The sequence below is a fragment of the Pseudomonas bubulae genome (genome assembly GCF_900618535.1).
Taxonomy (GTDB): domain Bacteria; phylum Pseudomonadota; class Gammaproteobacteria; order Pseudomonadales; family Pseudomonadaceae; genus Aquipseudomonas; species Aquipseudomonas bubulae.
This window is the reverse complement of sequence record NZ_UYJA01000001.1, coordinates 460,018-575,360: the sequence shown is the minus strand read 5'-3', so window position 1 is coordinate 575,360 and position 115,343 is coordinate 460,018. Positions and strand designations below refer to the sequence as shown.

Here is a 115,343-nt window from a genome sequence, read left to right as displayed (position 1 = left end):
CGAAGCCTTCGCCTAGCGAACCCTTCAGGCGCTGGTAAGGCACGAACAGGCTGGCCAGGTCCTGCGGATCGACGCCGGGGCCTTGGTCGCTCAGGCACAGGTGCCAGGCATCACCTTCACGCCAGCCGCTCAAAGTCACTTTGCCGGCGGGCGGTGAATAACGTATTGCATTGCGCAGCAGGTTTTCCAGGGCCTGGGCCAGGCTGTCGAGATGCACTTGCACGTAACAGTCTTCGCCCAGCAGACAGGGCAGTCGCTCGACCAGCCAACCGCTTTCAAAGCAGGCGTCTTCACACAGGGCTTCCCATACGGACAGTACCAGCACCGGCTCGCTTGCCAGTTGCGGGCGCTCGGTGTCCATCCAGGCGAGGTTGAGGGTGTCTTCCAGCAGGCGCTGCATATCGTCGATCTCGCGATCGAGTCGCTGGCGCATGTGCTCAGCCGGTAAATGGCTGTCGTGGGCGATGCGCAATCGTGCCAAGGGGGTACGCAGTTCATGGGACAGGGTGCGCAATAACAGGCGTTGCTGGTTGAGGCTCTGGCGCAGGCGGCTGGCCATGTGTTCGAAGGCCTGGGCCAGTTCCCCCAGTTCATCCCTGCGTTTGATCAGCGGTAGCGGTGCTTCACTGTCCAGGTCATCGGCACGCAAGGCGTCGGCGCGGTCACGCAAACGGTTGAGTGGCAGCACCAGGTGGCGGTAGATCAGCAGCCCGAGGAGCGCGGCCAGCAGCGTTGGCATCACGCCGTGACTGAGCACATGGGTCCAGGGTGTCAGGCCTCCGGGCAGCAACCGCTCGGGAAGCTGGATCACCAGCTGGCCTTGTTGCGGCTGCCCGGGAAAGGGGATGCTGACATAGGGCAGCTCGTCCTGCAGACGTCGGCTCATGGGCCAGTTCAGTTGGCGCATAAAGGTCAACTGGCGATAGTTGTGGGCGGTGAGAGGGGTATTGCTCAGGCTTTGCAGGTTTGGCCCCAGTACCGTTACCCAAGTGTCCTCCCTCGCCATCAGCTCTTCGCTAAAACGTGCCAGCCCGGCCGGGCCCTGGTTGTGCCAGATGCCTTCAGCCTGCTGTGCGTAGTCGGCCAGGTACTGCTGGTCGGCGGCCGAAAGAAAATAGGTGCGACGTTCGGCCGATACTCCCCAGATCCAGATGATCCAGGTCAGCAGCAGGCAGAAAGCGATTTGCAGCAGGGCCAGTTTCCATAGCAAGGGATGGCGGCGCATCAGGGGTTATCCATGCTGACCAGGATATAACCCTGGCCACGCACGGCCTGGATCTGCACATGCCGGACGCCAATGGCCGCCAGCTTGCGTCGCACATTGCACACATGTACATCCAGGCCGCGGTCCAGCCGGGTGTAGATGCGGTGAAGCACCTGCTGGTAGAGAAACGCCTTGCTCAAGGCCTCGCCGTCATGTTCGTGCAGGATGCTCAGCAGGCGGAATTCGGAGTGGGTCAGGCCTGCACTCTGGCCGTTGTGCACCACGTCCAGAGCCTCTTCATCAAAGCTCAGCCGCGGGTGGTGCGGCAGCCCCGGCGGGCGCTGGAACATGGCCATGCGCCGCAGCAGGGCATCGGTGCGGGCGTCCAGCTCGGCGAGGCTGAAGGGTTTGGGCAGATAGTCGTCGGCACCTCGGGTAAACCCGGTGATTCGGTCTTGCTCGTTGCCCAAGGCCGACATCAGCATCACCGGGACATTTTGTTGCAGGCGCAGGGCTTCAAGCAGCGCCAGACCGTCCATACCGGGCAGCATGATATCGAGCAGCACCAGGTCGAAACACTGCGACTGCAAAGCGCTCAGGCCCTGAATGCCGTCGATGCAGGATGTTACGGCAAAGCCGCGTTGCAGCAGATGTCGCTCCAGATCGTGGCGCAGCCTGAAGTCGTCTTCTACCAGAAGTAACCGGGGGGATGTGTGCATAGGGGTTCTAATGAGAATATTTCACATTTGCGAATATCCCATCATTGGCCATGCTGCGCAAATGCTATCAAGGAAAGAGGGCAAGATTGCACAGCGGATCTGATCAACTACAGGTCGGATTCGCACAAAAAATCCGTGCTTGTATCTGTTCGAATGTTCCTCAACGACCCGCCTGCCGGCGGCTCCTGACGCTCGATCAATGACAGGGACATATGCCATGCAAATGCCGAAAACCATCCAGATAAAGAACGGCGAAAAGGTCACTCCGACGTTCTCGGCCCAGGAGTACGCGAACCGCCAGGGAAAACTGCGGGCCTATATGGCGCAGAACAATATCGATGCTGCTGTGTTCACCTCGTACCACAACCTCAACTACTACAGCGATTTCCTGTATTGCTCATTTGGCCGCAACTACGCGCTGGTGGTGACCCAGGACAGCGCGGTGACCATCAGCGCCAATATTGACGGCGGGCAGCCGTGGCGCCGGACCATGGGCACCGACAACATCGTGTATACCGACTGGCAGCGCGACAACTACTTTGTGGCGATCCAGCAGGCGCTGCCCAAGGCGGGGCGCATCGGTATCGAGTTCGATCACATGAACCTGCTCAATCGCGACAAGCTCGCCAGCCGCTATCCCCAGGCCGAGCTGGTGGACATCGCCGCGCCGTGCATGCGTATGCGCATGATCAAGTCGGCGGAAGAACACGCCATCATTCGCCACGGCGCACGGATTGCCGATATTGGTGGCGCGGCCATCGTCGAGGCCTTGCGCGATCAGGTGCCGGAATATGAAGTGGCGCTGCATGCCACCCAGGCGATGGTGCGTGAAATTGCCCGTACCTTTCCCGATTCGGAGTTGATGGATACCTGGACCTGGTTCCAGTCGGGGATCAACACCGACGGCGCCCATAACCCGGTCACCAGCCGCAAGGTGAACAAGGGCGATATCCTCAGCCTCAACTGCTTCCCGATGATTGCCGGTTACTACACGGCGCTGGAACGCACCCTGTTTCTGGACCATTGCTCCGACGAGCACCTGCGCCTGTGGGAGGTCAACGTCAAGGTACACGAGGCCGGCCTGAAGCTGATCAGGCCCGGCATGAAGTGTTCGGACATTGCTCTGCAGCTCAATGAAATTTTCATGGAACACGACCTGCTGCAATACCGCACCTTCGGGTATGGTCACTCCTTTGGCACCCTCAGTCATTACTATGGCCGCGAGGCCGGGCTGGAGTTGCGTGAAGATATCGACACGGTGCTGGAGCCGGGCATGGTGGTGTCGATCGAGCCGATGATCATGATCCCTGAAGGTCGTCCGGGAGCAGGCGGGTATCGCGAGCACGATATCCTGATCGTCAACGAACAGGGCGGCGAGAACATCACCCACTTCCCGTATGGCCCGCAGCACAACATCATCAAAAAATAGTCATTGCGCGGCATTGTGGGAGCGGGCCTGCCCGCGAAGGTATCACCGCGGCGCCTCGTCAATCCGGGGTGATACCTTCGCGAGCAGGCTCGCTCCCACTCCGAGCTCGATACCAACGTATGCGTACACAGATTGCGCAGCGTTTTCTGACCTGTTTACCCCTGCCAAAAAGAACACAATGAGGGTATCTGTCATGTCCCATGTCGCGACGTTGCTTGCCATTTTTCCATCACGCATCTCTTTCTCAGGAGGTGCTCAATGAGTATCCCCAGCGCAACTATCGCATTGCCCCTGACCCCCGAACAGCAGGTCGAGCGCCTCAGTGAGCGCAAGGCATTGCGCCGTGCCGCCACGGCCAGCTTTATGGGCAACTTTGTCGAGTGGTTTGACTACGCTGCCTATGGTTACCTGGCGACGGTCATCGCCCTGACGTTCTTCCCGCAAACCGATACCACCACCGGGCTGCTGGCCACTTTCGCGGTGTTCGCCCTGTCGTTTATCGTGCGCCCGTTCGGTGGTCTGGTCTGGGGGCATTTTGGCGACAAGTACGGGCGGCGCAGCGCCTTGTCCTGGTCGATCCTGATCATGACCGTGGCGACTTTTTGCATCGGCATGCTGCCCACCTATAACCAGATCGGCCTCTGGGCACCGGTGTTGCTGTTGTTGATTCGTCTGGTGCAGGGCTTTTCGGCCTCAGGGGAATACGCGGGCGCTTCGGCGTTTCTGGCCGAGTATGCACCTGAGGGCAAGCGCGGTTTTTATACCAGCATCGTACCGGCGAGCACGGCGGCCGGCCTGTTGTTTGGCGCGGTATTTGTCGCGGGCATGCATGCCTTGATGACGGTTGAAAACCTGCACGACTGGGGCTGGCGCCTGCCGTTCCTGCTGGCGGCACCCTTTGGCCTGGTGGGGCGCTATATCCGTGTGCATTTGCAGGACTCACCCAAGTTCCTGGAGATGGAAAAGCGTCTGGAAGCCAAGGAGTGTGCGACCCATGCCCCGGTTCGTGAGTTGCTCACGGTGCATCGTCGGCCGGTATTGATCGGGATTGGCGTGACCTGTCTGAATGCGGTGGCCTTCTACCTGTTGCTCAGTTACATGCCGACCTACCTGTCGACGGAAATGGGCATGAGCGAGAGTGATTCCTTTATCGCTTCCACGGTGTCGCTGGCGACCTATATCGGTCTGATTTTTTTGATGGGCAAGCTGTCGGACCGCTATGGCCGCAAGACCATGCTGGTCAGTGCCTCGGTGATGTTCCTGCTGCTGACCTTTCCGCTGTTCGGGATGCTGGGCAACCCGTCACTGCTGGTGATCCTGATGATCCAGATTGCCTTCGGTGCCATCCTGGCAATGAACGACGGCACCTTGCCGTGCTTTCTGGCCGAGATCTTCCCGACCCGGGTGCGCTTCAGCGGTTTTGCCTTCAGCTTTAACGTGGCCAACGCCGTGTTCGGCGGGACTGCGCCGTTTATTGCCACCTGGCTGATTCAGATGACCGGCAACAAAATGGCCCCGGCCTGGTACCTGCTGGCCGCCGCGGCAGTGGCACTGGTGGCGATGCTGGCCAGCCGCGAGACGGCGTACAAGGCGTTGCAGGATTAACCTGCCGCCTCCTACCTCCGTAGCAGCCGGACGCAGCCTCGCTCCGCTCCTCAGCTGCTACGGGTGATGTTTTAGTGCAACGCCACCTGCTTGCGCTCACCAATGGGCGATACACCAAACAAGCGGCTATAGCACTTGGAAAAATGCGCCGCCGAGACAAAGCCACAGGCCAGGGCGATATCCCGCACTTGTGATTCGCTGCGCAGCAACAGGCTCCGGGCCCTGGCCAGGCGTAACTCCAGGTAGTACTGGCTGGGTGTGCGTTGCAGGTGTTTGTGGAACAGGCGTTCTAGCTGACGTACCGACACTTCGTTCAACCGCGCCAGGTCTTCCAGGCTGACCGGCTCTTCCAGATTGGCCTCCATGATTGCCACCACCTGACTCAGTTTGGGCTGCGATGTACCCAGCTTCTGGCGCAGCGGTACCCGCTGTTGCTCTTGCGGCCCGCGGGCTCGGTCACACAGCAGCAACTCGGCAGCGTGGGCCGCAATCTCGCGGCCACCCGGTTCGCGGGCAATCAATTGCAAGGTCATGTCCATCGATGCCACGCCACCCGAGCAGGTATAGCGATCGCGATCCAGTTCGAATAACTGATTGGAAATAATGATCCCCGGGAAATGGTCCTTGAGGGTTTCGATATCTTCCCAGTGGATGGTGCAGCGATAACCCTTGAGCAGCCCGGCGCGGGCCAGCCAGTAGCTGCCGGTGCAGATCCCGCCCAGCGCCACTTGTTCGTGGGCCAGTTTGCGCAGCCAGTTGAGCACCGGGCGGCTGCTGAGGTGGGAGACGATCGGGTTTGAACCCACCACCAGCAAAATGTCCAGTTTTGGTGCATCGCCGATCACATAGTCGGGCAGGATACGCATGCCGTTGCTGGCCATGACCGGATCGAGGGTGGGGGCAATGATAACGCTGCGAAACATTTCACAGCGCGCTGCCATATTGGCCATGCGCAAGGTTTCGATGGCCGAGGCAAAACCGATGGTGGTGAAGTTTGGTATCACCAGAAAGCCCACGGTCTTCACGGCAGGCATATTTATCGGTGACGCTGTAACAGGCGTTGCCATCCTTACGCTCCTTATTATGATCCGGGACGCGTCTGGCGTCGGGGTTCACCCAGGTTGTTGCAGCGCCAGAGCGGAGCCGGCGGTGCAAGGCACTGTGTTGTAGGGCGTAACGAAGCATTTGTTGTGCCAGTGGCTAACAGCTTGTTATTGCGGCAAAAATTTATCGCTGACAAAGGCTGAATAGTCGGGCAGAACGGTTTCGATCTTGCCCTGCTCCTTGAGGAACAGGGCCGTCCCGGCGATATCTTTGGCCGTGCCACCCCCCAGCAACTGCGCCGAATTTTGCTCGGCTGCCGAAGGGAAGTGCGCGCCGTGCAGCAACTCGGGGATGTCTTCGGGGCTGGCGCCGGTCAGCCGGGCGATTGTCTGCACCTGCGGCGAATCGGTAGTCCAGGCGGTCTGGTGGGCGTTGTAGTCGGCGATGGCATCGAGGCTGACTTTGGCGAATTTAGCGACGATTTCCGGATGTTTGTCCGCGAAATCCTTGCGGGCGACCCAGACTTCAAAAGTCGGTGCGCCCCATTCGCTGACCTGGCCGGCGTCGGTGAGGATTTTCCCGGTCTTGCGAATTTCCCCCAGGGCAGGTGACCAGGTGAACGCGCCGTCGATATCGCCACGCTTCCAGGCTGCGGTGATTTGCGCAGGGCTCAGGTTGACCACCTTGACCTGCTGCGGGGTCAGGTTCCAGTGTTTCAGCGCGCCCAGCAGGCTGTAGTGCGACGTCGAGACAAAGGGCGTGGCGATGGTCTTGCCGATCAGGTCCTGCGGGCCGTTGATACCGCTGCCGTCACGCACCACCAGAGCTTCGGAACCCTTGATCTGCGCGGTGACGATAAAAGTCACCAGCGGCACATTGCGCGAGGCCGCGGCAGCCAGCGGGCTTGAACCCAGGTTGCCGATCTGCAGGTCTCCGGAGGCCAGGGCCGACACCACCGCCGGACCCGAATCAAAGCGGCGCCAGTCAATCTTTTCACCGATGGCTTTCTCGTAGCTGCCCTCGGCCTGGGCCAGTTTGGTGGGGTCGATGCCGGTGATATAGCCGATGGTCAAATCAGCTGCCTGCGCGCCGAAGCTGAGGCCTGCGAGGGAAAGAGCAATCAGGAGTGTGCGCACGGACATGGCTTGGACCTTGTTGTAAGAAGATAAGAAGGGGCTGTCCGGCGGTCCGGTTCAGCGAATCTAAGTGCTTTAAATCAAAGGGGAAAATACCGTTTTGGAACTAGCTTAGAGCGCCCGGCCACACACCCTGGTTGCGGCGTGCATGATCCGGGTCAAACGTCGTGGCGGTAAAAGCCGGTACAAGCGTCCTGTGAGGAGTCCATAACAAAACCAGCACGGCCCGTTTCGAGGGGACCACCCCAGATCGACGCCTTAAAGGAATAACGCGATGCTTTCTACCTTTCCACGTCTGGCATTAGCCGGCCTGACGTTGCTGTGTACCCTTGAGGTGCAGGCCAGCGAGCCGACCCCGGCAGCCAACCCCGAGAAAAACCTGATTGAACGCGGCCACTATGTGGCCCGGCTCGGTGACTGCATTGCCTGCCATACCGCCATGGGCGGGGCCGAGATGGCGGGCGGGCTCGAGCTGAAAACGCCAATGGGCACGATTTACTCGAGCAATATCACCCCGGATCCCGAGACAGGTATCGGCCAGTACAGCTTTGAACAGTTCGACAAGGCCATGCGCCAGGGTGTGACACCTGCGGGGAAAAACCTCTATCCGGCGATGCCGTATCCGTCTTACGCGAAGATGAGCGAAGACGATATGCGCGCCCTGTATGCCTACCTGATGCACGATGTGGCCCCGGTAAAAATGGCCAATCTTGAGGCCGATATGGGCTTCCCGTTCAACCAGCGTTGGGGGCTGGCGCTGTGGAACTGGGCGTTTGTCGATAATCAGCCGTTTGTCCCCGACCCGGACAAAAGCGTCGAACTGAACCGTGGCGCCTATCTGGTGCAGGGCCTGGGGCATTGCGGCTCGTGCCATACGCCGCGTGGTATCGCCTTTCAGGAAAAGGCCATGAGCGATGACGGCAGTGCCGGCAAGCACTATCTGGCGGGGGAAACCGTCGAGCACTGGCGCGCCTTGAGTCTGCGCAACCTGTGGACGGTGGGGGACACCGTGCAGTTGCTCAAGACCGGACAAAACCGTTTTGCTACGGTGTCGGGCAATATGGCTGATGTGATCCACCACAGTACCCAGCACTTTACCGATGCAGACTTGACTGCCATCGCCAGCTATTTGAAATCGCTACCTGCAGGCAAAGATGATTTACCGATGTCAGCTGTGGCGATCACACCCGCCAAGGCACCGGATACGCTGTACAGCAGCCGTGGCGGGTTGGGTTACACGCAGTTCTGCGCTGATTGCCATCGCCCGGATGGCGGCGGGGTCAAAGGCATATTCCCGCCGTTGAACGGCAACCCGGGGATCGTCGCGGCCAACCCGACGACACTCTTGCATATCACCCTGACCGGCTGGAAAACCCCGCAAACAGCAACGCACCCACGGGTGTACACCATGCCTGGCTTCGCCCGGCTGGGCGATGATGAAATTGCCGAGATCCTCAGCTTTGTGCGCAGCAGCTGGGGCAACGCGGCTCCAGCGATCAAGCCAGGGCAAGTCGCGCAGATGCGCAAGCAGTTGAACCCCGAGACTGTCGACGAGACCGCCTTTGTCACCCCGCGCCTGGCCAATCTGCTCAGTGCCGCCAATGCCGATCAGGTGGTGCGCGGCATGCGCCTGCATCTGCAAACCAAGGCGCTGTTACCGGATAACGTCGGCAATGCCCTGAACTGTACCAGTTGCCACTTGAACGCAGGCACCGTGGCCGATGGCTCGCCTTTTGTCGGGGTCTCGGCGTTCTTCCCCGGCTATGCGCCACGGGCGGGCAAGGAAGTGACACTGGAGGAGCGGATCAATGGTTGTTTCCGTCGCTCGATGAATGGCCAACCCTTGCCCGTAGCCTCGCCGGATATGCAGGCGATGGTGGCGTATTTTGACTGGATGAAAATGAACACGGTAGCGGGGGACAAGGTTGCGGGCCGTGGCGTGGGCAAGGTCGATCCGAAAATCGTCCCCGATCCGGAAAACGGCAAACTGATCTATGCGCAGCAATGTGCGGTGTGCCACGGTGACGACGGCCAGGGCCTGAAACAGGCCGATGGCAGCTTTGTGTACCCGCCGTTGTGGGGCAACGAGTCGTTCAATATCGGCGCGGGCATGGCGCGCACTTACACGGCGGCGGCGTTTGTGAAACGCAATATGCCGATCGGCTTCCACGAGAAATTCCCGTTAGGGCAGGGTGGATTATCGGATCAGGAGGCAGTGGATGTGGCTGAGTACTTCTCCCATCAACCACGACCTGATTTTGTCGACAAGGCCAAGGACTGGCCCAAGGGTGGCAAACCGCTGGATGCGCGGTATTAAGGGCAAGCACTCCTTACCTCAAAACAGCGTTCGTGTTTGTGTGTTTGCCGGGCTTCAGCGAAGCAAAAAAAAGCCCCGCGACCGAATGTACGCGGGGCCAAAAAATGGTTGGTTGCGGCCAACCAAAGGAGCTCGTTGAATCAGTGCGCGCTGGCGACAGTCTCGGCTTGCCAGCCGCCGCCCAATGCTTTGTAAATAGCCACTACGCCGCGATACAACTCAACCTCGGCCTGGGCCTGGCTGTCTTCTGCCGCAAGACGCTCGCGCTGGGCATCGAGCAGCACCAGAAAGTCCACCGTGCCTTCGCGATAGCGAATGGCTGCGAGGTCAGCTGCTGTACGACTTGACTCACTTTGACGTATTAACGACAGCAAGCGCTGTTGGCGTTTGCCGTAGTCACTGAAGGCGTTTTCCGACTCTTCCAGCGCCAGCAGTACTTGCTGCTCGTAACTGGCCAGGGCGCCATCGGCCTCTGCATCGGCACCGCGCAGTCGTGCCCGCACGCTGCCCAGGTCAAATGCAGGCCAGGTAATGCGTGGGCCCAGTGCCCAGGCATTGGCTGCTGCTGAACCGATTTGCGAGCCACGCCCGGCAGTAAAACCGAGGAAACCGCTAAGGCTGACCCGCGGGAACAGGTCGGCCTTGGCCACGCCGATACGGGCCGTCGCCGCTGCCAGCTTGCGCTCGGCACTCATGATGTCCGGGCGTCGTTGCAGCAGGTCGCCGGGATTGCCGATATTCAGCGCCTTGGCAATGGCCGGTAGCTGTTTGGGGCTCAGATCCACGCTCAATTGCTCAGGTCGCTGGCCCAGCAAGGTGGCGATACGATTGCGCTCGCGCACCTGCTCGGCCTGCAATTGCGGCACGCTGGCTTCAACCGAGGCAAGGCGGGCGTCAGCGCGCACCACGTCCAGCTGATCGCCAACTCCGGCGTCACGCAGGCTTTCAGTGATGGCCTTGGAGTCCTGCTGGTTTTTCAGGTTGTCCAGGGCGATGCGCTCGCGCAGCTGTGCACCCCGTAGTTCACCATAGGCATCCACCAGTTCGGCAATCATGGTCACTTGCAGTTGATACAGATCGGCCGCAGCCGCCTGCTCGTCGGCATCGCTGGCCTCCAGCTCGCGCTGGATACGGCCAAACAAGTCGATTTCCCAGGCCATGTCCAGGCCCAGGTCGTAGCGCTCACTGTTGACGCGCTTCTCGGTGGTGCCCGGAATCTGGCCCTTGCCCACATCGCTGCTGGCGCGGCTGGTGATGGTCGGCATGATGTCGTTGCTGACATCATCGCGAATCGCCCGGGCCGCCCGTAGGCGGGCAAATGCCACGCGCAGCTCGCGGTTGCCGGCCAGAGACTGGGTCACCAGCTGGTTGAGGGTCGGATCGTCAAACTGTTGCCACCAGATCCCTTCAAAATGTGCCCGATCAAAGCCCTTGAGGTTGTCGGCACTGATCTGTGCCGGGGCCGTGGCCGGGGTCGTGTAGTCCGGGCCCACGGCGCAAGCGCTCAGGGCCAGCACCAACAGGCTCGGCAGAAAAACTTTCACGCTCATTGTTGCGACTCCAACGTGAGGTGCTTGGCCGCTTTGCGCGCTTCACTGCGCTCTACATAACGGCGAATCAATACATAGAACACCGGCGTCAGCAGCAGGCCGAAGAAGGTCACCCCGAGCATCCCGGAGAACACCGCAACACCCATCGCATGGCGCATCTCTGCACCGGCACCGCTGGACAGCACCAGAGGCACCACACCCATGATGAAGGCGAAGGAGGTCATCAGAATCGGCCGCAGACGCAGACGGCAGGCTTCCAGCACCGCTGCCAGCGGGTCGAGGCCTTCTTCCTGTTTGTCCTTGGCAAACTCGACGATCAGAATCGCGTTCTTGCACGCCAGCCCCACCAGTACGATCAGGCCGATCTGGGTGAAGATGTTGTTGTCACCCCCCGAGATAATCACCCCGGTAATGGCTGAAAGCAGGGTCATGGGCACGATCAGGATCACCGCCAATGGCAGGCTCCAGCTTTCGTACTGGGCAGCCAGTACCAGGAATGCCAGCAGTACACAGAGCGGGAACACGAACAACGCGGTATTGCCTGAGAGGATTTGCTGATAGGTCAGCTCAGTCCATTCGTAGGTCATGCCGTTGGGCAGTTCTTCCTTGAGCAGTTTTTCCATCGCCGCCTCGGCCTGGCCCGAGCTGTAACCCGGTGCTGCGCCGCCGTTGATTTCAGCGGTGACAAAGCCGTTGTAGTGCATCACGCGGTCAGGACCTGCGGTGTCGCTGACCTTGATAAAGGTCGCCAGCGGGATCATTTCGCCCTTGTTGTTACGCACCTTCAGCTGGCCGATCTGCTCGGGTTCGAGACGGAACTGCTGCTCGGCCTGCACATTCACCTGATAAGTCCGACCGAAGCGGTTGAAATCGTTGGCATACAGCGAACCCAGGTAGATCTGCAGGGTATCGAAGATGTCGCTGATGGCAACGCCGTGGGTCTTGGCCTTTTCGCGGTCGATAGCGGCATCGACTTGCGGCACGTTGACCTGATAGCTGGTGAACAACCCGGCCAGTTCCGGCACGTTATGGCTCTTGGCAATCACGTTCTGCACTTCTTTGTACAGCTCGTCATAGCCCAGACCACTGCGGTCTTCGACTTGCAGGCGGAAACCGCCAATGGTGCCCAACCCCTGTACCGGCGGCGGCGGGAAGATGGCGATATAGGCGTCCTGAATGTCGGCAAACTGTGCGTTCAACGCGGCGGCAATCGCCGCTGCCGACTGACTTGGGTCCTTGCGTTCATCAAACGGCTTGAGCGGGGTGAACACGATGCCGCTGTTCGGGCTGTTGGTAAAGCCGTTGATCGACAGGCCGGGGAAAGCCACCGAGTTGGCAACGCCAGGTTGCTTGAGAGCAATTTCGGACATGCGTTTTATTACCGCTTCTGTGCGGTCCAGGCTCGCGGCGTCCGGCAGTTGGGCGAAGGCCACCAGGTATTGCTTGTCTTGCGGTGGTACAAAACCGGTGGGCGTGTGGGCAAAGCCAGCCCAGGTCAGCACCATCAAACCTGCGTAAACCAGCATGGCGATGCCGCTGCCACGGATGATCCGCCGCACGGTACCGACATAACCGTTACTGGCCTTGACGAAGAAGCGGTTGAACGGGCCGAACAACCAGCCACCGAACATACGGTCCAGCAGACGAGTGAAGCGGTCTTTCGGCGCATGATGGCCTTTAAGCAATACTGCTGCCAGTGCAGGGGACAGAGTCAGCGAGTTGAAAGCCGAGATCACCGTCGAAATGGCAATGGTCAGGGCAAATTGCTTGTAAAACTGGCCGGTCAGGCCCGAAATAAATGCGGCCGGGATAAACACCGCACACAGTACCAGCGCGGTGGCAATGATCGGTCCGGTTACTTCGCGCATGGCCCGCTTGGTTGCATCGACGGGGTTAAGCCCCAGCTCGATATTTCGCTCGACGTTCTCCACCACCACAATCGCATCGTCCACCACGATACCGATGGCCAGCACCAGTCCGAACAGGGACAAAGCGTTGAGCGAGAAGCCAAACATATGCATCACTGCAAACGTACCGATCAGCGATACGGGCACAGCGACCAGCGGGATAATCGAAGCGCGCCAGGTTTGCAGGAACAGAATTACAACCAGTACTACCAGGATCAGGGCTTCAAACAGGGTGTGGACTACCGCTTCAATCGAACCACGAACAAAGATGGTCGGGTCGTAAACGATGTCGAAATCCATGCCCTCCGGGAAGTTCTTTTTCAGCTCGGCCATCTTGGCGCGAACGTCATTGGAGATCTGGATGGCGTTGGAACCCGGACGCTGGAAGATCGGGATCGCTACCGCCGGCTGGTTGTTCAGCAAGGAACGCAAGGCGTACTGGCTGGAGCCCAGCTCAACCCGGGCAATGTCCTTGAGGCGGGTGATCTGGCCATCATCACCGGAGCGGATGATGATGTTCTCGAACTCCTCCTCAGTGACCAGGCGGCCCTGGGTGTTGACCGACAGCTGGAAGCTGGTGGCATTGGGGGCGGGCGGGGCACCGAGGGCACCGGCAGCCACCTGGCGGTTTTGCTCGCGAATGGCGGTCACTACATCAGTGGCTGTCAGGTTGCGCGAGGCAGTTTTGTTTGGATCGAGCCATACCCGCAGCGAGTAATCGCCCATGCCGAACATCTGCACATCGCCAATACCGTTGAGGCGCGCCAGCTCATCCTTGATATTGAGGATGGCGTAGTTGGACAGGTAGAGCATGTCGTAGCGCTTGTCCGGCGAGGTCAAGTGCACAACCATGGTCAGGTCTGGCGAGGCTTTGTCCACCGTGATGCCGATGCGCGTCACTTCTTCCGGCAGTTTGGGCTGGGTGCGGGTCACCCGGTTTTGCACCTGCACCTGGGCGTTGTCCAGGTCTGTACCCAGGGCAAAGGTGATGGTCAGGGTGATCTTGCCGTCAGCGGTGGACTGCGAAGACATATACAGCATGTTCTCGACACCGGTGATGGCCTGCTCCAGTGGTGCGGCCACGGTGTCACCGATCACCTTGGGGTTGGCACCGGGGAAGTTGGCGCGCACCACAACGGTAGGCGGAACCACTTCAGGGTATTCGCTGATCGGTAACTGGAACAGCGAAATGCCGCCCGCAATCAGGATAAGCAAGGAAAGCACAGCGGCGAAAATCGGCCGCTGAATAAAGAACTGGGAAAAATTCATCGGAGTTATCGTCCCTTAACCGCGAGGAGTCGCGATGCTGGCCAACTTCGGCGCGCCAGTGGCGGGCTTGATTTGTGGCAGGTTGCTGGCTTCCAGGGCTTGTCGTTGTTGTGCCAGGGCGGCGAGGGTCTGTTCGTTGGCCATCGGGATCACTTCAGGCGTTACCGGCGAGCCGGGGCGCACTTTCTGCAGGCCCTTGACGATAATGGTGTCGCCCTTGTTCAAACCGCTGCGAACAATGCGCAGGCCTTCGATTTTCGGGCCCAGGTCCACGGCGCGGTAGGTCGACTTGTTGTCGGCGTCCATCACCAGCACGAATTTCTTGCCCAGGTCGGTGCCCACGGCTTCTTCATTGATCAACACGGCGGAGTAGGTGGCGCTACCGACCAGTTTCAGGCGTGCATACAGGCCGGGGGTAAAGCTGCCGTCGGCGTTGTCGAACACGGCGCGGCCACGGATGGTGCCGGTTTGCGGGTTGACCCGGTTGTCGACGAAGTTCATCTGGCCCAGATGCGGGTTGCCGTCTTCGTTGGACAGGCCCAGGTACACCGGTGTGGTCTGGCCGCGTTGACCCTGACGGGCAAGCTGGTTGTACTTGAGGAACACACGCTCGTCAGCGTCGAAGTAGGCGTACACCTTGTCAGTGGACACCAGGCTGGTCAGCGGCGTGACATCGGCGGTGACGATGTTGCCCGCAGTGATTTCGGCACGGCTGACGCGGCCACTGATCGGTGCAGTGACGCGGGTAAAGCTCAGGTTGAGTTTGGCCAGGTCCAGTTCTGCCTGGATGGCCGCGACGCCGGCACGGGCTTGCTGGGCAGCGGTGGTGCGCGAGTCGGCCAGCTCTGCCGAAATGGCATTGCTCTGGCGCAGACGTTCGCCGCGCTGGGCTTCGTTGTCGGTACGGCTGGCATTGGCGCGGGCCTGTTGCACCTGGGCTTCAAGCTGACGCACGGTGGCCTGGAACGGGCGCGGGTCGATCTGGAACAGCAAGTCGCCCTTTTTCACCAGGGCGCCCTCGGTAAAGGCGACCTGATCAATCTGGCCCGACACGCGTGGACGAATTTCTACAGTCTCTGGAGCTTCCAGGCGACCGGTGAATTCATCCCATTCGTTGACCGGCTGTTCAAGCACCTTGGCCACACTGACTTTTGCAGCAGGAGCCGGAGCAGTCGCTTGGGGAGTTTTGCCGCATGCGCTCATCACCACAATGGCCAGGGCCGCAAGTGGGAAGCGCAAATGTTTAAGTGACTGTTCCATGAGGGGGAGTCCGCCGATCTATTGAGATGGGCGGATAATGCTGGCGCGAGTGCTGGCGCACGAATCGAACCCAGCGAAGATCAATATCATCCGGAATGATACAAAGCGTTACCAAGCTCTCTAGCCTGCGCTTTTTGTTAGGAAACTATCAATTAAATTCTGTGTTATTGCCAGCGTAGGGTGTGTTGCACGACGGGTAATAATAACCAATATGTACCACCTGCCACGCTGATTGCTTGCCTAGACTGCGTGCGTCTTTGTGTCAGTCAGGTCACGCATCCATGTCTTCCCTTCATCGATTCACACCTTTACTCACGGCCTACGATTCCCGGGGCTCAACTGTGCGCACGGTGGCATACCACCGGCAGCTGTTTCGCCACCTTGGCGGGCCGCGCTACCGGGTGGTCGGGGTGCGTAACCCGCACTGATGATGCCCTCGCGAGCAAGCCTGGAGGATGACTATTGTGCTCCGGGCCCGGGCTTGCATCGCGATGTGGTTGGTCAGCTTGAACCAGGCTCCCAGGTGTCGTTTTCATCTTCGCTGATGCTGTACCAGGTGCAATGGGTCTGGCGGCTTAGATGCCCCCTGGCGTTGAGCTTGCTCGTCATACGGCCCAACGGGTCATACAACAGCTGATCGCAGTAGCCATCCTTGCGCCGGGCTTCATCATCGATAAAGCGATAGTGATCGGCGAAGTAAGGCCGATAGTTTCGAATGGCCAGGCCCTTGTTGTTGTATTCGACCCTGCCGCTGACCCGCCAGCGATGTTCGCTGAACGCACGCAGGGGCTTGCCGTCACTGTCAAGGCTCAGTCGCCCCGACGGGGCAACCACATACGCTTCACCCGCCGAGGTTTTCTGCTTGGTTTGCAGCTCACGTCCAAAGCCATCGGTGAACGTCAGGCTGATCCGGATTTGCCGGTTAACGCTGTCGTCGCTCGACGGGTAGTTATCGGCTTGCAGCACAGCGGCATAGACCGGTTCGCGGCGTGCCTGGAGGATCTGTTCGTTCAGTTGGCGATTCGCCGTGATGCTCATGTCCAGTGTTGCCAGGCGCATGCGGCCGCTGGCACGAATATATCCGTCCGGAGTCAGATATCCCTGCGTTACCCATTGTGTGCCGGGGGGGGCTGCCGGGATGTGGCCCATCCAGTTGAAAGGGGCGTGGAAGCAGGCGCTGGCAGCATCGAGCAGCGCTGTTTGAGGGTTGTTGATGGCAAAAGCGGGGCTGTTATTGGCTGGGCGCCTGTAGTCCGTCAGCGGGGCGAACCCTGTTGGTTTGCCATTTTCCTGGCCGTAAACACTGGTTACTTGCAACTGGCCGAATGCATCGTAGCGCGCTTGCCGAACAGTCCCCTGGGGGTCGGTGATTTCGATGGGCAACATTAACCGGTAGTCATAGACGGCTTGGGTGCTGCAACCGTCCACGGCCGTTACTGCGGCGATATGGCAACCGTAACGGTCATGGGTGAGTGTGGTCGCTGAGTGGCTTTCAGAGGCTCGCAACTGATTGGCCCGGTAGAAACCATGCACGTCGGTGTAACGGGTAAAGCCCTGTTTGAGTGACCACAGGGCTGGCGCTGCGCGGGTGTCTGTTGGCTCAGGCAGGAACAGGCTCATGGGATGGTAATGCTCCTGGACGAGGGTGCTGGCCAGGTCGAACGGGGTTCCTCCGGGCAGTGCAGGTACATCGTCGTAGGCGGCAAGTGCCTGGTCGTCGAGTTCGGCCGACTCTTTGAAGGCCGTCAGCGCCTGAAAGCTGGCCTGGCCCGCCGGTAACGGGGCGTCACTCTGCGCCAGGCAGTAATATTGCACGGACAACCCCCCCAGAGTGCGCTGTGCCTGCGGTCGCACAGGGTTGTCAGCGGTGTTGCCGATTAACAGTTCATAGCTGGTATGCGCGCTGTTGAGGGCTTCTTTTTCAACCACCAGTGCATTGCTGCGTTGCCGGTAAGGCAGTTGCAGGCGCCAGCGTTGAGGATTGTCCAGATGAATGAACTGCGCCCGGATTTCACTGATGTAGTGCATCTGCTGGGCCGGGTCGTGGGTATCGCGCCACCAGGTCTGTTGATGGGCCTCATCGAATGGCGGCAGGTCGGATGCGCGCTTGCGCCGGGCGTAATTTATGGTTACCCCGTGTGTCAGGCTGCCATAACGATCCCGGCGCAGATTGATGATGTGCTGGCAGGCGGGGTCGGTTGCCTCGCGCTCGTAGCGGTAGACCCGTGACTCCAGGGCAAGTACCAGCAGGGATTCGGGCGTCTGCAATTGACGCAGCATATAGCGGTACTGGCTGACGGTAAAAGGCACTCGTGACGATTCCGGGTCATCGGCCGCAAACACTTCTTCACGCAGTACCAGCCCGCTCAGTGCCAGAGCCATCCTGCGCCCGGAAGCAGGCGGTGGCAGTACGCTGTCTTGCTCCTTATCGGCTTCCAGGCGGGTCAGCAGTGTGTTGCCTGGCGCAAGGGCCAACCTGTCGCCCGCCCAGTATTGGTCCTGCGGCATATCAAGGGCTTTTCCGGTGTGAAACCAGGTCTTGCGCAGCAAGGGTGCGGTTGCTGCCTTGTCGAGTTTCTGGCCGGCAGGGCCCTCGGTGTCGGTTGCCATCAGCAAACCGAAGCCCTGGAACTTGCGTTCGAGACTGTCGTAGAAACCTTCCCTGTAAGTGAAGCGTTGGGTCAGCTGATTGCCGCTGATCTGATCCAGCTGTTGCTGCTCGCTGACCAGATGCAGCGCAAATGGCAGGCCACCGGTGCGCTGTGTCCGTTGCGGTTTTTCGTCCAGCCACTCCTGGGCACTGCTGCGGTAGCTAACCCGGCCTGATGCCCCCATGTTGTTGTCGGTACCGATCAACAAATAGGGTTTTTGCCGGACAAAGTCGTATCGCCAGTGACGGGCTGAAGGGAGAAGGACGGAGAGGATCAGGCTGGTGCAGCCCAGCCCTTGCAGGTCGGCCACACTGACCTGGCAAAAGCGGTCATGCTTGACCCCCTCGGGCCAGGGCAGCGGTGTGGGCACGGCTTGCAGGCCGTTGCCGCAGAGGTTCATGAAAATCAGTGCCCGATCGGGCTGAAGGTAGATCAGGTCACTGGCGCCGGAGCCATCCAGATCGGCCAGCAGTACTCGCGAGGCCTCAAATTCGGCGTAGGTGAAGGGCAGGGTGGCGAATACGAACCCTTTGCCAAATCGGCCCCGGCCCAGATTTGGCCAGCACTTGATTTCATCATGACGAATGCGCACCAGGTGTTGCTGGCCACTGCCCAGCAGATCGCTGAACGCCATCAGTTCAGTTTCGCTATTGCCGGGCAGTGGCAGATCGTTATCGGGATGCGGCATGTCCGCGGCAGGGGCAAAACCCTGCGAGCCTTTGTTGCGATAGAGCCGCACACTGTTGCGGCCAATCAGCGCCAGGTCGTCAATACCGTTGCCCATCAGGTCGGCGAGCTGGGCTGTCGGCTGGAAGAACTCCTGCGGCAATGCTGCAAAAGGCGCGAAGTTTGCCCAGCTCCGGTCGTTTTCCAGGGTGAAAAAGCCACTCATGCCCGGCTGGGCGATGATCCACTCCAGCTGGCCGTCGCCATTGAGGTCCGCCAGGGACTGGTACAGCGCACCAATCTGCTGCGCCACCGGGATACGCTCCAGCATTTGCAGCGGGCCATAGGCGACGTCATCAGGCTCGACCGGGTTGGCAGCCCGGACGGGTTCGCGGTAGTACCAGCTTTTGTCAGAGCGCCAGAGCACTCCCGGCAAGCCGTCGTTGTAGAGGTCAACCAGTTGATAGCGCTGGTTGTCGTTGATACCGTCCAAAGCGTCAAAGCGTTGATAGCCTGAAGGCATGCCAGTTAACTGGAAGTCGCTGTAAGTCAGCTCCAGGGGCGGCCAGTGGCAGATCTTTGCGCTGGCATCGCAGGCCTGGCTGTGCAGGGCCTGCAACAGGCTGCCTGCGGTTGCGGTGGTCATGTACTCCAGCAGCAGCCGGCGGGTCAACACCGGTTCGCGGCCCATTGCTGGCTCTTCAGGGAAGTAGTGGAACATCAGGACTTGCCGGCAAAGACGCCGGCTCGCCAGTTCAAAGCCATAGGCATAGTGACACAACGGATCACTGCGTTCCGGCCATGGTTGTTGCACCCCATAGGAAGGGAGGCGTGTCAGATCAGTTGTGCGTTCGCCGTAGTCAAAGACCAATTCAAAATGCCATTGTTTTTGCGCCGGTGTTTCTACCGTCCATAATTCCAGATGCTCCCTGGGCACGATATTGGTGTAGCCGATACGGGCAAGGTAGCGCTGGGCGCTGTAGTCTCGAGGGCCACTGCCCCGGGTGTCAGCCTTGTACTGATAGTAGATCTGCTCGCCGTGGGGGTTGAGGCTTTCCTCAAGCAGCCATTGGGCAACATGGGCAGGCGCCTGCGGATCGGCGATGCGGGCCGCGTGCGTTTTGCCAAACAGGTACAGGTTGCCGTCTGCGCCCTGGACCAGCCAGAACCCTGCGGGGTCTGACGTCGATGACCAGTGCTCAATGCGATCGAAAGTGGTTTCGTGGCGTGGCAGGTAGCGCACCACAGTGTAGGTGGTGTTCAGTTGAAGCCCGTTGAAACGGCTGCTGGAACGGGTTTGCAGCATGCCTTGGGCTGTCCGTTCGGGGAGCAGTTCCGTACCTGACGGACCGATAAATACATCCTCACTGTCATAGGCGGGTACGCCCTTGAGCGTGCTGCGTGCAATCGAGCCAGCGAAGGCTGCCCAACCGATTCCGAACGGGCCATTACCCAGGGCACTGTTGTAAGTCAGGCTGATGGCCGGGTCGAAACCCCGGCCCGGCGACAGTGGCAGGGGAACCTCGAACGAGGCCGCACCGGTCATACCGACGGCTCCCCATGTGGTGCCGATACTTTGTATTGCGCCTCCGCCCTTGGGCAAGGACGGTGTTTGCACCTCGCCTGTGCCGTGTTGTTGGGTCGTCATCCCTGACCTCCTGCGCTTCTCGCGGTGTAGCGCACATGCACGATGATGTCGCTGAGGGAATTGAGCATGGATGACTGGGCTGCAGGGTTGGGAACGCCAGTCGCCATTTGGACACTGCCCCGGTGTACTCGAAGGGCAGATAGCGTTCGTCATTGTCGAAGTTGAGGGTGAACAGGCCGCTGTCATTGAGCCCTGTGGACAGTGCGACCTGCTCCCTGACCCGCATGTTGTCGAGCATATCGTCGTCTTTTGCAGACAGGTGGGTTCGGTTCCAGGTCTGGGTCAGGGTCGCGCAAATGTCTTCATAAGGTCCGAGCGTGGCAGGCAGCGAGACGCTGACGCTTTTTATCCGGCGCAGGTAATGACCGGGGTAGTCGTCGTCGAACAGCGCCTTGCTCAACTCAAAATCCACGGTGCCATTGACGATCATTTCGTGCTTCAGCGACGCCCAGTCCTTGTTCAGCGTGGGCCCCCGATCCTTGCCATGCAACAGGCGCAAGGACAGGGTTTTGCTGATTTCCAGTTCACGCTGGTTACGTTGCATATAGGCAGTATTCATGTTCTGCAGGTCGAGCTTGAGCGACTCGCCTGCGGTCAGCCCCTTGAATTGATTGTGCCAGTGGCTGCTTTGGATAAAACGGGTGCTCCAGTCCGCACGTTCAAATTGCCAGCATGCCTGTGCGCTCAAGCACAACGAATGGGCTGCGTCGTAGGCCTGATAGTAGAAAGAAGCCAGATGACTATTGAGCCACTGATACAACTGTGCGCTGGAAAAATGCTTGCTGAGCACCTCGTAGGTGAATCTGGCCTGCTCCATAGCTGTTTCCGTGTGTCTGAGTTGCAAGCGCAGCACCGTGCTCTGCTGTTCGTGGGCCTGCAGTTGCAAGTCGGCCTGAATGAGCTCCTGACGGCACTGCTCCAGGGCCTGGGACCACTCCTGGACGCGGCGGTTGAACAGCGCTGTACGATCCAGATGACCGGCATTGGCGCGTTTCTCATTAGCCATATTTCGGGCCGCAGCCTGAATCGCATAAAAGGCGCCTTCATAGCGCATCCCGCCGTTGGAGGTGCCGAAAATATTGGGTGCCAGCATCGCCAGCCCTGCAGCAGCCTCGGCTACGGATGCTTTGGTTTCCCACTGTGCGCTTTCAAGATATTGCTGGCTGGCTTGTGCTTCGGCTGGAGAGATACCTTCATTGAGCAATTTTTCGAAATACCGCTGGCGGCTTACCAGTACCTGGCGACCGGCCAGCAGCGCCTCGCGGTTGGCTTCGTCAGCCCGCATGCTCTGGCGTTGTTGATCGACGGCGATTCTGGCGAGGTCCCAGGCATGTTGTTGCTGTAACTGAAGGTGCTCGTTCTGCTCTTTGCGCTCGAACAGCACAAGCAGGGTATTACCGAGCTGGATGACATTCTCGACCAGGGTCGCGGCATGGGCATGGACAACCTGGTAGCGATAATGGCCGATTTCCCTGGTTTGTTGGCGGGTCGCAGACAATGGGTCAGAGCTGGCATTGTGGGCGTAGTGGCTCAACAGCAGGTGCGGAGCCAGCGCGGGTGCGAACAGTGCCTGTTGCAAGGGTTTTGCGCTGATACTGAGGTGATGTCGAAGGTTGTAGAGGCGACTTTCAAGTTTGTCCCAGCGTGACACCAGGTCCGGATTCAGGGGCAGGTACAGGGTGCTCTGGCTTGATGCGAACAGATCCTGCAGGGTTAAGGGTTGCCAGGGATCGGCTCGGCTGATTTGCGGCCTTGGCCCCAGCAGGCTACTGGCCCGAACGTACCAGAGCTTGGCCTCTGCCAGGCTATCGGCACTGGCTTGACGATAAGCGGCATCGCCGCGATTGAGCAGGATGTCCAGGTACAACATATACAACGCTTGGCGGAAACAGGACGGGCTACTGAGGGCTATCTGATGCGGATCGTCCGGGTTGTCCTGCTGGTAACCCGGCTCTGATTTGTCCTGGGTCAGGGCGGGCACTTTCCAATATCTTGAGTGTTGCTGCGGTTCAGTTGCCCTGCTTTCTGGATCGAAGATGTATTTGAGCCAGGATTGGGCCTCGGCATAACGCTGCTCCATGTTCAATCGGCAGGCCACCAGCCAAGGAAGGAAGAGGAACAACTCCCGGAAATACTTGCCATGGGCGCCATGAAAATCCAGGGAGTGGGGCGTGGCATTGCTGGTAAGCGCCGGTTCGTGCGATTGATTTGTGGCTATCGTAAACAGCCGGTCGAGACTGACATTGGCGGCGGCGCTCAGGTGTCTGCCAATAGTGGTGTTCATGTGGATCGGCGCACGAAGGGTTCTCGGTGAAGCCACATCGCTGTACTTGAGAAGGGAGCCGCTGAAGTCGATAAACTCGGCTGTTCCTTCAGGCTGCGCCGGGCTGCGTGAGATTCTGGGCGCCAGAGGTGTAATGGGGGTGGCGTTATTGGGATCCAGTTTCAGTCTCAGTGACTTCAGTGCATAACCTCGCAGGCTGCGGCTGTTATGGCGTGTGTCCGTGTCGTAAATCAATACTCCGTGAAGGATCGTGATTGGCCGGGTACCCGTGCTTGCAATGCTGCTCACTTCCTCTTCAGGCCGTAGCGTTTCAGGATTGAGTTGAATATGGGCGCTGAACAGATGGGCCGGGGTCAGGCTTGTAAATACGCCGTTGAGTGCGCGGCGGGAGGTATTGGGTTCACCGACGATATAGCTGTTGTTGCGATGGATGTTGTAAGGGTGCGGTGTGTTTTCGTCCCGTGTAGTCATGATCACGGGCTTGTAGTGGCGGGTATATAACGTGGCAATGACACTATCAAATAACCAGTCGTTCTGACTGTTCACTTGCTCATTGAGTGTGGCGTAAAAATGAAGAGTAATGCGGTGGTCGGAATGAGCGTTTTCAAACAAGGTATTGAAAGCGTCGTATTCGATGTATCTGCCTTCCAGCGAAACGCTCCAGTCTTTGCGTACGGCACTTAACCTTTGCGGTTTTACGACGCTGAGGGCGTCGTCGGGAAATTCATATATCAGGCTGGAATAGGTAACGCCGGTTTTGTGACTGGTCATTGAGACCGATACCCAGCTGCAGGGTGGGATCAGTTCGGTCTTGAGAGTCAGCAGCGAGCTATGTTCCAGCTTGAGTTTGCCGCTGCTACCGGGAAGCGGCCGCAGAAGGGCAAGATGAAGAGTAAGTTCGGCCCGGTTGGTACTCGCCCTGAAGGTTACCGACTGGTGTTCGGGGAATGCTTTTTCAAGCCTGGCGTTGACTTCCAGCGCACAGGATGTGGTGTTGAAGACAATATCGCTGTGGTAGTGCTGGTCACTTATATAAGCCTGTTTGTTCTCGAAGTTCCATCCTGTAAATGCCGGGGTCGGGGTACTGCTGACGATGTCTGTTATTGCGACGGTTTCGCTGGTCGGGGCGTGGAAATTGAAATTTCGCGAATTGTTGTAGATGAACAGGGATAAATAACGTTTCGCCAGTTTTTCGTGTTCAGCGTTGGGTTTAAGGTCTGCCACTGTGCCCCTTGAGAATAACCGCTCACTGCTGAAGTCCTGGTCGAGTCTCACGGCCTGGAAAAAGTCGCTGCGGGTGTGATCCCTGCCGGCGACGGGCTTTTGCGGAGCATGGGCGTTCAGCCCTAAAAACAAGGATGCCGGGCTAGTACTGGTGTCCAGCACGGCCACTGTTTCAGTCGCCTGCATCAAGGCGTTCTGGTCCAGTTTGTTAAGCTCTTTCATCACGCAGTATTCATCACTGCACACCCGTGGCACGCTCCAGCTGCCATCGTATTTCATGTAGCAAAAGTAAAGGCGGAACTGAATGAAACGACTTTTCAGGTAGTTTTCCAGGCGTGCTTTATAGTTTTTTTCCGATTCGTCAGGCTCTGACCAGAAATAATCAGCGCTGTAACTGGCCGCTGCCGGGGATATGCATTGAGCCCAGACAACAAACAGGCGGTTGTTAAAGCAAATCGGACGGACGCTGTGCTCCGGGATGTTTTCCGAGGCAGGCAGAGGTATTTTTTTCCAGTCAGACCAGGCGCCGGGCTGTGGTGCGTCCTGCTTGAGGGCAGGGGCACTCCCTGTGGCGGGATGCAAGTAGCGCCTGGACATATCCAGCGAGCGCCAGTAGTAAGTGTTCTCGACAGTTGATCGGGCAACAAAGTAGTAAGTGCTCTCGGCGAACCTGTCTTTTTCACCATCAATGTAACCATTCAGGGTCTTGAGGCTGCAGATCTCTTCAAATCGGGCCAAGTAGCGTTGAATGGCAGGCAGTATATTGTCCGAGTTAATTCGACATTGATTTATGTCGTTCTCAAGCTGCTGGAAACTTTCGGTTTTATCACGGCGTAACATCGGGTTCAGATAGTTGGCCGGAAAGCTGCGTAACTGTTGAATCGCACGCCAAACCGAATAGGCATGCAGATTGTTGCGCCAGGTGTTTTGTTGTTTGGTTGTCATGCCAAGTTTGTCGTAGCCAGGCTCCAGCCCCACTGAAATGGCGTTGATATATTGCTGCAGGCTGGCAATGGCGCTGGCCACACGACTGGTAGGCACTGCCTGACTGACTTGCACATCCAGCAGCCAGTAGGTGTACAGGTCGTTGGCGTTGTTGATTGTGTGCTTGCGAGCCGGGGTTTGCAGGGTGGTGTCTTCAGGCAGCACGTAGGTGAGGTAGAACGCGAGCAAGGCATCGCGCAGCTGCTCATTGAGTTGCCGGTGGCGTTGGTCAGACATGGACATTCCTCGGAAAGATGTATGAGCGTTGCGCTCATGGGGCGGTGGCGAAGACGGCGCTGCCGACCTGCTGCCAGTCATCGGAACTGAAGGTGGCGGTCAAGCCTGTCGCCATCAGCAACATGCTTGCCGAAAGACCTGTCTGCCTGGCGGTCTCATGGCAGCGCATCAGCCAGTCCAGTTCAGTCATCGAGCGCACGCGTTTTTCCAGCAGGGGCTTTATCAATACCTCTATCTCGCTGGCGTTCCACCCCAGCATCTGGGCCAGCAATTCGCTGGTTTGCGAGTTCAGACCGGTTTGTTCGCCGTTCTGTTTTTGAGGGTTGGCCTGGTTCAGATAATTGAGCAGTGTGGCGTGGTTAATCCCGTAAACGTCGCTGAAATGACTGAACCTCTGGAACAGATACAGGGTGCTCAGGGTTAACTTGAGGGTTGAATGTGCCGATTGCTCGGACTCCAGCCAACCGGGGTCAAGCAGAAAAGCCTGCAGGGCTTCACGGCTGATGGGCAGTTGCAGCTCGGTTTCTGCATGGGGAAAGAACAGCAGCAGGTGTTTGAGGGATTCATTGGGTTTATCACTGCCAAGGGCACTGGCGAAAATACGCGAAGCTTGCCTGAAGGCCTGTTTCATCAGCTCGGGGGCCTCGCTGGCCAGGGAGGTATCCTTGAGTAATTGATCTATTTCTTTCTTGAAAGGATGCAATTGTGAGTAGGCTGCGGACAGCTGCGTATTGAGTATCTGCTTGACCCGGGCCTTGAGTGCCTGGTTGCGCCCCGCATCGGGGCTCAGGTTGACGTATTTGTCGACCATGTAGGCCACGCCTTTTTCCAGGCTGTCCGCTTTGGGTTGCGCGGGCAGCATGGACTGGACCCGGAGCAGTCCTTTGGCCAGCAGCACATTCCAGGTGTAGGCAAGGGGTTTGCTACCGGCTTCCGGTTGCGGCAAGTCCAGCTCATCGAGTGTGGATTGCGCCAGCAGATATTGGGGCATGCGTTGCAACACCGCCTCGACCTGCGTGAGCCGCTGCTGTACGGAGGAGGGCAGCAACGTGCTCTCCAGTAACAATTGCTGGCGTAACTGTTGAACGCTTTTACCGCTGTCATTGAGCCAGCTAACCGCCCAGTCCAGTTGCATCAACACATCGAGAAAGTCCGCTGGCGAGTTGCTGCCTGACTGACGCAAGCCCGGCTTGACCAGTTGCTGGTGGTAGGTTTTGCCCCCCAGCAACTGGCACAGATGATCGCAGTCCATGACTGACAGTCCGAACATTGCGGGTAATGTGGCCTGTCGGTAAAAGCTGGAAAACGTCTCGATATTCCGGCGAGGCGTGGCGAAATATTGCTTGGTACGGGTTTTCAGCAACCCCAGGGACTGTGGTGTGTCTTCGAGGCCCAGAGCGCCACAGGCCCGATACAGAACCCCTTGTGTCGTACCGAGATCCAGCGGCTGGTTGTCGAGAGTCAGGGGGGCGTTGAGCCAGTGCGGCGGGTTGAACACCTGGTCGAATAGCGATGGGTGTTGCCCGACCCCATGAACGGGCATGTGGTAAAGCCATGCCGAAAATGTTCCGGGCGTCAGGCCATAGCGTTGGTTCAGGTAGCGAAAGACACCCATTGCACGCATGCTGTTGTCGTTGATGGCAAGGTGTTCAGGGCTGCTGCCTTCACAACCGGCGATGCTATAGAGTAAGGTATCCAGATCTGCGAAAGGCATATCGAGCCAGCGTTGCAGGCGGATCATCCGTTGCAAACGGTCATGACGCTGTGGAGTTGTATTTTGCAGGTGGTTTTTTTTTGATGAGTCGATGCTCAGGCCCAGTCTCTTTTGCCCTGTTCTGTAGGGGCCATTGATAAAGCGAGCGCCTGCAGTGTGATCCCGGGCAATCTGATCTGCCGTCTGCACGACGTTGCCAGACAAGCGCGGCTGATAGCTGGCGTGGGCAAGCAGTTCATGGAACTGCTCGGTGCTCAGGCCGGTGTGCTGCATGAACCGTTGTTGGTCAGTGATGGGCTGGCTGTGGCCATAGTGTTTTTTGTAAAAGGTGTCTGTGCCCTGTTCTTCAAAGTCCTCGGTCAACAGGTTTTGTTGTGCAGGGCTGAGCAGGGTGAGCAGACGCTGCGCCTCATAGGCTTGCTGCTGCACCGTGCCGTACTTGTTCTCCGGCTGCTGGTCATAGGGCAGTTTCAGGCTGATGCGATAATTCAATGCACCAAGCCCCGGCTTGTTGCCCGCAAGCCCCAGCACGCATTGCTGATGGGCCAGGTCGAAAGGCAATTCAAAGGGGTAGCGTAATTCGGCCAGCACCTGATGCACCGTGCGGCCGCCATAAATGTCGCGATGCGTGTCCAGGTAGGTTTTGACCGGTGCGTTCAGGGCCTCGTTGACCAGCGTCAGCAGTGGCAACTGACGGGAAGTGTTTTCAGCATTGATCACCAGTTCCTTGAGCGCAGGTACACGTTGGGCGAGGGTGATTTTGTCTTGAGTGCCTTTGCCGGTTTGCTCCACTTCCAGGGCAAACCGGTAGAGCGCCTGCAGATACGCCGCGGGCGAGTCGACTGCGGCGAGGGAAGTCGGTGAGCAAAAGGTATCCCAGTCGTCTTTGAACAGGGCTGACCAGGTGGGGCCCGAGTCGGGAGAGGCGGTGTCCGTTGGCATGGTAAATCTCCTGTGCGCGCAGTGGGTGATCCACGGCGCGTGCAGAAAATTAGCATTGCCATACCTGGCGTCTCGGCCAGCTGAAAGCACCGAGAAGCTTGGGAATTGTCGCTGAATGACAAGCGTTCGTGTGTTCCGGACGCAGGCCTTTTATGCAAGAGGGTGAAGGCAGGAGGCTACATGCCCCCTGCAATGCAGCATGATCAGAAGTTGATCGAGGCACTCAACCTTGCCGTCAGCGGCGCGCCCTGGAAGACATAGTTATCGCCCATGTATTCTCCCACATCGCGCCAGTAGCGCTTGTCGAACAGGTTATCGACGGTCAGGCGAAACACGGTGTCGTAACCTTCGATACGGGTGCTGTAGCGGCTGCCGATATTGAAGATGGCGTAGGCGTCGGCCTGTACCGTACCCACCTGGCTGGCGTATTTCTTGCCGCTGTACTGCACGCCGCCCAGCAGGGCCAGGCCGTCGATCCAGGGCAGGGCGTAGTCGCCGTAGAGGCTGGCGCGCAGGGTGGGTACGTTGATGGTCTGGTGGCCTTCATATTCGGGCGTGCCGCTACCGCTGACCCGGGAGCGGATCGCCGCGACGCTGGCCGCAATCTGCAGCCGGTCAGTGGCCCAACCGTTGGCCGCCAGCTCAATGCCGGTGTTTTTCTGCTGGCCCTGTTGGACGTAAGTGAACTCGCCATTTTCGGGGCGAGCATACTGGTACGCCTGGCGGATCTGGAACAGTGTGGCGCTCAGGCGCATGCGCTGCCAGTCGTATTTGATCCCGGCCTCTATTTGGCGCGACACGGTGGGTGGCAGGATGTCGAAGTTATTGCTGGCAAACCACGGCGCTGTGCCACCCAGGGACAGGCCCTTGCTGTAGCGGGTGTATAGCGTCATATTTTGCACCGGTTTGTAGATCAGCGCGGCCTGGGGCAGGAATTCATAGCGTTGGGTGTGGCGGGTGGTGTCGCCCTGATTGTCGAAGGTCTTTTCATCCAGACGCACTTCGCGCCCGCCGATCATGGTCTGCCATTGCTCGTTGAAGCTGATCAGGTCATTGAAAAACACCCCGTACTGGCGGCTGTCCAGGCGGCGATGGCTGTCGTTGAGGGCGCCGTTGTAGCGCTCGAGGTTTTCAGGCTCGCTGTCGATATTGCCACTGCCGAGACTATGGTTGATGGCTACACGATTATTCACCACGCGCCGGAATGCACTGCTGCCCACGGTCAGCTCATGACCGATTGCGCCGGTATGGAAGCGACCGCTGAGCGCTGCCTGCACCTCATCATTGCGCCGGGTATCGTCAGGGCTGCGGAAGTCATAGATGTCGTAGCCGCCCTCGGGGGTGAAGTAGTTGCCGACATTGGGTGTAACGCAGCCGACAGTACAACCGCCCCAGGCAAACGAGCTGTAGTCGTCGATCACCACCTTGCTGCGTGAGGCGCTCAGACTGCCTTTCCAGCTGTCGTTGAAGCGGTATTCGAAGTTGCCGTTGATATTCAGAGAATCAATGGTCACAGGTTTCGAGCCGCTCTGGTGCGCCAGCAGCTTTTTCGGCGAGGCGTGATGCGGCAGTTCGCTGCCGCCGAGCAACTGATAGCCCGGCACCGAGCGCTGCTCCTTGTTCTGATACTCCACGTCCAGTTGCAGCAGGGCATCGGGGTTGATGTTCCAGTCGAACGCCACAGAGGCGAAGTCACGCTGGCCGTTGGCGTGTTCGACATAAGAGTGAATATCTTCATGGGCAACGTTGGCACGCAGGCCGAACTGCTGTTCGCTGCCGAACCAGCCCCCCACATCGGTGGCGATGTAACCGCTGCCGCGATCGTCGGTAGACACCGTTACAGAGCGCACATCGGCTGCCCGCTTGGTCACATAGTTGACCGCACCACCGGGCTCGGAAACGCCGCTTTGCAGGCCTGAAAGCCCCTTGAGCAGCTCTACCTGCTGCTTGTTTTCCAGCCCGACATTTTGCTCGCCGGTGATGGTGCGGCCATTGATCTTGTAGCTGCTGGCCGAGTTCAGCGAAAAGCCGCGCACTACAAAATTCTCGTAGTAGCCGACGGGCGCGTAGCTTTCGCCGACCGATGCGTCGTTTTTCAGCACATCGCTGAGCAGGCGGGCTTGCTGGTCTTCAATCAGGGCATCGGTAAACACCGCAATGGCGGCCGGCGTATCGAGCAAGGGCGCCGCCTCGAAACCACCGACCCAGGCGTTGTCGGCTTGATAATCGCCGTTGTCCGTGGCCGTCACCGACGTCGCCGGCAGTTCGGTTCCGGCTGCATGTGCCGCAGGTATGGCGCTGCCCAGCAGCAGGCCGAGGCTAAACAAACTGAGAGAGAATCGCGGGGCGGACTCTCCCTGGCTGAAAGTCCGGTAAAGCATGTTCATGCACAGCTCCTGAACGGTGGGCAGGCTTGAGACCCGAGCCTGTTTCTCAAGCGCGCCATCATACAGTCGCAAGCCGGGTTGCGCTTGGCGCTTCGCCATCAGGGAGCCTGCCATGACGGCCTGTCAGGGCCTGGCCCGACGGGTTTTTTGCGCAGCCGTTACAGCCTGTGGCTCAAGGCAATCCTTGATTTAGACGTGTTGCATGGGTTATAGCTAAAAAGGTCAGTCGTAGTATTACAGGAAATTAAAACGCCCTTATGGATGGAATCACACGTATCAATCGCCAGTTGGGCTCACACTTCGCATCCCTGATTGCAAGCTGTGGGCCTCACGTCAAATGCTGCATCAGTGCAGTCACAGGGTTTGTTTCCCGCTTTCTCGCAAACTTCGCTATCCCCCACCTGAGACCCTGCTTCTCGGGCAGCTGCGCCAACTGGCGCCATTGTTACGTCCCTCCGCCTGATTATTTCTGACCGCCAGCCGTTCCGGTGCACTCACGCCCCGCTGTCAATGGTGCGTTCTGCTGCCCGGGATTTGTATTTGAAACCACGTTTTTGATCCAAAGCGTTTCCGCGGGCAGCCAATAATTGCTCGCGCTACAAGGAGCTGTGTTGATGATTTATTTTCAGGGTAAAAGAATTTTCAGTGCCATCTTCGATATGGACGGCACCATGTTCGACACCGAGCGCTTGCGCTTCAAAACGCTCAAGCAGGCCGCCGAGGAGATTTACGGCACGCCACTGAGTGAAGAAACACTGATCGGCTCATTAGGCCTGAGTGCCAAAAAAGCCGAGGCCCTGGCCAGGGCCAACCACGGCGAAGACTTCCCCTATGCCCAGGTTCGTCAGCGTGCCGACGAGCTGGAGCTGGCCCATGTGCGTGACCACGGCGTGCCGATCAAGGATGGCCTGCTGGAAGTGCTGGAGCGCTTGCGCAAATACGGCCTGACCATGGCGGTGGCTACGTCGAGCCGTCGCGCCATCGCCGAGGAATACCTGATCAATGCCAATGTGCTGAAGTATTTCGACGTTACCGTGTGCGGTGATGAGGTGACCCAGGGCAAGCCCCACCCGGAGATTTTCCTCAAGGCGGCTAGCGCGCTCAATTGTCTGCCAGAGCATTGCCTTATGCTGGAGGACTCGCAAAACGGTCTGTTGTCGGCCATTCGTGCCGACGGCCAGCCGATCCTGATTGAGGATATCAAGCCGCCAGCGCCTGAAGTCGCGGACTGCGCCCTCAAGGCCTACACCAGCATGCACGGTTTTTTGGGTGACTTGAACGAGTGCATGCCCGATCTCGGACCTCCCGCGCTGACCGACAGTTTCCCGCCCACCCTCAATCAGTTCAGTGCCGGTATTCATGGTTTTGGCGCAATGGGCGGCGGTTACCTGACGCAGATTTTCTCGCACTGGGACGGCTACACCCGACCCTGCGAGATCATCGCCGCCACCCGCTCACGCATGCTGCGCGAGACCATCCAGGCGTTTGGCCGCTTCAGTGTGCGCTACAGCGCCACGTCCTTCGATCAGACCATCGATAACCTGCGCATGATCGACATGGACGACGCCGAAGCAGTGATCCGCATGTATGACGTGGCGGAAATCATCGGCCTGAGCCTGCCTGAAACGGCAATTCGCAAGCAGGCCGGGGTGATTGCCCGGGGCCTGGTGCGCCGCTACGAGCGCCGGGGGCGTGAGCTGACCATTTTGATTGTGCTGAACAAGGTCGGCGGTGCGGACTTTGTGCGTCGCCATGTGCAGGCGCAACTGGAGTTGCTGGTGTCTGCCGAGCTGTGCCGCAAGATTCTGGATAACACCCACTTTGTAGAAACGGTGGTCAGCCGCATCGTCTCAAAGTTGTCCAACGAAGCGCTGGTGCGCCAGTTGCGGATCAAGTCGAAGATGTTCCAGAACAGCCTCGATGACGAGCCTGACGCACCTCGCGCCGCACCGCGCACTCCGGTGCCCGAGTACGAGCGCCTGATCAGCCGCTTTCGACCTTTTACCCAGTCCAGCAACGCCTTGAGCCAATTGCATCTGATCCTGTTCAACAGCGAGCCGGACATGCCCCTGTACGCCCAGCGCTGCAGCAATCTGCTTGAGCGCTTGCGCCAGGTGAAGACGGTCGACGACATCACCCAGCCACAAGTCATCAAGAACCTGCTGTGGAATGGCCCGCACGCGATCATTGCCTGGTATGCGAGCCTGCTGGGGTACTCCTGGCTGGGGCAGGGCATGGGCGACCCGCGCGTCAGTGAGCTGGCGCAGCGCTTGATCGGTGAGGCAGTCGGCCCGGCACTGGTGGCCGAAAACCCGCAGATGGAAGATGCCGTGGCAGCATTTTCAGCCACCTTTCTGGAGCGCTGCAATACCTCCTTCAAGGACCCCTGTGCCCGTGTCGGACGTGATCCACTACGCAAACTGCAACGTAACGAACGGATCTTTCGCAGTATCGATCTGGCCAGAAAGCACGGGATTGATAGCAGTGCCCTGCAGTTCGGCGCGGCGCTGGCGTTGCACTATGCGCTGCGCAGCACTGACAGCAAGGATCTGGAGTGCCAGCAGATGCGTAGTCTGTATCAGGACAATGGCAGCATCGAGGCGGTCCTGACGTTTACCGGCAGCTATAACGGCCAGCCGTATCCGGGGTTGGACCCGGTCACGGATGCGGCGTTGATTGACGCAATTGCCGGGTATTTTCATGGCCCGCTCTGTGCTGAATTCGTCATGCCCACGGCCTGAACCGATCAAGCCGTGAGCCTGAGGATGGTCCAGTCTGGAAGGTCTGTTCAAGGAGCTGACCATGAAACGACTGACCCTGGCCCAGGCTTACGAGCTTGCCGAATCGATCCTGTTGCATAACGGTTTCAACCAGGCCCATGCCCGCGCGGTGAGCGCCACGGTGCTGGCCGGGGAGCGCGATGGTTGCGCGTCCCACGGTCTGTACCGGGTATTGGGCTGTGTCAATTCACTGCGCGCGGGCAAGGTCTCGGCCGATGCCGCGCCGCGGGTGATCGACCAGGCGCCGTCGATAGTGCGGGTGGATGCAGCCGGCGGGTTTTCCCAGTTGGCGTTCCAGGCGGGTTTGCCGCTGTTACAGGAAAAAACCCGGGCCAACGGCATTGCAGCCCTGGCGATCAATCGTTGTGTGCATTTTTCCGCACTCTGGGTGGAAATCGAGCAGTTGACCGCGGCGGGGCTGGTAACGCTGGCCTGTAACCCGAGCCATGCCTGGGTGGCGCCGGCGGGGGGCTGCCAGCCGGTGTTCGGTACCAACCCCATTGCCTTTGGCTGGCCACGGGCGGGGCGTGACCCGTTTGTCTTTGACTTTGCCACCAGTGCCATTGCCCGTGGCGACATCGAGTTACATCGTCGGGCTGGCAAGGCTATTCCTGAGGGCTGGGGGGTTGACGCTCAAGGGCTGCCGAGCACCGATGCCAATGTGGTGCTTGATACCGGCGCGATGCTGACCTTTGGCGGGCATAAAGGCTCGGCACTGGCGGCAATGGTGGAGTTGATTGCCGGGCCCCTGATTGGCGATTTGACCAGCGCCGAGTCCCTGGCTTACGACGCGGGGAGCAAGTCATCGCCTTATCATGGCGAGTTGATTATCGCGTTTGATCCGCAGCGCTTTCTGGGTGCGGCAACCGAAGAGCATCTGGCCCGGGCCGAGGGTTTGTTTGCCGGGATCGAAGGGCAGGGCGCGCGCTTGCCGTCGCAACGCCGGTATGAGGCGCGGGCGCGCAGCGAGGCGGAGGGGGTGCAAATTCCGTTAGCCTTGTTCAATGACCTGCAGGCGCTGCTGAAGGGATAGATTTGCCGGGGTGGCGCTTGTTGTGGGAGCGGGCAAGCCCGCTCCCACAAGGGGGGAGGCGGCAACAGAGTATCTACAGTAAGCCGTTGATCAAAGACCGACATCAGGTAAGTGCGGGCGGTTTGCCAGAGCTTTGGCCATGATTCGTTCGACAAATTCACGATCTTCCCGTGGCAGGGCCAGGCGCGGGGGACGGGTCAAGGCGCTGCCGCGACCGGCAATGGCTTCGCACAGCTTGATGCACTGCACCAGGTCGGCACGGGCGTCCAGATGCAGGATCGGCATCAACCATTCATAGATCGGCATGGCTTCGGCGAAACGTCCGGCCCTGGCCAGGCGGAAGATGGTTTCGCCTTCCCTGGGGAACACATTGGACATGCCCGAAACCCAGCCTTCGGCACCCACGGCAATGCTCTCCAGCACCACGTCGTCGAGGCCGGCAAACAGCACGAAACGGTCGCCTACTTCATTGCGGATATCGATAAAGCGGCGGGTGTCGCCCGAGGAGTCCTTGAAGCACACCACGTTGTCGCAATCGGCCAGAGAAATCAGGATGTCGGGGGTGACATCGTTTTTGTAGATGGGCGGGTTGTTGTAGACCATCAGTGGCACGTCGGCGTGCTTGGCTACATAGCGGTAGTGTTCGGCGGTTTCGAAAGGCTTGGAACCGTAGACCAGCGCGGGCATCAGCATCACCCCATCGACGCCGACCTTGCGCACGGCATTGGCCACCTTGGCGGCTTGCACGCTGGTGAACTCGGCCACGCCGCAGATGACCGGCACCCGGCCGCCGGAGGCTGCCACAGCGACTTCGGTCACAGCGATTTTTTCTTCGGCGGTCAGGGAGGTGTTTTCCCCCACCGAGCCACAGACCACCAGGCCCGACACGCCGTCACGGATGACGTTGGAAATCACCTGGTGGGTCTTGTCGAGGTTGATGCTGAAGTCATCGTTGAATTGAGTGGTCACCGCAGGGAAGACGCCACTCCAGTTGATGCGCTTGCTCATGTTTGTTGCCTCCGGTCGCTAATATAGTATTTCGTATACGTTTAGTTACGGTCTTATGTAGATACTCTGTTGCAGGTCAAGCCCTATTGTGGGAGCGAGCCTGCTCGCGAACGACCTTCGCGAGCAGGCTCGCTCCCACAGTTGCGGTGTTCCTGTAGCTGACGAACGCAGCCTCGCTGCGCTCGTCAGCTGCTACGGGTATTGCGTAAATGCTCTGGTCAGTTGGCACCCGGCCAGGTATCGGACAGGCGATAGCCCTGTGGCCATGGGTCGCTCGGGTCGAGCAGGTGTTGATGGGTACCGGTAATCCACGCCCGTCCGGAGATGCACGGGTAGATCGCGACGCGGCCGGCCACTTCGGTCATGGAGTCGATGCGGCAATGAAATTCAGAGCCGATGATCGAACGGCCGATAAAGCGCTCGCCCACCTTGAGCAGCCCCTTGGCCTGCAACACCGCCATGCGCGCCGAGCAACCGGTGCCGCAGGGCGAGCGGTCGATCTTGCCCGGGCGGATCACGACCGCGTTGGCGCCGCTGGCAATACCGTTCTCATACACCACAGGCGCAGCGATCTGGCAAAACGAGATATGCGACCAGTCCGGGTTCAACGGGTGGGTGAAGCCCAGTTGCTCGTTGGCGGCGCGAGTGATTTTCAAACCGGTCTCAACGATGTCCCTGGCTTCATCCGGGCTGATGGCAAAGCCCAGTTCCTTGGCATCGGCAAGTACGAAGCTGTCGCCGCCATAGGCGGTGTCGACCTTGAGCGATCCCAGGCCCTCGACTTCGATCCAGGCATCCAGGCGGTCGGCGAAGGAGGGCACGTTTTTGATCTCGACCCGTTGTACCTTGCCGTCTCGACAGTCGGCTACGGCCTCGATCAGGCCACCGGGAGCTTCGAGCACCAGTCGGGTTTGCGGTTCGGTCATCGGCAGGATGCCGCTATCGAGCAAGACCGTGGACACGCAGATCGAGTTGGAACCCGACATGGGCGGAGTGTCGGCCGGTTCCATAATGATCCAGGCCATTTGCGCCCGTGGATCCTTGGCCGGCACCAGCAGGTTGACGTGCCGGAACACCCCGCCGCGAGGCTCGTTGAGCACAAAATTGCGCAGGGTCTCGTCCCGGGCGATCCAGCGCGACTGCTCCCATACGGTAGCCCCGGGCGGAGGCGCCACACCGCCGACGATCACGTCACCGACTTCGCCCTCGGCGTGACAGCTGACCACATGAATGACTTTCGATGAACGCATGTTCTGCTCCTATTTGACCGACTTGAGGAAGGCCGCGGTTTCCGCGTGCACAGGGTTGCCGATGACTTGATCGGGGGTACCGATTTCGTGCACCAGGCCATTGCGAAAGAACGCCACGCGGTCGGATACATCCCGCGCAAAGCGGATTTCGTGGGTGACCAGCACCATGGTCATGCCGTCTTCGGCGAGCATGCGCATGGTGTCGAGCACCTCGCCCACCAATTGCGGGTCGAGGGCCGAGGTGGCTTCGTCGAACAACATGTAGTCCGGTGACATGGCCAGGGCGCGGGCAATGGCCATGCGCTGTTGCTGGCCGCCGGAAAGCTTGCCGGGGAAGGTCTTGAGCTTGTCGCCCAGGCCCACATGGGTCAGTTGCTGCACCGCCAGGGCCTCGGCTTCGGCCTTGCTTTTGCCCAGCACCTTGCGCGGCGCCAGCATCACGTTTTCCAGCACGGTGAGGTGTGGAAAGGCGTTCCATTGCTGGAACACGATGCCGATTTTCTGGCGCAGGTGGTTAAGGTTGGTGGCGCGGTCGTGGACTGCGATGCCGTCGACGCGGATATGGCCTTTCTGGATCGGTTCCAGGCCGTTGATGCACATCAGCAGGGTCGACTTGCCGGAGCCGGAGCCGCCGATAATCGAGACCACCTCACCCTTGTTCACGGTCAGGCTGACGCCCTTGACCACTTCGAGGTCGCCGAAGGATTTGTAGACGTTGTCGATCTCAATCATTTTCTTGCCACCTTTTTTCCAGGCGAGCACCAAGGCGCGCAACCACCAGACTCATGACGTAATAGATAAGGCCCGCGATGCACAGCACCAGCATCGGTTCCTGGATGCGGGTGACGATGGTTTGCGAGGCGCGCAGCAGTTCGACGATGCCGATCCACATCACCAGTGCGGTATCTTTCATCACGCTGAGCACCAGGTTGAGCCAGCCGGGGAAGGCCACGCGCATGGCAATGGGCAACACGATGTAGCGCAGGTCCTGCAGGTAGCTCAGGCCCAGCGAACGGCTGGCCCGGCGCACGGTAAACGGCACTGCCAGCACGCCGCTGCGCACGATCTCGGTGAAGTACGCGGCTGCGTAGACCCCCAGCACGATGCAGCCGACGCTGAAAGCGCTGATGTTCAGGCCGACGATGCTCTTGAGCGAGTTGAACAGCACGAACTGAATGAGCAAAGGCACGCTGCGAAACACATCCAGCACCCAGGCCAGCGGCAGGCTGGCCCGTGGCAGCAAGGCACGCATCAGGCCGAACAGCAGGCCGGCAACGGTGCCGAGCAAAATCGCCCAGTTGGTCAGTTGCAGGGTGACCCATGCCCCCTGCAGCAAAAACAGAAAATCGTTCCAGGTAAAGCTGGTGGAAAACATGGGCAGTCCTCAGTAACGGAACAGTCGCCAGGCCATGAGCCGGGCTGCTGCAACGATCGCCTTGGCAATCAGGTAATACAGCACCGCGGCAATGGCGAAGTATTCAAAGGTGCGGAACGTTTTGACGTTGTAGTCCTGGGTCACACCGGTGAGGTCGTTGTTCAGGCCCACGATCACCCCCAGCGAGGTCATCAGCACCGCCCAGACCATCTGGTTGGTCAGCGGGTAAAACACGATGCGCAGCAGCTGCGGTACGACGATCATGCGGTAGGTCTGGAAGGCGCTCATGCCCAGCGAGCGAGCTGCGCGTACCTGGGTTTCGGGCACTGCCTTGAGCCCGCCGCGAAAGTTCTCGGCCAGGTAACCTGCGTTGTTGAAGGTGATCCCGGCCAGCAGGGCGACCCATGAACTGACATGCAGGCCCAGGGAGCCGAGCCCGAAGTACAGGACATAAATCTGGAACAACGAGGGCGTGTTACGGGCAATGGACACCCAGGCATTACCGGCGCCACGCAGCAGCGGGTTTTTGCTTTCGCGCATCACCGTTAGGGCCAGGGCGATCAGTACACCGAAGATCATCGACAGGGCAGCGGTCTCGAAGGTCACCAGGGCACCGGCGAGCATGTCCGGCAAGGCGCGCAGGGCAGAGCGCCATTGGAAGGTATAGTCAAACATGGGGTGCGTTCTCCAGTGAGGCAGCAGCTTGCAGCCACTGCGGCAAGCGCCCGCTGGCCGTGGCGCTGCACGCCGCATCCACACACTCGGCGAGGCTGGCGAAGTGAACTCTGCGGCCCACCAGGCCGGGGGCGTAATGGGCGTATTTGCCCGAGTTGGTCATCAGGTTTCTGGCGGCTGGCGGAATCACCGGTTCACCGAGCATGCACCAGCAGGTATCGCTGACAATCACGGCACCAAAGGCTTCGATTACGGCGATATACCCGGCGACGCGGGCCTGCTCCAGCACGGTGCGACCACAGGTGATCGCCAGTACCACGTCGGGATGACGGTGGCGGCCCTGGCACAGGCTTGCCAAACGGGCGAACTCGCTGAGGGAAAAGTGCGGGTTGCCCAATGACACCACATCCACCCTGGCATCGCGGGCGCTGTTGAGCTCCTGCCAACTGAGCAGCAATTCCTCCAGGCTGAGCTTGAGCACCGGCAGCGGCCCATCGATCACCCGTGTCGGGTCGAGAGCTTCGGGGGTAACCCCGGCGATATGAAACAGCGCAGCGGCGCTGGTGGTGGCGAAGGCCGCACCGAATGCCTTGAGATCGTCCAGGTTCGGATGCTGCTGCTGGAGCCCGGAAACCAGCGGGATCCGGCTGCCGGCCAGGGCACCGATGTGGTAGCCGAGCAGCGGGTAGAAAGAGTCGTCAAGGTTGGACAGGGGCGGCACTTCTATGTGCAAACGGGCCTTGCGCTGATCTTCCAGATGACAGCCAATCAGCGGTGCCCGGCCGGTGAGGGCGATACAAATATCCAGATAGTCGGGGTACTTGAGGGTGCGTGCGCCGAGCACGCTGTTGGCGTAAACCACCGCGTTGGATTCGGCCCAGACAATCTGCTCGCCGGCCTTGGGCGCACTGTCGAGCAGATAAGGCGCGCAGGTGAAACTCAATTGTGCGCCCATGGCCATATAAGCATCGCCCAGCGCGCTGGCGGGTACACCGAGCGCCGGGTCGATACCCAGTTCGCGCCAACGGCGCTGATCCACGGAAATCGAATTGAGGGTGGTGGGTACCCGCACCTTGGCACCCCATGCCACCAGTAGTTGCGCAAAGCGCAAACTCGCCGGCCCGGTATAGATGCAGCCGTCGATATGGGCCTGGGTGATGTCCACCAGATATTTGGCGCCCTGGATATGCGCCATGCGCAAAACGATCTGCATGGCCACCTGAGCGGCCTTGCCTTGGCTGCCGTCGAGCAGTGCACGGTCGTGTGCGGTCAGCTCGATCGAGCTGTGTGCATCTTCGGTTGGCCTGTCGTTGCGTGGTGCCGGAGTATCGTCAGGCGTTGAATCGTAAAGGCTCAAACCGGTGCCATCGACCCTGGCGAACGCCTTGCCGCGCAATTGGCCAAAGGCTTCCTTGCCGATGCACAGCACCGGCAGGGAACGTTGGAACAGGGTCTGTGCCACCAGCACGCCAAGGGTCAGGATCTCGTCGGCCTCGGCCAGCACCAGCGCAGCAGGAGCATGGCCATTGCTGATCAGTTCCATCAGCACACTGCTGCCGGTACAGGAGCCGCGCCCGCTGGGGATTGCCAGCACACGGCCGGCCAGGCATTCGCCGCTGAGCGGGTGATGGCGGTCGATCACCTCGCCGCTGAACGGGTCGACGCCGCCCCAGAAACTCAGGCCGACCTCGGCGTACAGCAGCGGGGCGGATGCACAACCATCCACCAGGCTGCGGCCTTCAAGAGAACTTATCCCGGACATGCTGGATACCTCAGTAATAAACGTGAGGTACGGTCAGATCAGCCGGTGGAATCTCGGTCCCGACCCATTTGGTCCACAGCTCCTTGTAGCGTCCGGTGCGTACTTGCTGGTTGACGAACAGGTTCAGGTAGTTGAGCAGGCCGTACTCGTTGCGCTTGGCGCCCAGGGACACGTAATCGACCACATAAGGCGCGTTACCGGCGACCTTGAGGTTTTTGTACTTGCCTGATTTAAGGGTAGCCGCAGCCACGGTGTTGGTGACCACGGTGGCCTCGATATGACCCTGGGCAACGGCCAGCAGGGTGTCGTTCTGCGACTGATAGGCGCGGAATGAACCGCTGCCCCAGTTTTTCACGTCTTTTTCCAGGGCGATGGCTTCATAGGTGCCGCTGGTGTTGCCCAGAGCCTTGCCCTTGAGATCTTCAAAGCTGTTGATACCGGTGTTGTCGCGGGTCAGCACCACCATCTGGAAGGCAAAGTAAGGAATGCTCAGGCCAACGGTCTTGGCCCGTTCCAGGGTGTCGGAAGTGGAGGCCACAATGACATCGGCGCGCCCGGAGACCAACGCCGGAATCCGGTCAGGGAAGGGGGTTTCAACGATTTCGGCATCGACACCGAGCACTTTTGCCAGATCGTTGCAGTAGTCCACATCAAAGCCGACGGGCTTGTTGGCCTCGTCACGGGAGCCCATGGGCGGGAAGTCCAGGGTGACGGCGCAGCGCAACTTGCCCGAACCGATAATATCGTCGAGCTTGTCGGCCTGCGCCGTGGCAATAAAGGAGGTACTGAGAACAGCGCTGAGAGCTACGGCAAGTACGGGGTTTTTCATGGAAGCCTCGGAGTCGTTGAAGGGCTGTTGATTAACGGTCTTTGGATTTCGTATACGATATTTGTTTTGCAAGGCGTGTGCCGATTTTTGCCGCAGGCCGCAATAAGTGAGCGAGCGCGGTATTTGCAGGCTTGCGTGATGGCACTCTGGTAGTGGAGGGGTTGAGCGGTAGCAGGGGGGTGTTACAGAAGGGAGCATTACTGTGGGAAATGCCCCACAAAGGAACACTTGCTGGCTTTTTGGCGGTATTGGCTATTTTTTGCCCTGCGGGCAGTATGGGCTAGGTACTTTTTTTGGGAGTGTGAAGCCTATGCCTATCGATGATGATATCGGGGTGTACTACATCAATACAGACCTGATGCTCACGGCTCCGGTGAATCTGGCGCCCTTGGCACAAGCCATGGCGCCTGGAGATCTGCCCGAAGAATCAATCAGTTGCCTGCATGACAGTCAGGCTGACGGCGACCTCTATCATTCTGTTTTTGAAGCCTTTGGCCCGCAAGGCAGTTACCCCACACCTGATGAAAGCATCAGGGCCTTGCTCGATGCCATTGAGCAATTGCCGCAAGCACTGCAGCCGTTATGGCACGCCTGTACAAAAAAGACCCTGGATATTGGCTACAACAGCGGAGTTACACCACGTTCCGTCAGCCACCCGATCCCGATCGATACCTTGCTGCGCATGCAGTCATTGGGGATCGACCTGTGTATTACGGTGTACTCGGTGGGGGAGTGAAGAACACGAAATCTTGTAGCCGCTGAGGAGCGCAGCGAGGCTGCGATCGATTGCGAAGCGGTCGTAAACCCTGAGCCCCGGATGTACTTGGCCCAACGCATTAACCGATTTTACGACTGCTGTGTCGCAGTGGCGCACCAAACCGATCGCAGCCTCGCTGCGCTCCTCAGCGACTACAAGCTAAAGCGTTGCGTACAGGCTCAATGGCTTTGCGGCAAATGCTCGAACAGGGTTTTGCACACGCCGGCAATATGCTCATCCAGCAACTTGACGGCCAGCTCAACATCGCCAGCGCGGCAGGCGTCAAGGATCTCCCGGTGTTCGTGATCGGCACGGTGTTTACCTGCCGACAAACTCATTTGCATACGCAGGTAGCGTTCCAGTTTGTCATTGACTGAGCGGATCAGGCTGATCATGAACGGTCGCTGCGCCGGCTCGTACAGGCAGGCGTGCAGTTCCCAGTTAAGCTCGGCCCAGCGGCCCACGTCATCTTCCCCGACAAACTCCTGGCAAATGCGTTCGGCACGGGCAAAGGTGTCTGCGGTCATGTTGGGAATGGCCAGGCGCAGCAGTTTGTCTTCAAGGAGCATGCGCACTTCGAACATCTGCGCCAGTTCGGCCTCGGAAATGCGCGTGACCATGGCGCCGCGGTTGCGCTGGAACATCACCAGCCCTTCAGCTTCAAGTCGCTTGAGGGCTTCGCGCACGGGGATTTTGCTGACATTGAACTGGCGGGCGATATCATCCTGGCGAATCGGTTCATCTTCAGCGAAATGCCCGGCGACAATCGCATCGCGCAAATGCAGGGTGATGATTTCCGATGTGGAAGGCGAATTGCCGAGGTCGGGTGCATTGAGTTTTGGATGGGCCACGGTGGTCATCATTCGCTTGTAAAAGATATATGGTATACGAAACTCAGAGGGTAAGCCTTGTGCCAGTCGCCCTGCGGCCTGTTACCTGGCACGGGTCAGCCTGCAAATGCCAGCACATTACAGGCTAGCCTGAGCCCGACTGAAGGCTGGCGACGTAGTCGGGTTAATCCTTAACCTGCTTGATGTCCTTGCGCAGGGGTTCCCCTGCAAGGTGTCAAAAAAACACCTGATCAGGCACCGGGTCATCGCGACCTGATATGCGCTTCCAGGCCCTGTCCATTGCTGCTTTCCTGAGCCATGAGCTTGACAGCGAAGCTGTAGGCATCCGTAATAGGAGAAAATGTTAACGTTAACTTAAATAAGAACAAGAGGCACACCCATGCAACGGACGGTCAAGCGTGATTACTGGCTTATCAGCGGTTTGCTGTTTTTTTTCTTTTTTTCATGGTCTTCCAGTTACTCGCTTTTTTCCATCTGGTTGCATCAGGTCATCGGCCTCAATGGCGCGCAGACCGGCTATGTATTTGCCGCGAATGCAATCGCAGCACTGCTGATCCAGCCGTTCTACGGGGCATTGCAGGACAAGCTCGGCCTGTCCCGCAAGCTGCTGGTATGGATTGGCCTGCTGCTGTGCGCCGCCGCACCCTTCGCGATTTATGTCTATAGCCACTTGCTGGCTCAGAACGTAGTGCTCGGCGCAGTGGTGGGGGCGGTTTTCCTGGCCTTTGCCATGCTGGCCGGGGTTGGCGTGATCGAAAGTTATACCGAACGGTTGTCACGGCACGTGGGTTTCGAGTTCGGCACCAGCAGGATGTGGGGTTCCCTGGGCTGGGCTGCGGCCACCTGCATTGTGGGTGTGGTGTTCAACATCAACCCCAATATTGCCTTCTACATGAGCAGTGCTGCCGGCGTGGCGTTTTTGCTCATTCTGTTTCGACTGGACCTGAGCCGGTTCAACCAACCCGGCTGCGCCAGCGGCGCAAGTGGCGCTGCGCCCGTATCTGTCGGTGATCTATGGCAATTGCTCAAGTTGCCGCGGTTCTGGGCCTTCAGTGTCTATCTGACCGGGGTGTGCGGGATTTACATGATCTACGAGCAGCAGTTTCCGGTGTATTTCTCGTCGTTTTTTGCGACCCCGGAACAGGGCATTCAGGCCTATGGTTACCTGAACTCATCCCAGGTCCTGCTGGAGGCCGGCTTGCTCCTGGTTGCCCCTTGGGTGGTTGGCCGTACCGGTGCGAAATACGGGCTGATCCTGGCGGGCAGCATCATGTTTTTTCGCATTCTGGGTTCCGGCCTGGCTACAGAAACCTGGGCCATCGCCGTGTTCAAGATGCTGCACGCGGTTGAGGTGCCGATCCTGCTGGTCTCGGTGTTCAAATATATTGCGTTCAATTTCGACCCGCGCCTGTCTGCCTCGATCTATCTGGTGGGCTTTCACTTCGCCCAGCAACTCACCGCCATGCTGCTGTCGCCCTTGGTTGGCTACGGTTATGACCAATACGGATTTGCCGATGTTTACCTGGCCATGTCCGCTCTGGCTGGCGCCTGCCTGCTGCTGTCCTGGACCCTGCTGCGCAACGATCCACGGCAACCACCGGGCAAAAACGCTGTTGCCGAAGCGCTGGCATTACCCGCCATCACTCAATCAGTTACCCGTTATGAACCCTGACAAGGACCACCCCATGCACGCTGCACGGCTGGACATGGCCCATCGCGCCATTGAACAAACACTGCCCGAACGCGGCAACGACTATCGCCTCGCCTATCACCTGGCCCCGGCAGCCGGGTGGATGAACGACCCTAACGGCCTGGTGTTCTTTCGCGGCCAATACCACATGTTTTATCAGCATCATCCTTTTTCTGCACAATGGGGCCCCATGCACTGGGGGCACGCCAGCAGCGACGACCTGGTGCATTGGCAGCATTTGCCCATCGCCCTGGCACCGGGTGACAGTTATGACCGTGATGGCTGCTTCTCAGGCTCGGCAGTGGTACTCGATGACACCCTGTACCTGATCTATACCGGTCACATCTGGTTGCAAGAGCCGGGTGATGACCAGCACATCCGTCAGGTCCAGTGCCTGGCCAGCAGCACCGATGGCATTACCTTTATCAAGCACGGGCCGGTCATCGACACACCGCCTGACCCGGCCATCATGCATGTTCGTGACCCAAAGGTGTGGCAGCGCCACGGGGCCTGGTGGATGGCGCTGGGGGCACGCCTTGGGGATGACCCGCAGTTGCTGCTCTATCGTTCAGATGACCTGTTGCACTGGGACTTTCTGGGCTGTGCGCTGCAGGGGCAACGTGAACTTGATGGGTATATGTGGGAGTGCCCGGATATTTTCGAGCTGGAGGGGCGCGATGTGTTGCTGTACTCGCCCCAGGGCTTGAAGCCCTGCGGATATGACAATTGGAACCTGTATCAGAACAGCTACCGCATGGGGCAACTGGACGACAAGGGTGTGTTCAAACCCGGTGGGCCGCTCCATGAACTCGATCATGGCCACGATTTCTATGCTGCCCAGACCTTGCTCGCACCAGATGGCCGTCGCTTGTTATGGGCCTGGATGGACATGTGGGAAAGCCCGATGCCCAGCCAGGCCGAGCACTGGTGCGGGGCGCTGACATTACCCCGTGAAGTCAGTCGCGACGGTGATCGACTGCTGATGCGTCCGGCCCGCGAGCTGATTGCATTGAGGCAGGCGGGGCAGGTGCTGCAGATAGGTGCGCTGAAGTCTGCCAATCAGTTGCTGGATACCTGGGGGGCGCTGCTGGAGATTGAACTTGAGCTGGATATTGCCGCCAGCAGCGCTGAACATTTTGGTCTGGCATTGCGCTGCAGCAATGATCAGCAGGAGCGTACCTTGCTGTATTTTGATGCCATGGCCCGGCGCCTGGTGCTCGACAGGCAACATTCCGGCGCCGGGGTGAGCGGAGTTCGCAGTGTTCCGATCGCGGCAGGGCAGACACGCATTGCCCTGCGAATTTTTCTCGATCGTTCATCCATCGAAGTGTTCGTCGACGATGGCGCCTGGAGCCTGAGCAGCCGAATTTACCCAAAGACTGACAGCCTTGCGCTGCGGGCTTATGCCGTCAATGGCACAGGCCATTTTGGCGAGGCCCTGGTGTGGGGGCTGGCGGATCTGAAGCTATGAAGTCAGGCCTTTTGGCGCAGGGCGCGCCGTCCTTGCTCATGCTGTTCTGACGCTATCAGGCATGACATCATGCCCGGTCAGACACGTATGGCGCGTACCCATGGCTTCAGTAAAAGATGTTGCACGGCTGGCGGGGGTTTCCCTGATGACCGTTTCCAGGGCCCTCAACACCCCGGGAAAGTTGAATCAGGAGACCCTGGCCAAAGTGCTGCAGGCCGTCGAGACCCTGGGTTATGTGCCCAGTCTTTCTGCGCGCAAGACCCGCGGCGGCCACTCCAGTGGCAAGACCATTGGCATCTTTGCCCTGGATACGGCCACCACTCCTTTTGCCGTTGAAATGCTGCTCTCGATGGAGCGTACGTCCCGCGAGCATGGCTGGAACGTGTTTATCCTCAACGTGTTTGAAGCCCCGCCCTGCCAGAAGGCCATCGAGTTGATGCTCTCCCATCAACCGGACGGCATCATCTTCAGCGCCATGCAGCTTCGCCGGGTGGAAATTCCGCAGGTACTGCGCAGCATACCGCTGGTTCTGGGCAATTGCGTCAGCACCGAAACCGGCATTGCTTGCTATATATCAGACGATGAAGACGGGCAGTATCAGGCGGTACGCCAAGCGCTGCGACAGGGCTACCGCCGTCCGCTCTGCATAAACCTGCCGCAAAGCAGTATGGCCTGGGGGTTGCGCCAACGCGGACTGGCCCGCGCTCTGGACGAGGCCGGGATCAGCGCCGCGCAACTGCCTCAGTTCGACCTGCCCGACGATGACGGCTATCAGCACACCCTTGTGGTGCTGGAGCAACAGCTGCTAGCGGGTAATGGAACTCCGCCCTTTGACCTGCTGATTTGCGGCAACGACCGGATTGCCCTGGTGGCGTATCAGTATCTGCTCAGTCGCGGCTTGCGTATTCCGCACGATGTGGCGGTACTGGGGTTTGACAATATGGTGGGGGTTGCCGAGCTGTTTTACCCACCCTTGAGCACCGTGCAGTTGCCGTATTACGAAATGGGTCGTCGCGCGGCACTGCATCTGATCGAAGGCCGGGACGACTGCGCCATCCACAAGATTGCCTGCCCGCTGGTTGAGCGCGACTCCTGCTGACCCGTTCGGTGGGTAAATCCAGGCATGAAATCTGGTAAGGCCAATTCATTAAAAAATTAATTGGTCTTGCCAATATTTTTTCCTCCGTGTAGTTTTCGAGCGGCACCCATTGTGGTCTCGCCAATACCCGGTAGCCCTTGCGCTATCGACGGAGAATAAAAAATGCTGACTGTGATCTGTAACGAACCCCGCTTGCTCACCACCCTCGAAAGCCCTATTCCCGAGCGTCGCCCCGGTGAAACCCTGATCAGGATCAAACGTGTGGGTGTGTGCGGTACCGACTTGCACATCTTTACCGGTAACCAGCCGTATCTGGAGTACCCGCGGGTGATGGGCCACGAATTTTCCGGCATCGTCGAGGCCAGCGAAGAGGGCAGCGCTCTGGTACCGGGCGATGTGGTCTACGTGATGCCTTACATTTCGTGTGGTACGTGCATCGCCTGTCGGCAGGGCAAGACCAACTGCTGCTCGCGCATCCAGGTGCTGGGTGTGCACTGTGACGGTGCCTTTACCGAGTACCTGAGTGTCGCCCATCAGTTCATTCACAAGGCCGTCGGGGTGACCCTGGACCAGGCCGCAATGATCGAATTCCTGTCCATTGGCGCCCATGCGGTGCGCCGTTCGAACCTTCAGGCCGGGCAACGCACGCTGGTAGTCGGTACCGGTCCGATCGGCATGGCCGCGGCGATTTTTGCCGGCTTGCGCGGAGCGCAGGTCACGGTGCTGGATACCCGTGACGACCGTCTGGATTTTTGCCGCAAACATCTGAATATTCACGCAGCGGTGAAGATTGGCGACGGCGATAAAGATGCGCTCGCCGACCTGACCGATGGCGATTTTTATGATGTGGTTTTCGATGCTACCGGCAACGCCCGGGCCATGGAGCGTGGCTTTGAATTTATCGCCCACGGTGGCACCTACGTGATGATCTCGGTGGTGCGTGACACGATCACCTTCTCCGATCCCGAGTTCCACAAGCGCGAAGCCACCCTGATGGGCAGCCGCAATGCCACCGTCGAAGATTTCCGCTATGTGGAGCAATGCCTGCGCGACGGCCTGATCCCCGATCAGGCGCTCAACACCCACCGTATTCCCCTCAACGAAGTGGCCAGCCGTTTCTCCACGCTGCTGGATCCGCAGCAGGGCGTGGTCAAGGCCATTATCGAGTGCTAGCAGCGCACCCTAACCGTTGAGGAACCAGCATGAAAATGAGCAACCCTGGATTACTTGTACTGACTGGCGGTGATGATGTGGCGGTGGCGCGCGGCGACATTGCCAAGGGTCAGCAACTGTTTGCCGATGGCCTGAGCGTGACTGCGTTGGCCGATATCCCTGCGGGGCACAAAATCGCCCTGCGTGCCGTTGCCCAAGGGCAGTTGGTGCGCAAATACGGGCAGTCCATCGGCCAGGCGAGTGCAGCCCTGCACCCTGGTGATCATGTTCACGTGCACAACCTGCAGATGCCGCAGACCAGCACGAACCACACGCTGGCCAACGTGTACCAACCCACCGTCCAGGATGGCGGCGGTGCCCGCTTTGCCGGGTATGTCCGTGCAGACGGGCGTGTCGGTACGCGCAACTACATCGGGGTGATTTCCAGCGTCAACTGCTCGGCAACCGTATGCAAGCAGATTGCCGCGGCATTTGATGCGGGCTACCTGCGCGACTATCCCAATGTGGACGGCGTAGTGGCAATCACCCATGACAGCGGCTGCGGTATGGGCGCCAAGGGCGAGGGCATCGAGATTCTCAAGCGCACCCTGCGTGGCTATGCCGATCATGTCAATTTCGCCGGTGTACTGGTGATCGGCCTGGGCTGTGAAGTCAATCAACTGGCCCCGCTCATGGAACAATTGGCCGAGCGCAACGCGGTGCTCAAAGCAGGCCTGGTGATCCAGGACGCCGGCGGTACCCGCGAAACGGTGCAACGCGGCAAAGAGCTGGTCAACGCCATGCTCGATCAGGTCAACAGCCAGCAACGCAGCAGCGTGTCGGCCAGCCACCTCACCGTAGGCCTGCAATGCGGTGGCTCGGACGGTTATTCGGGGATTACCGCCAACCCGGCGCTGGGTGCGGCGGTCGACCTGTTGGTGCGCCACGGCGGTACCGCCATTCTCTCCGAAACACCGGAGATCTATGGGGCAGAGCATCTGCTGACGGCCCGCGCAGCGTCAGCGCAGATTGCCGACAAACTGATGGGCCGTATCCACTGGTGGGAGGCCTATGTACGCCAGCATGACGGCGACATGAACAACAACCCTTCACCGGGCAACAAGGCCGGAGGCATAACCACCATCCTCGAGAAGTCCCTGGGTGCAGTGGCCAAGGCGGGGTCTACCGGCTTGATGGCGGTCTATGAATATGGCGAGACAGTCCAGCGAAAAGGTCTGGTGTTTATGGACACGCCCGGCTATGACCCGGTGTCTGCCACTGGCCAGGTGGGGGGTGGTGCGAATCTGATCTGCTTTACCACTGGTCGTGGTTCTACCTATGGCTGTAAACCGACGCCATCGCTGAAAGTTGCCACTAATACCCGCCTGTTTGAGCGCATGGCGCTGGACATGGATTTCAATGCCGGAACGATTGTCGATGGCGAGGAATCGGTGATCGAGGCGGGCACACGCCTGTTCGCACTGATGCTCACAACCGCGTCAGGCGGCAAAACCTGCAGCGAGGAAAACGGCCTTGGCGACAACGAATTTGTGCCCTGGCAAATTGGCGCGGTGATGTAACACTCACACGTCCAAGGGCTGGCTCCAAGCTTTGTGCAGCGCACCCGGGCCTGTGTGGTAGCCTTTGGCATCATTTTTTGGACGCTGCCTCGATGGTCTCCACCTTTGCTCCTTCAGAGCGCAAGCTCTATCAGAAAATCGCCGACCGATTGCGCGACTACATCGTCCAGGGTGACTTCAAGGTGGGCTCGCGCCTGCCTCCCGAGCGCGATTTGACCCAGTTGCTGGGCGTCTCGCGCCCGTCGTTGCGCGAGGCCCTGATTGCCCTGGAAATCGAAGGCAGCATCGAGATCAGAATGGGCTCGGGGGTCTATGTGGCTGCCCGACCGAGCGAAGGCGGCGCCCGTACCGGCACTCATGGCGAGAGCCCGACTGAACTGATGCAGGCCCGCGCGCTGATCGAGGGCGAAGCGGTGGTGCTGGCCTGTATGCACGGGAAAAAGAGCGACTTCCGCTACCTGAAGGAGTGCATTGATGCCATGCGCGCGAGCATCGAAGCGAACCGTCCGCCGCTGGAAGACGACCGAAAGTTTCATCATCGCCTGGCAAAGATGACCGGCAATGGTGCGTTGGTGCGCATCATTACTGCGCTGTTCGATGAGCGTCACAGCCCGATTTCTGCGCAGTTGAGCGAGCGTTCGGAAAACCACGGCACCTGGGATGCCGCGGTGGTCGAGCACGAGGCCATTTTGCAGGCCCTGGAATGCAAGGATGTGATTGCTGCCCAGACTGCCATGCGCCAGCATTTGCTGTGTTCCCAGGCGCGCTGGCTGGGAACGCTGGAAGCCCGGACAGGGGATTAGAGACAGACCGCAAAGCCGTGTAGAACCCAGGCGCGCAGTTTTACTGAAACACCGCAAAGCTCTTCAGCGACTACAACGTCTTAGTCCGGTAATGCATAGGCAATGATGTAGTCACCCACATCAGGCGAGTGGCTCATGCCGCCCGCCGAGATAAGCACATATTGCTTGCCCGTGGCCGGCGACTTGTAGATCAACGGCGCTGCAACCGCACCCACCGGCAAACGTGCCTTCCACACTTGCTCACCAGTTTCTGCGTATTGAGATCAATCGCACTCATGCTGCCGAACGTTCGGATGTTTTTTGGGAGAAATCCTCAGGCCTGAGAAACATTGTTGGTAAAGCAGCAATAATCCGGTGTGGCTACAAGGCTATCGACGAACATGAAATTTCGTCCGAGTGCGCAATCGGCCACAGAAAATATCCTATGCAGGCCTTAATCTTGACGTTTTTGTCGTGTACGCGGATTGCTCATGTCTTCAGTTGTCGATGGTTTGCCCAGTAACAAACGCCTGCCTGCCGTGATCGCGATCTCCCTGGGGATTGGCATGGCGACCCTCGATACCGCCATCATCAACACCGCCTTGCCAACCCTGGCCGAAGGCATCGGCACTGACTCCGCCTCGGTCATCTGGGTAGTCAACGCTTACCAACTGGCGACCATTGCCGCGGTGTTGCCGTTTGCTTCCCTCAGTGACGTGTTGGGCCATCGCCGGGTTTTTCTCGGCGGCCTGCTGGTGTTTATCCTGGCCTCCCTGTTCTGCGGGCTGGCGTGGTCGCTGCCCACGCTGACTGCCGCGCGGGTGGTGCAAGGGCTGGGCGCTGCGGCGATCATGAGTGTGAATATCGCGTTGTTGCGCCACATCTATCCGGCAAAAATTCTGGGCAGGGGGCTGGGCTATAACTCGCTGGTGGTGGGGCTGGCTTTCACTCTGGGGCCAACGGCTGCATCGGCCATCCTGTCGGTGACGACCTGGCATTGGCTGTACCTGATCAATGTACCGTTGGGACTGCTGGCCGTTGTACTGGGCTTGCGCTCGCTGCCGGAAATTCCCAGAAGCGGACACGCGTTTGACCGGCTGGCCGCAATTTTGTGTGCCGGGCTGTTTGCCTTGCTGGTGCTGGGGCTGGGTTCGGCGGTACATGGCGCCGAGGGCGATTTAAGCCTGGGGCTGATCGGCGTGGCGCTGGTGTGCGGGGTATGGCTGATGCGCCGTCAGGCTGCGCATCCGGCACCGATGCTGGCGATTGATCTGTTCAAACGGCCACTGTTTGCCTTGTCCTCTCTGACCGCGATCTGTGCGTTCAGCGCCCAGGGGCTGGCGTTTGTTTCGTTGCCTTTTCTGTTGCAGACGGCGCTTGGCCACAGCCAGGTGGCTACCGGTTTTTTGATGACGCCGTGGCCCGCGGTGGTAGCGGTTATGGCGCTGATTGCCGGGCGTCTGGCGGACCGCGTATCGCTGGCACTGCTGTGCGGCATCGGCCTGTTGATGTTGAGCGCAGGCATGGCAGCGCTGGCGTTATTGAGCGAAGGCGCTTCGACCTTTGATATTGGCTGGCGCATGGCGTTGTGTGGCGCCGGTTTCGGGTTTTTCCAGTCGCCCAACCTCAAGGCGATCATGACCAGTGCGCCGCTGGCCCGCAGTGGTGGAGCCAGCGGTATTGTCGCCACGTCGCGGTTGCTGGGGCAGACACTGGGCGCGTCACTGGTGGCGCTGTGCTTTCACTTGTCTGCGGTCAGCGGCCCGTACCATGCATTGTGGCTGGGCTGCGCTTTTGCCCTGGCGGGTGCGTTGGCCAGTGGCCTGCGTTTGATGCAGCAGCCCGGACAGGCTTGAGGTGCGGGAGAGTCAAAAGTAGGACTCTCGCGGTGGGCTATTGATCCGGCAAGCTTTCTCAGCCGTCAGAGCGCCATGACCATTTCATGCCAGGCCATGCCGCCATGCCCGGAGGGCGATGGCTGGACGTACTGATAGTCCATGCGGGTATAGAGAGGTACATGCTGTTCTTTGCACATCAGATGGATCGAGTGCTTGCCCTGGTTGCTCATCTGCCTGACAAACTCATTCATGAGCAGCCTGGCAAAGCCCTTGCCCTGGTGTGCGGGGGCAACCACTACGGACATGATTACCACATTGGGTGCAACAGGGTCGTGGCCGATCAGCTCCTTGAAAGCCTCATCCGACATCACGACGTTGTAGGCACAGCCGCTATTGATAAACCCGACGATTTCCGCAGCCTGCTCAAGCACAAGAAACCCTTGGGGATACTGGGCGATTCGCGTTCGGATCTTCTCCAGGGTGGCGGCTTCATCGCCTTCATAGGCCGAAACCTCGATCTGATAGCAGGATTCGGCATCCTGGGGCGTTGCCTGCCTGAAGAGGGGCTCGGGCATGACCATGGCTTAATCCCCGGTGGTTGTTGTGGTGTCCTGCTCCGATTGCTCGGCCAGCTTCAGGCGGTCAGCCTTGCTGATGTACGGGTTCTTGTTCTTCGGGGCCAGCTTGGCGTTGGCCTTCTTGGCATTGGCCTTCAATATCTGGTTGATTTTTTTACGACGATTCATGGTTGCTGCTCGGTGTGTGGGGCGTAGGGCAGCGATTTTACAGGGGTTATGCAGCGCTCTGAGTATTATTGTCTGAAAATTTGTTCAATGGCCGCAATTGGGTATGCGTAACGCAAGCATGGGCTCGCGTGACTATAAATAACTCATCGTAAAGGTCATGGACGTATTGGCGGTGCCAAACCCCAGCGTTTGATCTTCGAGGTGAATATAGGCGGCGCTCAGCGGGATCTTGAAGTTGCCGCCCTGTACATCGTAAGCGCTGAACACATGCGCCTTGTCCAGAGCCAACGGGGTGCCATCACCATCCATTATCCGTAGCCCGACGCCCTTGGCGCCGGACGCGCCGTCCAGCGCAACCAGGCCATTTTCCCTGTCGATAACGGGGGTATTGGCTTGCAGCGAATAGGTCACCTTGTCGATGCCTTGGGGGCATGCATTGAGGGCAATATCGAAGTTTACGGGGTGTGTCTGGCCTCGACTGCCTGTGACTTCACTGGCCACATAATCGCCCATATTCACTGAGACATCGGGGGTTTTGCAGGATGATGCGGAGATGATCAGGCTGCCGGTCATGGTTACGTTGTGAGTGACCAGTGTCCCGTAATTGATCGTACCGACTGTAAAAGGACCTATAACCGAGCCGTGTTTGATGGTGCCGATTTTCACAAATCGGTAAATAAACCTCACCCCGTAAGCACCCCCTACGTTTGTCGGACGGTGGGTTCTGTCGCCAAACACATTGATTGTGTATTTGGGGTCATCGTAGGAACTGAACATCTGCAGTGCAATGCCGCTGTTTTTTATCGGGAATATATACCCGCTCGCCGGCGCCGGCCCTAATGCAGGATTTGGAATCAGGCCGATGGGCGTAATGCTATCACACGTTATATTGTTGGTTTCGCGCGCTATATAAGAGCTTTCATAGACCGTACGGTCATGTTCCAGGTCGGCAGGGATGCTGATAATACCAGGGCCTTTGAGAAGAACTTCAGCTGCTGTGAGGGGGTTGTTTCCGTTATTGAAACGACAGTCGGCGGATGAGTCTGCGTGCCTGAAGAGTAAAAGCAGGGCCAGTAACGGCAAAAGTTTTCCATGACGTGTTTTTTGTATTGCACCAGGGAGGATGTTTGTTGTTGCATATGTGTGGATAGTTGTTTGTCTGCGCTGCACAGTAGCTCCAGGGTAGTTCATTCAGATCGCAGGATGCGAGTTATAAATAGCTGATCGTAAACGTCAGGGATGTATTGGCGGTACCAAATCCCAATGTTTGGTTGTCAAGTTGAATATAGGCGGCACTCAGCGGGATTTTGAAGTTGCCGCCTCGAACATCATAAGCGCTGAAATCATGTGCCTTGTCCAAAGCCAGAGGTGTTCCATCGCCGCCCATTATTCGCAGCCCGATGCCTTTGGCGCCGGACGCACCATCCAGTGCGACGAGGCCAGTTTCCCTGTCGATAACAGGCGTGTTGGCTTGCAGCGAGTAAGTCACTTTGTTGATACCGTCGGGGCATTCATTGAGCGCAATATCAAAGCTTACGGGTTGGGTCTGGCCTCGGCTGCTCGTCACTTCACTGGCCACGTAATAACCCATGTTCACCGAAACATCGGGGCTTTTGCAGGATGATGCGGAGATAATCAGGCTGCCGGTCATGGTCACGTTGTGAGTGACCAACGTTCCGTAATTTATCGTCCCGACCGTGAAAGGGCCGATTACGGTGCCATGCTTGATGGTGCCGATTTTTACAAACCTGTAAATAAACCCTGTCCCGTAAACGCCCCATGAGTTTGTCCGGTACACGGTTCTGTCGCCAAACACATTGATTGTGTAATCGGGTTCTGCATAGTTGTTGAATATCTGCAGAGCAACGCCGCTGTCTTTAATCGGGAATAGATACCCGCTCGCCGGCACCGGCCCTAACGCAGGATTTGGGATCAGGCCGATGGGCGTAACGTTGTTACAGCTAATACCGTTGGTGCCGCGTGCTATATAAAAGCCTTCATATATCGTACGGTTGTTTTCAAGGTCGGTGGGTATGCTGATAACGCCGGGGCCTTTTAGCAGAACCTCAGACGGCGTGAGGGGATTTCTACCTTCATTAAAACGACAGTCTGCGAATGCGTCCGTGTGGGTAATGAGTAAAAGCAGGGCAAGTAACGGCAGGAGCTTTATAGGTTTTATGTGTGTGTTGTACATAAGCGTGCCTTTTCCAGTTTGAGAATCAACGCCCCTCGGTGCCGGGCAAGCAAATCAGCTTGAAGCGTTCGTAGTTCACCTTTTCCTGCTTTGGTGCCAGTGCATAGGCCGCCTGGCATTGCTTGCCTTGCCATTTGATGGTCAGCGTGGCGCTGTCGTCCTCGACCATGGCCAGGGCTTTGCCCGTAGGGTCGGAAATCGCCAGTTGCACACCCTTGGCGTCTTCCACCGAGGCACCGAACGGGATTGAGCGGTTTTGTGCATCGAACAGTTCAAACTGAATCCGCCGGCCCTTGCGGCCCTCGAAGCGTGCCACCACCACCGCGCCTCGGCGCGGCACCAGTTGTTGGGTGGCGCTATCAAGTTCAACGTCACCGCCCAGGTTACGGGTGTCCAGGCTCAACCAGTTCACCCGGTATGGCTGGGTGTTGGGAATAACGGCGTAACCGTTGTTGCCGGTCGTGACCCCCGAGTGCGTGCTGATCTCGACGCCGGATATTCCCGCGACTTCGACCAGGGCGAAGGTTTCACCTACGGTTTGCCCAAGGTTGACCCCGCCGCCGTGGGCGATTACCGAGCCGGAGACGTTCACGTTTTGGGAGTCAAAGCCCCTGCCTTTGCTGTAGCCGACACTGATGTCGGCTATCGATGTGCGGGTGTTCACACTGAGAGAGCCGGATTCACCACCCTGACTGCTGTCACCGGCCTGGACTGAGTAAAACGAATCACTGTTGTCCGACAGATAACCACTGACCCCTAATTGTGTGCTGTTGCCGCTGCGGTCACTTGTGGTGGACACAAAGGCCCGTGGCGACCGGGGGCGAGAGCCCAGCGGGAAAGAGACCGAGAGGTTGACCTGATTGTCCGTGTTCGACACGCCGCGTTCATCAATATCCAGGCTCCTGCTCGCACTCAGGCTGTAGTTGAGTTCGCCCCAGTTGTTGCTGTAACCCGCAGAGAAAGTGCGTGAGCCACCCCGGTTCCAATAGCGCTGGTCGGTGCCGTTGATATAGAGCGAACCATATTGTCGTGTCCCACCCAGGGTCTGGTTGACGGTCAGGTCGGTGCGGGTTTTAGAGCTGCCACTGCGCGGCCTGATGCCCTCACTGATGTCTTCAACATGATCGCTGAAGCTGCGATAGCCTTCTGTGGAGTAGCGATAGGCGGCCAGGGTGAAGCTGGTATCGGTGCCGGTGAATGTTTTTGCATAGAGCGCCCGCACGCTGTTGCCCTGGGTGGTTTTACCCTGGGCGCGGCTGGATGACTGGGTGAGATCGAATGAGACCGCGCCAAGGGAAGTGTTCTTCGCGGCTCCGAGCGAAAACGCCTGGAAATTTTCACTGGCTTGCAGGCCCGCAATACCTGTCAGGTTGCTGTTTATGCCATAGGCGGCGGTGCTGCTGACAAAGGAGGGCGATGCTGCGCCCTCGGCGTTGCTGGCGTATTGGCCAGCAGACACACTGTATTTGAGCTGCCCTTCGCGAACCATCGTGGGAAGCGCGGAAAAAGCCTGTTTGCTGATTCTGCGACGACCGTCGGCTTCGATAATCACCACCTCCAGATCACCGTTGGAACCCGTAGGGTATATATCGCTGATCTCGAACGGACCAGGCGGCACGGTAGTGGTGTAAAGAATGTAGTTGTCCTGACGAATCTCGACCACCGCATTGGAATCGGCGACACCGCGAATGATCGGCGCATAACCCCGTTCGCTGTCGGCACGCATGCCTTCATCCGAGGCCAGTTTTACCCCGCGATAACGCACGCTGTTGAACAGCTCGGTATCGGAGAAGATCTCCCCGGCACTGAACTGCCCCTTGAGAGCGGTAACGTCACGCTGCACGTAACTGCGATTACTCTTGAATGTGTTTGCATGACCGGTGCGGGTGCTCAGATTCGACTCGTTGCGCAGGCGCCATGCGCCCAGGTTGATGCCATTGCGCATGCTCAAGTTGTTGGAGACCTGTGTGCTGAACTCAGTGGAGCTGCGGTTGCTGTTGAACTGATAGTTGATAAACCCGGCCGGAACACCTTCGTCCCATAGTTCTGGGTCCACAAAACCACGCAAGCCTCGAGCCATTGCCAATTGCGGCACGCTGAAATAAAGCCGTAAGCGGCTGGAGTCGTAGCGCCACGTAGCTTTATCAATCATGGACGTCAGGTCATGGCAGGCTTGCGATAACTCGGGATCAAGCAACCCCTGGTCTTGCAGCTTTTGTAGATCAACGCCAAGTTGTTGAATCAGATCAACCGTCATGCACGGCTCGACCTTGCCGTTGTGCGCGTTGGGCGCGAACTCGATATCCCTGCGACCCACCAGTACGTCATTACTGTATAAGTCGACCCGGTATTTTCCTGGTAATACACGGTGGGTGCTCAACAGTGTGTGCAGGTCCACCGAGGCTCCACCCTGGAAAAAAGTGGTGTTGTAAACTTCTTCTTGTGGCTGTGCCGGTTCTTCGCCCCAAGCCATGCTCGACAGTGTGATAGTAACGACCAAATACAGCGGGTGAATAGTGCTGATTATAGGGGAGGCATCTGTGCGGGCGCGTTTTTCTACGCAACTATCATGCGTGTGATTATTGGAGAAAAACATATGGATAGCCTATGTCGTCAATATGACGTATGCCGTCATAAAGTGTGCGAATAATAAAGCTCGAGGCATAGCCGTTGGGGCAGGTGATTTATTGTTGTTCTTGGACTTCTGCTGGGGTTGCCGAACTCATTGACTGGAAGTTCACGGTTGTTTCAAATTTCTGCAGGGCGCCATAATCATTAATGCTTGCAAATCGCAATGAAGGCGATAAAGACAGGGGCGCAGCTTTTAACTTGAACGTTCTGTCCTCGCCAGGAGCGATCATGGTGGCGCCGATAATCAATTCGGCTTTATCGCTCTTGCCCACTTCAAGGTCAGCTAATGACACATGGTAATGACCAGGATTATTGACCTTTAGAAGGGTTTGCCCGCCCTCGTTTTGCAGTTTCCATTTTAGTTGCGCAGGCGCCTTGGCTGCTTCGCCAGGTAAATCCGCTGGCCGAAAAAAAACTTTGACCCGTTGACGCACGGCTAATTGCAATATGTTGGCGTCGCTTGCACTGGCTTGCGGTATTTCCTGAACGTTGAGCCACACGACCGATTCTTTGTCGATCGGCATGCCTCCACCTTCGTAAAGAATACGCAGTAATTGTTGTTGATTGGCCGCGACACGGGCCAGCGGTGGAGTGATAGCAAATGGCAGCGATGTATTTTCAGCCAGGTCGCTATCGATCCATGACTGCACCAACACGTTTTGCCCCCCATTGCGTACCGTGATATTGGCTTCTTTGCGTGAGCCATCAAATATCACCCGTGTTGCACTTAACGAAATGCTCGCGAATGCTTCAGTGGTGACAAACAGGCTGATAGCACTTAGAAAAACAGGGATTGAACGTCGCATCATAGGTGTGGCCCAAAAAAATGTAAGTGGGGGGAGGGGAGGCCCGACAGCCTCCGCCCTGTATCCAGATTTATTCGTACTGAAGTACAAATGGCAGTGTTGCGTTACCTGTACCGGCAACGGCGGTTGATGCATCACCCGTGGTGACGTAGGCAGCGGCGAATGACAAGGTGCCGTCACCACCGACGGCTTTCTCGCCGCTAAGACCGGTTGTGACCAAGGCAGTGGTGTCTGAGGTCAGGTCTATCAAAGCACCATCACTGTCAAGCAGGGCGATACCCACCCCTTTGGCCGCATCTGTGCCTTGCAGCTTCAACACTTTTTTACCTGTAACCAGGCCAGAGCCCCCGTTGAGGCTTGGTTTGAACACCATTGATACTTTGGTGCCAGCATTACAGTTGACCTTCAAGTTAAAGTCATTGGCGCTGATGCGCCCGGCGTTAGGGGCTGTATCGCTGCCCATGTCCTTGATCGATATGTTGCCCATATCAACAGAAATAACTTTGTCTTTACCGGTGCTGCCGTCAACAGAACAGGCATCATTGTTAATGAAGCCCATAAAGTTGATCTGGCCACTGCCACCTTTAACTGTAACAGGCTCTGCAAAAGTAGCGCCGGAAGCGGCGAGAGCCGACAGGCTGAGAATGGCAAGGTAGAGCTTTTTCATGTTGATATCCTTAAGGTTGTAGTGTGTTCAGCGAACTGCGGAGCCCATGTTAGGGGGGCGTTCTGCTGCTGTCTTTGAGGATTGCCTTAAAATAATATTTCAGGCGGGGTACAACTTTATATATAAGCAGGGTGCCGTGCAGTCATGATCGTTTTGAGGCAAATCCTAGTGTGTATTCCAGGTGCGCTCGTTATATTGATCTATGCGTCGCAGGCGCTGTTCGATCGTCGACGTGCATTAGAACAGGCGTATCAGAAACCGCTTTTATGAATATTAAAATTATCTTTTGAAGTTTTCCTTCTGTCTGCTCCAGTCAATGCGGCGGGCAAATTGGCAGATAGGTTATGGAGCCTTGCAATGTTTAAGTCCATCAGGGTAGGTGTTCTGGATACCCATGAGATAGCCCGTTATGGCTTGTGTTTGCATCTTTTCGAACAGCCTGACATCACGGTTGTTGGTTCCTATGGACGTTGCGATATCGCTATGCGTGGTGTTTCCGAGGATGAGTTTGACTTGCTGCTGATAGGGCACTTGTCAGAGGGGAATGATACGGTTGGGCTTATCAGGGCACTCAGCATAGAACAGTCGACACTGAGAATTCTGGTTCTGCTGGATCAGCCGCATCTGCCGACAGCTGTATTGCTCATGGCATCAGGGGCCCACGGCATTATTTGCAAGACACAACCACTGGATAGCTATGTAACAGCCATTCGCAGCCTGGCCAACGGAGAGTTTTATTTCTGCTCCAGGTTGATTTTGCAAGCGACCTTCGACATGCCGGTCGGTACCCATGCAGGTGATGGAAGTGCAACGCGGGTGTGCCTGTTGGATCGCGTAATGTTGACGCCACAAGAGCGAGAAGTGCTGCATTTGTGTGTGGCCGGATTGACCGACACACAAATAGCGGCGGGCTTCACAAGAAGTGTCAAAACGATCAACGCTCAGAAACGTGCAGCCTATAAAAAGCTGGGCTTGAGAAATGATCTTGATTTGTTCCGGCGTCTGCCCCTGCGTTTCTCTTGAACAGTTGTATTTCAAACGGGAAAGATGTTTTGAACACACTGCGTTTGCTGATGTTTGAGCGTCACGATTTACAGCGTGCTGTTGCAGTCAATACGTTGCTTGATATGGGGTGCATTGATGTCTTGCAAGCCTCTTGCGGGGAGACCGCCCTGTCATTGCTGCACCTGCACGGAGGCGTTGATATCGTGTTATGTGATTTGCAGACCCTGGCAACCGATGGGTTGTGCTTTTTGAGTCAGGCACGTGAGGCAGGTTTGGTCAATGCGGTGATTATCTGCAGTTCGATACCCGATGAGCTGGTGTATACCGTGGAGCAAATCCTAAGGCTGCAGGGCTTGGAGTGGCTGGGCAATGCAGTCCGGCCACTCGTGGCAGAGGAGCTTGTCCTGTTGTTGCAAGCTTACTGTGCAAGCGGTCGAGCCAGTCAAACCGGTATTGGACAGCCCTGCGACTCGGGATCTGAGCCTGATGATGAGGACATACTCGAAGGCATCGATCGGCAAGAGTTTTGTGCCTGGTTTCAGCCAAAATTCCATCTGGGCAGTGGATTGATCCAGGGTGCCGAGGTGTTGCTCAGATGGCAGCGGGCGCAGGGTGACATGTTGTCGCCGGAGGCATTTCTTCCCGCTGTCGTTCAGTTGGGGTTGCTCGATAAGGTCTTCTTCAGAGTATTTGAGCAAGGGCTGCGTTTGCAGCAGTTTATGCAGGCGGGTGGAAATGGGTTCAACCTTGCGTTCAATCTGGATACAACGCAACTGGAATGCCCGCGCTTCGTTGACCGGATCAGGCAGGTGCTGAATAAACACGATGCAGCACCGGCAAGCCTGACGTTTGAACTTACGGAAACCGGTCTTTTGCTAGCCCCCGGGAGGTGCATGGCGAGCATGTTTGGGCTGCGCATGTTGGGTTGCAACTTGTCGATGGATGACTTTGGTGTCGGCTACTCATCGCTTGAGCGGTTGTGCCAGTTGCCGTTTAACGAGGTGAAACTGGATGGCGGTTTTATCCGCGACTTTAAGCGCAATCGCTCAGTTGCAGTGATCAGGAGTGTCCTGCACTTTGCGCGGTCGTTGGATATGCAGGTGGTTGTCGAGGGGATAGAAACCGTAGCGCAATTACGCTGCCTGCAAGGCATGGGTTGCCAGTTGGGGCAGGGGTATTTGTATGCCCGACCAATGAGCGAGGCAGAGTTGATGAGCTGGACCTTTTCAGGCGATCCGTCGATATGGCGCGCAGCTTTGCGCCCTGCGGGGTGAACTATTTTTACGCCGAACCCTCTCAGCGGCTGATTTTGAGGCAATCCCTATATGCATTGTCTTGTGCATCGTTCAGACTTTTCCTATGTTTTTAATGATTAAAACGTGAGCGATCCGGAGACAAAGAATGCAGTTTTCTGTTGTCACACCCTTACGTGTTGCCGTGCTGGATGATCATTCTCTTATTCGACTGGCCTTGAACTCGCGGCTGAGCCGGGAGACTGACCTGGCGGTGGTCGGCGTGTACAGCGCAAGCGCCGAGTTGATTTCGGCCCTGCGGGTGCAGACGATTGATCTATTGGTACTGGACTATCAATTGCATGATGGCGAGCTGGATGGTCTGAACCTGATTCGCTTGCTGCGAAAGCAATATCCGCAACTGCTTATCCTCATTTCTTCTTCGGCGGAGAAGCCTGCAATAGTCAAGCTAGCCATTGGCGCAGGCGCGAATGGTTTCTTGGGGAAGTCTCAACCGGTTGACGATCTCATCCTGGCCATTCGCACCGTGGCATCGGGGCAGTTGTACCTGTCGTCGATGATGGCCCATGAACTCGACAAAAAGCCGATTCCTGGCCATGAGCGCCCCTGTGACACGGGCGAAGACCCGGCTGGCGATACCTTGCTCGTCGGTAACGTTGCGCTTTCACCCAAAGAGCGTGAGGTGCTGCGGTGTTGCCTGGAGGGCATGCAGGTTTCGCAGATTGCACTCAAATTCATGCGCAGCCCTAAAACCATCAGCGGGCAGAAGCAGGCGGCCTTCAGAAAGCTGGGTATACGCACCGATCTTAAATTGTTCAGGTTGCAACACAACCTCGATCAGCAGTGATTGCACCCTGGTTGATACACAACGGAGTTGTAACAGGGGTTGCGGTATCACTTGGCGCTGCCATTAAACGCGCGGTGTTAGCGATCGTTGTGATGCATTTTTTTCCATATGATTCGCTGCTTGCAGCCACCGACGAGGGGCTGCTGCGGCTGGAGGAGCGTGATTACTGCCTAGCGGCGCAAGTCTCTCTTGCCAATGATGACTGGCAGTGGCTCAGGCAAAAGCGTGCATTGGTGATTGGCGTCGCCCAACCCGATTACCCGCCTTTTGAGATGACCGCGGGTTCCCCGTTTTACGAGGGTATTACTGCAGACGTAGTGTGCTATTTGGGGCAAACACTTCATATCGATACAAAGCTTCGCCGCTTTGCTGATCGGGGCAGTGCGTTGGCCGCACTCGAACGTGGCGAAATTGATCTGTTGGGCAGCTCCAGCGCTCTTGAGGTACTTGGCAATAATGCGCTACTCAGTAAACCTTATGTGCAAGACCAGCCAGCCCTGTTTGTCCGTTACGCAGATCAGCAACCGTTGCCGTCCAACCTGGCAGGAAAGCGCATAGCGGTAGCTGCGGACTATCTCCCCTACAGCCAGCTTGCAATACGGTATCCCGATGCCCGGTTTATTGCTTACGCATCACGTAACCTGGCTTTGGCTGCGCTCGCGTTCGGCGGTCTTGATGGTTACCTGGGAGACGGCTTGTCGAGCAACTATCTGATCAACTTGAATTATTTCAACGATGTGCGACTGGAGCGTTTTGTCGATGTGCACAGTGGCGGCTTCGCGTTCGCCATTCAGCCTGGCAACACACGGTTGAAAACGGTGCTGGACAGTGCAATCAGCGCAATGGACGAAAATAGTCTGCAGCAGATCGTGAAACGCTGGTCCGGGGGTGGGGCCATGCTATCGGCCCGGCAAATTGACCTGTCCATCAATGAGCAACGCTGGATAGAGCGTCACCCGGTTGTGCGTTTCGTGGTTAATGATGACTTGGCGCCTTTTGCTTTCTTTGATGCCGAGGGGCGTTTTAGTGGAATGAGTTCGGAACTGCTGGAGTTGATTAACAGGCGCACGGGGGTGCAATTTGTAGCGGTTCGCACTGACAGTTTTGCCAGCCTGCTCAGCTCTCTGTCGGATAACAGCGCGGATCTGACCCTGGCTGCGCACACGGCTGAGCGTGAGAGCAGCCTGCGGTTCAGCAAGCCCTTTATGTTCAGTTCGTTTGTGATTGTCACCCGTGACGTGGCCGACCCGCCTTCAAGTCTTCAGGGTTTGCGTGGCAAGCGGGTCGCTGTGCCGATGATGGCGGCCGAGCGCAATGTGCTGGGTACCTACAAGGATATCGAAGTCATTGACTCATCTACCATTCTCGAGTCCCTCGCGATGGTTGCCGATGGGCGGGCAGACGCGACCTTCGCCACACTGCACGGCGCCCGCTACTACCTTCAGCATCTGTACCCAGGCAAGTTGCGCATCAGCAATATCCTGCAAGGTGAGTATGGCGCCCTGGCCTTTGCGGCCCAGCGCGGTGAGACCGAATTGATCTCAATTATCGATAAGGCGCTTCGCAGTATTACCCGTGACGAAATTAATCTGGTACTTAATCGCTGGCGTCCCGTTGCAGTGTTTGAGGTCATGAAATGGAGAAACTATAAAGCCCTTATTTACCAGATGGCTGGAGTCGCCTTCCTTTTCGTTTTTTGCTCATTGGTCTGGAATATTTACATCCGCCGACAGATTCGCGAGCGCAAGCGTGCACAGTTGGCCCTCAGTGATCAGTTGGCCTTTATGGAGGCACTGATCAACGGCACTCCGCACCCGATCTACGTACGTGATCGTCAAGGCGTAATGGTGACTTGCAACACTCATTACCTGAAAACATTTTCTGTCGCCCGTGAGGAGGTTATCGGCAAAACCGCGCTGCAAAGCGCCAAGCACAACAGCGACGAGGCCATGCAGTTCCACGCCGGTTATATGCGGGTCATCCAGCAGGACGAGCCCTACGTGGTCGATCGCACGTTACACGTGGGTGACTCGAAACAGATCATTTACCATTGGATTCAGCCATTTCATGATACTGGCGGGCAAGTTCAGGGTGTTATTTGTGGCTGGATCGATATCAGTGAACGACGCGAACTTATTGAGCAATTACGTGCGGCCAAGCACCAGGCAGACAATTCAAACAGGGCCAAGACCACCTTCCTGACGACCATGAGTCATGAGATTCGCACCCCGATGAGTGCCGTCATCGGCATGCTTGAGCTCGCATTGAAGCGTGCCGAAAAAGGCGACTTCGATCGTGGCTCCATCGAGGTGGCATACACCTCGGCCAAGGGCATGCTTGAACTGCTCGGCGATATTCTGGATCTCGTGCGGATTGAATCAGGGCATGTCAGTCTTTCGCCCAGAAGGGCGAATTTGCGGGAGCTCGTCGAGTCGGTTGTGCGAGTGTTTGAAGGTCTTGCCAGGCAGAAAAACCTGATCATGAAGCTGGATATCGACGCCAGTGTCGGCTGTGACGTGCTTGTCGATCCAGTGCGCTTCCAGCAGGTGCTTTCTAACCTGCTGGGTAATGCGATCAAGTTCACGGACAGCGGAGAAGTCCGCATTTTGCTTCGCGTCGAGCAGATCGTAGATGAGCGTCTACAGGTGATACTGAGGGTTGAAGACACCGGAATCGGTATTGATGCTCAAGATTTGCAGCATTTGTTCCAACCTTTCTCTCAGGCCAATCATGGCGCAGCTTCCAGGGGTGGCACGGGGCTTGGGCTGGTTATCTCGCGCTCATTGTGCGAGCTGATGGGCGGTAGCCTGCAAATCTGCAGTGCAATAGGTCAGGGGACGACACTCGAAGCGTCATTCTTATTCAATAAACTGAGTGCTGTGCCTCTTTCGCCGCCACAGCGCGAACAAGGCCTTGGGGCTGCTCGCGCCTTGAAGGTGCTGGTGGTAGATGATCAGCCTGCTAATCGTTTACTTCTGGTCCAGCAATTGACGTTCCTGGGCCAGTCGGCAAGCGATGCCGGGGATGGGGTGGTTGCGTTGCAGCTTTGGCGGGCAGGGCACTTCGACATCGTCATCACTGACTGTAATATGCCGTTGATGAGTGGCTACGATCTGGCTCAGCAGATCCGTCAGGATGAAGAACAGCGGGGTATGGGTGCTTGCCTGATAGTGGGCTTTACAGCGAGCGTCCAGCCAGAGGAAAAGACCAGGTGCCTAAAGGCAGGCATGAATGATTGTTTATTCAAACCTATGAGCCTGAAAGCGTTGTCGACACTTTTGTCGAGTTGGCAAACGCCACTGGCAGAGAGTTTCGTTTCCGGGCATGACATTCAGGTTTGTGCCGATCAGGTATCCATCACGGCACGTCTGCATGAGTTGACTGGCGGTGATGATGAGGCAGTCGCGGGGCTGATTCATGAGGCGCTGCGCAGTAGCGAAAAAGATATGGCAGAGCTTCGCGATCTGCTGGCCAGGCATGACACGTCAGGATTTGCGGCCCTGGCCCATCGTATCAGGGGGGCGGCGCTTATCGTGAACGACCCGCTTGTTATCAAGTGCTGCGAAATGCTGGAACAGGCTTGCAGTGCATCGCTGGTTGTCCCTGCACAGGTGCTCCACTGCGCCGGATTACTTGAACAAGCACAGGAAAAGCTGGTGAAAAACTTGCGTGAAATATCCCATGCCTCTTGCGTGTGATTAGCTTGCTTGCAGCGACATATTGATGTCGTTGAGAGCGTTGGCCAGATCCTTTACGGCCTGACGTATTGATTCAGGTTCGCCATTATTGGCAGTCAGTTCTTCCAGGGTGATGCACAGCAACAGCAAGCCCTGCGAATTGAGTACGTAGGCAGTGCCTTTGAGCTTGTGGGCAATACGTGCCAGTGCATCGCAATCGTTTTGGCCCAGGGATAGTTCCAGCGCCAACAATTCCTCATTGTTGCTGGTGATGACGTGTTCAGCTATCTCAAGCTGTACCTCTTTCGCCAGGTCGGATTGTGTCTGCGTTTGCTCTTTGTCATCACGGTTGAGTGTGGGAATAAATCGATTGAGCCCGGCAAGGTTGATGGGCTTGGCGAGCGCTTCATCCATGCCTGAAGTCAGGCATTGTTCGAGCGCTTCACGCTGTGCATCGGCAGTGATGCCTATGATGATGCAGGCTTTTCTGCACAGGCTGGATTCGAGGTCACGAATGGCGCGCGTCATTTCATAACCGTTGAGGTGCGGCATGTTGCAGTCGGTCAACACGATGTCGATGTCGTGTTTTTGCCACAGCGCAATACCTTCCTGGCCATTGTTGGCAATGACCGCATGGTGCCCCAGGTAGCTGATTTGCTGTTCAAGCAAGTACTGGCTTGGCAAGTGGTCTTCGACTATCAATATGTTCAGTGGCGAATCGATAGGTGCCGGAGCGTGTGTCAGAACCTCATCGCTCCCTGCGCTGTCCGCGCTCACACACTGAAAACGTGCATTGAAGATCATCGAGGTGCCAACACCCAGCTCGCTTTCGACACTTAGATGGGCATCCATCAACTGGCTAAGCACCTGGCTGATAGACAAGCCGAGACCGGCACCGGCATTGGGGGTGTTCACTGCGCTGTCGAGTTCAAAGAAAGGCGTAAATACCTTGTCGATTTGTGACGCTGCAATACCTCTGCCGGTGTCGGTGACGCTGATACGCACTTGCACTGCGTGTTCGCCCTCGTAGTTGCCGCGACAACGGATCACGATGCCGCCTTTATCCGTGAACTTGATTGCATTACTCAACAAGTTGGACAGTACCTGTTTGAATTTCAGTTCATCGATCCACAACCGCTCTTCAGCCGTTTGATCCAGCTCCAGGCAGATACTAAGATGCTTCTGGCGTGCCAGACCGATGAATACGGCGGTTACCGATTCGATCAACTGCTTGAGCGTGGATATTTGCGGGCGCAGGGTCAGTTTGCCTGACTCGATGGTGGATATATCGAGGATTTCGCCGATCAACCCAAGAAGACTGTGTGCGCTATCGTAAGCAATATGCACTGACCGGGTATTGAGGGAGGGATCTTCTTTACGGGTCAATACCAGCTCCAGCATGCCGATAATTGCGTTCAGCGGTGTGCGAATTTCATGGCTCATGGTCGCCAGAAAAACCGACTTGCTTCGGTTGGCCTTTTCCGCAGCCTCTTTGGTGACCTCCAGTTCATCAAGAATAAGCTGGCGCTGATGCAGGTCTAGCTGCTTGCGTATGATCCGCCGCCGTTGGGCGACGATCAGCAATGCCGCCACGATGAGCAGCACGCACAGTGCGCCCAGGGTACTCCAGGTGGTGGAGGCTAAACCTTCCCAATGTTTGTCGTCAGTTGCCGCGTTGGCCCGCCAGCGACCGGTTATATGTATGACTTGCTCCGGGGTTATTTCAGCCAGTGCTTTGTCTAGAATCGACATTAGCAAAGGGGCTTTCGACGGTGTGGCGAAGGTGACCTGTGCATCATTATGGTTAATCACACCGTTTATTTTCAGGCTGTTCTCATACTTATAGGACAGGTAGTAGCGCGCCATATTAGCGGGTACCAGGGAGAAGTCCGCTTCGCCGCCGCGCACTCGATTAAGTGCATCGGCGGTCGTAGTCGCCTCTATCAAGCGAAGGTGTGGATAGTTGTGGAGCAACTCGGGCGGCACTTGGTTTTTGGCTACCGCCAGTGAGGCAGCAGTGTGTGCGTGCAGTGCGGTGAGTGAAGTGTCTTCTCGTCGGGTGACGATCAGGTAGGGGGCGGTCACGAAAGGCCGGCTATACAGATAATCCCCCTGTGTTGCACTGGTATGGAATAAAACGCTGAGGTCAGCTTCACCCTGGCTGAGCAAACCCAGTGCATCACTCAGGGAACTGACGCGAATGATCTCAAAGCGGATGCCGGTTTTACGTCGCACGATATCCAGAAGTTCTGAGGCAATACCGTTGAGTCTGCCCCTGTTGTCAAAAAAACTGTAAGGCGCCAAATCTTCACTGATGGCCAGCTTGACCACACTTGCCTTGTCGAGCCAGGCCACTTCGGGCTTGCTGAGGTGCAGGCGAAAGCTGCTCATGTCGCATCCCTCTGAGTCACCCCAGATGCGCATGGCAGCGACCAGGTAACATCGCGAGAGGCCGCCCAGTGTTTGATTCAACACAGAACCGAGCATTGTGTTGGAGGCGTTGAAGGCAAAGCCCACTGGGATTTCTGCCAGGCGGGTACTCTGATTGACAACCAGCTGATTGCTGAACAATTGGGCAGACAGATAGCGACTGGAGAAAGTATCACCCATAAAGGCCTGGGACTTTCCGCTCAAGACCGCTGACATGGCATCGCGAATTGAAGGGTAAAGGGTAGTGGTACCCTGACCGCCAGTCTGTTTGTACAACTCCTGGAACTGTTCGTCGGCGAAGGCAATTTGGGTGGCACTCGCCTGCATGTCGTAGTCGTGCAGATCTCCGGCTTCGGTGAACAATGCCAGCTCGGTAAACGCGTAGGGAGGGCTTGATTGCACCTGATAGTGTTTGGCCTCAGTCGAAGTTGCGACGGCCACCAGGTCTATCTGGCCTTCGCGCAAGGCTTGGTACAGCGCATCGGTTGAAGTGAAGCGGCGAATGACCAGCTTCAGCGCCAACTCACGCTGCAAGGCCGACAGATAGTCGGCGGCAATGCCTTCCAGCTCATCGCGCGCCGTAATGATTTTGTAAGGTGGATAATTGCCCTCTGACACGCCGACAATCAGCGTGTGCTTCTCCAGTACCCACGCTTTTGTCGCCGCATCCAGATGCACCTTCAGCCCCTCCAAGGGCTGTCGCGCATGGATTCCAAGGGGGTTGCCATCGGCCAATGAACTGCATGAAACCAGTAACAGCAGAAACATCCCGAAAACGTGTTGCAGTGGCAGTGATTTCAAGTTGTCACTCTTGGGCAGGATTGTTCAACTGAGCCAGGTTTTCTCTGGCGGCTGAATGTGCGGGCATAGACAGTTCTGATCGTTGCGCTTATCCGCAATTAATACACAATAAAACTGTACTCGGTAACAGAAAACCTCAGTGTTATGAGGGTTAAATTAGGTTTGAAGCGGACATCTGTGCCAGAGATGAGTATGTGATATGCCGCTGAGGGTTAATGATCGTTAGCGCTGATTTGCCTGCGATGGGCACGTCACTGCCTGCCAAACGCAACCAGACCCAGCTCGCCGGACGCCGCTTTGGCTGTAGTCCGGGGTAAATCGGTTGAGGTATGGCTGGACGTTTTTTTCAGGCAGTACCGCGGAACGTCGAAGAACTCGCCCGGCGTGTCGATTACTGCCAAGGTGATTGATACCCGCAACGACAGGAAGCGCCTCTACAGATTGCTCTCATCCACATCCAGCGCCTGGCCGATAGCGTAGTAATGTCCTCCGGCGATGTAATGCAGGCTGCGCAAGGTCGGGTCGGCCGTTTCAAAGTGCCAGTGACCTTCGCTGAAAACGCGAGTGTCGGCCCAGGCCCCAACCACTTCCCCGATAAACAGGTCGTAAGTTTGTTGGTTGTGCGGTTCGGGGATCAACTTGCAGGCCAGCCAGGCTGAGCAACCTTCAACAAATGGCAGATCATGGCCAGGCATCTCGAACAGTTGCACCGCACAATGCTCGAGTTTGTCCGGGTCATCGACCAGGCTGACGCTGCCGACCAGGCTGGTCAGCCTGATTTGGGCTACGGTAGGTACCTGGATCACAAAGACCCCGCTGTTTTCCACCAAGGCGCGGGTTTTCACGTTTTTATCCAGCACCACGGTCAACTTGGGCGGGTCGAAGTCCAAGGCGCATGCCCAGGCTGCTGCCATGACATTCTGCACCCCTGCATGGCGGGACGAGACTAGAATCGTCGGGCCGTGGTTAAGCAGTCGGTAGGCTTTGTCCAGAGGGACGGCTGCAATATGTTCGTGCATTGTGGCTCCGCAATCGGGCAGTTTTAAAGTGCGGTCAAGGCCGCCGGCTTTGACTTATCGCCAGAAGGATACGACGCTGGATTCTTTATCTGAAGCGTCTTTGAACAGGAATAACCATGGCCAACCCTTACCGCGAACTTCTGGCAATACCTGGCGTCATGGGGTTGGTGGTGGCAAGTTCGATTGCCCGTTTGCCGCAGGCAATGATCGGCATCGGCATCATCACCATGCTGGTGCAGCAAACAGGGCTTTACTGGCTGGCCGGGGCGGTGGCCGGAACCTTTACCCTGGCCAATGCCCTGGTGGGGCCGCAGATATCAAAACGCGTCGACCGGTTGGGTCAGCGCCGGGTGCTGCCGGTGTTCACCGCATTCAGCATCGCCATGCTGCTGGCGTTGATCGCCGCAGCACATCTGCGTGCCGACGCACCGTTGCTGTTTGTCCTGGCGGCACTGGCAGGCACCATGCCAAGCATGCCGGCCATGACCAGGGCGCGCTGGACCCAGCTTTTTCGCGGCAAGTCGCTGCTGCATACCGCGTTCTCCCTGGATACCGTGCTAACTGAAATGGCCTTTATCCTGGGGCCGCCCCTGGCGATTGGCCTGAGCACCGGGCTGTTTGCCGAAGCCGGGCCCCTGGCGGTGGCCGTATTGCTGGCGGTGGGCGTTACGGCGTTTGTGATGCAGCGCCAGACTGAGCCACAGATCATCAAATCGGCCAGCACTCATACAGGCTCGACCTGGCGTCTTGCGGGCCTGCCTACCATTGTCCTGGCCTTGCTGGGCATGGGCGTTATCGGCGGCTCCGTCGATGTGGCCGTGGTTGCCTTTGCCAACGCCCATGACTGGCCGGCATCTGCCAGTTTTATCCTTGCCGCCTATGCTCTGGGGTCATTGATTGCCGGTCTGGCCTTTGGCGCTTTCAGAATTGCCATGCCCATGGCACAGCAATTTTTTATCGGGATTCTGGTCACGGCCATCACTGCGGTATTGCCGATTTTTTCATCCGGTGTCTATGTCCTGGCCCTGTTGCTGTTTGTTTCCGGGGTGTCTTTCGCACCAACCATGGTGATTGTCATGAACCTGGGCACGCTTATATTGCCGCCGCAGCGGGTCACTGAGGGTCTGACCTGGATGTCCACTGGCATCAGCATCGGCGTGGCATTCGGCGGGGTGGTGGCAGGCCTGGTGATCGACGCCTGGGGCGCCCGCGCCGGTTTTGCCGTTCCTATTGTCGCCGGAGCGGTGATGGTGCTGATTGTATTGCTTGGCCTGCGCACGCTGAATGTTGCAGCACAGGCTCAGTCACAGCAGGATTTTGCCAGGTGAGTGGTAATTGCTCCTGCGCCTTGCAGGTGTCAAAGGCTGTCCGGATCTCCGAAAAACATCTGAATCCGTGATCGCAACCAGCGCTCCCCGGGATCGTTGTCCTGGGCGCCGCGCCAGGCCATATGCAGCTCGAAGCTTTGGGTGTCCAGCGGCGGGTCTTCGGCGCGCACGCCACCCGCCGCGGTAAGGGCTTCGGCCGTATAGTCGGGCACGGTGGCGATGATATCGGTTCCTGCCAGCAGGGTGCTCAGGCCATTGAACTGCGGTACGGCGAGCACCACATGACGCTTGCGGCCCATTTTTTCCAGTTCGGTATCGATAAACCCGCTCAGGTCACCGGCGAACGACACCAGTGCGTGGGGACGTTCGCAGAAGTCGTCCAGGCTCAGGGGGCCGGGCATGGTGTCGGCACGTAACAGTTTGGGACGGCTACGGCGCAGTACTTTGCGCTTGGCGTTGGCAGGCAGGTCGCTGGTGTAGCTGACGCCCACCGAAATCTCGCCCGAGGCCAGCAGTGGCGGCATCAGTATGTAGTTGACGCGGCGGACAACCAGGACGATACCCGGTGCTTCTGCACGCAAGCGCTTGAGCAGCAGCGGCAGCAGGGCGAATTCGACATCGTCCGACAAGCCGATGCGAAACACTGAGGTGCTGGTCGCCGGGTTGAACTCTGAAGCGCGGCTCACCGCCGTGGAAATCGAGTCAAGGGCAGGCGAGAGCAGGGCAAAGATCTCGATCGCCCGGGCAGTCGGCTCCATGCTGCGCCCGGTACGGACAAAAAGCGGATCGTCGAACAGATTGCGCAAGCGTGACAGCGCCGCACTGATGGCCGGCTGGCCCAGAAACAGCTTCTCGGCTGCACGGGTCACACTGCGTTCATGCATCAGGGTTTCAAAGACGATCAGCAGATTCAGATCGACGCGACGCAAGTCGTTACGGTTCATCGGGCAGGCTTCGCAGTCGGTTCAACAGGTAGTGAGGTAACGGATCTTACTGGCAAAACTGTTTTTTCGTCACTCGGTAGATTTTCTTTCTTGCTGGACTGTAGGAGGTTTAACTCCTGTTTATGGTGGTTTCCCCGGTTTTTCAGGGCTTCTGCTCGCTGTAAACCTGTCGGCGGATCAATGCCAGGCATGTCGACTATTAATGCTGTCTGTTAGTCTTGCGCACAAAGCCCGGATAAAGTCCCGTGGTATTAGCGATTAATTAGGCGAGGTTGGTAATGTCGCGCACGATCCGTTTTCACAAGTTTGGTCCGGCCGAGGTGCTCAAGTGCGAAGAGCACGAAGTCGCCGCGCCTGCTCCCGGCGAAGTGCAGGTCCGTGTTCAAGCCATTGGCATCAGCTGGTATGACGTGCTCTGGCGGCAGAACCTGGCCCCCAGCCACGCCCGTTTGCCTGCGGGTATCGGCCATGAAATGGCAGGTATCGTCACCGCCGTCGGTGCCGGGGTTGATGATCTGGCGATTGGTGACAAGGTCGCCAGCTTTCCGGGCCAGAGCGCCAATGACTACCCGACCTATGGCGAGCTGATTTTGATGCCACGCTCCACGCTGACCCGCTACCCGGACGTATTGTCTGCGGTAGAGGCCAGCGTACATTACACACCGCTGTTGATCGCCTATTTCGCATATGTCGATCTGGCCCAGGTCAAGCCCGGGCAGACCGTACTGATCACCGATGCCAGCCATTGCGCCGGTCCTTCGTTCGTGCAGTTGGGCAAGGCGATGGGCCTGAAGGTGATTGCTGCGACCAAGGACGCCAGTGAGCGCGAGTGCCTGCTGGCACTGGGTGCCGACAAGGTGATTGTCACCGAAGAGCAGGACTTGCTGATGCAGATCAACAAGATCACCGACAACAAGGGCGTGGATGTGGTGCTCGATGGTCTGGGTGGCCCGCAAATGTCAGTGCTGGGTGATGTCCTGGCGCCTCGTGGCAGCCTTGTTCTGTATGGTTTGCAAGGCGGTAACCAGACAGGGTTTCCGGGCTGTGCGTGCTTTCAGAAGAACATCAAGTTCTTCGTGCACTGCATCGGTAACTTCACTGGCAAGCCCGAGCTGGGTATCGCACAGGACGAAGAGGCGATGAAACGTGCCTTGCGTGATATCAACCAGCTAACTGCTGACCGGGTGCTCACACCGCTGGAGATCAAGGTGTTCCCTTTTGAGGACTTTGTAGAAGCCCATCGTTATATGGATGGTTGTCCGTGCCGGGGGCGAGTTGCTTTGCAAGTGGCTGCGACCTGAAGCCTGACAAGGCTGCGCAAAACTTCCCGTCTCATAAACGCGGCCCTGAACATAGTGTTCAGGGCCGCGTTTTTTTGTGTCTGGCCCCAGCGGACTTTTGGTTTGCTTTATCCAGAAAGAAAGTGCGGCTGAAGAACATGTCATAAGAGTGCAGCATAAGAAAGTATGTATTCTATTGAGTGGTTTTTGTAGGTTTCTTCCTGTGCGTATGTGCGTCTCGTCTCTTCCGGGTCCAAGAGTTGCAGTAAATCTGGGCGCGTCTAATTGGGCGTGCTGATAATAAGAAGCTCGATCCGGAGGATAATCCATGAACAACTTTCATGAACAGGCCATGGGCTTTGTGTATCAACAAGTTCTGCATCGGCTTCTGGGGTGTTTCAGTCGTCCCGAGCGCATTGCATTGCAGTTGTTGATTCAACGTTTATTAGTGGCGGCCGGTGGCGTGGAGCGCATAGGGAATTACCGGGTAATGGTGGTTCATGAGGGCGGCAAGGAGTGTGCCTATACATTGGCTTTTTTACGCGCCGCACAACTGAGTATTGCCGGGCGCTCGCCAGAGACGTTCAAGTTGCGCATTGCGATACTGCGCCAGCCACGCATGACCGCCAATGTGATGGAGCGAATTCAGACCCAGTGCAACGAGTTGTTTATCTATGAAGATATGCGTGTCGAGTTGTTGATTGTCGATGAGCAGAGTACAACCAGGCTTCATAAACAGACGGTTTTCGAGAGCCTGCCTTCGGTGATGAATCGTACTCAGGTGCTGATGTCAGGACACCTGACCCAAGGCGACGCCAGAGCGACATTCTTTTATTCCGACCTGCTGGCCCGGGCCAAGCTGTACCGTCAGGCATGCAGATGGGGCGCCAGGGTGGACGCCCTGATTGACCGGCGCCCGCCCAGCCATCTGGGGCAATACGTGACGTGGATCCAGCAGGTTGCAGAGCAGCACGGGCATGCACCGCCGGGTGATGACCATGAAAGCTTTGAAAACGCAGTCAAGTTGTGCAGCAAGCTGGATGATGACTATAAAGAGTTCTTGAAATTGCCTCCCGCGTATCGGGGTGAGTTTTCTGCAATCAGTGGCGGCAGCAATGATATTGACGTGATCAATATTTTTGATTGTTTATGCCACGAAGCGGACGTGTTGAGTTCTCAGGTACTGATGTTTGTGGAGGGACCATGGAATATAAAAATGCTGGACATTGAAGAGCCGCAAGCGGCGGTCGTGTTAGTGGCTGCCCACCTCCAGGGTTTGCGTGGCACTTACCAGTACGGGGTGGAATACAGTGTCGGTGCGGATGCTTACTTGCGCCGTGCATCGCTGGAAAATCAGTGCAATGAACGGTTTAAAGGTCAATTGATAAAGAGGCTCGGCGCTTCGTTCAATACACCGAAACGAATTAGAAAGTTGCACGGTGTCGCCACTCAGTACCTGGGTGAACTGCACGGTGTCAATAATGAACAGTTGGGCTGCTTTATATGTTCGCCTTTTGTTAATAAAGCCGATGACCTGGAGTCCTTTCTACAAAACTGCTACCCCGAAAAATTGCAATACATCCACGAGTTTCGACGGGTACTGATGGACCCGGACAGCTCTTCGCAGGTCGATATCGCCTGGCTGGAGTCTGTAAGCGGACTGCCCCTTGCATCGTTGCAAGCGCTTTATCACATGGAAAAAACAGACGTGAGAACAAGCAACACCCTGATTGCCACATTGTGCGCTCACGACCCAAGCAAAAAACCCTGGCACCCAGTACTTGCGGGCTAAGGCAGGTGGTTTGGGGGCGGGTTAGTACCACCCCGGCCTGCTGGCGGGGACCCGGCGAACGCACCGCTCATCCAATAGAATTTGCCAGAGCCCCGGGCAAACTGATATCTGTACGCATATCCAGTATTCATGCTCAGTGGTTAGTTCTGCCTGTGATTTCCAATCCCCTCGAAGATCCGTTTTACTACCTGAAAAACTTCCGGCATGTGCTTGACTGGATCGCTGCCCGTTATGAAGACGTGCTGACTGTCGACGAGCAACGGTTTATCGCAGGTTTTGCCCAATTACCCGGCCCCTCGCAAGCGCTGTGGGTGCGCATGATCATGCGCAAGGGCGATCACTTCCGGGCCGGCAGGCTCAATTACCCGGAAATCGGTGATACCGCGCTGGCGGCGGCCCCCTTGCTGGCCCTTGGCTGGCTGGATAATCAGGCGCCCTTGGCCTTGGCCGACGTGTTTGATGTACTGCAAAAAGCGGAAATCCTGGCCTGTTTCAGTGCCCGTATCACGCAACCCAAGGGTAAAAAAACGGACTGGTTCGAGCAACTGGCTGCCGACTTTACCCAGCGCCAACCCCTTTCCCAATGGCATCCCGGCCTTACCGAGCCGCTTTACACCCTCAACCACCGAGCGCTGTGTGACCGCCTGCGGCTGATGTTTTTTGGCAACCTGGGGCAGAGCTGGTCCGATCTGGTACTGGCCGACCTCGGCCTGTTTACCTATGAGAAGGTCGATTTCAGCCACGAGTCCCGTGCTCTGGGGTGCCGGGCCGATATAGAGGGCTATTTGCAGCTCCATGCCTGTCGCGAGCAATTTGAGCTCAGTGGCGATGCCGCTGCCGTGCTGCAACAGGTGCTCGACTACCAGGCAGGCAACCGCTGGCTGCAACGGCGCCGCGGGCGCTTGTTGTTTCAGCTGGGTCAGCATCTGGAGCGGGCAGGGGATCTGACGCGGGCACTGGAGGTCTATCAGCACAGCCTGCACCCCGAGGCACGCCAGCGCAGCATTCGCGTGCTCGAACGTCAGGCGCACTATGCACCGGCATTGCAGCTGGCCGAAGACGCGCAACAGGCCCCACTGACTGATGCCGAGCTTCAGCATCTGCGACGAATCATCCCGCGCTTGCGCCGCAAGCTGGGCTTGGCGCCATTGCCCGTGGCCCAGGCAATGGCACCCGACCGGCTCGACCTGAGCCTGCCACGGGACGAAGCGGCCAGTGTCGAGCTAATGGCTGCCGCGCACTTGCACAGCGCTGCAGCGCCTGTGCATTACGTGGAAAACACCCTGGTTAACGGGCTCTTCGGTCTGCTGTGTTGGCCGGCGATTTTCGCACCCTTGCCGGGCGCCTTTTTTCACCCGTATCAGAGTGGTCCGGCAGACATGCTGGAAGATGATTTCTATCAGCAGCGTGCCGACAGGTTCGAGGCTTGCCTGGCGCAGCTCGATGATGGCCGTTACCTGACCACTATCCGCGACACCTATGCTGCCAAATTTGGCGTGCAGTCTAACTTCGTGGCCTGGAATCACCTGAATCAGAACCTGCTGGAAGAGGCATTACGGTGTTTGCCCCCTGCGCACTTGAAACTTTGGTTTCGGCGTCTGTTGCTGGATATCAGGGCCAATCGCAGCGGTATGCCCGACCTGATCCAGTTTTTTACGGCGCAACACACCTATCGCATGATTGAGGTCAAAGGCCCGGGTGACCGTCTGCAGGACAACCAACTGCGCTGGCTGGCCTTTTGTGAAGAGCACGGGATGCCGGTGACCGTGTGTTATGTGCAATGGCAGGAGCTGCAAGGGTGAATTATCGCGTTGCAGTGCGTGCCTTGTGTGAATTCACCGCCAAGACTGGCGATCTGGACTTGCGATTTACCCCTTCGCCCACGGCGCAGCAGGGCATAGCCGGGCATCGCACGGTTGCATCGCGGCGCAGCCCGGAGTATCAGGCGGAGCTGAGCCTGGAAGGACAGTTCGGCGCCTTGAGCGTACGCGGTCGTGCAGACGGTTATGACCCCGCGGCCAATGTCCTGGAAGAAGTGAAAACCTTTCGCGGCGAATTCACTGCAATACCGGCCAACCACCGTCAACTGCATTGGGCTCAGGCCCGGGTCTATGGCTGGTTATTGTGCCAGAGCCTGCAGTTGCCACAGGTTGACCTGGCGCTGGTGTATTTTGACATTATCAGTGAAAAGGAAACCCGCCTGCAGGAAACCTGGTCAGCATCGGACCTGCAGCAATTTTTCGATCTGCAATGCGGGTTGTTCCTGGCCTGGGCCGAGCAGGAAATGGCCCATCGTGCGGCCAGGAATGCTGCCGCCCGTGCCCTGGCCTTTCCCCATAAGCAGTTTCGAACCGGGCAGCGGACTTTGGCAGAGGCGGTATACAAGACCGTCAGCACCGGGCGCTGCCTAATGGCCCAGGCACCTACCGGGATCGGCAAAACCATCGGTACCCTGTTTCCGTTGCTCAAGGCCATGCCCGGCCAGCAGCTCGACAAGCTGCTGTTTCTGACGGCCAAGACGCCGGGGCGCAAACTCGCCCTCGATGCGATGCAGGTGCTTTTTCCCGAAGGGCAGGACGCTCCGTTGCGGGTGCTGGAGCTGGTGGCGCGAGACAAGGCCTGTGAATACCCGCAAAACGCCTGCAATGGTGACTCTTGCCCTTTGGCCAGAGGCTTCTACGATCGTTTACCCGCTGCGCGAAGGGCTGCGATTGGCCAAACCCCCCTCGATCAGAAGAGCCTGCGCAATGTCGCGTTGGAGCACGAGGTCTGTCCTTATTACCTGAGTCAGGAAATGGCGCGCTGGGCTGATCTGGTGATTGCCGATTACAACTATTACTTCGACTTCAGTGCCTTGCTTTATGGTCTGGCCCAGGCCAACCAATGGCGGGTCGGGACCCTGGTGGATGAAGCCCATAACCTGGTCGAGCGGGCGCGCGGGATGTACAGCGCAAGCCTCGATCAGCAGACCCTCAACAGCGTACGGCACACGGCTCCGGCACCGCTGGACAAACCCTTCAAACGCCTTGACCGCGAATGGAGTGCCCTGCACAAGGCGCAGGCGGGCCCCTATCAGGCATACCCGCAACTGCCAGCCAAATGGCTGAATGCCTTGTCTTCCTGCATCACCGCCATAGGCGATTACCTCAACGATCACCCCCATGGGCTGGCGGGAAACCTGCAGGCGTTCTACTTCGAAGCCTTGCAGTTCAATCGGGTGGCGGAGTTGTTCGATGACAATTTCCTGTTCGACGTCAGCCTGGTTGAAGGCGGCAAGCGGCGCCTCTCGCAACTCAATCTGCGCAACATTGTGCCTGCCGGTTTTATCGGCCCGCGTCTGGCGAGTGCTCACAGCAATGTGCTGTTTTCTGCCACCCTCAGCCCGCAAACCTATTACGCCAATCTGTTGGGCTTGCCGGAGGATGCGCTGTGGATGGATGTCGAATCGCCATTTGGCGCCGAGCAACTGGACGTGCAGGTGGTGAGCCGCATATCCACCCGTTTTGTCCATCGTCAGGCTTCGCTGGAGCCGATTGTGGAGCTGATTGCCAGGCAGTTCGGGCAGCGTCCGGGCAACTATCTGGCGTTTTTCAGCAGTTTTGATTATATGCAACAGGTTGCCGAACTACTGGCCGAGCGCCATCCGTCGATATCACGGTGGCTGCAGGCACGACGAATGGACGAAGCAGCACGTCAGGACTTTCTCGACCAGTTCACCCTGACCAGTCAGGGCGTCGGTTTTGCCGTGCTGGGCGGGGCATTCGGTGAAGGCATTGATTTGCCTGGCGCGCGGCTGATTGGTGCTTTTGTCGCCACCCTCGGTCTGGCCCAGTTGAATCCGGTCAATGAACAGATCAAACAGCGCATGGCGGCACGGTTTGGCGCCGGTTATGACTACACCTACCTTTATCCGGGTGTGCAGAAAGTGGTGCAGGCCGCCGGCCGGGTAATTCGCACCCAGAGCGATCAGGGCACGCTGTTTCTGATTGATGACCGTTTTGCCGAGCCGAAGGTGCAGCAACTGCTGCCGCGCTGGTGGCGACTGCAGTGACCGAAATCTCGAGTACCCCAAACCCTGTCTTCGAGGGTGCCGTCAGAGGGCAGGGGGCTGTTCAGTCGCGGTAAAAGACTTGCACCAAGTGATAGCCGAACTTGCTCTTGACCGGGCCATGCACCACCCGCAGCGGTTTTTTGAAGATGATCTGGTCAATGATGCCAACCATCTGCCCGGGCCTCACTTCGCCCAGATCGCCGCCGCGTTTGCCTGACGGGCAGGTGGAGAATTTTTTCGCCAGCACATCGAAGGCTTCGCCTTTGGCGATGCGTTGTTTGAGCGATTCGGCCTCTTCGGCTGTTTTCACCAAAATATGGCGGGCTTGAGCTTTCATGTGATCTGTACCTTGGAACAGTGGGGCATAGTGCGCGGTCGCGGATTATGCCTGAGTTTTCGCCTCCGGGTGATGATGGCGCGGCAGGTACAAGCACACACGGGTGCCGCATCCGCTCAGGCTGTTGATGCTGACATGCCCGCCGGACTGCTGGGCAAAGCCGTAAATCATCGATAGCCCAAGCCCGGTTCCCTGGCCCACGGGCTTGGTGGTGAAAAACGGGTCAAAGGCCCTGGCGAGGACCCGCGGGCTCATACCGGTGCCGTTGTCACTGACCTCGAGCATGACGTAATCCCCGGAGCTGACTGATTCCAGAGTGCCGAGATCGCTGGCATTGAGGTAATGATTGGCTGTTTTGACTACCAGGGTGCCACCGTCGGGCATCGCATCCCGGGCATTGATCATCAGATTGAGCAGGGCACTTTCGAGCTGGCCGCTGTCAGTATTGACCGGCCAGATGTTTTGCCCCAGTTCCAGGATCAGGTCGATATTCGCGCCTTTGCTGCTGCTGAACAATTCCTGCAGTGATTTCACCAGCTGATTGGGGTCCAGCGGCTTGCGATCCAGCGACTGGCGACGGGAGAACGTCAGCAAGCGGTTGGTCAGCGCGGCGGCGCGCTGCGCAGAGTTGACGGCGGCATCGGCAAAACGCTCGACCTCATCAATACGGCCTGCCGCGATGTAGCGTTTCATCAGGTCCAGGCTGGCGATAATGCCAGTGAGCATATTATTGAAATCATGGGCGATGCCGCCCGTCAATTGCCCTACCGCCTCCATTTTTTGCCCGTGGCGCAGGGCTTCCTCAGCACGGGCCCGCTCCTGTATCTCGAGCTGCAATTGCATATTGGCCTCGGCCAATGCCCGGGTGCGCTCGGCCACACGCTCCTCAAGGGTTTCGTTAAGCTCAAGCAAAGCTTGTTCGGTGGCGCTGGCCTGCAAGCGTTGGTGGCGCCTTGAACTCTTGATTGGCATGGTAGGTCCTGAATTTGAATCTGTAAGTCGGTCTGTTTAAGGCCGCATACCGGTACAAGGCTGTCAGCCTTGCTGCAAAGCCCGGTCTTGACCGTGCGACTAAGGTCGAATGAGGCTCCAGCTTAGCCTTTCGTACAATTGCGCCCCTTTTTTTGATTGAGGACGCTCACTTTGTATCCGAGCGTGTCTTCGGTCGTTTTCACCCTGCCAATGATTGGCTGCTGGAGCTTGTACATGGTTCATCCTTTTTCATTGTTGGCGCATCGCCGGGTAGCACACTTGGGCGCGCTGGCAGTGTGTGCCGGCTTTGCCGCACCGTCACAGGCCGGCGGCTTTTTTGAAGACAGCAGCGCCAGACTGGAAGCACGTACGGTGTACTTCAATCGCGATTTTCGCGATGGTAGCAGCTCAAACCCCCAGGGCGCCTCCAAGCGCGATGAAACGGCGCAAGGGTTTATCCTCAATCTGCAATCGGGCTATACCGAGGGCACCGTCGGTTTTGGCCTGGATGCACTGGGCATGCTGGGCCTGAAGCTGGATTCCAGCCCGGCCGACAGCAATAGTGGCCTGCTGCCTTCGACCGGCAGCGACCCGCGTCGTTCCAAGGATCAGTACGCCAAATTTGGCCTGACAGCAAAAATGCGGGTCTCCGACACCGTGCTCAAATACGGCGCGCTGCTGCCTGATCTGCCGTTGCTCAAATACAATGATGGCCGTTTACTGCCAAACATGTTCAATGGCGCCATGCTGGTATCCCAGGAAATCAGGGATCTCAAGTTCATGGCCTCGCGCCTTGACCGTTATACCGCCCGGGACTCCACCGACTCCCAGGACCTGCGCCTGAACTGCAAAAACAAGCGTTATGGCTGCAATATCACCGCTGATCACTTCAGCATGTACGGTCTGGATTACAAGGTTAACGAGCATCTGACTGCGCAATACCACTACGGTGAGTTGCAGGATATCTATCGCCAGCAGTTTGTCGGTTTGCAGGCCAATCAACCGGTCGGTCCTGGTGTGTTGTCCGCCGATGTGCGCTTGCTGAAAAGTGATGACTCGGGTTCGGCCAAGGCTGGCACTATCGACAACCGCGCATTGGGCGCCATGCTCGGCTATGCACTGGGCGGGCACAAGATCAGTGCTGGCTGGCAGCGCATGAACGGCGATACTTCAATGCCGTACCTGGATGGCAGCAACCCGTATCTGGTCAACTACCTGCAGGTCAACGACTTTGCCAACGCTCAGGAGCGTTCCTGGCAACTGCGTTACGATTACGACTTCAAAGCCATCGGCATCGACGGTCTGTCGTTCCTGACCCGTTATGTCAACGGCGACCATATCAAGGTGGTGGGCAGCAGCGAAGAGGGCAAGGAGTGGGAGCGTGACAGCGAGCTGAAATACATCGTGCAAAGCGGTACGTTCAAGGACGTCAGCCTGCGCTTGCGTAATGCCACCTACCGCACCAACTACTCCCAGTTTGCCCGTGACGTGGATGAGACCCGTTTGATCGTCAGCTATAACCTGTCGATCTGGTAAGGGCTGTAGCCGCTGAGGAGCGCAGCGAGGCGGCGATGGGTTGCGCAGCGACCCTGAAATATTGAAGGTCCTGCGGCCCTTATCGCAGCCTCGTTCGCTCCTCAGCGGCTGCAACGGTTATAGCAGCTGTTCGCGGTAGGGCAGGTCCGGGCCGGTTTTACTGCAGGTCAGGGCTGCGGCACGGCTGGCGAAGTCGAGCAGGGCGTCCAGTTGCACCGCACTCAGGCCCTGTATGCCTTCGATCGAGTCCAGCCCATGCCCGGTCAACCATGCAATCACTGCGGCCTGGAAGGTATCCCCCGCGCCCACGGTATCGGCTACCTCCACCAGGCTGGCGGGCACCGAACGCTGCCCATGTTCGCGACTGAACACACTGGCGCCCTGACTGCCCCGGGTCAAAAACACCAGTTGGCAACGATGGTTGAGCCATGACCGGGCAATTTCCTGCGCGTCCTGTCCCGGGTACAGCAACTCCAGGTCTTCATCACTGACCTTGATCACATCGGCATAGGGGATCAGTTCCTTGATCCGCTGACGCCAGCGTTCGATGTCCGGCTCTGGATTAAGGCGCACATTGGGGTCAAGGCTGATCAGCCGTTGCCCGCTCTCGCGCTTGACCAGTGCCAGCAACGTATCGCCCACCGGCTGCACCACCAACGAAAAAGACCCCACATGCACACCCCGCACCTCGGGCCCAAGCAGCGGCAGGTGATGGGCGTGCAATTGCCGGTCGGCGCAGCCCTCACCGCGAAAGCTGTAGGCGGGCGAGCCGTTGGCATCCAGCGCGACCATGGCCAGCGTGGTGGGCGCGTCCAGATCATGCAGGTATCGCGTGCTCACGCCTTCATTCACCAGCACCTGTTTCAGCCGCTGGCCCAGGTAGTCGGTCGACAGCCCGGCAAACAGTGCGGTGTCGACGCCCAGGCGGCGCAGGCCCACCGCCACGTTGAAGGGTGAGCCGCCAGCAATGGCCTTGAAGTCCACCTGGCCCGTCGGCGTACTCTCAGGCGACCGGGCAAAAAAATCGAATAAGGCTTCTCCGCATACCAGATACATAACATTTACTCGGTTAAGGCTGCGACCTGTAGTCGGTAGCGTTGATAGAAGTGTTCGTAGGCCCGGACGTTATCGGCCTCGGGCCGGGTTTCACCCGCAGGATCCAGGCGCACGCAACGCCGGCACAGATCAGCCAGTGTCGGTGAGTCAGCAGCCACACACCAGGCAGCCTGAATTGCAGCCCCCAGTGCGGCTGCTTCGCTCTGCTCAGGGCAGACTACCGGGGTGGCCATGATATCGGCCACCAACTGGCGCCACAGGAGGCTTTTTGAACCGCCGCCTACCAGGCGGATGACGTGGCTTTGCAGGCCGTTGCGGCGCAGCAGATCGAGGCCGTAGCGCAAGCCATAGGTGGTGCCTTCAATGGCTGCGCGGCACAGATTGGCCTGGGTCATGTTGGTCAGTGTAAGGCCCTGAAAATTGCCGGTGGCATCGGGCAGCGCAGGCACCCGCTCGCCGTTGAGGAAGGGCAGCAGGCTGACACCGTCTGCGCCTGCGGGTGCCTGCCTGGCCATCTGGTTGAAGCCCTCCACAGACAAGCCGAACAGCTCGCGCACGGCACCGGTGACATTGGTCAGGTTCAGGGTGCAGATCAGCGGCAGCCAGCCGCCGGTGCTCGAGCAGAAGCTGGCCACTGAGGCCTCAGGGCGGGCCTGTGGCTGCGGGTCAAAGGCATACACCGTACCCGACGAGCCCAGGCTCATGGTGATGATTCCGGGTTCGATATTGCCGGTGCCGATGGCTGCCATCATATTGTCGCCGCCCCCGCTGGATACCACGGCATCGGGGTTCAGTCCCAGCAACTGCGCGATAAGCGGGCGGATACGCCCGACCGGTTGGCGGGGCTCGATCAGCTCGGGCAGCGCCTGCTCCAGATGGCCGTCGGGATCGATATGATGCAACAGTTCGCGATCCCACTGGCGAGTGCGCACGTTGAAATAACCGGTGCCGGACGCATCACCGTATTCGCTGCAGCAGCGTCCGGTCAGCCAGAAATTCAGGTAGTCATGGGGTAACAGGATATGGGCAGTGCGTGCCAAAATCTGAGGATGATGGTGTTTTGTCCAGAGCAGCTTGGAGACCGTGTAGCCTGGCGCGATCACCAGGCCCAGCCGCTCCAGGGAGCCGGTTTCGCCGCCCAGCCATTCTAACAGTTGGTTGTTTTCGCCAGTTGACTCGGTGTCACACCACAGTTTGGCCGGGCGCAATACATCGCCTTGGCTATCGAGCAGCACCAGCCCGTGTTGTTGTGCGGACACGCCTATGCCCTGAATCTGCTGGCCGCTGATGCCGGCTTGGGTCAGGGCCTGGCGGGTGGCGTGTTGCAATGCATCCAGCCATTGCCCGGGATCCTGCTCGCGCCGCCCCTGTGCGCCCTGGATTAACGTGTGTGGGGCGCTGCCCAGCCCGAGCACCTGGCCGGACTCGCTGTCGAGGATCAGGGCCTTGGTGCCCTGGGTGCCGCAATCGATGCCCAGGTATAAGTGGGTTGTGCTCATGGGAACCTGCTCTTAGCCAGATCAAAAGCCTCTAACAGACCCTTTCCGCAGGGATAAGGGACTGATCGGGGATAACGGTGCACTTGCGACTGCTCAATTCAGCACCCTCTGCCAGAGAGGGCTGGGGTGGGCTTCAAAGATGAAGCAGATTTTCCAGGGTTTTGCTCACCCCGACATCACGCAAGCTGTTCAGGCACCACTCGAACGCAGCCACAAACTCGGCAGACCGGGGAATGGCGCCGCCAAAGATCTCTTCAACGCTCAATAATCGCTGCACGATCAACTCATCATCCGCCACCAGGGCCTGGCAAAACTCCGCCCGCGGGTCGGGAATCGCATAGTGCAGGCCATTTTCATCAACCCCCTTGAGATACAGCGCCCAGGCTGCAACCACCAGTGCCGCACGTTTCAACTCGCCACCATCGCTGATCAGCCGGTTGATGGCAGGCACGGTGAACTTGGGAAGCTTCGACGAGCCATCCGAGCACACGCGCTCCAACTGGTCGGCAATGGCCTGATTGGAAAAGCGTTCCACCAGGGTGTTCTTGTAGGCCGTCAGGTCAATGCCGGGCACCGGCGCCAGTTGCGGCGTTACGTCCTGATCCATGTAGGCACGCATATACGTCACGAACAGGGGATCGCCCATGGTTTCGTGAACAAACCGATAGCCCTTGAGGAACCCCAGGTACGTCAACGCCAGATGACTGCCATTGAGCAGTTTGATTTTCATCTCTTCATAAGGCGTGACGTCGTCGGTGAGTTGTACGCCCACGGTTTCCCATGCCGGGCGGCCGCAGGCAAATTTGTCTTCGAGTACCCACTGGATAAACGGCTCGCAGACCACCGGCCAGGCGTCGTCTATACCCAGTTGGTCATGCAGTTGCAAACGATGGGCGTTACTGGTCATGGGCGTGATGCGATCCACCATGGCATTTGGGAAGCTGACATTGGCTGCGATCCAATCATGTAGTTCAGCACCGCGCAGCGCGGCAAAAGCCAGCAGGGCCTTGCGCGCGACAGCGCCGTTGTGGGGCAGGTTATCGCAGGACATCAGGGTAAAGCCCCGGATACCGCTGGCCTGGCGTCGGGCCAGGGCGGCGCATAGCACACCAAACACGGTTGTCGGTGCTTCGGGGTGGGTGAGGTCGTGCTGGATCTGTGGCAGTGCAGACATAAATTCGCCGCTGCTGTCATCGATGCAATAGCCGCCCTCGGTGATGGTCAGCGAAACGATGCGAATGGCCGGGCTGGCCAGCTTGTCGATCAGTGCATTGATGCCGTCTTCGGCCAGCAGCATGCCGCTGATAGAGCCGATGATGCGGCTTTGGGTGTCGTCGCTGTCGCCCAGTTCGAACAGGGTATAGAGGTAGTCCTGACCGGCCAGAGCGTCGCGCACCTTGCGGTCTTCGCCCCGCAGACCGATGCCGCAGATGCTCCAGTCCAGATCCTGGCCCCGATTCATCAGGGCATCGGTGTAATACGCCTGGTGGGCGCGATGAAATCCGCCCACGCCGATGTGGGCAATGCCCTGCCGGGTATCGCTGCCAAGGTAGGTGGGTTTGGCCACCAGGTTGGTAAGGGTTTCGAGGTTTCGGCGATTGAGTTTCATGGGGCAATCTCGTGGGTTCAGGCAGCTGCGCGCAATGGACGGGTCAGGGCCAGGCCCCCGGCATCGAATAAATGGCAATGTTCACTGTCCAGGTGCAACTGCAACTGCTCGCCATAGCGGCTGGCCATATCACCGCGCACGCGCATGGTCAGCGGTTCACCGCAGGCAGTATTGACGTGGCAATAGGTGTCGCTGCCCAAGCGCTCGCCGACATCGGCAGTCACACTCAGGGTGCACTCACCGGGTTTGGCCAGGTTCAGGTGCTCCGGACGAATGCCCAGGGTGACCGGGCTGCCCAGGCTCAGCGCAGGGCTGCTCAGGGGTAACTGGATACGGGTGCCGGCGTCCAGCTCGACTTCGCAACCCTGGCTGTCAACGCGGCTGATCCGGCCTTTCAAAAAGCCCATTTTCGGTGTGCCGAGAAAGCCTGCAACAAACAGGTTGGCGGGGTGGTGATACAGCTCCAGCGGTGAGCCAACCTGTTCGATCCTGCCGCCATTGAGCACCACCACCTTGTCGGCCAGGGTCATGGCTTCGACCTGATCGTGGGTCACGTAGATCATGGTTGCTTGCAGTTCCTGATGCAGGCGTGCCAGTTCCAGACGCATTTGCACCCGCAGCGCGGCATCGAGGTTGGACAACGGCTCATCAAACAGGAAAATCTTGGGGTTGCGAACAATCGCCCGGCCAATGGCCACGCGCTGACGCTGACCACCGGACAGGTGTTTGGGCTTGCGCTCAAGTAAGGGTGCCAGTTCCAGAATGCGGGCGGCTTCGTTGACCTTTTTTGCCACTTCGGCCTTGGCCACGCCTGCCAGGTCGAGGGCAAACGACATATTTTTGCGCACGCTCATATGCGGGTACAGAGCGTAGGTCTGAAATACCATGGCCAGATCGCGCCTGGCCGGGCTGACTTGAGTGATATCGCGCCCGTCCAGCTCGATGGTGCCGTCCGTCACTTCCTCAAGCCCGGCAATCAGGCGCAGCAGTGTGGATTTACCGCAGCCCGACGGCCCGACAAATACCACGAACTCACGGTCGTTGACCTCAAGATCAATGCCTTTGATGATCGAGAAACCTTCAAAGCCCTTGTGCAGATTGTTGATTCTCAGGTTGGCCATAGTGGGCCTCCAATCAGTATTTTTATTTGACTGCGCCGAAGGACAAACCGCGCACCAGTTGCTTCTGGCTGATCCAGCCAAAAATCAGGATCGGTGCGCAGGCCAGGGTCGAAACGGCCGACAACTTGGCCCAGAACAGGCCCTCGGGGCTGGAGTAGGACGCGATCAGTGCAGTCAGAGGCGCGGCGCTGGAAGAGGTCAGGTTCAGTGACCAGAACGCTTCGTTCCAGCACAGGATCAGCGACAGCAGCAGGGTTGAAGCCAGGCCGCCCTTGCTGATCGGCAGCAATACGCGCACCACCTCCTGCCACAGCGTGGCGCCGTCCAGCCGTGCGGCTTCGAGGATGTCTTTGGGAATATCCTTGAAGTAGGTGTAAATCATCCACACCACGATCGGCAGGTTGATCAGGGTATAGATGATGATCAGTGCCGCCCGTGTATCCAGCAGGCCAAAGCTCTTGGCCAGCAGGTAGATGGGCATCAGTACACCCACTGGCGGCAGCATCTTGGTGGAGAGCATCCACAGCAGCGTGCCCTTGGTGCGCTTGGTTTCGTAGAACGCCATCGAGTAGGCCGCCGGGATAGCGATCAGCATGCACAGGGCCGTGGCAGTGAACGAGATCACCACCGAGTTCCAGGCGAAGTGAAAGTAACTGCTGCGCTGTTCGATATGCAGGTAGTTCTCCAGCGTGGGCGTGAAAATGAACTGGGGCGGCGTGGCAAAGGCGTCGAGTTCGGTTTTAAAACTGGTCAGGAGCATCCAGAAGATCGGGAAAAAGATCAGGATGGCGATGGCCCAGGCCAGGGTGCCCAGCAGCAGGCTTTGCAGGCGGCGCGATTGTTGTAGTGTCATCACTGAGCCCTCACGGCTTGTCTGTCAGGTTTTTGCCGAGCATGCGCACCAGAATGATGGCGGCAATATTGGCGATGACCACGGCGATCAAACCGCCGGCCGAGGCCATGCCCACATCGAACTGCACCAGCGCCTGGTTGTAGATCAGGTACGCGAGGTTGGTGGATGCATAGCCCGGGCCGCCGTTGGTGGTGGTAAAGATTTCGGCGAACACCGACAACAGAAAGATGGTCTCGATCATCACTACGACGGCAATGGGGCGCGCCAGATGGGGCAAGGTCAGGTGCCAGAAAATCGCGATGGGGCCGGCACCGTCCAGCCGCGCGGCTTCTTTTTGTTCCTGGTCCAGAGACTGCATGGCGGTCATCAGAATCAGGATCGCAAAGGGCAGCCATTGCCACGACACAATGATGATGATCGACAGCAGCGGGTAGTGCGCCAGCCAGTCCACCGGCTGGGCGCCAAACAACTTCCACACGGCGGCCAGGACGCCGGATACCGGATGGAAAATCAGATTTTTCCAGATCAGCGCGCCCACGGTCGGCATGATGAAAAACGGCGAGATCAACAGCACCCTTACGATGCCGCGGCCCATGAATTCGCTGGCTTCGAGCAGGGCGCTGATCAGTACGCCGAGCACCACGCTGATCAGCAGCACACTGCCAACCAGCAGCAAAGTGTTGGTTGCGCCGGGCAGGAAGCCCGAATCGGTGAGGAAGTAGGTGAAGTTCTCCAGCCCCACGAACTGGTTTTCGCCGGGATAGAGCAGGTTGTAGCGGATCAGTGAAAAGTACAGGGTCATCCCCAGTGGCACGATCATCCACAGCAACAGAAGCGCCACAGAGGGCGTTACCAGAAACCAGCCGGGATTGAACAGGCGCGGACGCCGCCCCGTTGGCGGGGCGTCGAGCGCGGCAATAACAGTCGAAGTCGTCATCGTCAATACACCTGAATTGCTTTGCGTCGGAGCGAGCCTCCTCGTGAAGGAGTCGACGCGGTATTCGCGAGCAGGCTCGCTCCCACAGACCAGAGTTTGGTGTTGGCAGTGCTACTTGGGGTAACCCGCCCGCTTCATTTCGCGCTCGGTGCTCTGCTGGGCCGCGGCCAGTGCCTGGTCCACGGTGGTCTGGCCAATCAGCGCGGCACTGAACAGCTTGCCAACCTGGGTGCCCACCGCCTGGAACTCCGGAATGGTGACCAACTGGATACCCACATAAGGGACGGGCTTGAGGGTCGGGTCCTGAGGGTTGGCAACTTTCAAGGACTCGAGGGTGACCCTGGCAAAGGGTGCAGCTTTCAGGTACGCCTCGGTGTAGGTCGAGGCCCGGGTGCCCGGGGGTACATTGGCAATGCCGTCTTTTTCCGCCACCAAAGCACCGTATTCTTTGGACGTGGCCCAGGTGCTGAATGTCCTGGCGGCGTCCTTGGCTTTGGAACTGGTGGGTATGGCCAGTGCCCAGGAGTACAGCCAGGCACTGCCTTTATCGGTCACAGCATGGGGGGCGAAGGTAAAGCCGACATGCTCGGCGACCTTGCTCTGGCTACTGTCGGTGACAAACGAGCCAGCAACACTGGCATCGACCCAGATCGCACATTTGCCGCTGTTGAACAGCGCCAGGTTTTCGTTGAAACCATTGCTGGTCGCACCCGGCGGGCCTGAGGCTTTCAGTGTGCCGACATAAAAATTCAAGGCATTTTGCCACTCGGCCCCGTTGAACTCCGGTTGCCATTGTTCATTGAACCAGCGCGCGCCGTAGGCGTTGGCGATGGTGCTGATCAGCGCCATGTTTTCACCCCAGCCCGCCTTGCCGCGCAGGCAGATGCCGTATTGTTCCTGGTCAGGTTTGTTGAGGGTGCGGGCAAAGCCGGCGATCTGTTCCCAGGTCGGATGCTCGGGCATGCTCAGCCCGGCATCCTTGAACAGGTCGGTACGGTAATAGGTCATCGAGCTTTCGGCATAAAACGGCAGGGCATAGAGCGTGCCCTTGACGGACAGGCCGTCGCGAACCGCCGGGAACACATCGTCGATGGCATAGGTGGCGGGCAAGTCGGTCATGGGCTCAAGCCAGCCCTTGGCACCCCAGAGTGCGGCTTCGTACATGCCGATGGTCAGCACGTCAAATTGTCCGCCCTGGGTGGCAATGTCCGTGGTCAGGCGCTGGCGCAATACGTTTTCTTCCAGCACCACCCAGTTGAGCTTGATCTCGGGGTGCTCGCTCTCGAAGGTTTTCGCCAGCTTTTGCATGCGGATCATGTCGCTGTTGTTGACCGTGGCAATGGTCAGGGTTTGCGCGCCTGAACTGATGCCACTCAGGGTCATGCACGTGGCGACACATAACGCTTTGACAGGAATATTCATTGAGCACTCCACTTCAGCGGCCTGGCGGCTTTTGAAGGACGGTTATTGTTTTTATAGCGGCTCGCACGGGGCAAGCGCCTGGGCCGATTACAGCCCTCAATCACCGGCGTGACAAATCACTGGAAGCACATCAATCGATACTATTTTGCACTGCGCAGGCGTTCACTCGGCGCACGCTGGTTTTGCTCGGTCAAACGCTGCACCGCCAGGCGACGATAGTGTGACGGGGTCATTCCTTTGAGTTGCTGAAAGCGACGGTTGAAGTTGGAAATATTGTTGAAACCTGACTCGAAACACACATCTGTGACGGGCTTTTGACCATCGGCCAGTAACTCACAGGACTTGCTGATGCGCAGTCGATTGACGAACTCGATGAAGCAGCGCCCTGTGGCTTGCTTGAATACGCGGGAAAAATAGGTGGGCTTCATGCCCATGTAGTCGGCGACTTCTTCTAGCGGCAGCTCGCGGGTGTAGTGGCTGAAGATATAGTCGACGGCCCGGTTGGTGCGATCGATGGTCTGCTCGTCGGCCAGATTTCCGGCGGTGACCCCAGACAGCAGCTGGTAGTCATCACAGCCGGCCAGCAGTTCCAGCAGGATCAGGAAATGGCCAAGCCGGGTGATGCCGCTGGAGCCGGCAATTGCCTGCATCAGATCCATAGCCTTGCGGATCGTGGCTTTACAGCGGAACTCGATCCCGTGGCGCGCCCGTTCAAGCATTGGCGTGAGGGACTTGAGTTCGGTGAGTACCGAGGCGGCGTTCTCAAGCAGTTCATCGGTGAAGTTGACCAGCATGTCGCGGGTGGGCACCACCTCGTCACCGGCCACCTGGCTGATCCAGTTATGAGGCAGGTTGGGCCCGGTGAGGAATAATGTTTCAGGGTGGAAATTACCGATATAGTCGCCCACAAACACCTTGCCGCTGCTGGCAACGATCAGATGCAACTCGTATTCCTTATGGAAGTGCCAGCGCACCAGCGGACAGGGGAAGCCATGCTGGCGATAGATGATCGACAGGCCATTGTGGTCGTCCATCAGTTCGTAGGACGGGTCTGTGGCGCGGGCGGGGCGGGTCATGGGCTGGGCCGTCGTCAGTCTTGTTATGGCGTGGATCATGCCGGTTCCTGCGGTTAAGTCCAGTCAGATTTGAGGGTATTACAGGATGAAAACACTGTTGTTGATCGGTATCGGCGCCGGAGACCCGGAGCACATCACCGTCCAGGGGATCAACGCGCTGAATCGCGCCAATGTGCTGTTTGTGCTCGACAAGGGCCAGGCCACCGAAGACCTGGTGCGCATGCGCCTGCAGATCTGCCAGCGCTATATCCGTGAGCCGGGCTACCGTGTGGTGCAGGTCAACGACCCGCAGCGTGACAGCTCAACGGCGTGCTACACCGATGGCGTCGAGGATTGGCACCAACAGCGGGCCGAAGTGTTTACCCACTTGATCGAAGACCAACTGGCCGATGGCGAATGCGGGGCTTTTCTGTTGTGGGGCGACCCGGGGCTGTATGACAGCACCTTGCGTATTCTCGACCGTGTCCGGGCCGGGGGCTGCAGCGACTTCGAGCATGAGGTGATCCCCGGTATCAGCAGTGTACAGGCCCTGGCCGCGCGCCATCGCATTGCGCTCAACACTATCGGCCAGCCGATCCGCATCACCACCGGACGCAAGCTGGTGGCCGAGGATCTGGATAATGTCGTGGTCATGCTCGACGCACATTGTGCCTTTGAAGCCTTTGTCGATGAAAATGTCGATATCTATTGGGGCGCCTATATCGGCACTGCGGACGAGATTCTGATCGCGGGCAAACTGAGCGAAGTGTGCGAGCAGATCAAGCAGGCCCGCAGTACTGCCCGAGCAAGCAAGGGCTGGATAATGGACACGTATCTGCTACGCAGGCGCACCCGCCTGAGTGAATAGGCAGTTGCGTCGAAGTCTTTTTCGTACATGTTTTGTAGAATTAGATTATGGCGTCAAGTTGATACAGCTGCCTACAGTTCGGCTCCTGTATTGCGTCGTTTACATGAGTCAGCTATGAAAGCCCATCTTGCCTGTTTGCGTTGTTACCGTGGGTTCTTGTGTGTCCTGCTTTTTGCAGCATGGGGGCTTGTGATGCCGGGCCCTGCCAATGCCACTGGCAGAGCCAGTTTTGCTGTCGCTCAGGGTACCTTCGATGTGAACCGGGCAACCCTTGAGGTGTTCTTGCTACGGCCCGGCAAAGCGCCCTTGTTGCTCAGTGGCGGTGCATTCAGGCAGGACAGCGAGGTCACTGAACTGGCTTCCGACAGCTGGACGATTAGCCAGGAGGGGAATCAATACCGGGTCGACATCAAGGTTGAGGACGACAGGTTGCGCGTTTCGATACAGGCGTCCCGCCCTGCAAGCTTGCGTTGGCCGCGCCTGCAAACCGACATTCGTGCCTACGCCATTCCTTTTGGCGAGGGTAGCTATATACCGGCCAATGACCCCGGCTGGCTTAGCTGGCTGGTCAAGCGCTACTCCGGCGGGCAGTTGCTGGGTGAGTTGAGCATGCCGTTCTGGACTCAATTGCACGAGGACCTGTCGGTCACCTGGATAGTAGAAACGCCCTTCGACACCCTGTTTAGTATCAAGCGAGTCAAAAACACTGCGGTGCCGCAATTGCAGCATGACTTCAACCGGCTTGCACCTGATGCGCCCTTTGTGATCAGCATCGCCCCCGGCCCCGCACAACCGTTATATGGCGCAGGGCTATATCGCAACTGGCTCAAGAGCAACGGCCAGTTCGTTTCACTGACAGATAAAATTCGTGCGGTGCCGCAAACTGCCCTGCTCGGCGGTGCACCCCATATCTACGTTTGGGACGCAGGGCCGCTGAAAACCACAGACGTCCTCAACTGGGCAAGCTTTATCACGGCTTTTGACCGGGCGCGCCGTACCCCCGGGCATCTGGCTGCCAGTTTATGGTCAAGCTTTGATCCGCAAACCCGCAGCGTATTTGACATGAGTTTGTCGAGTACGCGCTCACGGCTACGAATGGTTTCACCGTTCAATCAACTGCAACTGGTTCGTGCCATCAACCAGGGAATGCGGCAGGTTGTAGCGGTACCCGCCAAGGAACCTCTGGACGGGGGGCATGATCCGGCTGGCGAGGTGTTGTGGGGGCAGGCGGCCAGAACTCAGCTGGTCGAGGCTTTCGGGCCTTACCTGTTACCGGCCGAGCGCTGGGGAGGAGGGCTGTCTGTGGATACGGTCAATGCGCTCAAACAAGCCGGGCTCACCCGTGCCTGGCTGGGAGCCAAGGACTGGCTTGATGCATTCTGGCACCCGCAGGCTGTGGCATTGGCCAAGCAAACCGGGTTTCTGGTGGCGGTGTACGACAACTACGCAGACGCTCATGCACCCGCCGAACCGGAAACCTGGGCCGCTGCGCAAATGGGCGCGAACCTGGCCAGTGCAGGGCAGCATGACGCGAGCGGTACTACGAGCAAGGGGTTTAATGGCATTGGCGTCTTTGCCAATCCCCGGGAGGCCCAGGACTATGCGCGCCAGCGCATCAAGGCTGTGGCAGGTGCTGCCGGGCTCAACAGCTATTTTCTCGACGTCGATGCTGCGGTCACTGCACAGGCGGACTACACCCCCGGCCGGGAAACCAGTGAAAGTGAAAATGCCCGGGTGATTGCCCGGCGCCTGGATTACCCGGGCGAGTCGTTGGGGCTGGTCACGGGCAGCGAGGGGGCGGTTTCTACGTTTGCAGCCAATATTGCCTACAGCCACGGCATTGCCACACAACCATTCGACTGGACCGACCCTGACATGTCCGGTAATCAACAGTCACCTTTCTTTGTAGGGCAGTACTGGCCCCCGGAGACGCCAACACTGTTTTTCAAGACTGTTCCGATCAAACGGCAACTGGCAACCTATGTCCGCTCCTGGAAGTACCGCTTGCCGCTTTACCAAATGGTGCTTCACGACAGTCTGGTCAGCACGCATCACTGGGCCTACCCATCGTTGAAATTTTCCAATGAGCAGCAGAACACGGCACTGCTGCAGCTGTTGTACATGACGCCGCCCATGTACCACCTCAATGCCGCCGTGCTGGAGCGCGACTTGCCCTTTATCGCGGCCTACAACGAGGTTTTTTCGCCCTTGCATCAACGGCTTTTTACCCAGGCACTGGTTGATTTTCAGGTGCTCAGTGCAGACCGGAGCCTGCAGCGCACGGTGTTTGATGATGGAACCCGAATTACGGTCAATTTCAATCCAGACAAGACGCAAAGTGCCGACGCCATGCAATTTGCGCCAATGTCGGCAAGCGTCCAGATACCGGGCGAAAAAGACCGCATCATCATGATTGCCGAGATGTTCAAGGCGACGCGACTGGCACAGCCCTAGTCAAACCGTTCGATTCTTTGCCTCGATCCACTGCGACATGTACTGGGTACTTTTATGCTGATGATGGCGCAGCATGGCACCGGTGAAGTTGTTGCGCCGATGCTGTTGCAGGCCGGCGCGGCAGGCTTCGATGCACTCGACCAGTGCCGGGCCGTGGGTACTTTGCAAATAGCGCTGCGCCAGTAGTGCCGTTCCGTGCTGCTGGGCCTGATGCCAGGCGTCAGGGCTCTGATACAGCTGCACCGCGGCGGCAGCAATCGCACTGGCACTCTGTTCGATGGCACCTGCCCACGTCAGGTCGCCATGCATGCCTTCGGCGCCTACGGGAGTTGTGACGTTGGGCGTGCCGCAGAGCATGGCATCGGCGATTTTGCCCTTGATTCCTGCACCAAAGCGCAGGGGGGCCATGCAGATCCGCGCATTGCTCATCACCTCAAGCGCATCTTCGGCCCAGTTGAGCACGTGAAAACCCTGTGCCGGGTTGTGCAGGGCAGTGGCCTTGGGCGGGGTGTAAGCACCATAGACATGCAATTGCGCCGTGGGCAGTTGCTGACGTATCAATGGCCAGATCGCGGTTTTCATCCAGAGCACGGCATCCCAGTTGGGGGCATGACGGAAATTGCCGATGCTCAGGAAATGCTGGCGCTGGTCAAAGGGTACGAACTGCGCAGGTACGCTGTCGACCATCAACGGGCACCAGTGCAGCAGGGCTCGGGGCACCTTGAAGTGCTCTACGAGCAGATCGATTTCGTATTCGGAAATCATCAGGTTCAAGTCGCATCGATAAATCGCCGCGATCTCCCGTTGCGCCAGATCGGTAACGGCCATCTGCTCGAAGGTCTCCCGTTGTGCCGGGGCGAACAGGCTGCTGAAATCATCAGTGTCGGCGTCAAGTTTGAGGCGCGCCTTGAGCTGTTGCTGGCGGGCGTCGCGCAGGCTTTGCAGGTCGGAGGTTTCCAGTACGCGCAGGGCCTGCGGGCAATGCTTCTCCACGCGCCAGCCGAACTGCTCTTCCATCATGAAGCGGTCGAACAGCACGATATCCGGGGCCAGTTCGGTGATGAAGGTATCGAAGCTGCTGTTATTGAGCGCGATACTGACTTCATCAATGCCCAATGTCGCCAGATCAGCCTTGTGTTCGCCAATGCCTGCCGGGCTGCTGAAGGTGATGTGCCAGCCTTGCTGCAAGAAACTTTCGATGATCTGCATCATGTGTCCGCCCGCCGCCGAAGAGCGGGGCTCGGGCCACACGTAGCCAATAATCAGGACGCGGGTTGGGCGAGTGGACGGCATGGGCAGATCCTTGAAGCGCTGTGGCTGATAAAAGGCGGCAATTAGAACACAAGTTGCCTACAACACCTGTGGTCGCTGCCTCTTACCTTGTGAGCGGCTACAGGAATACTGCACCTGTGGGAGCGAGTATCTAAACGTATCTGTGTTGACCTGTTACAAAGCACTGCGTAGCCTTGCGCGTTCGAGGTTCTTCGCAGCGCGAAGCTAAGAAGGGAACGCGGTATGCCGCGGCTGCCCCCGCAACTGTAAACGGTCGTTGATCTTGCAATGCCACTGCCTCACAGGCGGGAAGGCGCAAGGTAGGTATCAGCCGTAAGCCAGGAGACCTGCCTCGTAACAGATTCTTACTTCAACCGGGCGGGGTGATCCGGTGGCGAAGACTGACCGCGCACTGCTTGCGGCCGTCGTCCCGTATGCCCGCCGTTTTGCCAAAGGGCATCCGATGAAAACACTGGCCAAAACCCCCGTCACTATCGTTACCGGCTTTCTCGGTTCGGGCAAGACTACCTTGCTGCGTCATATGCTGGACAACGCCAACGGCCGTCGCATTGCAGTGATCGTCAACGAATTCGGCGAACTGGGTATCGATGGCGAAATCCTCAAGCAATGCGCTATTGGCTGCACCGAAGAAGAGGCCAAGGGACGCGTCTATGAACTGGCCAATGGCTGCCTGTGCTGCACGGTGCAGGAAGAATTCTTCCCGGTGATGCGTGAGCTGGTGGCGCGCCGTGGCGATATCGACCATATCCTTATCGAAACCTCGGGCCTGGCCCTGCCAAAGCCGTTGGTTCAAGCCTTCCAGTGGCCGGAAATCCGCAGCGCCTGCACAGTTGACGCGGTGATTACCGTGGTCGACAGCCCGGCGGTGGCGGCTGGCACTTTCGCGGCCTTCCCGGATCAGGTAGATGCCCAGCGCAAGCTCGACCCTAACCTGGACCACGAGTCGCCGCTGCACGAGCTGTTTGCTGACCAACTGGCCAGTGCCGATCTGGTGATTCTCAACAAGGTTGACTTGATCAGCCCTGAAGACCTGGCCCGTGTACGTGCCGAAGTGGCTGAAGAACTGCCACCGGCGGTCAAGATCATCGAAGCCAGCAGCGGTCGCTTGCCGCTGGACGTGCTGCTGGGCCTGGAGACGGGTTCGGAAGACCATATCGATGGCCGCCACAGCCATCACGACCATCATCACGATGGCGATGATGACCACGACGACCACGATCACGATGCCTTCGACTCGATCTCTATCGAGCTGCCTCAGGCAGAGGAGCGCGCGCTGATGGATGCTCTGAGCCAACTGGTGGTCAAGCACGGCATTCTGCGGGTCAAGGGCTTTGCCGCGATTCCGGGCAAACCGATGCGCTTGCTGATCCAGGGCGTGGGCACGCGCTTTGACAAGCACTTCGATCGCGCCTGGGGCAGCGACGAAGCGCGCACCACCAAACTGGTGCTGATCGGCCAGGACCTGGACGCGGCCCTGCTCGAGTCCACCCTGCGTACAGCATTGAGCGCCTAAACCATGCATTTGCTCAGGACCCAGCCCGGCGGCTTTGTAGCGGACGACAATATTGCCGACCTCGGCCAGACCCCCGCCGAGCTGGTGATCCTGTGCAGCGGTGATTCAAGCCTGGCCCTGCTCGCCGAAGCGGCGCAGCAGTTGCCTGACGATTATCCAAGCCTGCGTCTGGCCAACCCGATGCAGGTGCAAAACCACGGCTCGGTCGACCTGTATGTCGATGAGGTCCTGCAACACGCCAAGGTGATTTTGTTGTCGCTGCACGGTGGCATCGGCTACTGGCGCTACGGCATTGAACGGCTGGTGCAACTGGCTGAACGCGGTGTGACCCTGATTCTGGTGCCGGGCGATGACCGCCCCGACCCGGAACTCAGCGCCCTGAGCACAGTGCCCGTCGAGCAGGCCGAACGGCTCTGGCACTTTTTGCGCCAGGGCGGGCGGCATAACGCCCTGCAGCTTTATCGTTGCCTGGCCAGCCAATGGCTGGGCCGCGACTATGCCTGGGACGAACCGCACACCTTGCCCCGTACTGCCATTTATCATCCGGCCCATTCCAGCCCTGCACTGCAGGACTGGCAAGGCGACTGGCAGCCGGGCCAACCGGTGGCGGCGCTCTTGTTCTATCGCTCGCATTTGCAGGCGGCCAATACGGCATTTGTCGATGTGTTCTGCCAGCGTCTGCAGGCGGCAGGGCTAAATCCGCTGCCGATTGCGGTCGCCAGCCTGAAGGAGCCGGGCTGCCTGGCGGTGGTACAGGACTTGCTCGATGAAGTCGGCGCAGGGGTCATTCTCAATACCACCGGGTTTGCCCAGTCCAGCCCGGAAGCTCCGCATTTGCGCCCGTTTCGCCGCAATATCCCGGTGATCCAGGCCATTTGTGCCCAGGACAACCAGCCCGGCTGGCAAGCCAGCGAGCAGGGTCTGGGCCCGCGGGACCTGGCCATGCACATTGCCTTGCCGGAACTGGACGGGCGGATCATCAGCCGGCCGATCAGCTTCAAGGACCTGGCGTGGCGCAGTGAGCGCAGTCAGTCGGATGTGGTGTGCTACAGAGCGCATCCCGAACGGATGGATTTTGTCGCAGAACTGGCACGGCGCTGGGTGGAGCTGGCACGTGTGCCGAACCCGCAAAAGCGTATCGCCCTGATCCTGGCCAACTACCCGACCCGCGATGGCCGTATCGGCAATGGCGTAGGGCTGGATACCCCGGCTGCGGCGCTGAATATTTTGCGCGCCTTGCAGGGCGAAGGCTACCCGGTGGCTGCTGAGCTCCCGGATACCGGCACCGCGTTGATTCAAGCTCTGTTGGGCGGTGTCAGCAACGACCTCGACAGCCTCGACCTGCGCCCGTGCCATCAAAGCCTTGGGCTGGATGAATACCAGGCGATGTTTAATCGTCTTCCAGAAGCCAATCGCCAGGCGGTGATTGAGCGTTGGGGCGAGCCACAGCACGACCCGATGTTTCGCAGCGGTCGCCTGATGATTGCCGGGCTGCGTTTTGGCCTGACCTTTGTCGGCATTCAACCGGCGCGGGGATATCAGGTAGATGCCAGTGCGGTCTACCATGACCCGGACCTGGTACCGCCCCATGCTTATCTGGCGTTTTATTTCTGGCTGCGCAACACCTACGGCGCCCATGCGGTGGTGCATGTGGGCAAGCATGGCAATCTGGAATGGTTGCCGGGCAAGGGCGTCGGGCTGTCTGAACACTGCTGGCCGGATGCTATTTTGGGCCCCATGCCCAACGTCTATCCGTTTATCGTCAATGATCCGGGTGAGGGCGCACAGGCCAAGCGCCGGACCCAGGCGGTCATTATTGACCACTTGATGCCGCCGCTGACCCGGGCCGAAACCTATGGCCCTCTACGCGACCTGGAGCTGCTGGCCGACGAGTATTACGAAGCGCAACTGCTTGATCCGCGCCGGGCGCGGGAGTTGCAACGGGATATTCTCAAGCTGGTGCGCGATACCCATATCGACCGCGAGCTGCAACTGGACGCACACCTCGACAGCGACAGCGATGCCGCAATCTGGCTGCCACGGCTGGATACCTACCTGTGCGACCTCAAGGAATCGCAAATCCGCGACGGCCTGCATATTTTTGGTGAGTCGCCTGCCGGGCGTCTGCGCATCGACACCTTGCTGGCATTGCTGCGCATCCCCCGCGGTGATGGCCGCGGGGCGCAATCAAGCGTGCTGCGGGCGTTGGCCAAAGCCTTCGGGCTGAGTTTTGATCCGCTGGACTGTGCGCTGGCCGAGCCCTGGACGGCACGTCGCCCCGCGCCTTTGCAAGCAGTCAGCGAGGCGCTGTGGCGCACCGCAGGCGATACCCGCGAACGTCTGGAACTGTATGCTGCGCAGCTGATCGAGCAGGCGTTGGCGGGCACGCTGCAATTGCCCGACACCGAGCAATGGAGCGAAGTGCGAGGGATTTTTGAGGAGTTGCTTGGGGTTGTTGCACCGCGTCTGGATGCCTGCGGCCCGGCCGAGATGCAGGGTCTGCTTGATGCTCTGGCGGGGCGTTTTGTCCCTGCCGGCCCCAGTGGTGCACCGAGCCGCGGGCGCCTGGACGTACTGCCTACCGGGCGTAATTTCTTTTCCGTGGATGTACGCAACTTGCCCACCACCACGGCCTGGCGTATCGGTTTTCAGTCGGCCAACCTGATTCTTGAGCGTCATTTGCAGGACCACGGCGATCACCTGCGTCAGCTCGGCCTGTCGGTATGGGGCACTGCGACCATGCGCACCGGCGGTGATGATATCGCCCAGGCCATGGCGCTGATGGGCGTGCGCCCGGTGTGGGCCACGGGTAGCCAGCGGGTGGATGACTTTGAAATCCTCCCGGTGAGCCTGCTGGACCGGCCGCGGGTGGACGTGACCTTGCGTGTATCCGGGTTCTTCCGTGATGCCTTTGCCAATCTTATTCGCCTGTTCGATGCCGCTGTTCAGGCGGTGGCGGCGCTGGACGAACCTGATGACCTGAATCCGCTCGCGGCAAAAGTGCGCAGCGAGCGTGAACAGCTGGAGCGCGAAGGGCTGGCCCCGGAACTGGCGGCCCGTCAGGCGGGCTGGCGGGTGTTTGGTGCCAAACCCGGGGCTTACGGTGCCGGGGTACAGAACGCAATCGATGGGCGTTTGTGGCAAAGCCGCGACGACCTGGCCGAGGTGTATCTGAACTGGGGCGGTTATGCCTATGGCGGCGCCGATGAAGGCACGGCGGCCCGCGGTCAGTTTGCCCAGCGATTGGGGCAGATGCAGGCGGTGGTACAAAATCAGGACAACCGTGAACATGACCTGCTCGATTCCAATGACTACTACCAGTTTCAGGGCGGCATGCTGGCGGCGGTAGAGAGCTTGCGTGGGGAGGCCGCAGCCAGCTACCACGGCGACCACAGCCAGCCGGATCTGCCGAAGATCCGTACGCTCAAGGAAGAGTTGAACCGGGTTATCCGATCCCGTGCGGCCAACCCGAAATGGATAGAAGGGGTCAAACGCCATGGTTACAAAGGCGCATTTGAAATGGCCGCTACCCTGGACAACCTGTTTGCCTTTGATGCAACCACGCACCTGATCGATGATCATCAATATGCATTGCTGGCGGATGCCTATTTGCTGGACCCGGATACCCGTGAGTTTGTGCGTGAGCACAACCCGCATGCCCTGCGCGACATGACCGAACGCATGCTCGAAGCGCAGCAGCGCGGGCTGTGGAGTGAACCGGGGGAGTATCAAGCGGCGCTGGAGAATCTGTTGCTGGATATAGAGGAAGAGTAACCAGGCAACCCTCACCCTAACCCTCTCCCGGAGGGAGAGGGGACTGATCGGGGGATGTTCAGGATTTATACCTCACCAAAAATCGGCCCCCTCTCCCTTTGGGAGAGGGCTGGGGTGAGGAGCTTTTGAGGCCGATCAATATTCTAAAATCTGGAGCCCGAAAACATGACTGACACCCCACATTTCCCGTTATCGGCGGTGGTCGGCGCGGACTCATTGAAACTGGCGCTGTGCCTGACCGCCATTGACCCGAAAATTGGCGGCGTACTCATCGAAGGCCCGCGCGGCATGGCCAAGTCGACGCTGGCACGCGGTCTGGCCGACCTGCTTGCCAGCGGCCAGTTTGTCACCTTGCCGTTGGGCGCAACCGAAGAGCGTCTGGTTGGTACCCTCGACCTGGATGCCGTACTGGGCCAGGGCAAGGCGCAGTTCTCCCCGGGGGTGCTGGCCAGGGCCGACGGCGGCGTGCTCTACGTCGATGAAGTCAACCTGCTTGCCGATCATCTGGTGGACGTGCTGCTGGATGTGGCAGCGAGCGGCACCAATGTGGTCGAGCGTGATGGTATCTCCCATCGGCATGCTGCGCGTTTCGTGCTGATTGGTACCATGAATCCGGAAGAAGGCGAGTTGCGCCCGCAGTTGCTCGACCGCTTCGGCCTGAATGTGATGCTCAGCGGCCAGCCGCAACCGGAAGAACGCAGCGAAATCATCCGCCGGCGCCTGGCCTTTGACGCTGATCCGCAGAAGTTTTGCGCGCAATGGGATGAGGCGCAAACGACCTTGCGCGAGCGCTGCCAGCAGGCCCGTGAACGGCTGAGCAGCATCGCTCTGGATGATCAGTCTCTGGCTGTTGTGACTGAGCGCTGTTTTGCCGCCGCGGTGGATGGCATGCGTGCCGACCTGGTCTGGCTGCGCGCAGCGCGGGCCCATGCCGCCTGGCGCGGGGCCACGGCCATCAGCCTGGAGGATATTGATGCCGTGGCCGAGTTTGCCTTGCGTCATCGCCGCCGAGAACCTAAAGGCCAGGCGTCAACACCACCACCGCAGTCCCCCCCTCAGGCCAGCAATGCTTCGCCTCAATCGGGGCAGGGCCAGTGGGGCGAACTACCTGCACAGGTGCAACCCATGGGCGCGCGCCGTGAAGTGCCGAGCTGGCCAAAAAAGCCCTAGGCATCCGCCCCCGTTCTGCAGTGGGGGCGGATGCCAGGCCCCGGTCAGGTCAGCTCTCTGCGGGCAGGCAAGGCGCAAGCCGCAGCGCCGGCAGCGGGATGATCGACTGGGTGCAAACCCTGCTCGGCGGTCGTCCCCGGCTGCACGCTGATCTGGCCTGGAAAACCCGGCAAAGTGCAGCGCCGGAACTCTGGCTGGTGGTGGTGGATGCGTCTGCTTCAACCCGTCGCCATCAGGCGCTGAGTGACGCCAAGGGGCTGCTGGCCCAACTGTTTGAAGATGCGTATCGCCAGCGGGTGCGGGTGGCGGTGATGACGGTCAGCGCAAAGGCGCCGCAGTGGCAGGTCATCGGCTCCAAGGCGTCTGCTGCCTTGAATGACTGGTTGCAGGGCTTGGGTGCTGGAGGCGGGACGCCTTTGCTGGAGGCCTTGCAGGAAGTTGCTGACTGGCTTGAAAGGCGCCGCAAACAGTGTCCAGAGGAACAACAGCGCTTTTTACTGTTGACCGATGGCCGACTGAAAGAGTGGTCAACGCTGCCTGCCATTGACTGCCCGGGACTGTTGATCGATATCGAGCGTGGCCCGATTCGTTTAGGCCGCTCGCGTCAAATGGCCGCCGAGTTGAATGCAGAGTATGTACACATTGATGGCTGATTATTTGTGGGAGCTGGTCAACCAGCTCCCAAATCAGTCAGCCGCTTCTCAAGCAGGCATGACCCAAGGCTGCAGGGTGTAGCCTTCGCTGCTGATCTCGGCGCGGGCTTGTGCCAGCAGGCTTTCCAGCTGAGCGGCGTCAGCGCAGGCGCTGCGCGGGATCTGTTTGCGGCCGATACGGGTATTGGTGCGATCGATAACAGTCAGGCTCAACTCGCCATGACCATCCTGTGCAGCCCAGGCAACGCATTGAAAAGGTTCAAAAGCGTGGCCGGCAATCAAAAGAGCTTCGTTGAAACGGAGCGGGGCGTTCATAGGGTGTTCTCTCAAGTATGCCCATCAAGTGATTAACCGTCGGCTGGGCTTACCGTTCGGTTGGTTACTTGTACTGATGACTTTAGAGGGGCATCAGGTCACACACTTTCGTCATATTTTTAAAAGTTTTTTTATATGACTGATCCAGATCAATTTTCAGTGAGTGTATCTATCGCCCCTGCTCTTGGAACGAGGCTGTACAGTTTGATTGGCTATTAGGGTTATAAACAAACGATCCAGAAAGCGCCCAATGGCTTGCTAAGGTTACGCGTAAGTTGAACAAGGGACTGTTTTTAATGCTGTTTTATGTTTTTCTGGCGCCAAGGAACAGTCATGCTTGCAATGTCCTCTCCCCGACGTCTGCTGGTGGTCGATCCCTGTGCGGATTGTCATGAATTGCTCCCCGGTCTGCGAACCATAGGCTGGGCGGTCGACAGCTGCACTCTGGCAACCGTTGTTGACCGCTCTTGCGATGTTGGCCTGTTCAGGCTGCAACCTTTTCATCTGGAACGTCCCGAAGCGGTAAAAGACATGATCAGTCGCAGTGGTACCGAGTGGATTGCGGCGCTCACCCCTGACGTACTGAAAATGAACAATGTGGGGGATTTTGTCTGCGAATGGTTTTTTGACTTTCACACCTTGCCCTTTGACGTCTCCCGGGTCCAGGTCACACTCGGCCGGGCCTTTGGCATGGCGTGCCTGCGAGGGCAAACTTCAACCCCGTCCGATGTACAGGAAGATGAACTGCTGGGTGACAGCCGATTGATGCGGGACCTGCGCATGACGGTGAGCAAATTTGCACCCACCCAGTCGCCCATCCTGATTCGCGGCGAGAGCGGTACGGGCAAGGAGCTGGTCGCCCGCACACTGCACCGTCAATCCCAGCGCAACGGCAAGCCCTTTATTGCAATCAATTGCGGCTCCATTCCCGACCACTTGATCCAGTCTGAGCTGTTCGGCCATGAAAAGGGCTCTTTCACCGGCGCCCATCAGCGCAGGGTTGGACGCATTGAGGCCGCGAATGGCGGTACGCTTTTTCTGGATGAAATTGGCGATCTGCCGTTGGAATTGCAAGCCAGCCTGTTGCGCTTTTTGCAGGAAAAACACATCGAGAGAGTCGGCGGCAACCAGCCGATCCCCATCGATGTTCGTATTCTGGCAGCGACCCATGTTGATCTCGAAGCGGCAGTCGCCAACGGTCAATTTCGTGAAGACTTGTATTACCGCCTCAACGTGTTGCAATTAACCACCGCCCCCTTGCGAGAGCGACATGGTGACCTGGCCATGCTGGCCAGTCACTTTGCCCGTTTCTACAGTCTGGAAACAGGCCGTCGCCCGCGTACGTTCAGTGACGAGGCGTTGATTGCCATGGGCAATCATGGCTGGCCGGGAAATGTCCGCGAGTTGGCCAACCGCGTGCGTCGTGGGCTGGTATTGGCCGAAGGGCGGCAGATCGAAGCACATGATCTGGGCCTGGAGTTGCGCCCGTTGTTGGTCGGCACGATGAACACCCTTGAACAATACAAGGATCGCGCCGAACGCCAGGCACTGTGCGAGGTGCTGGACCGGCACAGCGACAATTTGAGCATGGCCGCCAAGGTGCTTGGGGTTTCGCGGCCGACGTTTTATCGGTTACTGCACAAGCATCACATTCGTTGAAAGCAGCAAAAGGCCCCCAGCGCTCAAGCGCGGAGGGCCTTTTGCTGTTTAGAAGTAGTAAGGGAATTTCAGGCTGAAGGTGAAGTCTGGCGCATCGTCGGTCAAGCCTATGGACAGGTTGGGCACGATGGTCAGGTTATCGGTCGCTGCTACGGTCATGCCGATATTGAAGTAACCGGCGTTGGCATCACTGGTGGTAACTGTTTGCCAGTCACCGCTATCCTGCTTGAGTTTGCTCTTTTTCTGAATCAGGTCGGACACGGAAAACGACATACTCATTTTTTCGTTGAGGGCAAAAGCAACCCCCGCGCCAATCTGGAAGCTGTCACCCAGTTTGACCTTGCCGGGCTGCTTCAGGTTTTGCGTGGAACTGATGTCGTCAAATGACTCTTCAAGGTTATGGGTATACGACAGAGAGCCGAACAGCACAGCTGGGTCGAAGGTCTTGACCAGGGAAATGGCAGGGCTGATCGACCACACACCATTGCCGGTGGGCAGGTCTTCAGGGACAAACAAGTTGGTGTTTTCAGAGGCTTTGACCAGTTTGATGCCAAACGGGTCCTTGCCGGTGGGGGCCTTGACCCGCACGCTGAAGACTGCATCCGGGGTATTGACCGACTCGTCGAGGAACTTGTATGCGACTCCGAAGTTGACGTCGCCAATGGTCGGGTCGCGGGTAACCGTTTGCTCTGAAGTGGCTTGCGCATCACCGCCGTTGGCCCCGCCGGACTGGTAAGTACTCTCGCGGTAAATCACCGGAACGTTAACGTCAAACTGCCAGCGGTTATCCAGGTTATAGCGTCCGGTGAGGTCAAGGGTCCAGTTGTCGGCCTTGATCCGGTCGAGGTTGAGGTTGCCCAGGAAAATTGAATCCAGGGCCAGAAAACCATTGAGAATCAGCTGGCGTGTGTCATAACGCGAATAGGTAATACCCGTTTCGAGGCTGAACTTGCCGCCGCCGAAAAAGCCGCTGGCTTCATCGTAGAGGTTGACCATACTCTGGGCGGGGGCGGAGTCATCCTTGAGCGCGGCGCCATAAGAGCTGCCTTGTGCAGCGGTACTGGTGCCACTGGCAGCCGTAACGTTCTGGTTGCCCTTCATGTCGGCCGGTGATTTGGCCAGGCGCCTGGGTTGTGGCGTCGCAGGCTGATCCTCAACTTCACGCACCCGTTGCTCAAGCACTGCCAAGGCTTTTTGCTGTTGATCGTAACGTTGGCGAAGCTCCATAAGTTCTTGTTTTAGTAGCGCTAGATCGGCATCAGCCGCTGCATATAACAGGGGTGACGGGAATATAGTGCTCATACATACAACTGCGCGAAAGGTTATCGATCGATGCATGAAATAAGCCGTCCAGATAAGCCAAGTTGTAGAGCCTGAGCCTAGTTCAATAACCCATATTGCGAAGGCCTTTTAATTGATTGAGGTTGCAATCGAGCGCGCCGGGGCTGGGCAGGTTGTTACCCAGTACCACGTTAAGTTGTGCCATGTTATTGACCCTATTACCGCCGCCCAGCAAAGTAGTGCTTTGCAATACGCCACCCTGGGCGATTTGCTGCAGTGAGTTGCCTTGATTGTTGTTGGCCTGGATGGCCAGCTGAACGCCCCCAGCCGTGGCCGAGACGGTCACATTGCCCGCACCAGCAGCCTGGGTGATGGACGTATTGGTCGTGAGTAAAACCCCTTGCTGGTTGACCACGGGGGCCTGGTCGGCCTCGCTGACATTGATGTCGACGTTGTTATAGGCGCTGTTGTTGTCACCCGCAGCCCGAACGCTCTGGGTGACGCCCTGGGCTGTGGTCAGGCCCGCACCACCGGTAACCGAACCAGTGCCGTTTGAGCCAGGGGCACCGTTACCGGCAGAACTGTAAGTGGACACGTAAAACTTGGGTTCAATGGTGTTTTGCACATACATGGAAGTACTGGCGCCGACTACGCCACCATTGCTGCTGGTCCAGGTACTGTTCATCACGATGCCGAAACTGATGATCCGCCCGGGCATCACATAGCGGCCGCGCAACTCGGCCATTTCAGTGTCTTTCAATTCAACCGGTTTAAAGGACGCCGCCTGGGCGTGCAGGCTGGTCGCAAGGCATGCGGCAATCAGCCAAATGGAAGTTTTCATGTACGGCTCCTGGAGCGTCGGGCCCCGTAGTCATGATTGACGCACCTTAAAAAAAGTCGCTTTGGATAAAACCGAAGTCCATGAGTTCTGCGTCTTTAACCGGGTTAAACCCGTCGAGCTGGTTTTTTGCGGTCAGCGGGGCAGGCGGGGTCAATAACGCATTGGTCTTGTCGTAACCGGGGCCGATGATGGCAAACACAATGCCATTCCAGCCTTTGAGGAAATCTGCGTGGGAGTAGCGCTTGTGCCCCAGTACAGGGTCGCCGATATACACCCAGTCCTTCTGCGCGCGTTGCAGCACCACAAAGTGCTTGTAGCCACGGATGTCCAGTAGCACCACAACGGGTATGTTCACGCTTTCAAGGCTCTGCGCCGGAATTCGGTAACCCCGGGCGCGCATGCCGATGCTCTCAACGTAGCGCTTCATGTCGAGCATTGAGAAGCCCTGGGTGCGAACCAGATCCTGATCAGCGTTTTGCAGCATCCCCTTGATGATCTGGTCTTCATTGACGTCCAGCCAATAGGCCTGACGCAGCACGGTGGCGAGTGCCGCAGCGCCGCAACTGAAATCGGTTTTTTGTTCAACAATATCCGCAAAGCGCCTTTCACGAATGCTCTGCACCTGCTTGAACACCAGATTGCCGCCAGGCAGGGCAGCGATTGGCATCTGTGCGGCATGGGCCATTGCGCTCAGGCCGAGGAAGAGGGTGAGGGCGACAATACGCATGATTGATACGCCTGAATAAGGAAAAAGGGTCTCATAAACGAGACCCTTCTTTAGCGTCGCGACTACATGCAGACTTTGCAGCCGGCAGCGATGGACAGCGAGTTGCTTTGTTGGTTGCCGGTACCTGCCGCAATATTGGCACCGCCATTACCCGAGTAGCCATTGAACGAATGGTCCATGGTGGCGTTGTTGACGACAGGGGTTTTGTTGTTCCAGCCCGACCCTTGATTCCAGGTATTCACATTGCTCAGGTAAGACGCACCGGCTTCGTTGATCACCGACAGGTTGTTCGAGGTTTGCGAAGCGGTTGCCCCGGCGCTGGCGATACGACCATTGGATACGGCGATGGCCAGGTTGTTTTTCTGTTGGTTGAACTCGCCCGAAGCAACGTTTATGCCGACGTTACCCGAACTGCCATTGGCCGAGCTTTTGATCGAAGCGTTGTTTTGTGCGCCATAGTTGTGCGAGTTGTTGTGGCTGTTGGTCTGGGTGGCGCTGGTCAGGGACGCAGCGGTACCAAACACAAAGCTCTCGTCTGAAGTGGCGATCGCTACGGCGTTGTCTTGCTGGTTGCCGGAGCCGGAAGCGGCGTTCGCGCCCATGTTGCCTTCAGACCCTTTGATCGAGTCCTTGATGGTTGCATTGTTTTCGACCGCCTTGTTGGTCACTTTGTTGTTGTGACTGTTTTGCACGTCAATCACGACTGCAGCGGCGGCGGCATTAGGGTCAAGGGTGTATGCAGGCGGTGTCGATGGAGGCGGCGGATTGTTGTTGCCGTTACCGTTGGCTTGAGCAGATACGGCCACCAGTGTTGCCAGAGCGAAAGCCAGTGGCTTCAGAGCGATTGACGGTTTCATGGTGTTTCTCCGTGCATCATTAGTTGGGTTAAGTGTTGGCACTTTCCAATTGCACTGCGTTGTTGCCGGGTCAGTCAGCAACCCGGATATTCAGGGTGTTAGCCATGCGGTTCCCCACCCCTGCACTCTGGTTCAACTGCACCACCCCTCGGCTGCCGGTGAAGGCCTGATCGCTGGTAACGATCTGGCGACTGCCGCTGGCGGGGGATGCGGTACCCGAGTCTGGAAGCAGCGCCACGTTCTGTTGGGACAGGGCGCTGTCGTCGATACCTTGCGGCCGGGCACTGATGCCTATCCGCACGCTATTGACCATTTGGTTGTTGGCCCCGGCCGACTGGTTGATACCGACCACGCCGCTGCCATTACTGAATGAGTTGCCGCCAATCGTTGCCCGGGCATTGAGCGAGGGGTCGGCTGGGGTATTGAGCTTCTGGGTGACTGCGGTCGTGGCACGGGCCTCGGTGCCGATGGCAATGGCGCGGATATTGACTTGCTGTTGCTGGTCGCCGGATGCCTGGTTAAGAGAGACGTTGCCATGATAAGTGGCGCCCGAATCATTGATCGTGGCGTTGTTATCGGAAGCTGCGAGCGCACAGGAAGAGGCAAGCAGCGCGGCAAGCAGTGCAGTCAGGTGATAGTCAGTCATGTTATTTCCCCTGACTCAATACAGAGAGCGGGCGCATGCCCTGGCTGATGCTATTGCTGATGGTGCCGGAGAGGGTGCCACCGCTACCGCCGCCATGGCCGTTGCTCATGCCTGGCAGGCCGTTGCTGGTATTGAGGCCGGGCAGTGTGTTGCCCGCGGGCATGATGGTCCTGGTAAGCGCAGTACCGCTGCTGACGCTGGCAAAATCCCCATCGCTCAGCTCACGGGTAGCCCCCATGACTTGAACCAAGGGGCTGGCATTGACGGTTAGCGGGTCAGGATCGGGATGCATGGGCGGATTGCCCACCGCATGGGGTTGCACGGTACGGGTAAGCACTATCTCGCCATTACCGGCGGCCTGAACAACGGCGCACCAGCCCAGCAAGGCGCTCAGGCCGCAAGCCATCAGCAGGTGACCATTACCACAACATGCGTGCCCCATGACTGTGCTCCCTTATCGACGCTGGCCCTGGCAAGCGTGATAGGAAGAGAGCATGAGCTGTGCCATTTCTAATTTAATGTTTGAAAACAACAGCACACAGCACGATGACTGTTCCGGGCGGGATCAGGTGTAACGAACATGAGATGTCAGTGTGCAGCCCCGGCCCTTGTACAATAAGGGCCGGGCTGGACATTACGTGGGGCAGGGGGGTGTCTCGTTAACCTTACAATTTCGCAAAGTCGTCCCTCAAACCAATGTTTTAGAGGCTTCACGAAATTTTCATGTAACAGCAACGGACATTGGCAAGAAGCTGAAAGCATTAAGTAACTCGCTTGCCAGTTGTTTGTTGTAAACAACCTAACTTATGGACTAATACTGTCTGAGCAAGTTTCCCGACTACCCATTAATTGTTCGACTGCGGCGCAGGCATGCTGTTGCCGGGCCTGCCAGTCGCCGGTTATCACTTGTACGGTTTGTTGATGATCGGTGAGCCAGTCAAGACTGGCCGCAAAAAACGCCTGGCGTTCCGCCAGTGAGGGTTGGCAGCGTTGACCGTCAGCGGTCCACTCCACATCGTCGGGGGACAGCAGCAAATGCAGGTCGTAGTGGCGCTTGAGCAGTTCAGTTTCAAGCCACTGTGGGCAGTCACCAAACAGGGTCTGGCTCCAGAGGATATTGCTGAGTAAATGGGTATCCAGAATCAGCAGCGCGGGTTGTTGGGCGCGCGCTTCGTCTTCCCAGCGAAGCTGCCCGAGAGCGATGTCCGGAATATCGGCCAGGCAGGTCTCGCGAGGGTTTTGCTCGATAAAGTAGCGCACATACTCGCCCACCATGGTGCCGCCAAAGCGCTGCTGCAATAACGCAGCGAGCCAGCTCTTGCCACTCGACTCCGGCCCCGCCAGAACGACCACCTTCATGTGCGCAGCGCCGGGTCGCGGCGCCAGTCACGCCAGCCTTGAATGGCTATCAGGGTAAACAACGCGTACAGGCCGGCGGTGAAGTACAGGTCCTGCCAGGCAAAAAAGCCGATATAAAGCACATCGATGACACACCACAATGCCCAACACTGCAGGCGTTTTTGCGCCATCCATAATTGGGCAACCAGACTGAAGGCTGTCAGCGTGGCATCTGACCAGGGGAAAGTGGAATCGGTCCAATGGGCCATTGAGGCGCCGAGAACCACGCTGCCGATGGCGCCTGCAATCACCCCGCCCAGCACTTGCAATGGGCTTAACCGGCTGACGACACGGCCTTCATGCTGTGCCCCTGCGCGTGTCCACTGCCACCAGCCATAGACTTGCAACAGGGCAAAAAATACCTGCAAGAGCATGCCTGAATACAGTTTGATCTCGAAGAAGATCCAGCTGTAGAGCAGCACCATCACCAGACCGATGGGCCAGCACCAGGGGTTCTGTTTGACTGTCAACCAGACAGCAATGACGCCGAGTGCGGCGGCAAACAGTTCAAGCCCTGACATTGGGATTCCTTGGGGAGAGAGAAGGGCGGGGATTGTACCTGCAGGCGCACTGTTTGTGCTCTGGCGTTTTGCCGTAGTTGTGGGAGCGGGCAAGCCCGCTCCCACAGGATCAAGGCCGATGCAGCAACACATAGTCGTTCTTGTCGAAACGACCGCTCAGCGTCGGGGCAATATTACCCAGGTCACTGCCTTGCAAGGCCTCATAGTCCTTGCGATCCATGATGATCCAGGCCGGAGCCGGCAATGCTGCCAGTTCAGCGGATGACTGGGTAAACAGCGGTAGCAGATCACGATCCACGTTAACCATGAACTTGATCGCCTTGGCGTCCTTGCCCATGCCATGCAGTACTACTGGGGCCGGAGCCTGCTCGATCAGTTGCATGGCCTTGAGGGTAAAGGTACGCGTATCGTAAAGGCTGCGCTCTGCAGGTTCGAAGACCATGATGTAGCTGCTCCACATCGCCAGCACCGCACAGGTTGCCAGCCCCGCAACACGCCATTGGGCTTTGAACAGTACGCCAACGGCCAGAACCTGAAGAACGGCCAGGGCCACGAATATGACGGTCAAGGGTGGCAACTCTTCACCAAAACGCTTGCGTACAACCAGCAGACCGATAATCAGTAAACCCGGCAGCAGCAGGAACAACCCCTGAATCAAGCCGCGCAGGCCAGCAAAGACCCGCCCGTGCATGACCTGGAACGGGTAGGCCGCAATAATCGCAGCCATCGGTAACATGGGCAGCAGGTAACGGGCCTTTTTGGCCTGGGGAATCGACAGGCCGATCATCACGATCAGGGCTGCACCAACGCAGTACTTGACCAGTTGCAAGGCTGGCCCCGACGGCTTACGCCCGGTAATCAGGATCGCCAGCAGCACCAAAACGGCCAGCGGATAAGCCAGCGCGTAATTGCCCATGGAACTGGTGAAGTAATACAGCACGCCGCTGGCGCCTTCGGTTCCATCCATGCGTCCTGTCACTTGCATGCGGATGACTTCATGTACAAAAGCCTCACCGCCACTGATCCAGGCCAGCATCAATAACGTGCCAATACACAGGATCAGCAAGACCAGCGCTTGCAGGCCAAAGCTGATCAGGCGCCGCCACTGGCCATTAAGCAGGTAATAGCTGCACAGGATACCGCTGGGAATGACCAGGCCGATCGGCCCGCGCACGGCAAAACCCAGTACCAGCAGGGCCAACAGCCAGAAATGACGGCGTGGTGCCGCAAAGTGATCGTGGGCGTAAGCCAGGTAGAAGGCACTGAAACTGAGCGCTGCCAGCATCTGGTCAAGCGATACCGCACGTGTTTCGGTGATAAAAGTCATGCTCAGCAACAGCAGTGCCACGCTGACCAGCGCCCAGGTGCGCGATTGCGCCGCTACCAGGCGATACATCAAGGTCACAATGCTTGCACTGGCAATGGCCGTAGGTAGCCAAGCTGTCAGGCTGGTGACTTTGCCAAAGGGCAGGGACAGCAGCCAGGTAAGCAGGGTCGAGGTTGCGCTGTAGTCCGCGTAAGGCTGGCCGTAGGTGGTCGGGAAAAAACCGGGGCCGTGACGCAGCATTTCATTGGCGAACATGACAAAGCGCGAATCAAAGCCAATCGCGGCCTCTTGATGGTTGCCCAGGATAAACAGCAGCAAGGCGAGCGCGCCCAGAATCAGCGATTGCCTGCGCAAGGTGAGCAGGGCGGGGGAGGTGAAATCGGCACGCATGTCGAGTTTCCTTGTCTCATCGGGACGCACAAAAAAAACGCCGCCATTGTTGCCAATGGCGGCGCTGCTGAATCATCAAAGGGTTGTTGACCCGACCGGCAAGTTGCACGACTCGCCACGCCCCATCGGGAAGTACTGCAAGCCGGCCTTGGCCAGGCGCTCACCGTCATACAGGTTGCGCCCGTCAAAAATCACCGGCGCGCTCAGGCGTTGCTTGATCAGGTCGAAGTCCGGCGCCTTGAATTGCTGCCACTCGGTGCAGACGATCAATGCGTCGGCGCCATTAAGGGTAGATTCCGGTGTGCCCATCAGGCTCAGGCGCGCTTCATCGCCGTAAAGGCGCTGGGTTTCCTGCATGGCTTCGGGGTCGAAAGCGCGCACATTGGCACCCGCAGCCCACAGGGCCTCCATCAATACGCGGCTGGGTGCGTCGCGCATGTCATCGGTATTGGGTTTGAATGCCAGGCCCCACAACGCAAAGGTCTTGCCTTCAAGGTTGCCCTTGAAAAACGCGTTGATGCGTTCGAACAGCTTGTGCTTCTGCCGCTCGTTGATCGCTTCGACCGCTTGCAGCAGATCGCTGGAGCAATTGACCTGCTGGGCACTGTGGATCAGCGCGCGCATGTCTTTGGGGAAGCACGAACCGCCATAGCCGCAGCCAGGGTAGATGAAGTGATAGCCAATCCGCTGGTCGGCGCCAATGCCCAGGCGCACGGCTTCGATGTCGGCCCCAAGGTGCTCGGCCAGTTCGGCGATCTGGTTGATAAAGCTGATCTTGGTCGCCAGCATGCAGTTGGCGGCGTACTTGGTCAGCTCGGCGCTGCGCAGGTCCATGAAAATGATCCGGTCATGGTTGCGGTTGAACGGCGCGTACAGGTCGCGCATGACTTCACGCACTTCTTCACGGGCACAGCCAATGATGATGCGGTCCGGGCGGCGGCAATCAGTGACGGCCGAGCCTTCCTTGAGGAATTCCGGGTTGGACACCACGTCAAATTGCAGCGAGCGTCCGGCCTGCTCCAGGGCCTTGTTGATATGGGCGGTCAGCGCGTCGCCAGTGCCTACGGGCACGGTGGATTTCTCGACCAGGATCAGCGGCTCCTTGCGGTGGCGGGCAACGGCGTCACCCACGGAGAACACCTGGCCAAGATCAGCCGAGCCGTCCTCGCTCGGAGGCGTGCCCACGGCGATAAACAGTACCTCGCCGTGCTCGACAGCGGTTTTTTCATCGCTGGTAAAACGCAGGCGCTTGCTCTCGAGGTTTTCACGCACCAAGGCTGAAAGCCCGGGCTCGAAAATGCTGACGTGACCTTGTTGCAGCGACTCGACCTTTTTCTGGTCAATGTCCATGCAGATGACGTCATGGCCGACTTCCGCCAGAACCGTCGCCTGCACCAGGCCTACATAACCACTACCAAATACACTGATTTTCATGCGCTGTTTCCGGAAGTACGTCGAGAATTGATCACAAGCACCCCAAGAATGACCAGCGTCACACCGAGGGTTTTTGAAAGGGTGAAGCTTTCATGGAAAATCGGCAGGCTGGCAGCCAGCAGGTAGACCAATGCATAGCTGACACTTAGCAGCGAATAGGCGCGGCCCAAGGGCAAATCGCGCAGGGCCAGCAGCCAGCAGAGCATCGACAGTGCATACGCGACAATGGCGGCAACTACCATGGC

General features: G+C 58.2%; 82 protein-coding genes, 1 pseudogene and 1 riboswitch (2 of these 84 only partly in view). Of the genes and pseudogenes, 30 read left to right on the top strand and 53 right to left on the bottom strand.

The window, feature by feature from the left end; genetic code table 11:
• A protein-coding gene (locus PPTH39_RS02480; RefSeq protein ID WP_130871532.1) for a HAMP domain-containing sensor histidine kinase crosses the window boundary here: on the bottom strand, positions 1 to 1,225 show its 5' portion. Its footprint begins 122 nt before the window's first position; only the first 1,225 of its 1,347 coding nucleotides appear in the window; its start codon is at positions 1,223 to 1,225; its stop codon lies off the left edge, out of view.
• On the bottom strand, positions 1,225 to 1,923 hold the full coding sequence (locus tag PPTH39_RS02475) for a response regulator transcription factor (RefSeq protein WP_095023846.1): 699 nt from the start codon (positions 1,921 to 1,923) through the stop codon (positions 1,225 to 1,227). Before PPTH39_RS02475 ends, PPTH39_RS02480 begins: the two co-directional genes overlap by 1 nt.
• A gap of 217 nt (positions 1,924 to 2,140) precedes the next feature.
• Between PPTH39_RS02475 and PPTH39_RS02470 the strand changes: the two genes are divergently transcribed.
• Positions 2,141 to 3,352: a M24 family metallopeptidase gene (locus PPTH39_RS02470; RefSeq protein WP_095023847.1), complete on the top strand. Its 1,212-nt coding sequence runs from the start codon at positions 2,141 to 2,143 to the stop codon at positions 3,350 to 3,352.
• Between the two features lie 363 nt (positions 3,353 to 3,715).
• On the top strand, positions 3,716 to 4,957 hold the full coding sequence (locus PPTH39_RS02465) for an MFS transporter (protein WP_371926129.1): 1,242 nt from the start codon (positions 3,716 to 3,718) through the stop codon (positions 4,955 to 4,957).
• A gap of 71 nt (positions 4,958 to 5,028) precedes the next feature.
• On the opposite strand, the gene PPTH39_RS02460 is transcribed toward PPTH39_RS02465, so the two are convergent.
• Both PPTH39_RS02460 and tauA read right to left on the bottom strand, forming a co-directional pair.
• Positions 5,029 to 6,024 (bottom strand): GlxA family transcriptional regulator, encoded by a 996-nt coding sequence (locus PPTH39_RS02460; RefSeq protein ID WP_095000345.1) that lies wholly within the window; start codon positions 6,022 to 6,024, stop codon positions 5,029 to 5,031.
• Between the two features lie 144 nt (positions 6,025 to 6,168).
• On the bottom strand, positions 6,169 to 7,143 hold the full coding sequence (gene tauA, locus PPTH39_RS02455) for a taurine ABC transporter substrate-binding protein (protein WP_130871530.1): 975 nt from the start codon (positions 7,141 to 7,143) through the stop codon (positions 6,169 to 6,171).
• A 268-nt stretch (positions 7,144 to 7,411) separates the two neighbouring features.
• Between tauA and PPTH39_RS02450 the strand changes: the two genes are divergently transcribed.
• Entirely contained in the window at positions 7,412 to 9,454 is a 2,043-nt protein-coding gene (locus PPTH39_RS02450; RefSeq protein ID WP_130871529.1) for a c-type cytochrome, read from the top strand.
• Positions 9,455 to 9,594: 140 nt separating this feature from the next.
• Here the strand turns inward: PPTH39_RS02450 and PPTH39_RS02445 are convergent, their stop codons facing one another.
• The 7 genes from PPTH39_RS02445 to PPTH39_RS02415 all read right to left on the bottom strand — a co-directional run bounded on the left by PPTH39_RS02445 (position 9,595) and on the right by PPTH39_RS02415 (position 30,177).
• Entirely contained in the window at positions 9,595 to 11,004 is a 1,410-nt protein-coding gene (locus PPTH39_RS02445) for an efflux transporter outer membrane subunit (RefSeq protein WP_095000342.1), read from the bottom strand.
• Entirely contained in the window at positions 11,001 to 14,180 is a 3,180-nt protein-coding gene (locus tag PPTH39_RS02440) for an efflux RND transporter permease subunit (RefSeq protein WP_095000341.1), read from the bottom strand. The genes PPTH39_RS02445 and PPTH39_RS02440 overlap by 4 nt, the downstream gene beginning before the upstream one ends.
• A 15-nt stretch (positions 14,181 to 14,195) precedes the next feature.
• Positions 14,196 to 15,440, bottom strand: coding sequence for a multidrug efflux RND transporter periplasmic adaptor subunit MexE (mexE, locus tag PPTH39_RS02435; protein ID WP_130871528.1), 1,245 nt, complete (start codon positions 15,438 to 15,440; stop codon positions 14,196 to 14,198).
• Between the two features lie 501 nt (positions 15,441 to 15,941).
• Complete coding sequence (locus PPTH39_RS02430; RefSeq protein WP_232527594.1) at positions 15,942 to 20,303, bottom strand: SpvB/TcaC N-terminal domain-containing protein; 4,362 nt, start codon at positions 20,301 to 20,303, stop codon at positions 15,942 to 15,944.
• Positions 20,206 to 25,134 carry a Tc toxin subunit A-related protein gene (locus tag PPTH39_RS02425; protein ID WP_232527593.1) on the bottom strand — a complete coding sequence of 1,643 codons (4,929 nt, stop codon included), beginning with the start codon at positions 25,132 to 25,134 and terminating at the stop codon, positions 20,206 to 20,208. The genes PPTH39_RS02430 and PPTH39_RS02425 overlap by 98 nt, the downstream gene beginning before the upstream one ends.
• Before the next feature lie 34 nt (positions 25,135 to 25,168).
• Positions 25,169 to 27,790: a Tc toxin subunit A gene (locus PPTH39_RS02420; protein ID WP_130871526.1), complete on the bottom strand. Its 2,622-nt coding sequence runs from the start codon at positions 27,788 to 27,790 to the stop codon at positions 25,169 to 25,171.
• Between the two features lie 203 nt (positions 27,791 to 27,993).
• Positions 27,994 to 30,177, bottom strand: a complete 2,184-nt coding sequence (locus PPTH39_RS02415; protein ID WP_130871525.1) for a TonB-dependent siderophore receptor — start codon at positions 30,175 to 30,177, stop codon at positions 27,994 to 27,996.
• 614 nt (positions 30,178 to 30,791) lie between these two features.
• Here PPTH39_RS02415 and mtlD point away from each other — a divergent pair.
• A complete protein-coding gene (gene mtlD / locus PPTH39_RS02410; protein ID WP_130871524.1) occupies positions 30,792 to 32,918 on the top strand; it encodes a bifunctional mannitol-1-phosphate dehydrogenase/phosphatase in 2,127 nt (708 codons plus the stop codon).
• 61 nt (positions 32,919 to 32,979) lie between these two features.
• Complete coding sequence (locus PPTH39_RS02405) at positions 32,980 to 33,990, top strand: Ldh family oxidoreductase (RefSeq protein ID WP_130871523.1); 1,011 nt, start codon at positions 32,980 to 32,982, stop codon at positions 33,988 to 33,990.
• A 90-nt stretch (positions 33,991 to 34,080) separates the two neighbouring features.
• On the opposite strand, the gene PPTH39_RS02400 is transcribed toward PPTH39_RS02405, so the two are convergent.
• The 7 genes from PPTH39_RS02400 to PPTH39_RS02370 form a co-directional block, all read right to left on the bottom strand.
• On the bottom strand, positions 34,081 to 34,998 hold the full coding sequence (locus PPTH39_RS02400) for a dihydrodipicolinate synthase family protein (RefSeq protein ID WP_095019987.1): 918 nt from the start codon (positions 34,996 to 34,998) through the stop codon (positions 34,081 to 34,083).
• Between the two features lie 218 nt (positions 34,999 to 35,216).
• Positions 35,217 to 36,248: a trans-3-hydroxy-L-proline dehydratase gene (locus tag PPTH39_RS02395; RefSeq protein WP_095017990.1), complete on the bottom strand. Its 1,032-nt coding sequence runs from the start codon at positions 36,246 to 36,248 to the stop codon at positions 35,217 to 35,219.
• A gap of 9 nt (positions 36,249 to 36,257) precedes the next feature.
• Entirely contained in the window at positions 36,258 to 36,980 is a 723-nt protein-coding gene (locus PPTH39_RS02390) for an amino acid ABC transporter ATP-binding protein (RefSeq protein WP_095000331.1), read from the bottom strand.
• Positions 36,973 to 37,623, bottom strand: a complete 651-nt coding sequence (locus PPTH39_RS02385) for an amino acid ABC transporter permease (protein ID WP_130871522.1) — start codon at positions 37,621 to 37,623, stop codon at positions 36,973 to 36,975. Before PPTH39_RS02385 ends, PPTH39_RS02390 begins: the two co-directional genes overlap by 8 nt.
• Positions 37,624 to 37,632: 9 nt before the next feature.
• Complete coding sequence (locus PPTH39_RS02380; RefSeq protein ID WP_095000329.1) at positions 37,633 to 38,298, bottom strand: amino acid ABC transporter permease; 666 nt, start codon at positions 38,296 to 38,298, stop codon at positions 37,633 to 37,635.
• Complete coding sequence (lhpI, locus tag PPTH39_RS02375; RefSeq protein WP_130871521.1) at positions 38,291 to 40,060, bottom strand: cis-3-hydroxy-L-proline dehydratase; 1,770 nt, start codon at positions 40,058 to 40,060, stop codon at positions 38,291 to 38,293. The genes PPTH39_RS02380 and lhpI overlap by 8 nt, the downstream gene beginning before the upstream one ends.
• A 10-nt stretch (positions 40,061 to 40,070) precedes the next feature.
• Complete coding sequence (locus PPTH39_RS02370) at positions 40,071 to 40,889, bottom strand: ABC transporter substrate-binding protein (RefSeq protein ID WP_095026449.1); 819 nt, start codon at positions 40,887 to 40,889, stop codon at positions 40,071 to 40,073.
• Between the two features lie 310 nt (positions 40,890 to 41,199).
• On the opposite strand from PPTH39_RS02370, the gene PPTH39_RS02365 reads away from it, so the two are divergent.
• Positions 41,200 to 41,625: a hypothetical protein gene (locus PPTH39_RS02365; RefSeq protein WP_198417393.1), complete on the top strand. Its 426-nt coding sequence runs from the start codon at positions 41,200 to 41,202 to the stop codon at positions 41,623 to 41,625.
• A gap of 200 nt (positions 41,626 to 41,825) precedes the next feature.
• On the opposite strand, the gene PPTH39_RS02360 is transcribed toward PPTH39_RS02365, so the two are convergent.
• On the bottom strand, positions 41,826 to 42,506 hold the full coding sequence (locus tag PPTH39_RS02360; RefSeq protein WP_086797300.1) for a GntR family transcriptional regulator: 681 nt from the start codon (positions 42,504 to 42,506) through the stop codon (positions 41,826 to 41,828).
• 370 nt (positions 42,507 to 42,876) lie between these two features.
• On the opposite strand from PPTH39_RS02360, the gene PPTH39_RS02355 reads away from it, so the two are divergent.
• From PPTH39_RS02355 to PPTH39_RS02330, 6 genes are all read left to right on the top strand, one after another.
• Complete coding sequence (locus PPTH39_RS02355) at positions 42,877 to 44,169, top strand: MFS transporter (protein ID WP_095019982.1); 1,293 nt, start codon at positions 42,877 to 42,879, stop codon at positions 44,167 to 44,169.
• Positions 44,170 to 44,182: 13 nt separating this feature from the next.
• Positions 44,183 to 45,658 carry a sucrose-6-phosphate hydrolase gene (locus PPTH39_RS02350; protein ID WP_130871520.1) on the top strand — a complete coding sequence of 492 codons (1,476 nt, stop codon included), beginning with the start codon at positions 44,183 to 44,185 and terminating at the stop codon, positions 45,656 to 45,658.
• 100 nt (positions 45,659 to 45,758) lie between these two features.
• Positions 45,759 to 46,757 carry a LacI family DNA-binding transcriptional regulator gene (locus PPTH39_RS02345; protein WP_095019980.1) on the top strand — a complete coding sequence of 333 codons (999 nt, stop codon included), beginning with the start codon at positions 45,759 to 45,761 and terminating at the stop codon, positions 46,755 to 46,757.
• Between the two features lie 162 nt (positions 46,758 to 46,919).
• Positions 46,920 to 47,930 (top strand): zinc-binding alcohol dehydrogenase family protein, encoded by a 1,011-nt coding sequence (locus tag PPTH39_RS02340; protein WP_095000323.1) that lies wholly within the window; start codon positions 46,920 to 46,922, stop codon positions 47,928 to 47,930.
• Between the two features lie 29 nt (positions 47,931 to 47,959).
• Positions 47,960 to 49,489, top strand: coding sequence for a UxaA family hydrolase (locus PPTH39_RS02335; RefSeq protein WP_130871519.1), 1,530 nt, complete (start codon positions 47,960 to 47,962; stop codon positions 49,487 to 49,489).
• Positions 49,490 to 49,581: 92 nt separating this feature from the next.
• A complete protein-coding gene (locus tag PPTH39_RS02330) occupies positions 49,582 to 50,292 on the top strand; it encodes a FadR/GntR family transcriptional regulator (RefSeq protein ID WP_095017984.1) in 711 nt (236 codons plus the stop codon).
• 80 nt (positions 50,293 to 50,372) lie between these two features.
• On the opposite strand, the gene PPTH39_RS23495 is transcribed toward PPTH39_RS02330, so the two are convergent.
• Positions 50,373 to 50,528, bottom strand: coding sequence for a hypothetical protein (locus tag PPTH39_RS23495; protein WP_153326233.1), 156 nt, complete (start codon positions 50,526 to 50,528; stop codon positions 50,373 to 50,375).
• Positions 50,529 to 50,762: 234 nt separating this feature from the next.
• On the opposite strand from PPTH39_RS23495, the gene PPTH39_RS02325 reads away from it, so the two are divergent.
• Positions 50,763 to 52,127: an MFS transporter gene (locus PPTH39_RS02325; RefSeq protein ID WP_095000320.1), complete on the top strand. Its 1,365-nt coding sequence runs from the start codon at positions 50,763 to 50,765 to the stop codon at positions 52,125 to 52,127.
• A gap of 65 nt (positions 52,128 to 52,192) precedes the next feature.
• On the opposite strand, the gene PPTH39_RS02320 is transcribed toward PPTH39_RS02325, so the two are convergent.
• From PPTH39_RS02320 to PPTH39_RS02290, 7 genes are all read right to left on the bottom strand, one after another.
• The gene (locus tag PPTH39_RS02320; RefSeq protein ID WP_130871518.1) at positions 52,193 to 52,684 is read right to left on the bottom strand and encodes a GNAT family N-acetyltransferase; all 492 of its coding nucleotides are present in this window, start codon (positions 52,682 to 52,684) and stop codon (positions 52,193 to 52,195) included.
• Between the two features lie 9 nt (positions 52,685 to 52,693).
• Positions 52,694 to 52,855 carry a DUF2986 domain-containing protein gene (locus tag PPTH39_RS02315; RefSeq protein ID WP_095031598.1) on the bottom strand — a complete coding sequence of 54 codons (162 nt, stop codon included), beginning with the start codon at positions 52,853 to 52,855 and terminating at the stop codon, positions 52,694 to 52,696.
• A gap of 132 nt (positions 52,856 to 52,987) precedes the next feature.
• Positions 52,988 to 54,025 carry a fimbrial protein gene (locus PPTH39_RS02310; protein ID WP_232527592.1) on the bottom strand — a complete coding sequence of 346 codons (1,038 nt, stop codon included), beginning with the start codon at positions 54,023 to 54,025 and terminating at the stop codon, positions 52,988 to 52,990.
• Between the two features lie 40 nt (positions 54,026 to 54,065).
• Positions 54,066 to 55,049 carry a fimbrial protein gene (locus PPTH39_RS02305; protein WP_165446473.1) on the bottom strand — a complete coding sequence of 328 codons (984 nt, stop codon included), beginning with the start codon at positions 55,047 to 55,049 and terminating at the stop codon, positions 54,066 to 54,068.
• 25 nt (positions 55,050 to 55,074) lie between these two features.
• A complete protein-coding gene (locus PPTH39_RS02300) occupies positions 55,075 to 57,522 on the bottom strand; it encodes a fimbria/pilus outer membrane usher protein (protein WP_232527591.1) in 2,448 nt (815 codons plus the stop codon).
• A 211-nt stretch (positions 57,523 to 57,733) separates the two neighbouring features.
• Positions 57,734 to 58,489 (bottom strand): fimbrial biogenesis chaperone, encoded by a 756-nt coding sequence (locus PPTH39_RS02295; RefSeq protein ID WP_095023867.1) that lies wholly within the window; start codon positions 58,487 to 58,489, stop codon positions 57,734 to 57,736.
• Positions 58,490 to 58,556: 67 nt separating this feature from the next.
• A complete protein-coding gene (locus PPTH39_RS02290; protein WP_130871516.1) occupies positions 58,557 to 59,153 on the bottom strand; it encodes a fimbrial protein in 597 nt (198 codons plus the stop codon).
• Positions 59,154 to 59,510: 357 nt separating this feature from the next.
• Between PPTH39_RS02290 and PPTH39_RS02285 the strand changes: the two genes are divergently transcribed.
• The 4 genes from PPTH39_RS02285 (at position 59,511) to PPTH39_RS02270 (ending at position 65,956) form a co-directional block, all read left to right on the top strand.
• On the top strand, positions 59,511 to 60,176 hold the full coding sequence (locus tag PPTH39_RS02285) for a response regulator transcription factor (protein WP_095023868.1): 666 nt from the start codon (positions 59,511 to 59,513) through the stop codon (positions 60,174 to 60,176).
• A 29-nt stretch (positions 60,177 to 60,205) separates the two neighbouring features.
• Positions 60,206 to 61,432, top strand: a complete 1,227-nt coding sequence (locus PPTH39_RS02280; protein WP_232527590.1) for an EAL domain-containing response regulator — start codon at positions 60,206 to 60,208, stop codon at positions 61,430 to 61,432.
• A gap of 127 nt (positions 61,433 to 61,559) precedes the next feature.
• Positions 61,560 to 62,258, top strand: a complete 699-nt coding sequence (locus PPTH39_RS02275) for a response regulator transcription factor (RefSeq protein WP_130871515.1) — start codon at positions 61,560 to 61,562, stop codon at positions 62,256 to 62,258.
• Entirely contained in the window at positions 62,255 to 65,956 is a 3,702-nt protein-coding gene (locus tag PPTH39_RS02270) for a transporter substrate-binding domain-containing protein (RefSeq protein ID WP_232527589.1), read from the top strand. Before PPTH39_RS02275 ends, PPTH39_RS02270 begins: the two co-directional genes overlap by 4 nt.
• Here PPTH39_RS02270 and PPTH39_RS02265 read toward each other — a convergent pair whose 3' ends face one another.
• On the bottom strand, positions 65,957 to 69,166 hold the full coding sequence (locus tag PPTH39_RS02265; protein WP_232527588.1) for a transporter substrate-binding domain-containing protein: 3,210 nt from the start codon (positions 69,164 to 69,166) through the stop codon (positions 65,957 to 65,959).
• Between the two features lie 434 nt (positions 69,167 to 69,600).
• Positions 69,601 to 70,185, bottom strand: coding sequence for a flavin reductase family protein (locus PPTH39_RS02260; protein WP_095000311.1), 585 nt, complete (start codon positions 70,183 to 70,185; stop codon positions 69,601 to 69,603).
• Between the two features lie 116 nt (positions 70,186 to 70,301).
• On the opposite strand from PPTH39_RS02260, the gene PPTH39_RS02255 reads away from it, so the two are divergent.
• Positions 70,302 to 71,513, top strand: coding sequence for an MFS transporter (locus PPTH39_RS02255; protein ID WP_095017977.1), 1,212 nt, complete (start codon positions 70,302 to 70,304; stop codon positions 71,511 to 71,513).
• A gap of 29 nt (positions 71,514 to 71,542) precedes the next feature.
• On the opposite strand, the gene PPTH39_RS02250 is transcribed toward PPTH39_RS02255, so the two are convergent.
• Positions 71,543 to 72,457, bottom strand: a complete 915-nt coding sequence (locus PPTH39_RS02250; protein ID WP_095000309.1) for a LysR family transcriptional regulator — start codon at positions 72,455 to 72,457, stop codon at positions 71,543 to 71,545.
• A gap of 278 nt (positions 72,458 to 72,735) precedes the next feature.
• Between PPTH39_RS02250 and PPTH39_RS02245 the strand changes: the two genes are divergently transcribed.
• From PPTH39_RS02245 to PPTH39_RS02230, 4 genes are all read left to right on the top strand, one after another.
• The gene (locus PPTH39_RS02245) at positions 72,736 to 73,758 is read left to right on the top strand and encodes a zinc-dependent alcohol dehydrogenase family protein (RefSeq protein WP_095000308.1); all 1,023 of its coding nucleotides are present in this window, start codon (positions 72,736 to 72,738) and stop codon (positions 73,756 to 73,758) included.
• Positions 73,759 to 74,089: 331 nt separating this feature from the next.
• Entirely contained in the window at positions 74,090 to 75,529 is a 1,440-nt protein-coding gene (locus PPTH39_RS02240; protein ID WP_232527587.1) for a hypothetical protein, read from the top strand.
• A gap of 152 nt (positions 75,530 to 75,681) precedes the next feature.
• Positions 75,682 to 77,331, top strand: a complete 1,650-nt coding sequence (locus PPTH39_RS02235; RefSeq protein ID WP_095019974.1) for a VRR-NUC domain-containing protein — start codon at positions 75,682 to 75,684, stop codon at positions 77,329 to 77,331.
• Positions 77,328 to 79,580, top strand: coding sequence for an ATP-dependent DNA helicase (locus PPTH39_RS02230; RefSeq protein WP_130871514.1), 2,253 nt, complete (start codon positions 77,328 to 77,330; stop codon positions 79,578 to 79,580). The genes PPTH39_RS02235 and PPTH39_RS02230 overlap by 4 nt, the downstream gene beginning before the upstream one ends.
• Positions 79,581 to 79,641: 61 nt before the next feature.
• Here the strand turns inward: PPTH39_RS02230 and PPTH39_RS02225 are convergent, their stop codons facing one another.
• Together PPTH39_RS02225 and PPTH39_RS02220 are read right to left on the bottom strand one after the other, a co-directional pair.
• On the bottom strand, positions 79,642 to 79,917 hold the full coding sequence (locus tag PPTH39_RS02225; protein ID WP_083369510.1) for a peptidylprolyl isomerase: 276 nt from the start codon (positions 79,915 to 79,917) through the stop codon (positions 79,642 to 79,644).
• A 72-nt stretch (positions 79,918 to 79,989) separates the two neighbouring features.
• Positions 79,990 to 80,841 (bottom strand): annotated as a pseudogene (locus PPTH39_RS02220) (sensor histidine kinase); the annotation flags it as partial.
• Positions 80,842 to 81,123: 282 nt separating this feature from the next.
• Here PPTH39_RS02220 and PPTH39_RS02215 point away from each other — a divergent pair.
• Positions 81,124 to 82,425, top strand: a complete 1,302-nt coding sequence (locus PPTH39_RS02215; RefSeq protein WP_095000303.1) for an OprD family porin — start codon at positions 81,124 to 81,126, stop codon at positions 82,423 to 82,425.
• A gap of 117 nt (positions 82,426 to 82,542) precedes the next feature.
• On the opposite strand, the gene PPTH39_RS02210 is transcribed toward PPTH39_RS02215, so the two are convergent.
• From PPTH39_RS02210 to PPTH39_RS02175, 8 genes are all read right to left on the bottom strand, one after another.
• Entirely contained in the window at positions 82,543 to 83,481 is a 939-nt protein-coding gene (locus PPTH39_RS02210; RefSeq protein WP_095000302.1) for a carbohydrate kinase family protein, read from the bottom strand.
• Positions 83,482 to 83,486: 5 nt separating this feature from the next.
• Positions 83,487 to 84,980 carry a xylulokinase gene (gene xylB / locus PPTH39_RS02205; RefSeq protein WP_130871513.1) on the bottom strand — a complete coding sequence of 498 codons (1,494 nt, stop codon included), beginning with the start codon at positions 84,978 to 84,980 and terminating at the stop codon, positions 83,487 to 83,489.
• A 133-nt stretch (positions 84,981 to 85,113) separates the two neighbouring features.
• Positions 85,114 to 86,589, bottom strand: coding sequence for a mannitol dehydrogenase family protein (locus tag PPTH39_RS02200; protein ID WP_130871512.1), 1,476 nt, complete (start codon positions 86,587 to 86,589; stop codon positions 85,114 to 85,116).
• A gap of 17 nt (positions 86,590 to 86,606) precedes the next feature.
• Positions 86,607 to 87,710 carry an ABC transporter ATP-binding protein gene (locus PPTH39_RS02195; RefSeq protein WP_130871511.1) on the bottom strand — a complete coding sequence of 368 codons (1,104 nt, stop codon included), beginning with the start codon at positions 87,708 to 87,710 and terminating at the stop codon, positions 86,607 to 86,609.
• Between the two features lie 22 nt (positions 87,711 to 87,732).
• Complete coding sequence (locus PPTH39_RS02190) at positions 87,733 to 88,566, bottom strand: carbohydrate ABC transporter permease (protein WP_130871510.1); 834 nt, start codon at positions 88,564 to 88,566, stop codon at positions 87,733 to 87,735.
• Between the two features lie 7 nt (positions 88,567 to 88,573).
• Entirely contained in the window at positions 88,574 to 89,500 is a 927-nt protein-coding gene (locus PPTH39_RS02185; protein WP_095000297.1) for a carbohydrate ABC transporter permease, read from the bottom strand.
• A 111-nt stretch (positions 89,501 to 89,611) separates the two neighbouring features.
• A complete protein-coding gene (locus tag PPTH39_RS02180) occupies positions 89,612 to 90,922 on the bottom strand; it encodes an ABC transporter substrate-binding protein (protein ID WP_095019968.1) in 1,311 nt (436 codons plus the stop codon).
• Between the two features lie 140 nt (positions 90,923 to 91,062).
• Complete coding sequence (locus tag PPTH39_RS02175; RefSeq protein WP_095024697.1) at positions 91,063 to 91,998, bottom strand: AraC family transcriptional regulator; 936 nt, start codon at positions 91,996 to 91,998, stop codon at positions 91,063 to 91,065.
• Between the two features lie 85 nt (positions 91,999 to 92,083).
• Here PPTH39_RS02175 and cobF point away from each other — a divergent pair, with 85 nt between their 5' ends.
• Both cobF and PPTH39_RS02165 read left to right on the top strand, forming a co-directional pair.
• Positions 92,084 to 92,845 carry a precorrin-6A synthase (deacetylating) gene (gene cobF / locus PPTH39_RS02170; RefSeq protein ID WP_095019966.1) on the top strand — a complete coding sequence of 254 codons (762 nt, stop codon included), beginning with the start codon at positions 92,084 to 92,086 and terminating at the stop codon, positions 92,843 to 92,845.
• Between the two features lie 192 nt (positions 92,846 to 93,037).
• The gene (locus PPTH39_RS02165; RefSeq protein ID WP_130871509.1) at positions 93,038 to 95,299 is read left to right on the top strand and encodes a glycoside hydrolase; all 2,262 of its coding nucleotides are present in this window, start codon (positions 93,038 to 93,040) and stop codon (positions 95,297 to 95,299) included.
• Here PPTH39_RS02165 and PPTH39_RS02160 read toward each other — a convergent pair whose 3' ends face one another.
• The gene (locus PPTH39_RS02160; RefSeq protein WP_130871508.1) at positions 95,300 to 96,592 is read right to left on the bottom strand and encodes a glycosyltransferase; all 1,293 of its coding nucleotides are present in this window, start codon (positions 96,590 to 96,592) and stop codon (positions 95,300 to 95,302) included.
• 167 nt (positions 96,593 to 96,759) lie between these two features.
• Positions 96,760 to 96,940, top strand: a riboswitch (cobalamin riboswitch).
• Between the two features lie 94 nt (positions 96,941 to 97,034).
• Between PPTH39_RS02160 and cobW the strand changes: the two genes are divergently transcribed.
• From cobW to PPTH39_RS02140, 4 genes are all read left to right on the top strand, one after another.
• The gene (gene cobW, locus PPTH39_RS02155; protein ID WP_095019216.1) at positions 97,035 to 98,105 is read left to right on the top strand and encodes a cobalamin biosynthesis protein CobW; all 1,071 of its coding nucleotides are present in this window, start codon (positions 97,035 to 97,037) and stop codon (positions 98,103 to 98,105) included.
• A gap of 3 nt (positions 98,106 to 98,108) precedes the next feature.
• Entirely contained in the window at positions 98,109 to 101,879 is a 3,771-nt protein-coding gene (cobN, locus tag PPTH39_RS02150; RefSeq protein ID WP_130871507.1) for a cobaltochelatase subunit CobN, read from the top strand.
• A gap of 165 nt (positions 101,880 to 102,044) precedes the next feature.
• Positions 102,045 to 103,049, top strand: coding sequence for an ATP-binding protein (locus PPTH39_RS02145; RefSeq protein WP_130871506.1), 1,005 nt, complete (start codon positions 102,045 to 102,047; stop codon positions 103,047 to 103,049).
• A gap of 98 nt (positions 103,050 to 103,147) precedes the next feature.
• Positions 103,148 to 103,702, top strand: coding sequence for a vWA domain-containing protein (locus tag PPTH39_RS02140; RefSeq protein ID WP_130871505.1), 555 nt, complete (start codon positions 103,148 to 103,150; stop codon positions 103,700 to 103,702).
• A 48-nt stretch (positions 103,703 to 103,750) separates the two neighbouring features.
• On the opposite strand, the gene PPTH39_RS02135 is transcribed toward PPTH39_RS02140, so the two are convergent.
• The gene (locus PPTH39_RS02135) at positions 103,751 to 104,017 is read right to left on the bottom strand and encodes a hypothetical protein (RefSeq protein ID WP_095000290.1); all 267 of its coding nucleotides are present in this window, start codon (positions 104,015 to 104,017) and stop codon (positions 103,751 to 103,753) included.
• Positions 104,018 to 104,350: 333 nt separating this feature from the next.
• On the opposite strand from PPTH39_RS02135, the gene PPTH39_RS02130 reads away from it, so the two are divergent.
• A complete protein-coding gene (locus tag PPTH39_RS02130; RefSeq protein WP_095000289.1) occupies positions 104,351 to 105,676 on the top strand; it encodes a sigma-54 dependent transcriptional regulator in 1,326 nt (441 codons plus the stop codon).
• 48 nt (positions 105,677 to 105,724) lie between these two features.
• Here the strand turns inward: PPTH39_RS02130 and PPTH39_RS02125 are convergent, their stop codons facing one another.
• The 11 genes from PPTH39_RS02125 to arnF all read right to left on the bottom strand — a co-directional run.
• Positions 105,725 to 107,014 carry a transporter family protein gene (locus PPTH39_RS02125; RefSeq protein ID WP_130871504.1) on the bottom strand — a complete coding sequence of 430 codons (1,290 nt, stop codon included), beginning with the start codon at positions 107,012 to 107,014 and terminating at the stop codon, positions 105,725 to 105,727.
• A gap of 46 nt (positions 107,015 to 107,060) precedes the next feature.
• The gene (locus tag PPTH39_RS02120; RefSeq protein ID WP_095000287.1) at positions 107,061 to 107,798 is read right to left on the bottom strand and encodes a hypothetical protein; all 738 of its coding nucleotides are present in this window, start codon (positions 107,796 to 107,798) and stop codon (positions 107,061 to 107,063) included.
• Positions 107,799 to 107,844: 46 nt separating this feature from the next.
• A complete protein-coding gene (locus PPTH39_RS02115; protein ID WP_095000286.1) occupies positions 107,845 to 108,525 on the bottom strand; it encodes a C39 family peptidase in 681 nt (226 codons plus the stop codon).
• Between the two features lie 62 nt (positions 108,526 to 108,587).
• On the bottom strand, positions 108,588 to 109,382 hold the full coding sequence (locus PPTH39_RS02110) for a hypothetical protein (RefSeq protein ID WP_095019959.1): 795 nt from the start codon (positions 109,380 to 109,382) through the stop codon (positions 108,588 to 108,590).
• Positions 109,383 to 109,452: 70 nt separating this feature from the next.
• Positions 109,453 to 110,028: an adhesin gene (locus tag PPTH39_RS02105; RefSeq protein WP_130871503.1), complete on the bottom strand. Its 576-nt coding sequence runs from the start codon at positions 110,026 to 110,028 to the stop codon at positions 109,453 to 109,455.
• A gap of 1 nt (position 110,029) precedes the next feature.
• Complete coding sequence (locus PPTH39_RS02100; protein ID WP_130871502.1) at positions 110,030 to 110,470, bottom strand: hypothetical protein; 441 nt, start codon at positions 110,468 to 110,470, stop codon at positions 110,030 to 110,032.
• A gap of 362 nt (positions 110,471 to 110,832) precedes the next feature.
• The gene (locus PPTH39_RS02095) at positions 110,833 to 111,387 is read right to left on the bottom strand and encodes an AAA family ATPase (RefSeq protein ID WP_095019956.1); all 555 of its coding nucleotides are present in this window, start codon (positions 111,385 to 111,387) and stop codon (positions 110,833 to 110,835) included.
• The gene (pnuC, locus tag PPTH39_RS02090; protein WP_095000282.1) at positions 111,384 to 111,947 is read right to left on the bottom strand and encodes a nicotinamide riboside transporter PnuC; all 564 of its coding nucleotides are present in this window, start codon (positions 111,945 to 111,947) and stop codon (positions 111,384 to 111,386) included. The genes PPTH39_RS02095 and pnuC overlap by 4 nt, the downstream gene beginning before the upstream one ends.
• Positions 111,948 to 112,056: 109 nt before the next feature.
• Complete coding sequence (locus PPTH39_RS02085; RefSeq protein ID WP_130871501.1) at positions 112,057 to 113,664, bottom strand: ArnT family glycosyltransferase; 1,608 nt, start codon at positions 113,662 to 113,664, stop codon at positions 112,057 to 112,059.
• A gap of 75 nt (positions 113,665 to 113,739) precedes the next feature.
• Positions 113,740 to 115,098: a UDP-glucose dehydrogenase family protein gene (locus PPTH39_RS02080; protein WP_095024691.1), complete on the bottom strand. Its 1,359-nt coding sequence runs from the start codon at positions 115,096 to 115,098 to the stop codon at positions 113,740 to 113,742.
• Positions 115,095 to 115,343: the 3' portion of a 4-amino-4-deoxy-L-arabinose-phosphoundecaprenol flippase subunit ArnF gene (gene arnF, locus PPTH39_RS02075; protein WP_095000279.1), read on the bottom strand. The gene runs 153 nt beyond the window's last position; the window shows 249 of its 402 coding nt (coding positions 154–402); its start codon lies off the right edge, out of view — the gene reads right to left on this strand; its stop codon occupies positions 115,095 to 115,097. The genes PPTH39_RS02080 and arnF overlap by 4 nt, the downstream gene beginning before the upstream one ends.

What these genes read in the sequence shown, in the direction of transcription:
- PPTH39_RS02430 (WP_232527594.1), bottom strand. Translation starts at nt 20,303, where the DNA reads ATGACCGGTGCGGCCTCGTTCGAGGTTCCCCTGCCACTGTCGCCGGGC.
- PPTH39_RS02450 (WP_130871529.1), top strand. Translation starts at nt 7,412, where the DNA reads ATGCTTTCTACCTTTCCACGTCTGGCATTAGCCGGCCTGACGTTGCTG.
- PPTH39_RS02165 (WP_130871509.1), top strand. Translation starts at nt 93,038, where the DNA reads ATGCCGGGCCCTGCCAATGCCACTGGCAGAGCCAGTTTTGCTGTCGCT.
- PPTH39_RS02110 (WP_095019959.1), bottom strand. Translation starts at nt 109,382, where the DNA reads ATGAAACCGTCAATCGCTCTGAAGCCACTGGCTTTCGCTCTGGCAACA.
- PPTH39_RS02130 (WP_095000289.1), top strand. Translation starts at nt 104,351, where the DNA reads ATGCTTGCAATGTCCTCTCCCCGACGTCTGCTGGTGGTCGATCCCTGT.
- PPTH39_RS02210 (WP_095000302.1), bottom strand. Translation starts at nt 83,481, where the DNA reads ATGTATCTGGTATGCGGAGAAGCCTTATTCGATTTTTTTGCCCGGTCG.
- PPTH39_RS02390 (WP_095000331.1), bottom strand. Translation starts at nt 36,980, where the DNA reads ATGATTGAGATCGACAACGTCTACAAATCCTTCGGCGACCTCGAAGTG.
- PPTH39_RS02185 (WP_095000297.1), bottom strand. Translation starts at nt 89,500, where the DNA reads ATGACGACTTCGACTGTTATTGCCGCGCTCGACGCCCCGCCAACGGGG.
- PPTH39_RS02180 (WP_095019968.1), bottom strand. Translation starts at nt 90,922, where the DNA reads ATGAATATTCCTGTCAAAGCGTTATGTGTCGCCACGTGCATGACCCTG.
- xylB (WP_130871513.1), bottom strand. Translation starts at nt 84,980, where the DNA reads ATGAGCACAACCCACTTATACCTGGGCATCGATTGCGGCACCCAGGGC.
- PPTH39_RS02470 (WP_095023847.1), top strand. Translation starts at nt 2,141, where the DNA reads ATGCAAATGCCGAAAACCATCCAGATAAAGAACGGCGAAAAGGTCACT.
- PPTH39_RS02080 (WP_095024691.1), bottom strand. Translation starts at nt 115,098, where the DNA reads ATGAAAATCAGTGTATTTGGTAGTGGTTATGTAGGCCTGGTGCAGGCG.
- PPTH39_RS02320 (WP_130871518.1), bottom strand. Translation starts at nt 52,684, where the DNA reads ATGCCCGAGCCCCTCTTCAGGCAGGCAACGCCCCAGGATGCCGAATCC.
- cobF (WP_095019966.1), top strand. Translation starts at nt 92,084, where the DNA reads ATGAAAACACTGTTGTTGATCGGTATCGGCGCCGGAGACCCGGAGCAC.
- PPTH39_RS02195 (WP_130871511.1), bottom strand. Translation starts at nt 87,710, where the DNA reads ATGGCCAACCTGAGAATCAACAATCTGCACAAGGGCTTTGAAGGTTTC.
- PPTH39_RS02370 (WP_095026449.1), bottom strand. Translation starts at nt 40,889, where the DNA reads ATGAAAAACCCCGTACTTGCCGTAGCTCTCAGCGCTGTTCTCAGTACC.
- PPTH39_RS02120 (WP_095000287.1), bottom strand. Translation starts at nt 107,798, where the DNA reads ATGAAAACTTCCATTTGGCTGATTGCCGCATGCCTTGCGACCAGCCTG.
- PPTH39_RS02425 (WP_232527593.1), bottom strand. Translation starts at nt 25,134, where the DNA reads ATGTCTGACCAACGCCACCGGCAACTCAATGAGCAGCTGCGCGATGCC.
- PPTH39_RS02175 (WP_095024697.1), bottom strand. Translation starts at nt 91,998, where the DNA reads ATGACCCGCCCCGCCCGCGCCACAGACCCGTCCTACGAACTGATGGAC.
- PPTH39_RS02300 (WP_232527591.1), bottom strand. Translation starts at nt 57,522, where the DNA reads ATGGCTTGGGGCGAAGAACCGGCACAGCCACAAGAAGAAGTTTACAAC.
- pnuC (WP_095000282.1), bottom strand. Translation starts at nt 111,947, where the DNA reads ATGTCAGGGCTTGAACTGTTTGCCGCCGCACTCGGCGTCATTGCTGTC.
- cobW (WP_095019216.1), top strand. Translation starts at nt 97,035, where the DNA reads ATGAAAACACTGGCCAAAACCCCCGTCACTATCGTTACCGGCTTTCTC.
- PPTH39_RS02095 (WP_095019956.1), bottom strand. Translation starts at nt 111,387, where the DNA reads ATGAAGGTGGTCGTTCTGGCGGGGCCGGAGTCGAGTGGCAAGAGCTGG.
- PPTH39_RS02330 (WP_095017984.1), top strand. Translation starts at nt 49,582, where the DNA reads ATGGTCTCCACCTTTGCTCCTTCAGAGCGCAAGCTCTATCAGAAAATC.
- PPTH39_RS02350 (WP_130871520.1), top strand. Translation starts at nt 44,183, where the DNA reads ATGCACGCTGCACGGCTGGACATGGCCCATCGCGCCATTGAACAAACA.
- PPTH39_RS02125 (WP_130871504.1), bottom strand. Translation starts at nt 107,014, where the DNA reads ATGCATCGATCGATAACCTTTCGCGCAGTTGTATGTATGAGCACTATA.
- PPTH39_RS02365 (WP_198417393.1), top strand. Translation starts at nt 41,200, where the DNA reads ATGCCTATCGATGATGATATCGGGGTGTACTACATCAATACAGACCTG.
- PPTH39_RS02445 (WP_095000342.1), bottom strand. Translation starts at nt 11,004, where the DNA reads ATGAGCGTGAAAGTTTTTCTGCCGAGCCTGTTGGTGCTGGCCCTGAGC.
- PPTH39_RS02160 (WP_130871508.1), bottom strand. Translation starts at nt 96,592, where the DNA reads ATGCCGTCCACTCGCCCAACCCGCGTCCTGATTATTGGCTACGTGTGG.
- PPTH39_RS02115 (WP_095000286.1), bottom strand. Translation starts at nt 108,525, where the DNA reads ATGCGTATTGTCGCCCTCACCCTCTTCCTCGGCCTGAGCGCAATGGCC.
- PPTH39_RS02250 (WP_095000309.1), bottom strand. Translation starts at nt 72,457, where the DNA reads ATGAACCGTAACGACTTGCGTCGCGTCGATCTGAATCTGCTGATCGTC.
- PPTH39_RS02295 (WP_095023867.1), bottom strand. Translation starts at nt 58,489, where the DNA reads ATGATGCGACGTTCAATCCCTGTTTTTCTAAGTGCTATCAGCCTGTTT.
- PPTH39_RS02135 (WP_095000290.1), bottom strand. Translation starts at nt 104,017, where the DNA reads ATGAACGCCCCGCTCCGTTTCAACGAAGCTCTTTTGATTGCCGGCCAC.
- PPTH39_RS02405 (WP_130871523.1), top strand. Translation starts at nt 32,980, where the DNA reads ATGAAACGACTGACCCTGGCCCAGGCTTACGAGCTTGCCGAATCGATC.
- PPTH39_RS02460 (WP_095000345.1), bottom strand. Translation starts at nt 6,024, where the DNA reads ATGGCAACGCCTGTTACAGCGTCACCGATAAATATGCCTGCCGTGAAG.
- PPTH39_RS02240 (WP_232527587.1), top strand. Translation starts at nt 74,090, where the DNA reads ATGGGCTTTGTGTATCAACAAGTTCTGCATCGGCTTCTGGGGTGTTTC.
- PPTH39_RS02475 (WP_095023846.1), bottom strand. Translation starts at nt 1,923, where the DNA reads ATGCACACATCCCCCCGGTTACTTCTGGTAGAAGACGACTTCAGGCTG.
- mexE (WP_130871528.1), bottom strand. Translation starts at nt 15,440, where the DNA reads ATGGAACAGTCACTTAAACATTTGCGCTTCCCACTTGCGGCCCTGGCC.
- PPTH39_RS02145 (WP_130871506.1), top strand. Translation starts at nt 102,045, where the DNA reads ATGACTGACACCCCACATTTCCCGTTATCGGCGGTGGTCGGCGCGGAC.
- PPTH39_RS02395 (WP_095017990.1), bottom strand. Translation starts at nt 36,248, where the DNA reads ATGCGTTCATCGAAAGTCATTCATGTGGTCAGCTGTCACGCCGAGGGC.
- lhpI (WP_130871521.1), bottom strand. Translation starts at nt 40,060, where the DNA reads ATGTCCGGGATAAGTTCTCTTGAAGGCCGCAGCCTGGTGGATGGTTGT.
- PPTH39_RS02345 (WP_095019980.1), top strand. Translation starts at nt 45,759, where the DNA reads ATGGCTTCAGTAAAAGATGTTGCACGGCTGGCGGGGGTTTCCCTGATG.
- PPTH39_RS02440 (WP_095000341.1), bottom strand. Translation starts at nt 14,180, where the DNA reads ATGAATTTTTCCCAGTTCTTTATTCAGCGGCCGATTTTCGCCGCTGTG.
- PPTH39_RS02225 (WP_083369510.1), bottom strand. Translation starts at nt 79,917, where the DNA reads ATGAAAGCTCAAGCCCGCCATATTTTGGTGAAAACAGCCGAAGAGGCC.
- PPTH39_RS02315 (WP_095031598.1), bottom strand. Translation starts at nt 52,855, where the DNA reads ATGAATCGTCGTAAAAAAATCAACCAGATATTGAAGGCCAATGCCAAG.
- PPTH39_RS02415 (WP_130871525.1), bottom strand. Translation starts at nt 30,177, where the DNA reads ATGAACATGCTTTACCGGACTTTCAGCCAGGGAGAGTCCGCCCCGCGA.
- PPTH39_RS02340 (WP_095000323.1), top strand. Translation starts at nt 46,920, where the DNA reads ATGCTGACTGTGATCTGTAACGAACCCCGCTTGCTCACCACCCTCGAA.
- PPTH39_RS02325 (WP_095000320.1), top strand. Translation starts at nt 50,763, where the DNA reads ATGTCTTCAGTTGTCGATGGTTTGCCCAGTAACAAACGCCTGCCTGCC.
- PPTH39_RS02290 (WP_130871516.1), bottom strand. Translation starts at nt 59,153, where the DNA reads ATGAAAAAGCTCTACCTTGCCATTCTCAGCCTGTCGGCTCTCGCCGCT.
- PPTH39_RS02100 (WP_130871502.1), bottom strand. Translation starts at nt 110,470, where the DNA reads ATGGGGCACGCATGTTGTGGTAATGGTCACCTGCTGATGGCTTGCGGC.
- PPTH39_RS02380 (WP_095000329.1), bottom strand. Translation starts at nt 38,298, where the DNA reads ATGTTTGACTATACCTTCCAATGGCGCTCTGCCCTGCGCGCCTTGCCG.
- tauA (WP_130871530.1), bottom strand. Translation starts at nt 7,143, where the DNA reads ATGTCCGTGCGCACACTCCTGATTGCTCTTTCCCTCGCAGGCCTCAGC.
- PPTH39_RS02140 (WP_130871505.1), top strand. Translation starts at nt 103,148, where the DNA reads ATGATCGACTGGGTGCAAACCCTGCTCGGCGGTCGTCCCCGGCTGCAC.
- PPTH39_RS02305 (WP_165446473.1), bottom strand. Translation starts at nt 55,049, where the DNA reads ATGTACAACACACACATAAAACCTATAAAGCTCCTGCCGTTACTTGCC.
- PPTH39_RS02355 (WP_095019982.1), top strand. Translation starts at nt 42,877, where the DNA reads ATGCAACGGACGGTCAAGCGTGATTACTGGCTTATCAGCGGTTTGCTG.
- PPTH39_RS02200 (WP_130871512.1), bottom strand. Translation starts at nt 86,589, where the DNA reads ATGAAACTCAATCGCCGAAACCTCGAAACCCTTACCAACCTGGTGGCC.
- PPTH39_RS02215 (WP_095000303.1), top strand. Translation starts at nt 81,124, where the DNA reads ATGGTTCATCCTTTTTCATTGTTGGCGCATCGCCGGGTAGCACACTTG.
- PPTH39_RS02260 (WP_095000311.1), bottom strand. Translation starts at nt 70,185, where the DNA reads ATGCACGAACATATTGCAGCCGTCCCTCTGGACAAAGCCTACCGACTG.
- PPTH39_RS02465 (WP_371926129.1), top strand. Translation starts at nt 3,716, where the DNA reads ATGGGCAACTTTGTCGAGTGGTTTGACTACGCTGCCTATGGTTACCTG.
- PPTH39_RS02360 (WP_086797300.1), bottom strand. Translation starts at nt 42,506, where the DNA reads ATGACCACCGTGGCCCATCCAAAACTCAATGCACCCGACCTCGGCAAT.
- PPTH39_RS02335 (WP_130871519.1), top strand. Translation starts at nt 47,960, where the DNA reads ATGAAAATGAGCAACCCTGGATTACTTGTACTGACTGGCGGTGATGAT.
- PPTH39_RS02245 (WP_095000308.1), top strand. Translation starts at nt 72,736, where the DNA reads ATGTCGCGCACGATCCGTTTTCACAAGTTTGGTCCGGCCGAGGTGCTC.
- PPTH39_RS02275 (WP_130871515.1), top strand. Translation starts at nt 61,560, where the DNA reads ATGCAGTTTTCTGTTGTCACACCCTTACGTGTTGCCGTGCTGGATGAT.
- PPTH39_RS02285 (WP_095023868.1), top strand. Translation starts at nt 59,511, where the DNA reads ATGTTTAAGTCCATCAGGGTAGGTGTTCTGGATACCCATGAGATAGCC.
- PPTH39_RS02085 (WP_130871501.1), bottom strand. Translation starts at nt 113,664, where the DNA reads ATGCGTGCCGATTTCACCTCCCCCGCCCTGCTCACCTTGCGCAGGCAA.
- PPTH39_RS02255 (WP_095017977.1), top strand. Translation starts at nt 70,302, where the DNA reads ATGGCCAACCCTTACCGCGAACTTCTGGCAATACCTGGCGTCATGGGG.
- PPTH39_RS02400 (WP_095019987.1), bottom strand. Translation starts at nt 34,998, where the DNA reads ATGAGCAAGCGCATCAACTGGAGTGGCGTCTTCCCTGCGGTGACCACT.
- mtlD (WP_130871524.1), top strand. Translation starts at nt 30,792, where the DNA reads ATGATTTATTTTCAGGGTAAAAGAATTTTCAGTGCCATCTTCGATATG.
- cobN (WP_130871507.1), top strand. Translation starts at nt 98,109, where the DNA reads ATGCATTTGCTCAGGACCCAGCCCGGCGGCTTTGTAGCGGACGACAAT.
- PPTH39_RS02385 (WP_130871522.1), bottom strand. Translation starts at nt 37,623, where the DNA reads ATGTTTTCCACCAGCTTTACCTGGAACGATTTTCTGTTTTTGCTGCAG.
- PPTH39_RS02420 (WP_130871526.1), bottom strand. Translation starts at nt 27,790, where the DNA reads ATGCCAACGGACACCGCCTCTCCCGACTCGGGCCCCACCTGGTCAGCC.
- PPTH39_RS02105 (WP_130871503.1), bottom strand. Translation starts at nt 110,028, where the DNA reads ATGACTGACTATCACCTGACTGCACTGCTTGCCGCGCTGCTTGCCTCT.